General features: G+C 57.8%; 102 protein-coding genes and 2 pseudogenes (1 of these 104 only partly in view). 53 read left to right on the top strand and 51 right to left on the bottom strand.

Features of this window, described 5'->3' with window-relative positions; genetic code table 11:
* Nucleotides 1-335 precede the first annotated feature (335 nt).
* From AC0IW7_RS08960 to AC0IW7_RS08885, 16 genes are all read right to left on the bottom strand, one after another.
* A complete protein-coding gene (locus tag AC0IW7_RS08960) occupies nt 336-1,232 on the bottom strand; it encodes an alpha/beta fold hydrolase (protein WP_471817246.1) in 897 nt (298 codons plus the stop codon).
* Nucleotides 1,229-2,362, bottom strand: coding sequence for an acyl-CoA dehydrogenase family protein (locus AC0IW7_RS08955; RefSeq protein WP_471817244.1), 1,134 nt, complete (start codon nt 2,360-2,362; stop codon nt 1,229-1,231). The genes AC0IW7_RS08960 and AC0IW7_RS08955 overlap by 4 nt, the downstream gene beginning before the upstream one ends.
* A gap of 39 nt (nt 2,363-2,401) precedes the next feature.
* The gene (locus AC0IW7_RS08950) at nt 2,402-3,598 is read right to left on the bottom strand and encodes an acyl-CoA dehydrogenase family protein (protein ID WP_471817242.1); all 1,197 of its coding nucleotides are present in this window, start codon (nt 3,596-3,598) and stop codon (nt 2,402-2,404) included.
* 11 nt (nt 3,599-3,609) lie between these two features.
* Nucleotides 3,610-4,479, bottom strand: a complete 870-nt coding sequence (locus tag AC0IW7_RS08945; RefSeq protein WP_471817240.1) for a MaoC/PaaZ C-terminal domain-containing protein — start codon at nt 4,477-4,479, stop codon at nt 3,610-3,612.
* 81 nt (nt 4,480-4,560) lie between these two features.
* On the bottom strand, nt 4,561-5,478 hold the full coding sequence (locus tag AC0IW7_RS08940) for an SDR family NAD(P)-dependent oxidoreductase (protein ID WP_471817238.1): 918 nt from the start codon (nt 5,476-5,478) through the stop codon (nt 4,561-4,563).
* Nucleotides 5,479-5,541: 63 nt separating this feature from the next.
* Nucleotides 5,542-6,354, bottom strand: coding sequence for an enoyl-CoA hydratase (locus tag AC0IW7_RS08935; protein ID WP_471817236.1), 813 nt, complete (start codon nt 6,352-6,354; stop codon nt 5,542-5,544).
* A 10-nt stretch (nt 6,355-6,364) separates the two neighbouring features.
* Nucleotides 6,365-7,528 carry an acyl-CoA dehydrogenase family protein gene (locus tag AC0IW7_RS08930; protein WP_471817234.1) on the bottom strand — a complete coding sequence of 388 codons (1,164 nt, stop codon included), beginning with the start codon at nt 7,526-7,528 and terminating at the stop codon, nt 6,365-6,367.
* Nucleotides 7,529-7,547: 19 nt separating this feature from the next.
* Complete coding sequence (locus AC0IW7_RS08925) at nt 7,548-8,702, bottom strand: acyl-CoA dehydrogenase family protein (RefSeq protein WP_471817232.1); 1,155 nt, start codon at nt 8,700-8,702, stop codon at nt 7,548-7,550.
* A 2-nt stretch (nt 8,703-8,704) separates the two neighbouring features.
* The gene (locus AC0IW7_RS08920; RefSeq protein WP_471817230.1) at nt 8,705-9,901 is read right to left on the bottom strand and encodes an acyl-CoA dehydrogenase family protein; all 1,197 of its coding nucleotides are present in this window, start codon (nt 9,899-9,901) and stop codon (nt 8,705-8,707) included.
* A gap of 9 nt (nt 9,902-9,910) precedes the next feature.
* Complete coding sequence (locus AC0IW7_RS08915) at nt 9,911-11,056, bottom strand: CaiB/BaiF CoA transferase family protein (protein WP_471817229.1); 1,146 nt, start codon at nt 11,054-11,056, stop codon at nt 9,911-9,913.
* Nucleotide 11,057: 1 nt separating this feature from the next.
* Nucleotides 11,058-11,909, bottom strand: coding sequence for an SDR family oxidoreductase (locus AC0IW7_RS08910; RefSeq protein ID WP_471817227.1), 852 nt, complete (start codon nt 11,907-11,909; stop codon nt 11,058-11,060).
* 4 nt (nt 11,910-11,913) lie between these two features.
* Complete coding sequence (locus AC0IW7_RS08905) at nt 11,914-12,705, bottom strand: enoyl-CoA hydratase/isomerase family protein (RefSeq protein WP_471817225.1); 792 nt, start codon at nt 12,703-12,705, stop codon at nt 11,914-11,916.
* A gap of 10 nt (nt 12,706-12,715) precedes the next feature.
* Nucleotides 12,716-13,504, bottom strand: coding sequence for an enoyl-CoA hydratase/isomerase family protein (locus AC0IW7_RS08900; RefSeq protein ID WP_471817224.1), 789 nt, complete (start codon nt 13,502-13,504; stop codon nt 12,716-12,718).
* A gap of 14 nt (nt 13,505-13,518) precedes the next feature.
* The gene (locus tag AC0IW7_RS08895) at nt 13,519-14,316 is read right to left on the bottom strand and encodes an enoyl-CoA hydratase/isomerase family protein (RefSeq protein ID WP_471817223.1); all 798 of its coding nucleotides are present in this window, start codon (nt 14,314-14,316) and stop codon (nt 13,519-13,521) included.
* Nucleotides 14,313-15,464 carry a thiolase gene (locus AC0IW7_RS08890; protein ID WP_471817222.1) on the bottom strand — a complete coding sequence of 384 codons (1,152 nt, stop codon included), beginning with the start codon at nt 15,462-15,464 and terminating at the stop codon, nt 14,313-14,315. The genes AC0IW7_RS08895 and AC0IW7_RS08890 overlap by 4 nt, the downstream gene beginning before the upstream one ends.
* 62 nt (nt 15,465-15,526) lie before the next feature.
* Nucleotides 15,527-15,895, bottom strand: coding sequence for a Zn-ribbon domain-containing OB-fold protein (locus tag AC0IW7_RS08885; protein WP_471817220.1), 369 nt, complete (start codon nt 15,893-15,895; stop codon nt 15,527-15,529).
* Between the two features lie 371 nt (nt 15,896-16,266).
* On the opposite strand from AC0IW7_RS08885, the gene AC0IW7_RS08880 reads away from it, so the two are divergent.
* From AC0IW7_RS08880 to AC0IW7_RS08825, 12 genes are all read left to right on the top strand, one after another.
* Complete coding sequence (locus AC0IW7_RS08880) at nt 16,267-17,445, top strand: acyl-CoA dehydrogenase family protein (protein WP_471817218.1); 1,179 nt, start codon at nt 16,267-16,269, stop codon at nt 17,443-17,445.
* A 56-nt stretch (nt 17,446-17,501) separates the two neighbouring features.
* Nucleotides 17,502-17,981: a MaoC family dehydratase gene (locus tag AC0IW7_RS08875; protein WP_471817216.1), complete on the top strand. Its 480-nt coding sequence runs from the start codon at nt 17,502-17,504 to the stop codon at nt 17,979-17,981.
* A 2-nt stretch (nt 17,982-17,983) separates the two neighbouring features.
* Nucleotides 17,984-19,276: a CaiB/BaiF CoA transferase family protein gene (locus AC0IW7_RS08870; RefSeq protein WP_471817215.1), complete on the top strand. Its 1,293-nt coding sequence runs from the start codon at nt 17,984-17,986 to the stop codon at nt 19,274-19,276.
* 24 nt (nt 19,277-19,300) lie between these two features.
* Entirely contained in the window at nt 19,301-20,065 is a 765-nt protein-coding gene (locus AC0IW7_RS08865) for a glucose 1-dehydrogenase (protein ID WP_471817213.1), read from the top strand.
* A 40-nt stretch (nt 20,066-20,105) separates the two neighbouring features.
* Nucleotides 20,106-20,882, top strand: a complete 777-nt coding sequence (locus tag AC0IW7_RS08860; RefSeq protein ID WP_471817211.1) for an enoyl-CoA hydratase-related protein — start codon at nt 20,106-20,108, stop codon at nt 20,880-20,882.
* Nucleotides 20,883-20,951: 69 nt separating this feature from the next.
* Nucleotides 20,952-21,926, top strand: a complete 975-nt coding sequence (locus AC0IW7_RS08855) for a spirocyclase AveC family protein (protein ID WP_471817209.1) — start codon at nt 20,952-20,954, stop codon at nt 21,924-21,926.
* A gap of 297 nt (nt 21,927-22,223) precedes the next feature.
* On the top strand, nt 22,224-23,138 hold the full coding sequence (locus AC0IW7_RS08850) for a crotonase/enoyl-CoA hydratase family protein (RefSeq protein WP_471817208.1): 915 nt from the start codon (nt 22,224-22,226) through the stop codon (nt 23,136-23,138).
* Complete coding sequence (locus AC0IW7_RS08845; protein WP_471817206.1) at nt 23,138-23,947, top strand: enoyl-CoA hydratase-related protein; 810 nt, start codon at nt 23,138-23,140, stop codon at nt 23,945-23,947. The genes AC0IW7_RS08850 and AC0IW7_RS08845 overlap by 1 nt, the downstream gene beginning before the upstream one ends.
* A gap of 110 nt (nt 23,948-24,057) precedes the next feature.
* Nucleotides 24,058-24,957 carry a crotonase/enoyl-CoA hydratase family protein gene (locus AC0IW7_RS08840; protein WP_471817204.1) on the top strand — a complete coding sequence of 300 codons (900 nt, stop codon included), beginning with the start codon at nt 24,058-24,060 and terminating at the stop codon, nt 24,955-24,957.
* A gap of 48 nt (nt 24,958-25,005) precedes the next feature.
* Nucleotides 25,006-26,076, top strand: a complete 1,071-nt coding sequence (locus AC0IW7_RS08835) for an NAD(P)H-dependent flavin oxidoreductase (protein WP_471817202.1) — start codon at nt 25,006-25,008, stop codon at nt 26,074-26,076.
* 56 nt (nt 26,077-26,132) lie between these two features.
* Complete coding sequence (locus tag AC0IW7_RS08830) at nt 26,133-27,269, top strand: hypothetical protein (protein ID WP_471817200.1); 1,137 nt, start codon at nt 26,133-26,135, stop codon at nt 27,267-27,269.
* 173 nt (nt 27,270-27,442) lie between these two features.
* Nucleotides 27,443-28,234 carry an SDR family NAD(P)-dependent oxidoreductase gene (locus AC0IW7_RS08825; RefSeq protein WP_471817198.1) on the top strand — a complete coding sequence of 264 codons (792 nt, stop codon included), beginning with the start codon at nt 27,443-27,445 and terminating at the stop codon, nt 28,232-28,234.
* Between the two features lie 85 nt (nt 28,235-28,319).
* Here AC0IW7_RS08825 and AC0IW7_RS08820 read toward each other — a convergent pair whose 3' ends face one another.
* Genes AC0IW7_RS08820 through AC0IW7_RS08810 form a run of 3 tightly spaced genes read right to left on the bottom strand, consistent with a single transcriptional unit; the run spans nt 28,320 to nt 30,928 of the window.
* A complete protein-coding gene (locus AC0IW7_RS08820) occupies nt 28,320-29,120 on the bottom strand; it encodes an enoyl-CoA hydratase/isomerase family protein (RefSeq protein WP_471817196.1) in 801 nt (266 codons plus the stop codon).
* A gap of 50 nt (nt 29,121-29,170) precedes the next feature.
* Entirely contained in the window at nt 29,171-30,085 is a 915-nt protein-coding gene (locus tag AC0IW7_RS08815) for an NmrA family NAD(P)-binding protein (RefSeq protein WP_471817194.1), read from the bottom strand.
* A 30-nt stretch (nt 30,086-30,115) separates the two neighbouring features.
* Nucleotides 30,116-30,928, bottom strand: coding sequence for an IclR family transcriptional regulator (locus tag AC0IW7_RS08810; RefSeq protein ID WP_471817192.1), 813 nt, complete (start codon nt 30,926-30,928; stop codon nt 30,116-30,118).
* A gap of 60 nt (nt 30,929-30,988) precedes the next feature.
* Here AC0IW7_RS08810 and AC0IW7_RS08805 point away from each other — a divergent pair, with 60 nt between their 5' ends.
* Genes AC0IW7_RS08805 through AC0IW7_RS08795 form a run of 3 tightly spaced genes read left to right on the top strand, consistent with a single transcriptional unit; the run spans nt 30,989 to nt 34,204 of the window.
* Nucleotides 30,989-31,792 (top strand): SDR family NAD(P)-dependent oxidoreductase, encoded by an 804-nt coding sequence (locus tag AC0IW7_RS08805; protein ID WP_471817190.1) that lies wholly within the window; start codon nt 30,989-30,991, stop codon nt 31,790-31,792.
* 21 nt (nt 31,793-31,813) lie between these two features.
* The gene (locus AC0IW7_RS08800; RefSeq protein WP_471817188.1) at nt 31,814-33,025 is read left to right on the top strand and encodes an acyl-CoA dehydrogenase family protein; all 1,212 of its coding nucleotides are present in this window, start codon (nt 31,814-31,816) and stop codon (nt 33,023-33,025) included.
* A 12-nt stretch (nt 33,026-33,037) separates the two neighbouring features.
* Nucleotides 33,038-34,204, top strand: a complete 1,167-nt coding sequence (locus AC0IW7_RS08795) for an acyl-CoA dehydrogenase family protein (RefSeq protein ID WP_471817187.1) — start codon at nt 33,038-33,040, stop codon at nt 34,202-34,204.
* 326 nt (nt 34,205-34,530) lie between these two features.
* On the opposite strand, the gene AC0IW7_RS08790 is transcribed toward AC0IW7_RS08795, so the two are convergent.
* The 8 genes and pseudogenes from AC0IW7_RS08790 to AC0IW7_RS08755 all read right to left on the bottom strand — a co-directional run bounded on the left by AC0IW7_RS08790 (nt 34,531) and on the right by AC0IW7_RS08755 (nt 46,386).
* Complete coding sequence (locus tag AC0IW7_RS08790; RefSeq protein WP_471817185.1) at nt 34,531-35,661, bottom strand: alpha/beta hydrolase; 1,131 nt, start codon at nt 35,659-35,661, stop codon at nt 34,531-34,533.
* A gap of 93 nt (nt 35,662-35,754) precedes the next feature.
* Nucleotides 35,755-36,633 (bottom strand): annotated as a pseudogene (locus AC0IW7_RS08785) (protein kinase family protein); the annotation flags it as partial.
* 237 nt (nt 36,634-36,870) lie between these two features.
* Nucleotides 36,871-38,244, bottom strand: a complete 1,374-nt coding sequence (locus tag AC0IW7_RS08780; RefSeq protein ID WP_471817183.1) for a DUF1329 domain-containing protein — start codon at nt 38,242-38,244, stop codon at nt 36,871-36,873.
* Complete coding sequence (locus AC0IW7_RS08775) at nt 38,241-40,787, bottom strand: efflux RND transporter permease subunit (protein ID WP_471817181.1); 2,547 nt, start codon at nt 40,785-40,787, stop codon at nt 38,241-38,243. Before AC0IW7_RS08775 ends, AC0IW7_RS08780 begins: the two co-directional genes overlap by 4 nt.
* Before the next feature lie 74 nt (nt 40,788-40,861).
* On the bottom strand, nt 40,862-41,920 hold the full coding sequence (locus AC0IW7_RS08770; protein WP_471817179.1) for a WD40/YVTN/BNR-like repeat-containing protein: 1,059 nt from the start codon (nt 41,918-41,920) through the stop codon (nt 40,862-40,864).
* Nucleotides 41,921-42,025: 105 nt separating this feature from the next.
* A complete protein-coding gene (locus AC0IW7_RS08765) occupies nt 42,026-43,399 on the bottom strand; it encodes a DUF1329 domain-containing protein (RefSeq protein ID WP_471817177.1) in 1,374 nt (457 codons plus the stop codon).
* Between the two features lie 34 nt (nt 43,400-43,433).
* Nucleotides 43,434-45,245, bottom strand: a complete 1,812-nt coding sequence (locus tag AC0IW7_RS08760) for a DUF1302 domain-containing protein (RefSeq protein ID WP_471817175.1) — start codon at nt 45,243-45,245, stop codon at nt 43,434-43,436.
* A gap of 298 nt (nt 45,246-45,543) precedes the next feature.
* Entirely contained in the window at nt 45,544-46,386 is an 843-nt protein-coding gene (locus AC0IW7_RS08755) for an oxidoreductase (protein WP_471817174.1), read from the bottom strand.
* Nucleotides 46,387-46,834: 448 nt separating this feature from the next.
* Here AC0IW7_RS08755 and AC0IW7_RS08750 point away from each other — a divergent pair.
* Nucleotides 46,835-47,680 (top strand): annotated as a pseudogene (locus AC0IW7_RS08750) (MCP four helix bundle domain-containing protein); the annotation flags it as partial.
* A 15-nt stretch (nt 47,681-47,695) separates the two neighbouring features.
* Entirely contained in the window at nt 47,696-48,535 is an 840-nt protein-coding gene (locus tag AC0IW7_RS08745) for a methyl-accepting chemotaxis protein (protein WP_471817463.1), read from the top strand.
* A gap of 127 nt (nt 48,536-48,662) precedes the next feature.
* Here the strand turns inward: AC0IW7_RS08745 and AC0IW7_RS08740 are convergent, their stop codons facing one another.
* Both AC0IW7_RS08740 and AC0IW7_RS08735 read right to left on the bottom strand, forming a co-directional pair.
* The gene (locus AC0IW7_RS08740; protein WP_471817173.1) at nt 48,663-49,898 is read right to left on the bottom strand and encodes a CaiB/BaiF CoA transferase family protein; all 1,236 of its coding nucleotides are present in this window, start codon (nt 49,896-49,898) and stop codon (nt 48,663-48,665) included.
* A gap of 19 nt (nt 49,899-49,917) precedes the next feature.
* On the bottom strand, nt 49,918-50,715 hold the full coding sequence (locus tag AC0IW7_RS08735; RefSeq protein WP_471817171.1) for a crotonase/enoyl-CoA hydratase family protein: 798 nt from the start codon (nt 50,713-50,715) through the stop codon (nt 49,918-49,920).
* A 158-nt stretch (nt 50,716-50,873) separates the two neighbouring features.
* Here AC0IW7_RS08735 and AC0IW7_RS08730 point away from each other — a divergent pair, with 158 nt between their 5' ends.
* From AC0IW7_RS08730 to AC0IW7_RS08670, 13 genes are all read left to right on the top strand, one after another.
* Nucleotides 50,874-52,490, top strand: a complete 1,617-nt coding sequence (locus AC0IW7_RS08730; protein WP_471817169.1) for an MFS transporter — start codon at nt 50,874-50,876, stop codon at nt 52,488-52,490.
* A gap of 57 nt (nt 52,491-52,547) precedes the next feature.
* Nucleotides 52,548-54,197: an electron transfer flavoprotein-ubiquinone oxidoreductase gene (locus AC0IW7_RS08725; protein ID WP_471817461.1), complete on the top strand. Its 1,650-nt coding sequence runs from the start codon at nt 52,548-52,550 to the stop codon at nt 54,195-54,197.
* Between the two features lie 42 nt (nt 54,198-54,239).
* The gene (locus AC0IW7_RS08720) at nt 54,240-55,016 is read left to right on the top strand and encodes an enoyl-CoA hydratase (protein ID WP_471817167.1); all 777 of its coding nucleotides are present in this window, start codon (nt 54,240-54,242) and stop codon (nt 55,014-55,016) included.
* Nucleotides 55,017-55,035: 19 nt separating this feature from the next.
* Entirely contained in the window at nt 55,036-55,479 is a 444-nt protein-coding gene (locus AC0IW7_RS08715) for a PaaI family thioesterase (protein ID WP_471817165.1), read from the top strand.
* A gap of 56 nt (nt 55,480-55,535) precedes the next feature.
* Complete coding sequence (locus tag AC0IW7_RS08710; RefSeq protein WP_471817164.1) at nt 55,536-56,513, top strand: NAD(P)H-dependent flavin oxidoreductase; 978 nt, start codon at nt 55,536-55,538, stop codon at nt 56,511-56,513.
* Nucleotides 56,506-57,009: a PaaI family thioesterase gene (locus AC0IW7_RS08705; RefSeq protein WP_471817162.1), complete on the top strand. Its 504-nt coding sequence runs from the start codon at nt 56,506-56,508 to the stop codon at nt 57,007-57,009. Before AC0IW7_RS08710 ends, AC0IW7_RS08705 begins: the two co-directional genes overlap by 8 nt.
* On the top strand, nt 57,002-58,009 hold the full coding sequence (locus AC0IW7_RS08700; RefSeq protein ID WP_471817160.1) for an NAD(P)H-dependent flavin oxidoreductase: 1,008 nt from the start codon (nt 57,002-57,004) through the stop codon (nt 58,007-58,009). The genes AC0IW7_RS08705 and AC0IW7_RS08700 overlap by 8 nt, the downstream gene beginning before the upstream one ends.
* Before the next feature lie 243 nt (nt 58,010-58,252).
* On the top strand, nt 58,253-58,756 hold the full coding sequence (locus AC0IW7_RS08695; protein ID WP_471817158.1) for a TIR domain-containing protein: 504 nt from the start codon (nt 58,253-58,255) through the stop codon (nt 58,754-58,756).
* A 32-nt stretch (nt 58,757-58,788) separates the two neighbouring features.
* The gene (locus AC0IW7_RS08690) at nt 58,789-60,258 is read left to right on the top strand and encodes an SIR2 family protein (RefSeq protein ID WP_471817156.1); all 1,470 of its coding nucleotides are present in this window, start codon (nt 58,789-58,791) and stop codon (nt 60,256-60,258) included.
* A 24-nt stretch (nt 60,259-60,282) separates the two neighbouring features.
* Nucleotides 60,283-60,834 carry a toll/interleukin-1 receptor domain-containing protein gene (locus AC0IW7_RS08685; protein ID WP_471817155.1) on the top strand — a complete coding sequence of 184 codons (552 nt, stop codon included), beginning with the start codon at nt 60,283-60,285 and terminating at the stop codon, nt 60,832-60,834.
* 307 nt (nt 60,835-61,141) lie between these two features.
* Nucleotides 61,142-62,395 (top strand): acetyl-CoA hydrolase/transferase family protein, encoded by a 1,254-nt coding sequence (locus AC0IW7_RS08680; protein ID WP_471817154.1) that lies wholly within the window; start codon nt 61,142-61,144, stop codon nt 62,393-62,395.
* Nucleotides 62,396-62,417: 22 nt separating this feature from the next.
* Nucleotides 62,418-63,614, top strand: a complete 1,197-nt coding sequence (locus AC0IW7_RS08675; protein WP_471817153.1) for an acetyl-CoA C-acetyltransferase — start codon at nt 62,418-62,420, stop codon at nt 63,612-63,614.
* Between the two features lie 87 nt (nt 63,615-63,701).
* Nucleotides 63,702-64,577 carry an alpha/beta fold hydrolase gene (locus tag AC0IW7_RS08670; protein ID WP_471817151.1) on the top strand — a complete coding sequence of 292 codons (876 nt, stop codon included), beginning with the start codon at nt 63,702-63,704 and terminating at the stop codon, nt 64,575-64,577.
* Nucleotides 64,578-64,674: 97 nt separating this feature from the next.
* Here AC0IW7_RS08670 and AC0IW7_RS08665 read toward each other — a convergent pair whose 3' ends face one another.
* Together AC0IW7_RS08665 and AC0IW7_RS08660 are read right to left on the bottom strand one after the other, a co-directional pair.
* Nucleotides 64,675-66,009 carry an acyl-CoA reductase gene (locus tag AC0IW7_RS08665; RefSeq protein WP_471817150.1) on the bottom strand — a complete coding sequence of 445 codons (1,335 nt, stop codon included), beginning with the start codon at nt 66,007-66,009 and terminating at the stop codon, nt 64,675-64,677.
* Nucleotides 66,010-66,077: 68 nt separating this feature from the next.
* Nucleotides 66,078-67,436: a hypothetical protein gene (locus AC0IW7_RS08660; protein ID WP_471817148.1), complete on the bottom strand. Its 1,359-nt coding sequence runs from the start codon at nt 67,434-67,436 to the stop codon at nt 66,078-66,080.
* Nucleotides 67,437-67,697: 261 nt separating this feature from the next.
* Here AC0IW7_RS08660 and AC0IW7_RS08655 point away from each other — a divergent pair, with 261 nt between their 5' ends.
* The gene (locus AC0IW7_RS08655; protein ID WP_471817146.1) at nt 67,698-68,576 is read left to right on the top strand and encodes a metalloregulator ArsR/SmtB family transcription factor; all 879 of its coding nucleotides are present in this window, start codon (nt 67,698-67,700) and stop codon (nt 68,574-68,576) included.
* Between the two features lie 146 nt (nt 68,577-68,722).
* Here AC0IW7_RS08655 and AC0IW7_RS08650 read toward each other — a convergent pair whose 3' ends face one another.
* The 5 genes from AC0IW7_RS08650 to AC0IW7_RS08630 all read right to left on the bottom strand — a co-directional run bounded on the left by AC0IW7_RS08650 (nt 68,723) and on the right by AC0IW7_RS08630 (nt 73,558).
* On the bottom strand, nt 68,723-69,517 hold the full coding sequence (locus tag AC0IW7_RS08650) for an enoyl-CoA hydratase/isomerase family protein (protein ID WP_471817144.1): 795 nt from the start codon (nt 69,515-69,517) through the stop codon (nt 68,723-68,725).
* Nucleotides 69,518-69,564: 47 nt separating this feature from the next.
* The gene (locus AC0IW7_RS08645) at nt 69,565-69,729 is read right to left on the bottom strand and encodes a rubredoxin (protein WP_471817142.1); all 165 of its coding nucleotides are present in this window, start codon (nt 69,727-69,729) and stop codon (nt 69,565-69,567) included.
* Between the two features lie 21 nt (nt 69,730-69,750).
* Nucleotides 69,751-70,950, bottom strand: coding sequence for a cytochrome P450 (locus AC0IW7_RS08640; RefSeq protein WP_471817140.1), 1,200 nt, complete (start codon nt 70,948-70,950; stop codon nt 69,751-69,753).
* 103 nt (nt 70,951-71,053) lie between these two features.
* A complete protein-coding gene (locus AC0IW7_RS08635) occupies nt 71,054-72,625 on the bottom strand; it encodes a class I adenylate-forming enzyme family protein (RefSeq protein ID WP_471817138.1) in 1,572 nt (523 codons plus the stop codon).
* 18 nt (nt 72,626-72,643) lie between these two features.
* Nucleotides 72,644-73,558 carry an SDR family oxidoreductase gene (locus AC0IW7_RS08630; protein ID WP_471817136.1) on the bottom strand — a complete coding sequence of 305 codons (915 nt, stop codon included), beginning with the start codon at nt 73,556-73,558 and terminating at the stop codon, nt 72,644-72,646.
* A gap of 323 nt (nt 73,559-73,881) precedes the next feature.
* On the opposite strand from AC0IW7_RS08630, the gene AC0IW7_RS08625 reads away from it, so the two are divergent.
* From AC0IW7_RS08625 to AC0IW7_RS08610, 4 genes are all read left to right on the top strand, one after another.
* Complete coding sequence (locus AC0IW7_RS08625) at nt 73,882-74,676, top strand: IclR family transcriptional regulator (protein WP_471817134.1); 795 nt, start codon at nt 73,882-73,884, stop codon at nt 74,674-74,676.
* A gap of 744 nt (nt 74,677-75,420) precedes the next feature.
* Nucleotides 75,421-75,777, top strand: coding sequence for a hypothetical protein (locus AC0IW7_RS08620; RefSeq protein WP_471817132.1), 357 nt, complete (start codon nt 75,421-75,423; stop codon nt 75,775-75,777).
* A gap of 68 nt (nt 75,778-75,845) precedes the next feature.
* A complete protein-coding gene (locus tag AC0IW7_RS08615) occupies nt 75,846-76,589 on the top strand; it encodes a hypothetical protein (protein ID WP_471817130.1) in 744 nt (247 codons plus the stop codon).
* 1,342 nt (nt 76,590-77,931) lie between these two features.
* Entirely contained in the window at nt 77,932-78,915 is a 984-nt protein-coding gene (locus AC0IW7_RS08610; RefSeq protein ID WP_471817128.1) for an integrase domain-containing protein, read from the top strand.
* 619 nt (nt 78,916-79,534) lie between these two features.
* On the opposite strand, the gene AC0IW7_RS08605 is transcribed toward AC0IW7_RS08610, so the two are convergent.
* Nucleotides 79,535-80,359, bottom strand: a complete 825-nt coding sequence (locus tag AC0IW7_RS08605) for a hypothetical protein (protein ID WP_471817126.1) — start codon at nt 80,357-80,359, stop codon at nt 79,535-79,537.
* A gap of 369 nt (nt 80,360-80,728) precedes the next feature.
* Here AC0IW7_RS08605 and AC0IW7_RS08600 point away from each other — a divergent pair, with 369 nt between their 5' ends.
* The 3 genes from AC0IW7_RS08600 (at nt 80,729) to AC0IW7_RS08590 (ending at nt 82,212) form a co-directional block, all read left to right on the top strand.
* Complete coding sequence (locus tag AC0IW7_RS08600) at nt 80,729-81,382, top strand: AAA family ATPase (RefSeq protein ID WP_471817125.1); 654 nt, start codon at nt 80,729-80,731, stop codon at nt 81,380-81,382.
* A complete protein-coding gene (locus AC0IW7_RS08595) occupies nt 81,363-81,638 on the top strand; it encodes a hypothetical protein (RefSeq protein ID WP_471817123.1) in 276 nt (91 codons plus the stop codon). Before AC0IW7_RS08600 ends, AC0IW7_RS08595 begins: the two co-directional genes overlap by 20 nt.
* A gap of 196 nt (nt 81,639-81,834) precedes the next feature.
* A complete protein-coding gene (locus AC0IW7_RS08590; RefSeq protein ID WP_471817122.1) occupies nt 81,835-82,212 on the top strand; it encodes a hypothetical protein in 378 nt (125 codons plus the stop codon).
* A gap of 1,083 nt (nt 82,213-83,295) precedes the next feature.
* On the opposite strand, the gene AC0IW7_RS08585 is transcribed toward AC0IW7_RS08590, so the two are convergent.
* Both AC0IW7_RS08585 and AC0IW7_RS08580 read right to left on the bottom strand, forming a co-directional pair.
* Nucleotides 83,296-84,090 carry an NYN domain-containing protein gene (locus AC0IW7_RS08585; RefSeq protein ID WP_471817120.1) on the bottom strand — a complete coding sequence of 265 codons (795 nt, stop codon included), beginning with the start codon at nt 84,088-84,090 and terminating at the stop codon, nt 83,296-83,298.
* Between the two features lie 761 nt (nt 84,091-84,851).
* Nucleotides 84,852-85,181, bottom strand: coding sequence for a hypothetical protein (locus tag AC0IW7_RS08580; protein WP_471817119.1), 330 nt, complete (start codon nt 85,179-85,181; stop codon nt 84,852-84,854).
* Nucleotides 85,182-85,695: 514 nt separating this feature from the next.
* On the opposite strand from AC0IW7_RS08580, the gene AC0IW7_RS08575 reads away from it, so the two are divergent.
* A complete protein-coding gene (locus tag AC0IW7_RS08575; protein ID WP_471817118.1) occupies nt 85,696-85,977 on the top strand; it encodes a pyocin activator PrtN family protein in 282 nt (93 codons plus the stop codon).
* Here the strand turns inward: AC0IW7_RS08575 and AC0IW7_RS08570 are convergent.
* Nucleotides 85,960-87,087 (bottom strand): tyrosine-type recombinase/integrase, encoded by a 1,128-nt coding sequence (locus AC0IW7_RS08570; protein WP_471817116.1) that lies wholly within the window; start codon nt 87,085-87,087, stop codon nt 85,960-85,962. The two genes, AC0IW7_RS08575 and AC0IW7_RS08570, sit on opposite strands and share 18 nt — an antisense overlap.
* 101 nt (nt 87,088-87,188) lie before the next feature.
* Between AC0IW7_RS08570 and dusA the strand changes: the two genes are divergently transcribed.
* A complete protein-coding gene (gene dusA, locus AC0IW7_RS08565; protein ID WP_471817115.1) occupies nt 87,189-88,202 on the top strand; it encodes a tRNA dihydrouridine(20/20a) synthase DusA in 1,014 nt (337 codons plus the stop codon).
* A gap of 45 nt (nt 88,203-88,247) precedes the next feature.
* Here the strand turns inward: dusA and AC0IW7_RS08560 are convergent, their stop codons facing one another.
* Entirely contained in the window at nt 88,248-89,270 is a 1,023-nt protein-coding gene (locus AC0IW7_RS08560; protein ID WP_122498431.1) for a zinc-dependent alcohol dehydrogenase family protein, read from the bottom strand.
* 186 nt (nt 89,271-89,456) lie between these two features.
* Here AC0IW7_RS08560 and AC0IW7_RS08555 point away from each other — a divergent pair, with 186 nt between their 5' ends.
* From AC0IW7_RS08555 to tal, 5 genes are all read left to right on the top strand, one after another.
* Nucleotides 89,457-90,380, top strand: a complete 924-nt coding sequence (locus tag AC0IW7_RS08555) for a LysR family transcriptional regulator (protein WP_122498429.1) — start codon at nt 89,457-89,459, stop codon at nt 90,378-90,380.
* 227 nt (nt 90,381-90,607) lie between these two features.
* The gene (gene mexE / locus AC0IW7_RS08550) at nt 90,608-91,852 is read left to right on the top strand and encodes a multidrug efflux RND transporter periplasmic adaptor subunit MexE (protein WP_122498427.1); all 1,245 of its coding nucleotides are present in this window, start codon (nt 90,608-90,610) and stop codon (nt 91,850-91,852) included.
* A 42-nt stretch (nt 91,853-91,894) separates the two neighbouring features.
* Entirely contained in the window at nt 91,895-95,068 is a 3,174-nt protein-coding gene (locus AC0IW7_RS08545; protein WP_471817113.1) for an efflux RND transporter permease subunit, read from the top strand.
* Nucleotides 95,065-96,489, top strand: a complete 1,425-nt coding sequence (locus tag AC0IW7_RS08540) for an efflux transporter outer membrane subunit (protein ID WP_471817111.1) — start codon at nt 95,065-95,067, stop codon at nt 96,487-96,489. Before AC0IW7_RS08545 ends, AC0IW7_RS08540 begins: the two co-directional genes overlap by 4 nt.
* Nucleotides 96,490-96,727: 238 nt before the next feature.
* The gene (gene tal, locus AC0IW7_RS08535; RefSeq protein ID WP_471817109.1) at nt 96,728-97,654 is read left to right on the top strand and encodes a transaldolase; all 927 of its coding nucleotides are present in this window, start codon (nt 96,728-96,730) and stop codon (nt 97,652-97,654) included.
* A gap of 64 nt (nt 97,655-97,718) precedes the next feature.
* Here tal and rssC read toward each other — a convergent pair whose 3' ends face one another.
* Both rssC and rssB read right to left on the bottom strand, forming a co-directional pair.
* Nucleotides 97,719-98,201, bottom strand: coding sequence for an anti-sigma factor antagonist RssC (gene rssC, locus AC0IW7_RS08530; protein WP_122498421.1), 483 nt, complete (start codon nt 98,199-98,201; stop codon nt 97,719-97,721).
* 61 nt (nt 98,202-98,262) lie between these two features.
* Nucleotides 98,263-99,447: a two-component system response regulator RssB gene (gene rssB, locus AC0IW7_RS08525; RefSeq protein ID WP_122498419.1), complete on the bottom strand. Its 1,185-nt coding sequence runs from the start codon at nt 99,445-99,447 to the stop codon at nt 98,263-98,265.
* Nucleotides 99,448-99,655: 208 nt separating this feature from the next.
* Here rssB and AC0IW7_RS08520 point away from each other — a divergent pair, with 208 nt between their 5' ends.
* Complete coding sequence (locus tag AC0IW7_RS08520) at nt 99,656-99,955, top strand: PilZ domain-containing protein (RefSeq protein WP_122498417.1); 300 nt, start codon at nt 99,656-99,658, stop codon at nt 99,953-99,955.
* Nucleotides 99,956-100,160: 205 nt separating this feature from the next.
* Here AC0IW7_RS08520 and AC0IW7_RS08515 read toward each other — a convergent pair whose 3' ends face one another.
* A complete protein-coding gene (locus AC0IW7_RS08515; RefSeq protein ID WP_471817106.1) occupies nt 100,161-100,862 on the bottom strand; it encodes an MlaA family lipoprotein in 702 nt (233 codons plus the stop codon).
* Nucleotides 100,863-101,089: 227 nt separating this feature from the next.
* Between AC0IW7_RS08515 and AC0IW7_RS08510 the strand changes: the two genes are divergently transcribed.
* Nucleotides 101,090-101,827 carry an HAD family phosphatase gene (locus AC0IW7_RS08510; protein ID WP_471817104.1) on the top strand — a complete coding sequence of 246 codons (738 nt, stop codon included), beginning with the start codon at nt 101,090-101,092 and terminating at the stop codon, nt 101,825-101,827.
* Nucleotides 101,828-101,950: 123 nt separating this feature from the next.
* Nucleotides 101,951-102,214: a DUF4404 family protein gene (locus AC0IW7_RS08505; RefSeq protein WP_471817102.1), complete on the top strand. Its 264-nt coding sequence runs from the start codon at nt 101,951-101,953 to the stop codon at nt 102,212-102,214.
* Nucleotides 102,215-102,275: 61 nt separating this feature from the next.
* Here AC0IW7_RS08505 and AC0IW7_RS08500 read toward each other — a convergent pair whose 3' ends face one another.
* Entirely contained in the window at nt 102,276-103,436 is a 1,161-nt protein-coding gene (locus AC0IW7_RS08500) for a GGDEF domain-containing protein (protein ID WP_471817100.1), read from the bottom strand.
* Nucleotides 103,437-103,563: 127 nt separating this feature from the next.
* The gene (gene recQ, locus AC0IW7_RS08495) at nt 103,564-105,699 is read right to left on the bottom strand and encodes a DNA helicase RecQ (RefSeq protein WP_471817098.1); all 2,136 of its coding nucleotides are present in this window, start codon (nt 105,697-105,699) and stop codon (nt 103,564-103,566) included.
* Nucleotides 105,700-105,909: 210 nt separating this feature from the next.
* Here recQ and AC0IW7_RS08490 point away from each other — a divergent pair, with 210 nt between their 5' ends.
* The 4 genes from AC0IW7_RS08490 (at nt 105,910) to lapD (ending at nt 109,686) form a co-directional block, all read left to right on the top strand.
* Nucleotides 105,910-106,497, top strand: coding sequence for a YecA family protein (locus AC0IW7_RS08490; RefSeq protein ID WP_122498405.1), 588 nt, complete (start codon nt 105,910-105,912; stop codon nt 106,495-106,497).
* A gap of 27 nt (nt 106,498-106,524) precedes the next feature.
* Nucleotides 106,525-106,923: a YbaN family protein gene (locus AC0IW7_RS08485; protein ID WP_463560623.1), complete on the top strand. Its 399-nt coding sequence runs from the start codon at nt 106,525-106,527 to the stop codon at nt 106,921-106,923.
* A gap of 105 nt (nt 106,924-107,028) precedes the next feature.
* Nucleotides 107,029-107,730 carry a cysteine protease LapG gene (gene lapG, locus AC0IW7_RS08480; protein ID WP_471817096.1) on the top strand — a complete coding sequence of 234 codons (702 nt, stop codon included), beginning with the start codon at nt 107,029-107,031 and terminating at the stop codon, nt 107,728-107,730.
* A gap of 9 nt (nt 107,731-107,739) precedes the next feature.
* Complete coding sequence (gene lapD, locus AC0IW7_RS08475) at nt 107,740-109,686, top strand: cyclic di-GMP receptor LapD (protein ID WP_471817094.1); 1,947 nt, start codon at nt 107,740-107,742, stop codon at nt 109,684-109,686.
* 284 nt (nt 109,687-109,970) lie between these two features.
* Here lapD and ycaC read toward each other — a convergent pair whose 3' ends face one another.
* The 5 genes from ycaC to AC0IW7_RS08450 form a co-directional block, all read right to left on the bottom strand.
* Entirely contained in the window at nt 109,971-110,591 is a 621-nt protein-coding gene (gene ycaC, locus AC0IW7_RS08470) for an isochorismate family cysteine hydrolase YcaC (RefSeq protein ID WP_122451006.1), read from the bottom strand.
* A 56-nt stretch (nt 110,592-110,647) separates the two neighbouring features.
* Nucleotides 110,648-112,486 carry an amidohydrolase gene (locus tag AC0IW7_RS08465; RefSeq protein WP_471817092.1) on the bottom strand — a complete coding sequence of 613 codons (1,839 nt, stop codon included), beginning with the start codon at nt 112,484-112,486 and terminating at the stop codon, nt 110,648-110,650.
* 161 nt (nt 112,487-112,647) lie between these two features.
* Nucleotides 112,648-113,217, bottom strand: coding sequence for an antibiotic biosynthesis monooxygenase (locus AC0IW7_RS08460; RefSeq protein ID WP_471817090.1), 570 nt, complete (start codon nt 113,215-113,217; stop codon nt 112,648-112,650).
* A gap of 39 nt (nt 113,218-113,256) precedes the next feature.
* Entirely contained in the window at nt 113,257-113,691 is a 435-nt protein-coding gene (locus AC0IW7_RS08455) for a DoxX family protein (RefSeq protein ID WP_471817088.1), read from the bottom strand.
* 200 nt (nt 113,692-113,891) lie between these two features.
* On the bottom strand, nt 113,892-114,170 hold the full coding sequence (locus AC0IW7_RS08450) for a hypothetical protein (RefSeq protein WP_122451010.1): 279 nt from the start codon (nt 114,168-114,170) through the stop codon (nt 113,892-113,894).
* A gap of 190 nt (nt 114,171-114,360) precedes the next feature.
* Here AC0IW7_RS08450 and AC0IW7_RS08445 point away from each other — a divergent pair, with 190 nt between their 5' ends.
* Nucleotides 114,361-115,343: the 5' portion of a patatin-like phospholipase family protein gene (locus AC0IW7_RS08445; RefSeq protein WP_122498391.1), read on the top strand. The gene runs 43 nt beyond the window's last position; only the first 983 of its 1,026 coding nucleotides appear in the window; its start codon is at nt 114,361-114,363; its stop codon lies beyond the right edge, outside the window.

The raw sequence follows: 115,343 nt of genomic DNA, 5'->3' as shown, positions 1-115,343 counted from the left end.
AACCCATTTACCTGTTCAACGCCCACGGTCGGGTTTGCATCACTTCATTAAATTGAAGGTGCTCCCCAGCGCATTCGCATGCGAATGACCGAGTGATTTGAGCGGGTGAACGAGGCAGCCAACAGCGCTAGCAACGCGCTGATGTTGGCGCTCGCGGCGATTCAACCGCCGCCCCCATCCATTTACCCGCCCAACGCCCACGCGTCGGGTTTGCATCACTTCATTAAGTTGAAGGTGCTCCTCAGCGCATTCGCGAGCGAATGAACCGAGGGATTTGACCAGGAGAAAAACGTGACCAACATCGCTAGCAAAGCGCTGGATGTTGGCGCGTGCGGCTATGCACCGCCGAACTCAGAAAAGATGAGCTTCAATGCAGTAATTAGCGCGACCGGCTGATCAAGCATCAGATGGTGATGCCCCTGAGGAATTACCACCGGCACCTTAGCGTTGGGCAGCTTGAGTAACTGCTCGGTAATCTGCTGCAGTCGCTGCGACGTAACCACGCTACTGAGCTCACCGACAATCATGCGCAAGGGCGTGCTGATTTGCGCAATCAGGGCGGCGCCATCCGGTTCCAGCTCCGGAGGCGGCAACATTGGGTCAAAGCGCCAGCCCCAACCCTCACTACCCCGGCGAATGGATGTTTGCGCCACATGTTGCCGTGCCCACTCCAGAGCAGGCTGTTCTGGCTGCAAGCGAAAGCGTTCCAGCACAGCCTCGCGGCTGGGGTACATATGACGGCCAGAGCGGCGAGCGCTTTGCGCAGGAGCGACAAAATCGCTAAACCTCACAGGGCTATCGATGATGACCGCCAGACGCACCAACTCTGGAATCAAGGTACACGCGCGCATCACCCGAGAACCGCCGAAGCTATGCCCTACCAAGGTCACATCGTTCAACCCGGCGTGCTTGACCACTGCGGCAATGTCGCCGGCATACAGCAAAGGTGAATAGCTGGTCCGCCAATCACTGCCCCCCATGCCAGCTAGATCCAGGGCGTAGACCCGGAAGTCAGCAGTGAACAACGGCGCGATATGGTCCCACCACTGCGCATGGCCACGGAAACCATGGACGAAGACCAACGCCGGTTTCAGCTTGTCGCCAGGGTTCCAGGCCAGGTAGTGAATCAACACACCGCTGGAAGGTGCATGGCAGGAGGTTGGCTGCACGCTCAATGCTGCTTGCGCCCAGCTCGGAATTTCCTCTGCGCAAATGAGTTCCTGCTCGCTCACATCAGTGCACCGTAGCGCTCGACATGGTGGTCACTGTCACCCCAACTCATATCAATGGCGGTAAGGCGTTTGAAGTACCAGCCAACTGCCAACTCATCGGTCATACCCATACCACCATGCAGCTGCACCGCTTGCTGGCCGATAAAACGCCCTGCTTTACCGATCAAGGTTTTGGCGGCGGAGACTGCGCGCCCGCGCTGTGCCGCATCCTCGTTATTGAGGTTAGCGGCGGCGTAGCAGGTGATCGAACGAGCCTGTTCGACAAACCCGAGCATTTCCGCGATGCGATGTTGCAGGGACTGAAAGCTGCCAATCGGCTTGCCGAATTGCTGGCGCGTTTGCAGATACTCCACGCTGAGCTCAGTCAGCCGCGCCATGCAGCCCACGGCTTCCGCACAGAGCGTGAAGCAGGCGCGATCAGCCGCCCACTCAAGGTCAGCCAGGCTCTGGTGTTCGGCGCCCAGCAATGCATCCGCCTGCAGGACCACGCCGCTGAACTCAACCTCAGCGACACGCTGACCATCGAGGCCGGAAAAGCCCTTTACGCTCACGCCCGGGGCAGTTGCCTCTACCAGGAACAGGCTGATTCCGTGCCGGTCGTCACGAGCCCCTGCCGTGCGGGCAGAAACGATAAACCAGTTGGCAGAGTCACCATGGCTGACCACACTTTTGCGCCCGCTGAGCAGGTAGCCGCCATCGACCACAACGGCCTCGCAGGTGACGTCCCAGAGATCGAAGCGCGCTTGTGGCTCAAGCGCTGCCAAGCTGATCTTGCATTCACCGCTGGCAACTTGGGGAAGCAATTGCTCTTTTTGTTCGCTGTTACCGCTACGCTGCAGCAATAGCCCTGCTACCAACGCAGACGACGCAAACGGTTCCAGCACCAAGCCGCGACCAAAGGCTTCCATCACAATCATCGCCTCTTCGGCGCCGGCGCCCAAGCCACCGTATTGCTCCTCCAAGCCAACAGCCAGCAGACCCATCTCTGCCAGAGCGGACCAGTTTTCTTCAGACCAGCCACGGGGTGTCGCAGCCAGCTTGCGACGCGTCTCGAAGTCGTACTGACGCTCAACAAAGCGCGCGACTAGGTCGGCGAGCATCAATTGCTCGTCGTTAAGAGAGAAGTCCATTGCGACAGTCTCCAGAGTACCGCCCGAATGGCGGACTAATTAAAGGCCAAGGGTCATCTTGGCGATGATGTTTTTCTGCACTTCGTTGGAGCCGCCGTAGATGGAGATCTTGCGCCAATCCAGGTAGTGCGAAGCCAGCGCATTGAGCAACGCGCCGTTAGCCGTTTCAGCGCCTGAGTCGGCTTGCATCGCATCGGCCACAAAGGGCACCGCATAGGGCCCCGCACACTCCATGATCAGCTCGGTCAGACGTTGCTGGATTTCCGAACCACGGACCTTCAACAACGACGCCTCAACACCCGTGCCTTGGCGCTTGCCTTCCTGATCGATCAAGCGCAGCAACGACCACTCATGGGCCAGCAGTTCCATTTCAACGCTGACCACTTTGTCGCGAAAGCGCGCGTCCTCAAGCAGCGGGCGCCCATGCTTCAAGCTGGTGGCAGCAATCTCCTTGAGCCTGCGCATAAAGCGTTTGCAGTTACCCAGGCCCGCAATATTGGTGCGCTCGTGGCCGAGCAAATATTTGGCGATTGCCCAGCCTTTATGCTCCTCGCCCACTAGGTTGGCGCGCGGCACACGCACGTTGTCGAAGAACACTTCGTTAACGTCATGACCGCCGTCGAGGGTCTTGATCGGCCGCACGGTAATACCGGGCGTGGCCATGTCGATCAGCAGAAAAGAGATGCCTTCTTGCTGACGACCATCGCTATTGGTACGCACCAGGCAAAAAATCCAATTGGCCCACTGCGCAAAGGAGGTCCAGATTTTCTGGCCAGTCACCAGGTAGTCATCGCCATCCACATCGGCGCGACAGCGCAGTGCCGACAGATCAGAACCGGCACCCGGCTCTGAATAGCCCTGACACCACCAATCACTCATTTGCAAAATGCGTGGCAGGAAGCGGTCCTGCTGAGCAGGCGTGCCAAACTTCTGCAAAACCGGAGCAACCATCGACAGGCCAAACGGCATCTGCCTAGGGGCACCCGCCGCAAAGCATTCTTCGTCAAATATGTTGCGCTGCGCCGAGTTCCAGCCCGTGCCACCAAACTCAGTGGGCCAGCCTGGTGCCCCCCAACCCTTGCTGAACAGAATCTGCTGCCAGCGCACGTAGTCTTCACGGCCAAGGTGCTGGAAGTTCAACACGCGGTCGCGAATATCGGTCGGCAGATGCTGCGATACAAAATCACGAACGGTTTGGCGGAAGGCTATTTCTTCGCTGCTTTGGCGAAAATCCATCAGGGCATTCCTCAGGCTAATTCGATCACGCCGTTGTTCAGCACGACGACATCTCTTGCATCCACTCGCGCTCGCAGGTGCACTCGCCCAGGTGTGTCAGTCCAGAACTGGAAGCGCAGCTTCTCCCCGGGAAACACCGGCGAAGTAAAACGCGCAGCCAGGCGTTTAATTTTGCTTGCGTCACCGTCCGCGCAACTACACACAGCCGCGAAAGCCGCCATACCGTAAGTGGCCAGGCCATGCAAAATCGGCTGTTTGAAACCTGCACGGGCGGCCACTTCGGGGTCTGCGTGCAACGGGTTGATGTCGCCTGACAGGCGATAAATCAACGCGGCCTGCGGTGGCGACAGCAGCTCGTACTCGAAGTCCGGTGCTCGCTCTGGAACCCCTGGAAGGCTCTGCGGAAGCTCCTCGCTGATGCCACCTTGGGTGGTGTAACCGCCATCGCCGCGCAGAAAGGAAACCTGCCGCACTTCGGCGATTCGTTCGCCGCTGTCAGCGTCAATAATGTCGCGCAGCAACTCAACCAACGCGCCCTTGCCTTCACCCTTGTCACAGATACGGCTAACACGGGTGCGGCTGATTACCGTGCCACTGGCCGGCATCGCGCTAAACCAGCGGGTGTCCTGCTCGCCGTGCACCAACTTCACATAGTCGACACCGGTCTCTGGGTTGGTCATCCACGGTTTCGGCCAGGCAATCGCTGCGGCCAGCGTGGGCACCGCTTGCAGGTTTTTTTCATAGCTAAATTTGAGTTGCACGGGATCCATGGGATCACCACCTACACCCAAACCCAGCGCATACAAAATAGTGTCACGTTGGCTGTAGGTCTGAGTGACCTCTTCAATGGGCCAGTTCTTCACGCGGTCGTAATTCAGCATCGGGATCACTCACTGCCGGATAGTTGAGTCACCCCGCCGAGTACGCTCGGCAGGGGCTTTTCTATTTTGAAGGGGGACGGCTTAGACCGGATCCCAGCTATACACTTCGTGGGTTTGCTGCAGCGGCAAGAAGCTTGGGCGCAGGGCTGGAATGGCATGGTTGGCCACGTCACTCGGCGTCCAACCGTTCTCGCGCTGAACCGAACGGATAACCCGTGGCTGGCTGACCAACATAATTTCGTTGGCGCGCACGTAGAAGATCTGCCCCGATACATCTTTGGACTGGTCGGAGGCCAGGAACACCGCCAGCGGTGCCTGCTTGGACGGGTGCATCATGCGTTCCATGCGCTCGGCCTGGAGTTTCTTCTCTGGGGTGTCGGTCGGTACAGCACCGATCATGCGGCTCCAGGCGGCAGGGGAAATGCAGTTGGAGCGCACGCCGAAACTAGCCATATCCAGTGCAATGGCTTTGGACATGCCGACGATGCCCAACTTGGCGGCGGCATAGTTCACCTGGCCAACGTTGCCCACCAAACCGGTGTTGGAGGTCATGTGAATGTAGGAGCCTGAGTTTTGCGCGCGGAAATGTGGCGCAGCGGCACGTGCCATAAAGAACGAGCCATTGAGGTGGACGTTAACCACGGCCATCCACTCTTGCTCGTCCATTTTGTGAAACATGCGATCGCGCAAAATACCGGCGTTGTTGACGACGGTGTCGATGCGGCCGAAGGTGTCCATGGCGGTCTGTACGATGCGGTGGGCGGAGTCCCAACCGGCAACACTGTCAGTGCTGGCAACTGCTTCGCCGCCGGCGGCCTTGATCTCATCGACCACGCGCTGCGCCGGGCCGGCGTCTTGGCCTTCGCCGTGCACGGATGAGCCGAGGTCGTTAACCACCACGCGGGCGCCTTCTGCTGCCATCGCCAGTGCGATAGCACGGCCAATGCCGTTACCGGCGCCAGTGACTACCACTACTTTGCCTTCAACCATTCCACTCATTGTGCATTCCTCTTATTTTCGGTGGACGAACCTTGCGCGTACGGCAGGTTCGGCATTCAGTGTTTAGAAATCATCATCGGGAAATTGCGGCTTGCGCTTCTCCATGAAGCTGGCAATACCTTCTTTGTAATCCGGGCCCTGGTTGGCGATTGGCATGTCCAAACCGGCGCTCATCACAGCTTCGTGGCAGGTCTGAAACGGCACGTCCCAGAGCTGCTGCTTCATCACGCGCATGGAGCGCGGCGAGCAGTTCTCGGCCAAATCGCGAGCGTAGGCGTAGGTTTCCTCGACCAATTGGTCGGCAGCAATGGCGCGATTGACCAAGCCCATGCGCTGCGCTTCCACGCCTTTTATTTTGCGACCTGACAGCAGTAGGTCGAGCGCATGGGCCTGACCTACGTGATGCTCCAGAATCCACGCCATGCCGTACTCAGCGGTGAGACCACGACGGGCGAACGCCGTGGTAATGGTCGCGTCCTCTGCAGCAAAACGGATGTCGCAAAACAGCGCATGGATCAAACCGATACCCACCGTGGCGCCATTGAGCATGGCGATTACGGGCTTTGGAATTGCTGGGTAATAGGAGCATCGCGTCTGCCAATCGGCACGCTCGCGCATGTCGAACGGGCGCGGCAACTTGGTCATTAGTTTGTGCGGGTCACCACCGAAACTATTGATGTCACCGCCTGCGCAAAATGCCTTGCCCGCGCCGGTGAACACGATCACCCGCACGCCCTTGTCGGCGCCGGCTGTTTGCATGGCGTCGTACACCTCGGTGGCAACCTGGTCGTTCCAGCTGTTGAGCTGGTCCGGCCGGTTGATGGTGATAGTCGCGATGCGGTCTTTCACCTCGTAGAGAATACTTTCGTAGCTCATACCTACCTCCTCAGAAGGACCGTGGCAGACCGAGAATATGCTCGGCCACATAGGAGAAGATCAGGTTGGTAGAGATCGGTGCTACCTGATACAGGCGCGTCTCACGGAACTTGCGCTCGATATCGTATTCGCAGGCGAAACCGAAGCCACCGTGGGTCTGCAGGCAAGCATTGGCAGCTTTCCAAGACGCCGCAGCGGCTAAGTACTTAGCCATGTTCGCCTCCGCACCGCAGGGCTGGTGGGCATCGAATAGCTCACAAGCGCGGTAGCGCATCAGGTCAGCCGCGCGCAAGTCGATATAGGACTCAGCAATAGGGAACTGGATGCCCTGGTTCTGCCCAATCGGGCGGTCGAACACCACGCGATCATTGGCATAGCTGGAGGCACGATCAACGAACCAATAACCATCGCCAATGCATTCGGCAGCAATCAAAGTGCGCTCGGCATTCAGCCCATCAAGGATGTACTTGAAGCCTTTGCCCTCTTCACCAATCAGGTTCTCTTCGGGAATTTCCAGATTGTCGAAGAACAGTTCGTTGGTTTCGTGGTTGACCATGTTTGGAATCGGACGCACGTCCAGGCCGTTGCCAATGGCGTCGTGCAGGTTGACCAAGAAGCAGGACAAACCTTCGGATTTCTTCTTCACATCAGCCAGCGGCGTAGTGCGCGCCAGCAGAATCATCAGGTCCGAGTGCTGAACGCGGGAGATCCAGACTTTCTGACCATTGACCACGTAGCGACCGTCTTTCTTGACCGCCGTGGTCTTCATTTTGGTGGTGTCAGTACCCGTGGTTGGCTCGGTGACGGCCATTGATTGCAGACGCAATTCGCCACTGGCGATTTTCGGCAGGTACAGGCGCTTTTGCTCAGCCGAACCGTTACGCAGCAGGGTGTTCATGTTGTACATCTGGCCGTGGCAGAAACCCGAGTTGCCGCCATTGCGGTTGATCTCTTCCATGATCACCGAGGCTTCGGCCAGACCGAGGCCCGAACCGCCGTACTCTTCTGGAATCAACGCGGCCATCCAGCCGGCTTTGGTCAAGGCATCGACGAATGCTTCCGGGTATTCGCGGGCATGATCGATCTTGCGCCAGTATTCATTCGGGTACTCGGCACACAGGTCACGCAGGGAGTCGCGCAGTTCGCGGTACGGATCGTTGGCATCATGCTTCATACAAAATTCTCTCGTCAGTTCAGGCGTCGGCGCAAATGAGGCCACCATCTACGGCCAACTGGGCCAGATGGTGGTCGGCATCACCGAACAGGATTTCGATCATCGACAGGCGACGCATGTAATGGCCCACCTGGCACTCTTCGGTCACACCAATACCGCCATGCAGATGCACGGCCTGTTGCGCCACAAAGCGGGCGGAGCGGTTTATTTGCACCTTGGCTGCAGCGACTGCGCGGCGGCGCTCCAGGGCATCGTCTTCGCCCACCATCATGCTGGCGTACAACGCCATGCTGCGTGCCTGCTCGATCATCACCAGCATGTCCACGGCACGGTGCTGAAGCACCTGGAAAGAGCCGATAAGTAGGCCGAATTGCTTACGCACTTTCAGGTACTCGACGGTCATGTCGAAGGCTTTCTGCATGGCACCCACAGCCTCAGCGCATAGCGCTGCCAAGGCGGCGTCGACAACTTTTTCAATGAGCGGTAGAGCCTTGCCTGGTTCGCCTAGAAGCGCTGCATGGGAGACACGCACGCCTTCCAACGTGACGTCTGCAGCGCGCAAACCATCCTGCATTTGATAGCTACGCCGTTTCATGCCGGCGGCTGTCGTATCGACAATAAACAGGGCTATGCCGTCAGCGTCACGACGGTTGCCAGACACACGGGCGGAGACGATCAGTTGGTCGGCGCAGTCGCCGTGCAAGACGAAACGCTTGCTGCCATCTAGGACCCATTCCTCACCGTCGCGGCGCGCGGTGGTGGCGACATCGGCCAAATCAAAACGCGCCTGTTTTTCGCTGTGAGCGAATGCCAGTAGCCGTTCACCGGCGATCAGCGCGGGCAGAATATCGTCCCGTTGCGCCTGGTTAGCTGCAGCGGTCAGCAAACCACCTGCGAGCACCACTGTGGCCAAATACGGTTCAAGCAACAGGCCTCGCCCAACCGCCTCCATTACAATCATGGTCTCGGCAGGGCCGCCGGCGAAGCCGCCATCGGCTTCGGCAAAGGGCAACCCGAGCAACCCCAGCTCGGCATAACTGGACCAAAAATCTCGGCTCCAGCCGTTCTTTTCACCCAGGTAACGGCTACGTTGATCAAAGCCATAGCGGTCGGCGACCAAGCGGTCGACCGCGTCCTTGAGCATGCGTTGTTCTTCATTAAGATCGAAATTCATGCTTAGAGTCCGAGCAGAGTTTTGGCCAGGATGTTGTGCTGGATTTCGTTAGAACCACCGACAATGGAGACGTGGCGAACCCAGTAGTAGTTGGGTGCAATGGTGTGCGCCCAATCGTCGTCGTCATCGGCGTCGCGGTGGCCAACAACAATCCCATGGTCGTACTCCATCGCGCTGTAGCCCGCGACTTCCAGGAGTAGCTCGGTAGCGGCCTGCTGCAATTCCGAGCCTTTCATTTTCAGGATGGAGCTGCGCGGATCTGGCGTATGACCGAACTTTTCACTGTCGGCGATCACACGCATCTGGGTCATCTCCAGGGCTTTGAGCTCTACCTCCAACGCAGCCACACGTTCGCGAAAGCGTGGTTCGTCAGCCAGTACGCCATCGCCCACTTGCACCTCACGCGCCAGCTGCTTAGAGCGGCGCACGCGAAACTTCGACAAGCCAACACGGGCAATACCGCCACGCTCGCTACCGAGCAAAAACTTGGCGACATCCCAACCGCGGTTTTCCTCGCCAATCAGATTGCTCACTGGCACCCGAACGTTGTCGAGGAACATCTCGTTGGTTTCGTGGTGGCCATCCAAGGTGACGATGGGACGAATCGAAATGCCCGGCGTCTTCATGTCCATTAAGAGGAAGCTGATGCCCTGCTGCTTCTTCGCGGTGGCATCGGTGCGCACCAGCACGAAACACCAGTCTGCGTGATGCGCAGTGGAGGTCCACATCTTCTGGCCGTTAAGCACGTAATCATCGCCATCGCGAATGGCGCTGGTGCGCAGCGACGCCAGGTCGGAACCTGAGCCGGGCTCAGAGAAACCCTGGCAGAACCAGTAGTCCATATTGGCCACGCGGGGCAGGAAGTGCTCTTTCTGCGCCTGGGTACCGAATGCAATCAACACCGGGCCGATCATGTTCATGTTGAACGAAATCGGTTCCGGCGCCGGCGCCATGTGCAGCTCTTCTTTAAAGATGTAGTGCTGGGTGGAGGTCCAGTTCTGGCCGCCCCACTCCGGCGCCCAGGCCGGGCAAGACCAACCCTTGGCGTGGAGGATTTTTACCCAGCTCACCATCTCTTCTTTGGACAGGCGCTGACCAAACTCGACCTTGCGGCGGATCAGGCGGGGCACAGCACTCTGCAGAAAAGCTCGGACCTCATCACGAAAGGCCAGCTCTTGCGGGGTGAATCGCAGTTCCATGGGGAATCCTCAGTCGATGATGCTATTGGCGCGCAACTCAGCAATCCGACCTGGATCAAACCAGGCGGCCAAGGCGGCATCGGTGTTCTGGGCGGTGATCGGCTGTGGCGCAAATGGCGTGTGCGGAACACTGCGGGAAAAGCGGGGAGCAGGCGCCGGCTGGGTCACGCCATCAACCTCAATGAAGGTGCCTCGGGCTTGCAGATGGGGGTGTCCTGGCGCCTCAGTAAAGCTCAGCACACCTGCGGCACACGCATCACTTTGCTCAAGCAACGCCACCCATTCATCGCGCGTTTGGCTGGCGAAGCGCTCGCTAATGGTTTGCTTGGCAGCAGCCCACGCCGAACGGTCCATCTGCTCACCGAGCGTGGCCGGGTCGAGGTCCATAAGGCGCAGTAGCTGCGCGTAAAACTTGTTTTCGATCGGGCCGATGCTCAGGTACTTGCCGTCGCTGCAGCGGTAGCAGTCATAGAACGGCGAACCGCTGTCGGTGATATTGGTGCCCCGCCCTTCCTTCCAAATACCCGCTGCGAGCATGCCGAAGAAGGTCGTCGCCAAGTGCGCCGAACCATCAACAATGGCCGCATCAATAACCTGCCCTTGGCCGGAGGTTTTTGCTTCAAGAACTCCCGCCAGCAGCCCAAGGGCCAAGTACAGCGAACCACCGGCATAATCGCCTAGCAGGTTCAGCGGAATGGTTGGCGGTTGGCCTTCACGGCCAATGGCATCAAGAATGCCCGTGAGTGCCAGGTAGTTGAGGTCGTGGCCCGCGTACTGAGCCATCGGCCCCTCCTGCCCCCAGCCCGTCATCCGGCCGTAAACCAGCCGTGGATTACGCGCCAGGCAGTCGTCCGGGCCGAGGCCAAGGCGCTCGGTTACGCCGGGACGGAAGCCTTCAATCAGGGCATCCGCCTGCTCTACCAACTGCAGTACCGTCTCAACGCCCGCCGGGTCTTTTAAGTCGACGGCAATGGCATAACGATTGCGCAACAGCGTGTTGAACTGCAGCGGACGCTCGATACCCAGCTTCACCGGTTCTTTGCGATCCACTCGAATAACTGTGGCACCGAGATCTGCCAGGAGCATGGCGCACATCGGCCCTGGGCCAATGCCAGCCAGCTCGACTACCTTAAGTCCCGCTAACGGACCGGCCATGTTATTTGCGCCCCTGGCCGCGCATGGTCTGCCACTGCTCTTCGTCCCAGTCCTGCATGGCACGGAAAGTTGGCCCACCGACGCCCTGCATCCAACGCCCACCGTCGATCACGACCATTTCACCGGTGATATAGCCCGAGCCGTCGCACGCCAGGTAGCTGTAGAGATCAGCCAGCTCCTGATGCTCGCCAAAGCGGCGCAGCGGTACGTGCTTATCTTGCGGTTCAACTTGCGAGCCAGGCGGATAGAGCTGCTCCCACGCACCCGGAGTCGGAAACAGACCCGGTGCCACGCAGTTCAAGCGAATGCCCTTGGGGCCCCACTCCACTGCCAGGCTGCGGGTCATGGCCAATATGCCGGCCTTGGCCGCCGCGCTCGGCGCGGTAAACGCAGAGCCGGTCATGGTTGGCGTGGAAACGGTGCTAATGATGTTGCCGCGGCGCCCTTCGGCGATCCAGCGCTTACCGGCGGCGATGGTGCAATAGAAGCTGCCATGCAAAACGATATCCAGCACGGCATCCACGGCTTTGGCCGACAGCGTTTCGGTGCGGGCAATAAAGTTGGCTGCGGCGTTACACAGCAACACGTCCAGCGGGCCGCTGCGCCAGATCTCTTCCATCATGGCTTCAACCGATTCAGAGTCGCGCACGTCCGCTTGCACGGTGGATACTTTCGCCCCTGCAACCGCCTCACGAAACTCCGCCGCCGTGGCATCCAGCACGTCCTTACGACGGCCAGCAATAACCAGCTCAGCACCCAGTTCCAGGTAGCGCTTACCAATGCTCTTGCCCAGGCCGGTGCCCCCGCCTGTGATCAGAATCTTTTTTCCTGCTAGAAGGTTGCGCTCGAACATGGCTTCAGTTTCCGGTGAAATTCGGTTTGCGTTTGTCCATAAAAGCCGAGACGGCCTCTTGGTGGTCCAGGGTCTGACGAGTCAGGGGATTGAGGTCGACCTCACGTCGCCAGGCCGCCTCGATACTGTTGCCCCCCTGCACCAGCGAGGCCTTGAGCAGCGCCAAGGTGACCGGCGGAAGTTGGGCCAAGTGAGCTGCGCGCTCGATTGCAGCCTCCAGACTCTGGCCAGGCGCTACGACGCGGTTGAATAGGCCAATGCGGCCGGCTTCAACGCCATCAAACGCTGCGCCATTGAGCATCAGCTCACGGGCTTTGCCACCGCCAACCTTCTGCGCGAGCGTCCAGAGCAGCCCGGTATCGGGTAGCAGACCGACCTTAACGAACGAGCAAGAAAGCTTTGCGGTCTCGCTGCCCACCGCTATGTCACACGCAGCTGCGAGCGATACGCCGGCGCCCACGCAACTACCTTCAACGGCAGCAACAATTGGCTTATCTCCGGTAAACAACATTCGGAACAGGCGAGTCCCAATCGCGATGCGCTCGCGCATTTCGAGCAGCGATGTAGACACATTGGTCATTTCCGCCAAGTCGCCACCGGCACAAAAGTGCCCAGCAGCGCCGGTCAGTACGATGGCCCTGCTTTCCGGGTCTTCGCGCAGAAGCCGGTGAAATACGTCTAGCAGCGCAAGGCGCATTTTTAGCGAAAAGGCGTTGCGGCGCTCTGGGTAGTTCATGGTGACAATAGCCACCTCACCACGACGCTCAACCTGGACGATGTCGGTATGTTCAGTCATCTCAGGTTCCTTAATTGCCGGTGAAATCGGGCTTACGTTTTTCAACAAATGCCAGCGCAGCTTCCAGATGGTCCTTGGACTGCCGGAGCAACGGCTGATAGTCGATTTCTGCCCGCAACGTGGCGTCCATATTGTCGCTATGGAAGGTCAGCGCCGATTTGATCAGCGCCATGCCTAAGGGTGGTTGCTGCGCCAGGCTGCGGGCGTACTCGATAGCCGCCGCCAGTGCTTGGCCAGGCTCAACCACTTGATTGACCAAGCCGATGCGTAGCGCTTCTGCCGCATCGATTTCACGCGCCAGAGAAAGCAGTTCGCGCGCCTTGTTCAGGCCAATTTTTCGCGGAAGCGTCCAGAGAATGCCGGTATCTGGAATCAAACCAATACGCAGGAAAGCCGCGCAAAAGCGTGCGCTGGAAGCTGCCACCAAATAGTCGGAGGCCACTGCCAGCGATAAGCCCGCACCAAAGGCAACGCCTTCAACAGCTGTCACCACAGGCTTGGGACCACCGAGCATGTCGCGCACCACATCGCAGGACTCGGCCAGAATCTCCCGACTCTGCAGCACCGTGCGCTTGACCATCTCGGAGATGTCGGCACCGGCACTGAATTGTCCGCCTGCACCGGTGAGGACGATGGCCTTGGACTCGGGGTCCGCCACCATCAGCTTGTGTACGGTGTCACGCAGGGCCAGGCGCATTTGCCGGCCCATCGCGTTACGTCGTTGCGGGTTGTTAATGGTCACGATGGCTACAACGCCATCACGGCTGACCTGGATGCGTTCGTCGCTATGCTCTGACATGTCGCACTACCTCCTTAATTGCCAACGAACACGGCAGGGCGTTTTTCCATAAAGGCCGTGCTGGCCTCCAGGTGATCCTGGCTGCGACGAAGAATGGGCTGCAGGTTGACTTCGGTCTCAATGGCCTCATCAAGAGAGCCAATTCCACCCGCTAACGCTGACTTCAGATGGGCCACCGCCAGAGGCGGCATGCGGGCGTATTGGCGAGCAATTTCCAACGCGGCAGGCAAGCTTTCGCCAGGTGCCGTGAGTTGGTTGGCAAAGCCGATCCGCAGAGCCTCTTCACCATTAAATTCGTCGGCGGTGAGCATCAACTCACGAGCCTTACCACCGCCCACACGTTGTGCCAGCGACCAGAACAAACCGGTATCAGGCATCAGCCCGACCTTGGCGAATGCACAGGCATAACGGGTGTCGCTAGCACTCACTACGTAGTCGCTAGCGGCGGCCAACGAAACGCCTGCGCCCATGGCAAAGCCTTCGACCGCGGCAACAACTGCCTTGGGCCCTTCCACCAGTAAACGGAAGATGTTCAAGGGCAGCAGGTTGCGCTCGCGGTACTCGAGCACCGTGCGCTCCTTCATTTCAGAAATATCGCCACCGGCGCAGAACACGCGGTTGGCACCGGTTAACACAATCGCCCGGCACGCCGAGTCGTGGTGCATCAGCTCGTAAAGCACCTGGTACAGCGACTCACGCATCTTCATCGAGAAGGCGTTGCGCCGCTGCGGGTAGTTGAGCGTGACAATGGCCACCTCGCCATCACGCTCTACAGCAACAAGCGCCTCGTTTAGCTCGCCCGCCTGACTCATAGGGTTTCCTCCAGGCCAAGAATCACCGTCGCCTGGCTGGACAACACGCCACCGTTACCGTGGGCAATGGCCAGTTTCGCTGCATCTACCTGGCGCGCGCCGCACTGCCCCATCAGTTGCTGAGTGGCTTCCACCATGGTGAACAAGCCGTACATACCCGGATGTACGCAGGACAGGCCGCCACCGTTGGTGTTCACCGCCAGCCGGCCACCCGGGGCGATACCGCCGTCGGCGACAAAGCGACCACCCTCGCCTTTCGGGCAGAACCCGAGGTCTTCAAGGAACAAAATGGTGTTGATGGTGAAGGCGTCGTACAGCATCACCACATCAATATCGTCGGCCGTTACCCCAGCCATGGCGTAAGCCCGCCGCGAAGACTCCCGCGCAGCCGTGGTGGTGAGGTCGGCCATAGAGGCGATTTCGCGGTGCGTGGTGGCTGAGCCTGCACCCAGCAGATAAGCCGGGTTGGCCACCAAGTCACGGGCGCGGTCGGCGCGCACCATCACCACGGCGGCGGCGCCATCGGTAACCAGGCAGCAGTCGCGCACGGTCAGCGGGTCAGAAACCATGCGCGCGCCCATTACATCTTCGATGCTGAGGTCGTCACGCATATAAGCGTCGGGATTGAGCTGCGCCCATTTGCGCGCGGCCACGGCCACTTCGGCCAAATGCTCGCGGGTGGTGCCGTACTGGTGCATATGCCGGGCAGTGGCCAGGGCGTAGGACGACACGGGGTTCATCGGCCGGTACGGGGTTTCCCACGGCGATGGCCGCGAGGACTGCACCAGCTTGCCGGAGGCACTCTTTTGATTACTGCCGTAGGCGATTAGAGCGACATCAATCTGCCCGCTGGCGAGCGCCATCGCTGCAGTGTGGGCATAGATTTGGAAGGCCGAACCGCCCGTGCGATTGTTGTCGGTAAAGCGTGGGTGAATACCCAAATACTCGGCGAATGTCAGCCCCGACAGCATGTCGTCCGGAACGCTGACAAATAGCCCATCGACATCATTAGGCGTCAAGCCAACCTGTGCCAACGCTCGCACACTGGCAGCCGCCGCCAAATCCATCGACGACAAACCGGGCGCTTCACCCATGCCATAAGTAGCACCCGCCACAATGGCGGTCTGCCCACGCAAACTCTGATACATATCAACTCCTGCTTTGTTCTTATTGCTGCAGGTTGAAAAATAATTCGACGCCCCAAGCCAACTTAGGCGGGGTCGAACACCACGAGTGCTGCAGCAGAATCATCGCGCACGATGCGCGCTTTGACGGCCATACCGATGCGCACATCCTCAGGCAGTACCCCTTCAACGCGGCTCATCATCCGCACACCCTCTTCCAGGTCGATAAGCGCGACGTTGTAATTTGGGGTGGGCGGACGCTGACGCACTACCGTCGTCGAATACACCACGCCAAACCCCGTCGCTTCGACCCACTCCAGGTCAGTGAGGCCTGTGCCTGGCTGAGCCACGCGGGGATAGAACACATAAGCGCCACTCTCGCGGCTGCGCTGAATCATGAAACGCCCTTCACTAAGGAAGCGCTGGAACTCGAGTTCTGGTTGCAGGCTTTGCATGAGCCCTCCTTTGCGAGGTCGCCGCAGTTTGTTTTATGAACGACGTTCGTAATGCTAAACGCAATTTCAAGATCGCGTCAAGCCGACACCCCACTCTCCCACCCCCTTCCTTATGCATCATTCAAAACGACGTTTCCATAACTTCTGCCATCTCATCGGTGCGTTGTTATCTATATATAAGCCGAGCAAATAGCTGGAACCCAATAGTAGTGGGGTTTTCGTCGAATAGAAGGACATCAACGTTGAGAACAGCCTTGTCTCAGCTTGACACCTTTTATGAACGTCGTTTACTTTTACGAACAGCGTTCAAGATTTCGCCGCTCACGGTGGAACGGTACGCAGACCCAGCCTCTGACGGAGCTAGCTATACCGTGACTTACGAATTGACCGATGAGCAGCGCGAGATCCAAGACCTGATTCGCCGGGTTGCCCGAGAAAAGGTTGCGCCACGAGCCGCTGAAATCGATCGCACAGCGGAATACCCTCACGACATGTTTGCCCTGCTCAAGGAGTTGGGACTGTTTGCCCTGCCGTTCCCTACTGAATACGGCGGCACCAACAGCTTGTTGTCGTCCTGTATCGCGGTCGAGGAGCTGGGGCGTGTTTGCTACAACACCGGTTACCTATTAGTGGTGCAGTGGACACCGTTCGGCGCAATCCTGGCTGGCGGCACTGAAGAGCAAAAGCAGCGCCTGCTCCCAGGCTTAGCTAGTGGCGACCTGCGCGGCGCACTGTCGCTTACCGAATCGCAGAGCGGCTCCGACGTCTCGGGCATCAAGACCGTTGCACGTCGAGTCGAGGGGGGCTATCAGCTCACCGGTGCGAAGATCTGGTGTACCAACTCGCATATCGCCGACTTCATTCTAGTCGCCGCCAAGACGGTCGCCGAAGACGGCACTCCGCTGGGCATCAACCTGTTTATCGTTGATCGCAATACGCCCGGGCTAACCATTGGTGCCCCTGAGCACAAGATGGGCGCTCGTGGCGTACCCGCCTGTGCATTGTTCTTCGACTCGGCATTTGTGTCCGTAGACAACCGCCTCGGCCCTGAAGGCGGTGAAGGTTTCAAGGTCGCCATGGAGGCGCTCAATACCAGCCGGCCATTAGTGGCGGCTCGCGCGGTTGGGTTGGCTCAGGGCGCTATCGACCATAGCGTCGAATACATCCAAAACCGCACTGCCTTCAAGCAGAAGGTCAGCGACTTTCAGGGCGTGCGCTGGATGATCGCCGACATGGTCACCCAGACCGAAGCGGCCCGTCAGTTGGTGTACCGCACCGCCGCCATGGTTGACGCCGGTATCACCGGCCGCACGCTCGCCCCCATGGCCGCCATGGCCAAGATGTTTGCCTCCGATGTGGCGATGAAAGTCGCTACCGATGCCGTGCAGCTATTTGGCGCGGCCGGGATCTCTAACGAGTACCCGATCAACCGCTATTTCCGCGACGCCAAGGTGGTGCAGATCATCGAAGGCACCAATCAGATTCAACGCAACATCATCGCTGACAGCGTACTCGGCCGTGCGAGCCGCAGTGACACCAAACCCCGATGAGAGGCGTGCCAGAAGCACTGGCCATAACTGACAACAACAAAAGAGAAGGGATTGAAATGGAGCACATTGAAACCGTAGGCCTGGGCATTCACTGGGAAGACCTCCCGGTCGGCCGTCGCTTCAAAACTGTCGGCCGTACCGTTACGGAAGCCGATGTTGTCAACTTCGTTTCGGTGACTGGCATGCTCGAAGTGCTGTTCACCAACATCGAGTTTCTTAAAGAACAGTCGGCGATCAAGGGCCGCGTAGCTCCTGGCGCGCTGGTGTTCACTTTCGCCGAAGGGCTGCTGACCCAAGCCACTATGCAAGGCGTGGGCTTCGCTTTCCTGAATATGGAACTGGACATCAAGGGACCGGTTTTCGTCGGTGACACCATTCACGTCGAGTGCGAAGTGATTGAGTGCCGCGAAAGCAACAACCGCCCCGGCCTTGGCTTAGTGCGCACCCGCAACCGCATCTACAAACAAGACGGTTCGCTGGTACAGGAATACACCCCGCTGCGCCTGGTTAAGGGCAAGAACTACAAGGCTGACTGACCATGACGCAACGGGCAATGGAGGAAGCCACCGGCCCGCTCACTGGGCTGCGTGTGATTGACCTGACAATCAACGTGCTTGGGCCGGTCGCCACCCAGATCCTCGGCGACATGGGCGCCGATGTGATCAAGGTCGAGCCGCCTAGTGGCGATCAAAACCGTCAAAACGGCCCTGGGCGCAACCCAGGAATGTCAGTTTTCTATCTGATCATGAACCGCAACAAGCGCAGCATCGTGCTCGACCTCAAGCAGGCAGAGTGCATGGAAGCGCTGATGAAGTTGGTAGAGACCGCTGATGTAATCGTGCACAGCATGCGCCCCAGTGCCGCTAAGCGACTGGGTATCTGCTACGAGAAAATCCGCGAGCGCAATCCAAAAATCATCTACGCCTTTGCTCCGGGTTATCGCGGCGATGGGCCGTACAAAGACATGCCGGCGTTCGATGACGTCATCCAAGGTGAGAGCGGCTTGGCCGCCATGAACCGCGACGCGGATGGCAACCCCAGGTACTTCCCCACGGTGATCGTCGACAAGTTCTGCGGCTATGTATTGGCCTCCTCCATCAGTATGGCGCTGCTGCACCGCGAGCGTACCGGCGAAGGCCAGCAGGTATTGGTGCCGATGCTGGAAACCATGCTGCAGTTCAACCTGTTCGAGCATCTATGGGAGGGCGCCATCGGTGAGAACGAAGGTAAGGGGCTCGGTTATTCGCGGATGTTTTCGCCCCATCGGCGGCCGTACGCGACGCTAGATGGGCACATCTGCCTGCTCGCGGTAAACGATGAGCAATGGCGCCGGGTATTGACGGCGATCGGCCACCCCGAGCTGCTCGAAGACCCGCGCTTTAGCCGCATGACCGAGCGCATGCGCAACATCAACGAGCTCTACGGCATCCTCGCCGGCGCCATCGCTGAGCGCACGTCTGCGGACTGGGAAAAAATCCTTTCCGACGCTGATGTGCCCCACGGCCAGGTGCGTGAGCTCGACGACCTGATGCACGACGACTACCTGAAAGAGACCGGCTTCTTCCGCAAGGTAGAGCACCCCACCGAAGGTAGTTTGGTGATGACCTCCATCCCTGTGCAGTTCTCCGCATCGCCTGGGAACGTGCGTTATTTGCCGCCAAACCTGGGGGAGCACAACGAAGAAGTACTCAGCGCCATCGGCTATAGCGCCGAGCAAATTGAATCGCTTTGTGCGCCCCGCAAAAAAGCGCCAGTAACGCCTTCGACGCCAGCCCAACCGGCTTCAGCAGAGGGTGCAGCCATCGACACCGCGGCGCAGCCGCGAACCTAACGTCTCATTAAAAAGGTAGCCAGCATGAAAGGCTTGAAAGACAAAGTTGTAGTGGTGACTGGGGGCGCAGGCGGTATCGGCAGCGCCATCTGTAAGCGCTTCGCAGAAGAAGGTTCTGTGGTCGCTGTATTCGACCTCAACGCAGAAGCCACCAGCAGCCTAGTCGCTGATCTCGAATTCCACGGCGCCCGGGCTCGTGGATACAGCGTGGACATCACCAACCAAGAAGCGGTGAATTCAGCGGTAGAGCAAGTCGAGAACGAACTCGGCCCAATCGATGTGCTGGTCAACAACGCTGGCTGGGACATTGGCGGGTTCTTCCTGCAGACCGAGAAGCCATTCTGGGACAAGGTGGTTGCAATCAACCTCTATGGCCCGCTGAACATGCACCACGCCGTTCTGCGCCGCATGAGTGAGCGCGGCCATGGCCGCGTGGTGAACATTTCCTCCGACGCCGGGCGAGTGGGCTCCTCGATGGAGGCGGTTTACTCCTTCTGTAAAGGCGGCTTGATCGCCTTCAGCAAAACCATGGCGCGAGAAATGTCCCGCCAGCAAATCCCGGTCAACGTAGTCTGCCCTGGCCCAACCGAAACCCCGCTGCTAGATAACCTGGCGCAAGGCGAAAAAGGCGAGCGAATCAAGGCTGGCCTGGTTAAGGCTGTTCCCTTCGGCCGCATGGGCCAACCCGAAGACGTGGCCGGCACCGTGCTGTTCCTCGCCAGCGACGACGCCGCGTTTATTACTGGCCAAGTGATCAGCGTCTCCGGCGGCCTGACCATGGTTGGCTAAGCATAGCCGGCTGACCAACCTCTACTTTTAGGAGCAGTACATGGAATTCAAAGACATTCTCTATACCGAAGACAACGGTATCGCCACCATCACCATCAACCGTCCGCAGGTGTACAACGCCTTTACTGCGGACACCTGCGAAGAGCTGATCAAAGCGTTCAGCCTGGCTGGTTACAGCAAAGATATCGGCGTTGTGGTGCTCACCGGTGCCGGCGACAAAGCCTTCTGCACCGGCAGCGATCAGTCCGGCGGCCGTCACCAAGGGCGTGGCGTGGTTGGCCTGCCGATTGAAGAACTGCAAAGCATCATTCGCGACATTCCAAAGCCGGTGATTGCCCGGGTTAATGGCTACGCCATCGGCGGCGGTAACGTGCTGGTTACCCTCTGCGACTTGGCTATCGCCTCGGAAACCGCCCAGCTTGGCCAGGTCGGTCCGAAAGTTGGCTCGGTTGACCCAGGCTTCGGTACTGCCCTGCTTGCCCGCCTGGCTGGCGACAAGCGCGCCCGTGAAATCTGGTACCTGTGCCGCCGCTATACCGCTAAACAGGCACTGGACTGGGGCTTGGTCAACGCCGTAGTACCGGCCGCCGAACTCGACGCTGAAGTAAAGAAGTGGTGCGACGAAATCCTGATGATGAGCCCAACCGCCATCGCGCTGGCCAAACGCTCCTTCAACATGGACAACGAAAACATCCGTGGCATCGGCGCGTTCGCCATGCAGGCGCTGGCCATGTACTACGAAACCGAGGAATCCAAAGAAGGCGGCAATGCCTTCCGCGAAAAACGTAAACCGGAGTTCCGCAAGTACGTTAAGTAACGCGACTGAGGCGGCTTAATGGCCGCCTCAGCTTTGCCGAAAACCAAGCGCCTACTAGGTATAACAATAATGACGGCCAACATCCGCGCAATCCCGATTTCCCGCCCCTGGCCTTTGGTGCTCTGGGGCATCTTAGGTAGCGCCTTTTTAGCGCTGCAGTTGTATGTCTATGGTGCCTGGATAGGCTCCGACGATTTTCGCCCAACCCTGCGTGGGTCCGATCCGATCCCCGACTATTCGCGCTGGGCTATGACCATCTACGAAGTGCTGAGTATCGCCACGCTGGCCTACGCACTCGTCTGGTTCGTTCGCGGTATCCGTCAGACTGGCCGCCTAGACAGCACCAGACTGATGATGATCGGCTGGCTCTCCGCCTACTGGCTGGACCCCTTTCTAAACTTTTTGCGGCCGATGTTTACCTACAATGCCTACGCCTTCAATTACGGCTGCTGGTGTGAATTTATCCCCGGCTGGCAAACCCCCAATGGTTCGCGCATTGCTGAGCCTCTGTTAATCGACGCCCCTTCCTACTTTTATGCATTTGCTGGCACCGCGCTGATTGGGCTTAGCGTGATGCGCAAGGCCAAAGCACGCTTCCCTAACATTGGCATTGCGGGTTTGACCCTGGCCGGCTTTATCGGCGTGTGGATATCCATGGGCCTGCTGGACATCGTCGCGACGCGTTATCTGCACTTCGATGCCTGGCCAGGCGCCTTTCAAGCACTATCGTTCTGGGGTGGTGATTTCTATCAGTTCCCGATCTACGAGTTCATCCTGTTCCCATCGACCTTTATCGCCTGCGCCTTTCTGCTTATGCACGCCGATGAACGCGGCTATACCGCCATTGAGCGCGGCATCGACAGCTTCGCCGCAGCCCCCTGGTTGGGCACCCTGCTACGCATCCTGGCCTACATCGCCTTCTGTAACGTGCTCAACCTGGCCTACACCAGCGCCATGGGCGTTCACGCACTCTACGTCGACCCTTGGCCAACCCATATGCCGAGCTGGTTGAGCAACGAACAGGTGCCTATGGGCGCGCATTAATTCACGAGCAGGTTTGTCACCCTTGCGGGTGATATTTGGCCGCCTGCCGAAATCCAGGCGGCTTTTTTTTGCACGATGGATTCGGGGCTAACCATCAGCCCAGGTTTATCTGTGGTGCCCTACTACTCTATTTTCGTCCCCACCCATTGCCGGGCAGCAGCGCACCGCTGCTACACCGCCATTCACACCACCAATTCGGCCCTATAGCTCCATCCACAAGCTGGAAAGGCCGCTTGACCCACACGAGCCGTCGTTTATATTATCGACCATCGTTCAGAAAACACGCATGAGGACAATATGAACAAACACCTCCGCAGCACCGAGTATTTGCTGTTCAGCGTTGAGAATCGCATCGCCCGCATTACGCTCAATCGCCCCGACAAGCGCAATGCCCTGCACCCTGCCCTGCTCGCTGAATTGCGTGACGCTCTGCTCGAGGCCGATGACCGCAATGACGTCAACGTGGTCATTTTGGAAGGTGCCGGCAAGGACTTCTGCGCGGGTTACGATTTGGCCGGCGCCTACGCGGGCTTCAAAGACGGCACCCCGCCTTGGGACGAAGGCCGCTATCGCACCGTCAACAAATCGGTTGATGACGACTGCTGGAATATGGAACAGACCCAGAAGCTCAACATGGTGCTGTTCGACATGCACAAACCGGTCATCGCTAAGGTGCAAGGCAACTGCCTGGCCGGCGGTACCGACCTGGCGCTGATGTGCGACTTCATCATCTGCGCGCAGAACGCCAAGATCGGCTTCCCTGCCACCCGCGCCAACGGCACACCACCGATTCAGATGTGGGTCTACCACGTCGGCCCACAGTGGGCTAAACGCATGATGATGACTGGCGACAGCCTGTGGGGCCATGAAGCCGTGCGCATCGGCTTGGTGCTCGATGCCGTACCGGTTGAAGAGCTGGACGCTGCCGTCGATGAGTTGGCGCGCCGTATTAGTTTTGTCGACGCCGAACTGTTGTCGGCGCACAAACGCATCATCAACGCCTCCCTGGAACTACAGGGTGCCCGCACCCTGCAACGCTTTGCCGTTGAAATGGATGCCCGCGCACACCTGAGCCAAGGCCCCCGCCGTACCCAATTCAAAGCAGACATGGCCGAGCTTGGTCTAAAAGATGCGCTGAAGAAACGTGACGAGCCCTATGGCGATGGCATGGTCAAAGCGCACTGGCTCAATGGCGAGAAAGGAGCAGAGTGATGAGCGACAATTTTCTGATCGACGAACCGATCGAGGGCGTCAAGCGCATCACGATTAACCGCCCGGAGTCGACGAACACCTTCCAGTTCGAGATGTACACCGAGCTTGCTGACCTGTTCAAACAGATCAAGTACGACCCAAGAACCCGCGTGGTGATCTTGACTGCTGCCGGCAACCGGCATTTCTGCACCGGTCACGACCTGAAAAACCCTGGTACCGCAGACTGGGTGCCTGAGGGTGTCGGTAAACCGTTTTTCTCGCGCTACGCGATCGATGTTATCAGCTCGCTACCGGTGCTGATGCGCAACCTGCCGCAACCGATTATCTGTGGCGTCAACGGCACCGTCGCCGGTATGGCGTTGGCATTCCCGTTGGCGGCCGATATCACCATCGCGGCGAAATCAGCCAAATTCGTTAACGCCATCCACAACGCGGGTTCGGGTGCTGAATTGGGCATCAGCTACCTGCTGCCGCGGGCTGTGGGGGCACAGCGTGCCGCCGAGTTCCTTTACACCTCTCGCCCAGTAATGGCCGAAGAAGCCGAGCGCATCGGCATGGTGCTGAGGGCGGTGCCCGACGAGGAACTGCAAGACGCCTGCCTGGAGATTGCCAAGAGCATTGTCGCCAACGTGCCAATGGGCATTTGGGTCACCAAGCAATCGCTGTGGCAGAACATGAACGCCGGCAGCCTGGAGCAAGCGATCGAATTCGAAAGCCGTGGCGTCTATGTGGCGCAGTCCACCGAAGACAAGGTCGAGAAGCAGAAGGCGTTCTTCGAGAAACGCGCCCCGAACTTTAGTTTCAAATAGAGCTTCAGCTTCAAATAATCGCTGCTTAAAGGGCCCGGTTCACTGGGCCCTCTTCTGCCAATAAATGCAGTCAGGTAGCGACAACAAGTTGCTATCGAGGAGAACACCCCGTGAATTTCGAAACTATCCGTTATGAAGTCCAGGACCGTATCGCGACGGTAACCCTTAACCGTCCCGAAGCGTTCAACGCCATGAACTCGCAGATGATGAACGAGCTCATCGCCGTGTTTGATCAAACCGACGGTGATGACAACGTCCGCGTTGTTGTGGTCACCGGCGAAGGCAAAGGCTTTTGTGGCGGCGCTGATTTGTCCAAAGGTGCAGACATCTTTGATAAGGACAAAAACGGCAGTGCGGCGAAGCAGAACCCCATCCGCGAGGACGGTTCCTTCGACTACAGCATGGAGTCGGCACGCGACGGTGGCGGCAGACTGGCCTTGCGCATTTTTGCCAGCCTTAAGCCGGTAATCGGCGCTATCAACGGCGCTGGTGTGGGTATCGGCGCGTCGATGCTGTTGCCCATGGATATTCGCATCGCCAGCGAGAAGGCCAGACTGGGCTTCGTCTATGCGCGCCGCGGCATCGTCTTCGAATGCTGCTCCTCCTGGTTCCTGCCGCGCATCGTCGGTATTACCAAGACGTTGGAGTGGAGTTTCAGCGGTCGCATTCTGCCAGCCGACGAGCTCAAGAGCGGCGGCTTGGTCAGTGAAGTGGTAGCCCATGAGCAACTGCTGCCGCGGGCCTATGAAATTGCCCGAGAAATTGCCGACAACACCGCGCCAGTTTCGGTAGCGCTGATGCGTCAGATGGCCTGGCGCAGCCTGGGCATGTCCCACCCGATGGAAGCACACCGCATAGAAAGCCGTGGTATTTGCACCCGCGGGCGCAGCCCCGATGCGAAAGAAGGTGTGCAGTCCTTTATGGAAAAACGCCTGCCGGACTTCGCCTGCAAAGTTTCAGCAGACATGCCCGACTATTTCCCATGGTGGGAAGAGCCTAGCTACTCCTGACTTCAAATAAAAAGACTGGCCCCACTCCAGCGCCTAAGGAACCTGAACATGAAAACAACCATTACCGAACTGTTTGGCATCACCTACCCGATTCTCAACGCCGGTATGGGTCGAGTGGCTTTTCCAAACATGGTGGCAGCCGTTTCAAATGCCGGCGGCTTAGGCGTTTACGGAGCTGGCTCTAACCCGCCAGAGGTTACCCGGGCGGCGATCCGTGAAATTCGCTCGCTCACTGACAAGCCTTTTGGTGCGAACGCACCGTTGGCCCTGCCCAACGGCATGGCCAACGCTCAAGTGATGCTCGAAGAGAACGTCCCTGTTATCAACTACTCCATGGGCAAAGGCGACTGGATCGTCAAGGCCGCCCATCAATACGGTGGCAAAGTCGTCGCCTCCGTCAGCGATGTAAAGCTGGCGCTGCGCGCCGAAGCTCATGGTTGTGATGCGGTTATTGCCGCCGGATACGAGGCCGCTGGCCACGCCGGCGAGATCGGTACTTTCGTATTGATTCCGCGCTTGGCCGAACTGCTGAATATTCCTGTGATTGCCGCCGGTGGTATTGCCAATGGTGCTGGCCTTGTCGCGGCACTCGCTCTGGGGGCTGGAGGCGTATCGATGGGGACTCGCTTCTGGACCACCCAGGAAGGCCCGATGCATCAGAACTTTAAGAACAAGGCTGTTGAACTCGATGTCAATGGCACTGTTTTCTCCGACCGCTTCGATGGAATTCCGTGCCGCCAGATGAAGACAGCTGCGGCAGATCGAATGGCGGAGGCGAAGTTTCTGAATATTTGGGAGGTTTTCCTGAACTCGTTCACCATCTCCAAAGAGTTGAATATTCCTTGGATTAAGCTGGCGATGAATACCTTCTCGCTGGGGCCGCGACAGATCGAAGCAATGATGCGTATGTCGCAAATGCTCAAGATGCATGGCCTGACGATGTCCAGCGGCGATCTCGATAAAGGCATGACTGCCTCGGGCCAGTCCGTTGGCCTAATTCACGATCTGCCCTCTATTGCCGAGCTGATGGAGACCATCATCAAAGAGGCAGAAGCCGTGCAGTACAGACTGTCTACCCAAGTGCCCGTGAGCGCGATCAAGCACGACAAAGTTGGCTAATTGGCAGAGTGGCCACCCCAGACAATCTGTAGTGCAACACGCTTGAGGAGCGAAAAATGAGCGACAGTTACAGCGCCAAGTACAACCGCATCGAGCACTCACACGCTGGTATTACTCTCGAAGATGAGGGCACTCATTTCGAGTCGTTGGCAGTGCCCTCCAGCAGCACGGATTTGTGGGAGGAAACTGCACTTGGCGTCGTCGCCGAGTCTGGTGAATACGATGTACTGCTGTGGGCCGCAGGGTACGCCTTGTTCGGCAACGGCAAAGGGGTGTGGGGTCCTGGTGCATCCGCGCAACGTGAAGTGCAACTGATCGTGGTGCCTAAGTCGGCTCGCGGCACCATGAGCGACAACGACTTCGTGCGTGTCGGCTGGACGCCTACCGAAAAGTTGCAAGGGGACCAGTTCTCGGTCACCACCGGCGACGATTCCGTCACTTGGGATTTCGACGGCCTGCGCTTTATATCCCAACCGCCAACTTGGAAGCTCGAAGGTAAGGCTGGCGACGCTGAGTTCGACCTGCACTACACACAAAAAGGCGCACCGCTATGGAACTGGGGGCCTTTCGCCAAAGCCCATGAAACCGACCGCGCCGGTTACGACGTGTTTGTCGAGGTAGAGGGCAGCATCAAGACCTCCGCTTACGACCTAGCATTGAGCGGCGGTTATGGTGTTCGCGAGCACATTCTTACGGGCCAATCGAATGACCCGGTGACCAATCTTCCTGCGCCGAACTGGATGTGGTGGCTGTACACAATCAAAGACGATGTGAAGATCAACTTCTTCCAACCGCGCGACGGCATGCAGCTTGGCTTCGTTAAATACGGCGACAACGAGCAGGTCAACATCAACGCTGCGGCCGGCGCCGGCGGGATTAAATTCGAGGTGCTGGAGAAGTGGGAAGACCCGCGTACCGGCATGAACCTCCCGGTTAAATGGCATTTGCAGATGGACAACGGCGACACCCACGTCGATGTGAAGATCGCCGCCCATGGCCGTGCTTACAGCTTTTGGCCAACGTCTACGGGAACGCGGATGTACTGCTATTTGCTGTCGACTATGACGGGCGAGGTCACGCTACCGGACGGGCGCACCATAACCCTGGACAACCACCTCACGGTCAATTCCTTCTGCCGCACCATTCTGACCGCCAACGAAACCAGCCAAGGTCCAAAGTTCTCCATGCCATAAAAATGGTAGCGAGCGCACCTCGCGGCATAACACGTCAACGTTGTATGCCGCCCCCTTCCCTCCAGGGTAAAAATCGTATCAGCGCCAATCGCGCTGGACGCTTGCAGTCGAAATGGTTGCCCCCCCAGAGGAACACTTGATCGAGTCAAAAACCTTAACAAGAGAATCGGGACATGGAGCTGGATAGCAGCATTTGCGCCGTCGTTGTAGGCGGTGCGTCAGGACTGGGTGAAGCAACAACTAGAGCCTTTCGCGCAAACGATATGCGAGTGACGATTCTGGATCGGGACCGGGAGCGCGGCTCAGCACTAGCGGAAGAAACTGGGGCCTACTTCGTGGAAGCGGATATCACCGATGAAGAAAGTGTCGTCCAGGCTTTTGCCGCCTCGCGCAAGCACAATGGGCAGGAACGGGTCCTGGTTCATACCCCGGGGATCGGCGCTATGGAGGCCACAGCTTGGCGTGACCCAGCGAGTGGCGAGATTAAACGTCACGACTTCGCGCGTTTCCAAAAAATAGTCACGCTCAATCTCTGCGGAACGTTCTTGTGTGCATCCGTTTCCGCGCAGGGCATGCTCACCCTCGCCCCCACGGATGACGGTGAACGAGGGGTGATAGTGCTGACTTCCTCAATCGCCTCCTTGGACGCGCCGACGGGGAGTATCGCCTATACCGCAACGAAGTCGGGGATCAACGGGTTGACGTTGGGCATGGCCAGAGATCTGGGCCTCGAAGGAGTTCGCGTCAACACGATTATGCCCGGCAGCTTTGAAACCCCGCTGATCGGACCGATCCCTCAGGCATACAAGGATCGGTTGCTATCCTTCAACCTTCATCCCAAGCGCTTTGGGAGGCCTTCAGAATACGCCTCGATGACGATTGAACTGATCAGGAACCAGTACTTGAACGGCGAAACCCTACGCCTGGATGGCGGCGCTCGGCTTGGCGCACCCTTTGGTGCTTAAGACACCGGAGTGTTGAACAGTGTGTCCGCTCGCCACCGAAGTTTTTGGTTTCGGTGGTGAGCGAACTTCTTCGCCAATGCGTCGGTTAGGGCGCTTCCCGCTTACGGTTTTGCTGAGCAATAAACTCAGCCGCAAGGGTGTGATGCTCTTCGCTGAGGGTAGCCGCGAGCTGCCGACCGAGAGTCACGTCGAGCACCTGCGCAGCACTGCGGTGCAAGTAGCTGTTCATGATTTTCTTGGTCTCACGCAAAGCCTGGCTGGGTTGCTTGAGCAACTTTTCAGCCAATGCCCGTGCTTCTGTCATCAAATTTTCTGGGGCCACCACACGGTTGGCGAGACCGTACTCCACCGCTTGTTGTGGCGATATACGATCGCCAGTGAAGATCAGCTCCTTGGCCCGCAGCAGGCTGGTATAAAGCGGCCATGCGACCGATATCCCGTCGCCCACCACCAAGCCGATATTAATGTGCGGTTCGGCCATAAATGATTTTTCAGACATCAGCACGATGTCACAGAGCGTGGCCATGGTCGCACCCCAGCCAACGGCAGGGCCGTTCACCGCAGCGATAATGGGGATCGGTAAATCGATGAAGCTGTGGATAGTGCGTCGGGCATTCTCTTGTACGGAGCGGGCAAAATCGCTGTCCTGCAGGGTCTTGACGAAATGTTGAAAATCCCCGCCCGCGCTAAAGGCTCGCCCGGCACCTGTGAGAATGGCGACACGGGCTTCTGAGTCTTCGGCCAGAGCGCGAAACAGTTTGGGATAAGCAAACAACATATCTGTAGACGATGCATTGAGATCGTCTGGTCGATTGAGGGTGATCAGCCGCAAGCCACCCTCGGCGGTTACTTGGATTTCCGGGGGAAGATCGTAGAGATTAGACATGGCATGGCTCCTTGGAATTATTGACACGCGCTAAGAAACTATCAGCAGGGTCAGCCTGGAAACGCGTGCCTATGGGTCTGCACCCACTGCTCAAGTGACGTGAGCGGGACGTCATAGGCTTCGAGAGCCTTGATATCAGCGCGGTAACCCACCTCGTTGGTCCACTCCTGAGAGCGCACCCAGCCCGCGTGCAAGCCGGCCGCAATCGCCTGCTCAGCGGTTACCGATTCACTGACAACCGATCGGTGCAATACCCGACTCAGCAGTGCGGCGACCTCATCCATTGTTAGGGCCTCGTTGGCCAGGTCGATGTTCTTATGGTTGTAACCTTCAGGGTTGGAGAACGCCGCGCAGGCAAATGCACCAACGTCTGCGGCGGTGGTCAGCTGCATCCGGGTTAGGGGGTGTAAGGCAGTAATGATCTTGCCGTCGACGAGGTGGGGGAACATGTACTGCGCCTTGGGCAAGATGAAGTTATCCATCATGAACGCCGGCTTCAGCACCGTACAAAAGTCGAAACCGGCATTGCGGGCGCGCTCTTCAATATCCCATTTGTCTGTCCAGTATTTTTGCCCCCATCGCCCACTACCCCAGTGGGGGAAATCAGGATGGCGGCCGGCTTCACAGACGGAGGTGTGTACCAAGTGCGTGACACCGGCCTGCTTCGCCGCATCGATCAAGGCGAAACCCTGAAGGCGCTCACTGTCCTTGCCGGTGACGTCCGGAACTTGTACCGAGAACACGCCGTAGGTGCCGTGGAGTGCGCTTGCCAGTGACTCGGGCTCGTTCATATCGCCCTTGATAATCGTCGCGCCCAAGCTTGCAAGCGCCTGGGCTGCTGCCGAGTCCGGGGAGCGCGCAAGAATACGTACCGGGTACCCCGCGACCAACAATGCACGGGCAGTTTCGCCGCCTTGAGCGCCGGTACCGCCTGTGACGAGAATGGGGGAATTTTTGTTGTTCATTTCTCTACTCCTGGGTCGAGGTGTATGGATTCAGTTGGAAACGAGAGATAGGTCTTGCGCTATCGCCGCTAATTCGGCGCCGATGGCCAGCAGCTTTTCACGGGGCCAATCCGATGACAGCCCCGACGCTGAGAGCCCATAAATTTTTCCAGTTGCCTGGGTGCGAATGGGTACGGCAACGGCGTTGAATTGGCTGTGCATCACGCCGATGCTGAGAATAAAACCGTAGGTTTGGTAGTCCGAAATGGCCTGGTTGATATGCGCTTCGATAACCGGCCAATTGCTGGGGTTTTGCGCTTGCAGGGCCTGCATGATCGTTAGCCGTTCGGCTTCACCGCTGGCAACCAACGTGGCCCAACCTGTGGGTGCAGTCGCCAGCGGGCGGCGGGCGCCGACCGGATCATTGAAGTAAACGAAGTCGCCGTGCGTGCGCTGCAGATAAAGCATGTCCAGGCCGTCGCGCACGGCCAGCGAGGTGCCCATCCGATAACGGTCGGTCAGGGGCTGCATGGCGCGCAGTGCCACTTTTGGCATTTCCGCGCGGACCAGTGCTGCATAACCGAGGGCAAGCGCCGGCAAGCCCAGGGTCATCTTGCCGTTTTCACCCTCACAGACCAGAAAACCTTCGCGCTCAAGGGTGTAGCACAACCGCCAGACGGTGGGTTGAGGCAGGCCCGTTATGCGCACCACGTCCCTCGCGGTCAGTTCAGGGTTGTCGTAGGTGAAGCAACGCAAAATCTGCAGGCCACGGGCTAGGGCGGTGACGAACTGCCGATCCTTCTCGCCCCCTGCCCTTTCGCTCCCTGTTTTGTCCAGATCGTTGTCGCTGCTGGGTGTATCCATGATTGTAAAACCCTGTTGGCCTCATCTATATTTATCCGCAGTGCAGATATTGAATTCGCTGTGCGAATAAATCAAGAGGAAAACAATAAAATGAAATCCACTCTGTTTGATCTCCACGGCAAGGTTGCCATCGTCACCGGATCCAGTCGCGGCCTGGGCTTTGCCAGTGCTAAAGGGATGGCCGAGCACGGCGCCAAGGTGGTGATTTCCGGGCGCAAGGCCGACGCCTGCGAAGCTGCCGCACAAGAAATCCGCGATGCCGGCGGCGACGCAATTGCCATTCCGTGCAATATCGGGCGTAAGGAAGACCTGCAAAACCTAGTCGATACAACCTTGGCAACCTGGGGTCGGATCGACATCGTGATGGCCAACGCCGCAATTCATCCCTGGGTTGGCTCGGTACTGGACCTGCCCGAAGAAACCTTCAATAAGTTCATGCAAGTGAACGTGCAAAGCAGCATCTGGCTGACCCAAATGACCGTGCCGGCGATGCTTGAGCGTGGGTATGGGCGGTTCATCGTGGTGGCTTCGATTGTCGGCTTGCTGGGCGATCCGCAAACCGGCACCTATGGCCTGACTAAAGCCGCAGACATGCAGTTGATACGGAATATGGCCAATGAATTCGGCAGTGGTGGTGTGACCGCCAACTGCATCGCCCCTGGTACTTTCAAGACTGAAATGGCCCGATCGCAATGGGAAGACCCGGCAATGGTTGCCTGGTACAACGGCCGTAATCCCTCCCAGCGCTTTGGCGAAACCGAAGAAATCGCAGGGCTTGCCGTGTTGCTGGCGTCACCGTCGGGGGGCTACATCAATGGCCAGACAATTGCGGTCGACGGTGGCCACACCATTTCTTTTCGCTGAGCCCACTTAGAGGAATACCTGATGGATTTCATTCCCGATCCTTCCAGCGAGGCCTTCCGGCAGCAAGTGCGGCAGTTTCTCAAAACGCACCTGCCGCAGGATTTGGCCTGGCGTGGGCAACAAGGCTACTTGCCGGACGATGGCGACTCATTGCGCTGGACGCAAATCCTGCATGAGTCCAGCGGCTGGTCGGTACCGTTTTGGCCGGTGGAATTTGGTGGTACCGGTTGGTCCGCCGAGCAACGTTATATTTTTGAGGAAGAGTGCTACTTGGCCGGAGCACCGCTGCAAAATCAGGCGGGTGTCGGCCTGGTCGGCCCGGTGATTTACAAGTTTGGCAACGAAGAGCAGAAAAAACGTTTTCTGCCGCCGATCCAGAAAGGCGAGGTGTTTTGGGTGCAGGGGTTTTCCGAACCCGGCTCAGGCTCCGACCTCGCGTCGTTGCGCACCACGGCCATCCGTGACGGCGATGAGTTTGTGGTTAATGGCCAGAAAATCTGGACCAGTTGGGGCATTTACGGTGACTGGAACTTCGTGCTGGTACGGACCGATCTGTCGGCCAAGCCACAGAAAGGCATTTCCTTTCTACTGGTTGATATGAAGTCGCCCGGCGTGACCGTGCGACCGATTCCTAGCCTTGATGGCTGTCACCACCTAGCCGAGGTGTTCTATGACAACGTCCGTGTGCCGGTGAAAAACCTGATTGGCGAAGAGAATCAGGGCTGGGGTTACACCAAGGCTTTGTTGTTCGATGAGCGCGCGTTCCTAGGGGCCGAAGCGCCGGCACTGAAACGTTATTTGGCGAAAATTCGACGCTATGCCTCGCGGGAACGCGCTGGAACTCAGCCATTGATTGAAGACCCGGCTTTTGCCCTGCGCCTGGCCCAATACGAGCTGGAAGTGCTGGCCATCGACATGACAGTGAAAAAGGTCCTGCACGACGGTCTCGACGAGTCCGGACAAGGCATGGCTATCGGCTCGATGCTGAAAGTACGCGGGTCGCAAATGCACCAAAAACTGACAGAGCTATTGGTGGAAGCGCTGGGAGATTACGGGTCGGTTTTTTATGCCGACCCCAATGAGGACCATAGCCTGCGTGACCAGAGCTTCGTAGGACCAGATTTTGCGCCAGGCCTGGCAGCCGAACTGTTCTATCGCCGCGCCTGCAGCATTTACGGCGGTACTGCCGAAATCCAGCGCAACATCATTGCCAAGGCCTTGTTCGGTCTATAAGCGGAGCACAGCATGAATTTTCAGTTGAATGATGAACAACGGATGCTCCTCGACAGTGCTCAGCGCTACGTCGAAAAGTCCTATACCTTCGAAATGCGCAGCGCTCTCGTCAAGGAACAGGGTGGTTTCTCACGCGAGATGTGGCAGACGTTTGCTGACATGGGTTGGCTGGCAGCACCGATCGCTGAAGCCTATTCGGGCTTGGGCTTTTCGGCAGTGGAAACCGCGTTGGTAGCAGAGCAGTTGGGCCGCGGCCTCGTGTTAGAGCCCTATGTACAGTGCGCTGTTTTGCCCGCGGCGATGATCAGCCATTGCGCTTCAGAGACGCAGAAACAAACGCTACTCGCCGCAATCGGCAGTGCAGAGCACTTAGTAGCCGTTGCCCACAGTGAGCCGCAGACCCGTGGCAACATTGCGCAGGTTTCGACCTCCGCTGTACGTCAGGCAGAGGGTGGCTATCGGCTCAACGGGCGCAAGTCACTGGTGGTTGGCGGCCCGGTAGCGGATCAACTGTTGGTGGTGGCGCGCACGGCTGGAGCGGCCGGCGATGAAGTCGGAATTTCGCTTTTTTTAGTCGATCCGCGCTCCCCTGGGGTAACGCTTCAGACCTACAAGCTGCTTGACGGCACGCCGGCTGCCGATCTGCTACTTAACAATGTGGAACTGGCGGCTACGGCCCTATTGGGTGAGGAAGGGCGTGCTTATTCAGGGCTGCAAGCTGCGGTAGACGAAGCGATTGTCGCGCTCTGCGCAGAAACCGTAGGCGGTATGGACGATGTAATAGCCCTGTGCAGTGAATACCTAAAAGTGCGTAAGCAGTTTGGTGTCGCCATTGGTAGTTTTCAGGCCTTGCAACATCGCATGGCCGACATGGCCATTGAGGCATCCCAGGCGCGGGCGACATTGCACTTGGGGCTGGCGGCGTTGGCTGATACAGAGATGAAAGACCGCAGTGTGGTGATCTCGGGTTGTAAGGCGCAGGTCACGCGCAGCGCCAAATTTGTCACGGCAGAGGGAATTCAACTGCATGGCGGTTATGGCATCACTGAGGAGTACAGGGTGGGTCACCACTACCGGAGGATGGTGCTAACCGATGCGGCGTTTGGCAATCAGGACTATCACCTTCAGCGCTATGCCCGGCATATTCAAGCCCAGGTGCGCGGCCTGAACAACGCTTGATTATCGACAAAGCCTTGCAGAGTTTTTCCTATTGAGCACGTTGCCGTATCAAGTGCCCAGATGAAAAACGCTGCCTCATCGGTGCGAGCCAATTCAATTTGCACGACCACTGCGCAGCGGTAAACGGACAGCAATGAGCATGGGCTTGATTCAGTCGGAGCGGGTCATTGCCTATGACCCGTTGCTTCTTTGAGTGGCCGCCCCCTAGTGCACGCTTGCCTGAGCCACGCAAGGTGGTTCAGGCGAACGTACGGCAGATCTGCATTGGCTGATTTTCGCTGTCGTACACATGGCCAATTACGAGCAACCGAGCATTGCAGCGTGACTTAACGCAGGAATCGCCGCTGCTCACGGATGATTTGATCCAGCGCTAATTCGGCTCCTCCCGACAGGTAAGGGAAGTTCAGATAGCCGTGCGGCATTGCCGGGTATGCGGTCAGCACCACCGGCACGTCCGCTGCAGCCAGGGCTTCTGCATACAGCACGCCGTCGTCGTACAGCGGGTCATGGCTGGCCACCTGGATTAGTGCAGGTGGAAGGTCGTGGTGCGAGCCTGCCCTAAGAGGAGAGCCGCGCCAGTCACTCACATCGTGGCCGTTCAGATAAATGTCGATGTATTTTTTGAGGCCCTTGGTCGTCACGCACGGTGCTATGGCATTGACGAGGTGAGATCGCTTGTCGATTTGCAGATCGGTCGCGGGGTATATCAGTGCCTGGTGGTGGATGATCGGTCCACCGCGCTCCCGCGCCATCAAACACATAACGGCGGATAGGTTGCCACCCGCGCTTTCGCCCATGACGCCGAGACGGCCTGCAGTGGCTCCCAGTTCATCCTGGTGGGCAGCACACCACTGAAGGGCCGAAAAGCAATCGTCCACTGCTGCAGGGAAGCGGTGAGCCGGAGCTAGGCGGTAATCCACTGACACCACGATCGCATCCAACTTGAGCGCAACGCTGCTGGCGATCCAATCGGCTGCGTCCAAGCCGCCCAGAGTCCAGCCGCCGCCATGGATGACCATGACCAGCGGCCGTGGCACGGTCGCGGTGGCTTCGGGCGTGTAGATGCGCAACGCAATGGGGCCGCCGACACCGTCGATTGATGTCTGCCGAGCATGAACGCCGGCTCGCGGGAAGCCAGTCATCATATAAACGGCGTTGCCAACCGGCGGGTTCGCAGAAGCCTTGGCGATCTGCTCGGGGCTCATCCTTGTCACTTCTATGCCCGGCACGACCCGGAAAAGCCCAGACAGCAGGTGGACGCCGACACTAACAGGGAGCTGCGGGATATCCACCGCTGAAGGGGACGGCGATGCGGCTGACGATGTAGACGTGGTGTCAAGCAAGGTGTGCGCAACTGCCGTTTTGCGCATGTTCTTCCGGTACAGCCATGCGCCCAAAGCAGCCAAGCCGGCCGCTGCTAGGCCCTTGGTCGCCTTGCCTGTCCTAGGCGTGCTCATTTGTCTCTGTCCTTTTTATTGTTGTGAGTCGGGACTCTGCGCCAGTTCGGCGATTGCAATGCAGCCGGCGATGTTCGCCTTGCCTACACTCGCTCAAGCCATCAGTACAAGGGTGTTATGGCAGAGCGCTGCGTCAGCGAAACGCGCGCAATAAGCGGTGTTTACCGCTTCGCTCTGAAAGCGGGTTTCGTTAATCATGAAGACGAACAGCCCCCACGCAATTTCTTTGCAATAACAACCCCACGCCTCGTCGAAGCTCGGTGCAGCGATGCCTTCGGCGGCCAAGCACTCGAGGTAATACTGCAGCAGCGGCCTCTCCCACTCGCGACGATCCATCATGTCTAGGGCACAAATCAGGTGGTACGTAACATCCGCAAACCACGGCGCTCGATTGATCTGCATATCGAAGAAACCAGGCGTGCCATCGGCTTCCTCGTACAGATTTCCCAGGTGTGTATCGCCATGGCTAAGTGTCAGGGGATGGCAAGCATGAAGTTCGGCGAGCCTAATAAACGCCCCACGCATCCACTCCAGGCTATGCAGCCTGCGGGAAATAGCAGCGCCGCGCGGCGACTCTAGATAGCGCTGCCAAACGTCTGGTTGCAGATAGCGGTCGGCGTACATCAGCGTGTCGCCAGTCATCCGTGGCGTTACCCAGGACAACACTGCGCCCTCTTCGAACAACGGGCTCTGCCACATCTGCGCGTGGTAACGCGCCATCGCCTGCAGACGCCGGCTGACCTGCTCGTAGGTTTGAGATTGCAAAGCATTGCAGAACTGCGCGCGACGGGTGTCTAAGTCCTCCATCAGAATGATGGACTGGTAACTCTGCTCATCGCTTTGCGCGAAGTAACACTGAGGTGCCCTGATATTCCACAGAGGCAACACCTCTGCGTAGGTACGCGCCTCTTTGGCGTACATAAAACCCATGGACGAGCTGTGTTCCTCGAACCCGCCCTTGACGATCATGCGCGCAGGCAACGCGAACGTTTGACCGACATGGTTATAGGTGAGGTTGACGCGAATTTTGGTGGAGGTTCCCAGCATTACATCAACGACTTGGCAGCTTGTTACGCCAACCCCTGGGTAGCGTATGGCCAGAGCGGCTTCAATCCATTCAGGGGTAATGTCCTCGATCCGTAACGGCAATCGCATAGTCGACTCCCAAAAGCTTGCGCCTGACCCTATTCGGCCAGGCGCAACGCACAACTAGCGAATCCCGGCGCCCGCCATTGCAGTAGGCGACAGCGCGTTCGGCGAAAATGGTTCGCTGGTCAACCAGCCGGTGCGCGTACCACCGCTCATTGAGGCCAGAGCGTAGTTGCCCTTGGTGTGGTCATAAATGATCACGGCCTCGCTGCGCATTACCGGCGTGCCTTCGTAGGCAACAAAGCTTGCGAAGTTCTGCGAGCGGTGCAGTTTGTTAGCCGCATCGTAGGAGTCATACATGGCCATGGCCCAGCTGTCTTCGTCGAGGTAGAACACCTTGCGCGGGTTAGCGTGGCGCTGCCCCGGACGTAGCGTGGCTTCTACTACCCATACGCGGTGCAGTTCGAAGCGCAGGAGATCAGGGTTGGCATAACCTTTCTGAGCCAATTGATCAACAGTTGCGGAGTTGGCGTTATAGGTGTTGTAAGGAATGTACATCTCCTTCTTACCCACCAATTTGAAATCGAAACGGTCCATTTTCCCGTCAAAACCGCTGATCTCATCGAACGTGATCAAGCCGCCGTACTGCGCAGAAACGGTGTCGTACTTGAACTCAGGAGCAAGACGAACACGGCGCTGACCGGGCGTATACGACCACGCGCTATCCGACTTCTGGTCCAGGCGCAGTGGGGTGTAACGCATGTCCTTCGAACCAGACTTGGCAGCCGGCGCTTTGTTGGAGTTCAACAGGCGGTTACTGAATTCTGAACTGGTCTTGCTGTTATCCCAATACTCATGTTCGTAGATGACCGACGAGTCAGTTACCAGGGTCTTTTGCCCAGCGCTGTCGACTAGGTTAGTGACAAAGTTGCCCACTTCATAAGGGCGGAAGAAGCGCGTGTTGAAGTTCCACATCGCCTCAGCACCGGTCTTGGGGATCGGAAATGGTACTTGCGCGTGCGCATTAGCCAGCCCAGTGCCGTCGCCTTCCAACGTTGGCTTGGCAATATTCTTCACCGTGTTGTCTTGTGCCCATTGTGGCAGCGCCGGGGCGCTGCGGTGCGTTGGGTAGACGTCAATTCGAAATTCCGGATAGCGCGTTAGCAAGGCCTTGTTGCCGTCATCGAGCTTATCCGCGTACTGCTCCATGTTCTTCGCGGTGATGGAAAACAGCGGCTTCTCACTGGCGTATGGGTCGACATACGGGAACCCGCCTTTGGGGTTTTGCGGAGCATAGCCTGCGGGCGCTTTCATCAAGGCTTTAGCCGGATCGTAGGCCGGGATGGTGCCGTCAGCATTACCCGCGACGGTGGCACCGAACGCGGTCAAGGTTTTGCCAAGTTGGGCTGCTTCCTCAGGGCTGGGCGCCGCAACGGCGTGACCGGCCAACACACTGCTCACTGCAAAAGGCAGCAGGTACTTCTTAACGCTCATCGATCTCTCCTGAGTTTCATATTGATGCCAACTGCATCCAACTCTGACTGCGGTACGCCAGGGTGAGTATCCAAATTCGACGTCGACAACGTAGCCACTCGCACGGTGCTTTTCGAAACAGACGGCTCTTGCGCTTTACCTGAGCGTTTAGTCTCAGCCGACTCATTCGGCCCACGCAGCAAGAAGTACGACAAAGCTGGGATAAGGATCAACGCACCGATCATGTTGCCGACAAACATAAAGGTCAGCAGGATGCCCATGTCCGCTTGAAACTTAATCGGCGACCAGACCCAAGTGACTACACCCGCGGCTAGCGTCATGCCCACCAATGCAACAACTCGCCCAGTGAATTGCAGCGCGTATCGATAGGACTCGCTTAGCGTACGGCCGGCCTTCTGCTGCTGGAGTTGCACGCTAAGCAGATACAGGGCGTAGTCCACGCCAATACCAACCCCCAGCGTAATAGCAGGCAGCGTCGCGACCTTCATTCCAATGCCTAGCGCTACCATCAACGCTTCGCACAATACCGTGCTGATAAACAGCGGCACGACTGCGATAAGGGTGGCGCGCCAATTGCGGAAAGCTACGAAGCACAGGAGCGTCACCGCACCATAGAGCGCCAGCAGCATCTTACTGTTGGCGGTCTCAACCACGATGTTGGTCACCGCCTCGATACCGGCGCTACCAGCCGCCAACAGGAAATGGCGTTGCTCGGTGTTATGCGCGGCGGCAAATGTTTCTGCGGCCTCCACAACGCGGCTCAGGGTGTCTGCTTTATGGTCTTCTAGGTAGGCAACGATCGGCGTTACCGAACACGTGCGGTCTACCAGCTCAGGCTTGTCTACCTGCACCTGTTCGATGGCGGTGTTCAAGTTGCTGGCATTACGCGGCACCGACAACCATTTCGGGTTGCCCTCGCTCTGCCCCGCAAACACAAAACGCACCGAGTCCGCTGCCGACGCTGTCATCTGCACGCCGGGTACCTGGCGCAACACGTTGCTCAAGCGATCTGCGTCGATCAGCGACGCGTAGTCCATGCAACCGCCTTCGGCAGTTTTCATCATGACCACGAACAAATCACTGGACAGTGCGTAGTGACCGGTTAGGTATGCGATGTCTTTGTTGTATTGCGAGTCTGCACGCAACTCTGGAGCACCGGCGTCAAGGTCGCCGATCTTCACGTGGGCGCCTACCAATACCCCACCCAGAGTCATGGCAGCAGCGACCACAACGGCGACAATCGCGCGGTTACGCTGAGTAAAGCTGGCGAAGAAGCGCCATAGATGCCCAGGGTCCTCGCCACGCTCTTGAGCAATGCTGCGCTGCGCTGCCTTGGCGCTAACGCCAACGTAGGACAACGACACCGGCACCAGCACCAGGATGGTAAAGATCAAAATGCCGACGCCGATCGACATGCTCACGGCCATCTCTTTGATCACCGGAATATCGATGATGATCAGCACGGCGAAGCCCACCACGTTGGCCAACAGTGCAGTTAGACCGGCGCGGAACAAACGGCGGAAGGTGTAGCGCGCGGCCACGTATTTATGCGTGCCGCGGCCAACGTCCTGCATGATGCCGTTCATCTTCTGCGCGCCATGGGACAGGCCAATGGCAAAGATAAGGAACGGTACCAAGATCAAATACGGGTCTAGTACGTAACCAATCGAACTGAGGATACCCAGCAGCCAGATCACGCCAAGCACCGCATAAAAAACCAGCAATAAGGTACTGCGAATACAGCGGGTGTAGAGGAACACAAAGAGTGCTGCGATAGCGGCAGCGATGGCAAAGAACTCTGCGACTTGCCACAGGCCATCAATCAGGTTGCCGACCAATTTAGCGAAGCCGACGATATGAATCCGGATGTTCGGAGTCTCTAAGGCGCGAACGTTGCTTTCCAGCTGATGGGAGAATTCGCGATAGTCCAGGGGCAGCCCTGTGTCCTGGTTCAGTTCCATCAGCGGTACCACAATTAAGCTCGACTTAAAGTCGGACGCCACGAAACTGCCAACAATCCCGGCCTGCAAGATGTTATTGCGCAGCGTGTTCATCGCTGACTCAGACCAGTCGAAACCGTCCGGCATTACCGGGCCACCGCGGTAGCCCTCCTCCGTCACCTCGGTCCAACGCAAGCTGGACGTCCATAGGCTACGCAGCGCCGAACGATCCACGCCGGGCATGAGGTAGAGGATGTCGTTGGCCTTTTGCAGAACCTCCAGGGCGTCTTTATCGAAGATGCTGCCCTGGGTGTTTTCCACCACCACACGCACTGAGTTGCCCATTCCGCGCAGAGCATCTTTGTTCTGGAAGTAGTTCTGAATATAGGGATGTGATTGCGGAATCATCTTTTCAAAGCTGGCGTTCACCGGCAATTTTGCCGCCTGCCAGACCCAGAAACATGTGCTCAGCAAGCAAATAAACAATATGGGTAAACGGTGGTTGAAAATGAACCGCTCGAGCCAGACACCGCTGTTTCGATCGAAATCCTTGGGATCTCGGATGACTTGCATGTCATCCTGTTCGCCGGCAGGAATAGCCATAAATGTCTTCTCGATTGTTATTGTTCAGACAAAATCACTTCTACCGATTTAAGCGGTAGAGTTCACCCTTCAACTCACTGGCTAGAAACCACCTGCACGCCAGCCATACCGACAATTGCCACCTTATTTCCAGTCATCTGGCTAAGCCCTGCAAATAGGTAAGGGTGTACTGCGTCAATGGCCTTGAAGCTCTTACCTTGGTCATCGCTTTTCAGCACTGCACCGGCCTGACTGGCTAGCAGCAACGCGCCGCTTTCATCGATGGCCGCACCCACCAAACCAGCCGAATTGCCTGTCTCTACGTGGGACCAATGCTGCCCACCATCGGTAGACCGGTAGGCGTTGCCTCGCAGCCCATAGGCGAGCAGATAACTCTCGTTGCCCACCACACCAAAGAAGCTGCCGGTATAGCCGGTAGCGCTAGCGACAAAACGCTGTTTAGCGCGATCCAGCTTAAATACGGTGCCCTGCTCACTGGCGATGTAAATATCACCGGCAATGCCGATTACCGAGTTGAGGTGGAAACTATTGGGGTTGTCGACTTTCTCAATCCACGACTGCCAACTCTTGCCTCCATCCTGGGTGACCACGACGGTGCCAAAGGCACCCACGGCGTAGCCGTGCAGTTCATCCTCGAACCAAACACCGAGAAAAGGCTGCTCGGGCCCGTTAGAAAAATTCAATGTCACCAGCTCAAGATACTGGCTAGCAAGCTGATCACCGCTATCCACCAATGCTTGAAAATGGTCGGTCAACAGTTTCAGCAGGTCACGGCCATCCAGCTGTTTTTCCCAACTGTTGCCGCCATCGGTGCTGTGCAAAATGACGCCATCATGGCCGACCGCCCAGCCGGACAATTTGCTCGGAAACTGCACCGCGACCAGGTCAGAACTCACCGGCACTTTGGCCTGTGTCCAATGCTGCCCAGCATCATCGGAAAGCAGCACCACGCCTCGCGCGCCCACTGCAACCATTCGTTTACCCGCCTGGGTTATGCCGGTCAATTGCGACTGAGCAGCCAACGGGTAAATTTGGGCAGGCGCATCCAGTGGATCGGCATAGGGTTGCGCCATTGCAACAGAAAGCGGCAACAGGCTAACCAACACGGCAGTAATAAAGGAAAGACGCAGCAAGAAAACCTCCAAGGCTACAGTCGCCTATGACTCAATACGGACGATATGCCCTGAACAATCCGGGCTTCGGAGCTAACTCCAAAGCCCGAAGAAACTCAAGTGTCGTTAGCGAACGCCCGCACCCGCCATTGCCGCCGGCGACAACAGATTAGGAGAGAACGGCGCAGCAACGTGCCAGCCCGTACGCGTATCCAGCGGCACCGATGCGATTGCATAGTTGCCCTTGGAATGATCGTAAATAAGCACGCCCTCGCTACGCACCAACGGTACGTCGTCATAGCCAACAAACAACAAGAAGTTCTGCGAATGATGGAGCTTCCCGGCAGCGTCATACGAGTTGTACATAGTCATGTTCCAACTGTCTTCGTCCAGGTAGAAACGCTTAGTTGGGTTGGTGTGACGCTGCCCAGATTTCAGCGTTGCCTCAACTACCCACGTGCGGTGCAACTCCCAACGAAGCTTGTCCGGATTGACGAAGCCATTCTTGGCCAGCTCATCAAGCTTGGCGGACTCAGTGCGGTAAGTATTGTAGGGAACGAACATCTCCTTCTTACCCAGCAGTTTGAAATCAAAACGATCCTGCTTACCGTCGAAACCAGTAATTTCGTCGAAGGTGATCAGGCCACCGTACTGGGCCGAAACGGTGTCGTATTTGAACTCTGGCGCAAGTCGTACGCGGCGCTGCCCTGGCGAGTAGGACCAGGCACTGTCGCTCTTAATATCGAGCCGCAGTGGGGTGTAACGCATATCCTTGGAGCCGGATTTACCAGCGGGTGCCTTGTTGTTGTTGAGCAGGCGGTTGCTGAAGTCCGAACTGGTTTTGCTGGGGTCCCAATACTCATGCTCGTAAACGACCGACGAGTCCGTCACTAGCGTCTGCTCACCCGCGCTATCAATTACGTAGGTCGCAAAGTTGCCGGCTTCGTAAGGCCGAAAGAAGCGCACTGCAAAGTTCCACATCGCCTCATTGCCAGTTTTGACAAGGGGGAAAGGAACCTGCGCATGGGCATCGGCGAGACCGGTACCCTCACCTTCCAGATGTGGTTTGCCAATGTTATTGACGGTGTTGTCATGGGCAAATTTTGGCAACGGTGGTGCGCTGCGGTGGGTTGGATAGACATCTATCCGGTACTCGGGATAACGCGAGAGCAACGCCTTGTTGCCGTCATCCAGCTTGTCGGCGTACTGCGCCATGTTCTTCGAAGTAATCGAGAACAGCGGCTTCTCGTCCGCATAAGGGTCAACATAAGGAAAGCCACCAGAGGGGTCCTTCGGCGAATAGCCGGCTGGTGGTTTGCTCAGCGCTTTAGCCGGATCATAGGCAGGAATACTGCCATCGCTATTGCCGGCAATAGTGGCGCCGAACTCGGTCAGCGTAGTGCCGATTTGCTTGGCTTCTTCCGCGGTAACAGCAGCAAAGCCTTGAGCAGCAAGAGCATATGAGACAGCTATGGAGATTAGGTATTTCTTGTAATTCATTTTTTAACCCTTCCATTCATGCAGCTTGTCTTAGTCAGAAAGCGGTTTTCAAGCTCAGCGAGAGCCAACCGTGATCGTTCTGCCACCAGGTACCGCCACCCGTAACACCTTGCCCGCCAGTTGCTGGATACGTGTTGTGGGTCGGCGAATAACTGTCATTCCATGCGAGTTTGACCGTATGGGTCTGGTAGATATCGGCTTGTATGCCGAACGAGTAGCTAACCTGGCCTTCTGCCCCCACTAGACCACCGGTTGCAGAGTTGCCTTGCACGCCCCAAGACAGGAACGTAGGAGCGCTGACGTCAACGCCTGGGAAAACCTGCAACCAACGCGGGGTAAAGTTGGTGGAGAACACGGTTGAGTTGCGAGTTGCACAACCCCATGACCCATCGCCAGAGCCCGGCACGCCACTTCTATTGGCACAGAGCGGCGAGTTACCGTTCTCTAATGGGAAGTTGCTCAAGCCGGTTGGAAAGCTTGCGCCGGGAGCGGCAAACGGCCGAAATTCCAAACCCGGATCGTAAGTAACTTTGTCGAGATGCTGGAAAGACAGTTCTGCGGCGATTTCGCCCGCGTCCCACAGCATCGTTTCAGGCAGCAACTTCACCGCATTGAGGACAATGCCGTAGACATCGCCACGGGGAGCGTTTTGAGACTCAAACGCCAATAAGCCTGTCGGAGCAGTCGGGTTATCCACGCCGATAAGCCCGGTTACAGTGGTGTAAAGCTGAGCGTTTTTACGATAGGTCAGCTCTGCGCCGAAGTTGACACCGCCGACGTTCTGCTCAATGGCAAAACCAAATAGTTGGTTTCTTTTCGGGTTGTAAACTCGGTCCAGCAGGCCTGCGTCAGACACAGCGAAGGGGTTCGGGGTTTTCTCGCGGAACTCGCGGAATACCAAACTCATGTTGCCGCCGTCCATGAACTCAGGCTCCCACTTAGCCATTACGCCCCAGTCATGCTGACCGCTACTTGGCTTGTTCCTGGTTTGACCAATCTCAGGACCATCAGCCCCATAAAATGCCGGCCCTGCGTATTCGAAGAAGGTGCCACCTTCTGGGTAACGATCACGTCGCCACTCAAGGGAGTACTGCCACGCCAGAGAGAAGGTTGGGTTCAGCTGCAACGTACCGGTGAACTGGTTCTGTGGCAGGAACAATTCCTTAGCTTCAAGCCCTGGGCTGTTTGATGCTTTTTGCAGGTCGAGAGCGGCTTGGCTATAAGCAATAGAAGATTGCTTGGACTGCGGGAACAGCGAGTTGCCCCAGTAAATATTGTGCCGACCGAACTTCAGCGACGTGGTAGTGGCGCCCGCATCGAACGTACCGAAAACAAAGGCGTCCAGAACCTCGGCATAAGGCCCGGTGGTGTAGTTGCGGGTGTAGTCAGAATATTTGCCGTTCTTGAAGATGTTGCGCGATACAACATTGCCATCGCTAGGGTCATCTACGCCACCGTCATAGGTAGGGTCATACCAAGCAGCAGCGCTCATGCGAAAGCCGTAGTTTTGGTGGACGACAACGTCAAACTCAGAAAGCACATCAAGGCGATTGAGCATCACGTCGCCCTTTTCGAAACGATTGTTGCCCAGTGCCACCGCATTGTTACTAGAGTCGTCCGTACCGTTCGGCCCCATCTTCAGGCGCGAGTCAGTATGTTCACCGCGGATACCCAGGTTGTAGCGAACGGTGGTGTCCAGACGGCTTTCAATATCTGGGTTACCGAAGTCCAGGCTAACTGCATATACGTTGCCTGCTGCTGCGGCCACCGCCATGGCTAACAGGGAAGCTTGCAGGCCCATACGCTTTGGGGAAGCGCAGCTAGGTTGTGTAAAGCGATGAGTCATTATTGTTGTTCTCCATCTCTTATGCGGGCCTGGCTAAGGCCAAAGGGAAGCGTGGTGAGGTAAGTACGCTCCCATCGTCTTTTTCCCAAACGCCCCGAGCCAAAATGCGCAGAGCGGTTGCTGAATCGCGTTTAATGAACGCCGTTCGGATAATTGTATATGCCACCTAGGTTGTCAACTTCTATTGGCCGCTTGGACACAGCGCCGAGCAGCTAGCAAAAAACCCATAAAAACCGCTCTACAACGGCTATTTCAATTAAGCGCAACGGCCGGTTTCAAGCCTAGAAAACAGAAAAAATCAGTCGAATAAAATATCCTCGCTAACACTACGCCATGCATCTAACTGCTCGATGGCTGTCTGCAGTGTGGCGCGATAGGCCGCCCAAGCGCTGGGGTGAACAGGCAGATGCAGCGGAGGCTGCGGCGCATCCACAACAGCTATTATCGCGAGTGCCGCCTTAGCGGGGTCGCCATCCTGATGGCCGTCCATTTTCGCCAAACCGCCACGAACTGCGCCGGCTGTTTGCTGATAGTCGTCGATAACCTTTGCTGAACGAATGATCGCGCCACTCGAAGCCCAGCGCGTACGCAAGGCACCCGGCTCGACGTTGGTCACCCGAATACCAAGCGGCGCAGCTTCCGCTGCAAGGGCGGCACCAAACCCCTCTAGGGCGAACTTGGACGCGCTGTAGATGGGCATGCCAGGTATCCCCATAAAACCGGCCATGGACGATATGTTCACCACATGCCCCCAACGCTTCTCACGCATCGCTGGTAGAACCGCCTGAGTGGCCGCCAGCGCGCCAAAAAAATTGGTTTCCATTTGCTCGCGCGCTTCGCTCTCGCTGACCTCCTCCACTGCACCGGCCAAGCCATAACCCGCGTTGTTCACCAGAACATCGATACCGCCATGCAGCTGCGCTACCTCTCCAACCACCTCAAGCACGCGAGCGTAATTGCGCAAATCCAACTCCACGGCATGGGCACGCCCCGGGCACATCGCCTCGAAAAGAGCGACTTGCTCGGGCTTGCGCACCGTACCAATTACGCTATCGCCACGCTCTAGAACGGCCTTGGCAAGCGCTTCGCCTAAGCCACTGGAAACCCCGGTAATCAGCCACTTTCGGATCGTTTTCGACACAATAAACCTCTTGTTCTTATTGATTGACGAAGTTGCGCTAACCGCTGCTTACCCCGAGTAGATAAGCGCTGCGCACCCTGCGCAAAGCAGAAAATCAAAATACACAAAAAGGAATGACATTCACAATACCGCACATAAATACCAGTACCAGCAGCCTCGAGGGTGGTTAAAACAAATATCCAGCCAGCTCGGCAGCACCCGCTCGGATGCAGCTACCCAGGGCTATGACGAATAACCATTGGACATATAAAGGAACGCCGTTCAGTATTTATCAACTACAAAAACAAGAATTGGAGACCTAAACCATGCATAAGCCCCCTGTAACGCCCCCTAAGTAATGACCTGAGAGCACCGCGCTCCGAATTTCGCGGCCTGTGCCGCTCGTTCACACAGACCGTATTCGTTCCGATACCGCCTACAGGCGACACATCACAGGCATTACCTCGCCATGCGCCACTTCTCGATCAAGGCCAAGCTGGCCATCATCACCTTGTTTTCAACCGCGATGCTCCTGCTAGTCGGAGCCAGTGGTTGGTACGGCATACATCAGTTGGGCCAGCAACTTGAACTGCTCAGCAATAAACGCGGCCCGGCCGTGGAAAACCTGTTGAGCCTGCGCCTGGGGCAGTTGGCCACGGTAAATTCCACCCGCGAAATGATTGCGTGGAACCTGGACCAGTTCGAAGACGTTGAGGACAAAGCACCGATTCTCGACGAGGCTCACGAGTTTTATCAGTCCGTTGCCGAGGACAAGCACCACGCCGAGGAGCAAGCGCAGAAGGCCCTAGATGCCTACACAGCGCTGCCTAAAGAAGAAGCCGAACAAGCGGCCTGGGAGAAAGTTAAACAGGAGTGGGACAACTACCAGTACAACAACCAGCAGATCAACTCGGTACTGGACCAATTGCTTAACGGCACAGAGTGGCAGCCGCTCAGGCAAGGCATGAGCCAGATCATCGGCCTCGACCAATCTGCCCAGGGCACGATCAACAACTTCACCAGTGCTCTGGACGAGTTGATTGAGTTGAACCGCAACGCCGCCAACGACGCCAGGCAGCAAGCTGCTCGCGAACAACACCAGGCAGTCCTGATGATCGCCGGGATCTTTCTCGCAGCCTTAGCAGGCTTGTTGATTTCGGCATGGTTGATCGCCCAAGGAATAGTCGGAACGCTACGGGAGATGCGCGAGACCATCGTCGCGGTCGCTCGCGACAATGACTTCACCCTGCGCGCCAAAGTCCGCGGGCGCGATGAGGCCAGTCAGACTACGGCAGCCTTTAACAGCCTGGTGGAGAAACTACAGCAGTCGATGCGCGATGTGCTGGGTAATGCCGAGCAACTGGGAGATGTGGCCGAACATGCACTGCAAGCCTCACAGCGAGTCCGAGCGTCCTCTTCTAGCCAAAGCGAAGAAGCCACCGCTATCGCCGCCGCCATCGAGCAAATGAGCGCCAACATCAGCCATATCAGTGCCAATACTGGTGACGCGCTAGAGCGCGCCCAAGAGGCCGGCAGCAATGCCAGCCAGGGCACCGAGATTATTGCTCGCAACAACAACGAAATGGACACCATCACCTCTACCGTCAACGGCGCGGAGCAGCTGATTGCGGTACTCGGCGAACAGTCCAAACGTATTTCTTTAGTGATGCAGGTGATCAAGGACGTTGCCGAGCAGACCAACTTGTTGGCGCTAAACGCCGCTATTGAGGCCGCTCGCGCTGGCGAGCAAGGCCGTGGTTTTGCGGTGGTGGCCGATGAGGTCAGGCAGTTGGCGGCGCGCACCAGCCTCTCGTCCACGGAGATTGCCGAGGTGGTACAGGCCATGCAAACAGCAGCGCGCGATGCCATGAGCGGCATGCACAGCGTTAGCACGCAGGTCAGTAACGGTAAGTCGCTTTCCGATCAGGTTTCAGTGCGTATGCACGCAATACGTAGCTCGTCAGTGCAGGTAACCGACGCGGTCAATTTGATCTCCACGGCGATTGACCAGCAGAGCAGCGCCACCCTAGACGTCGCCCAACGCATCGAAACCGTCGCCCGCATGAGCGAGACCAACTGCGCGGCAGCAGAAGAAACGTCCAACATCTCCGCACGGCTTAGCCACTTGGCCTCGGGGCTGCGCCAAGCGGTCGGCCAGTTCCGCATCTGAGTGCGCAGGCTAATTTGAGCCGCATATAAAAAGGGGCCGCACACCTGTGCGGCCCCTGCCCTTTACCAATCAAGCGACTGCTAGGTATATCTGCTACCGCAGGACGCCCGCAGGCGCCCGGTGCAGGCTAAACGACGCCTTGTTCGCGCAACGCCTGAACGGCTGCAGCATCCAAACCCAACAGTTCACTCAGCACACTCTCGGTATGCTCACCCTGCACCGGTGGAGCCTTGTAGTCGGTGATGGGCGTTTCCGAGAACTTGACTGGGTTAGCCACCAACTTCACCTTGCCGTCTGCCGCTAATGGGTGATGGCTTTCAACGCACATACCACGAGCCTGCACATGGGGATCGGCGAACACTTGTTTCAGGTCGTTGATCGGGCCGGCCGGTACGCCTGCTGAGTCTAGCTCCTGGAGTAAATCAAGCAGCTTCCAGCTAGCCACCAGAGGCTCGAAAACCTCGCCCAAGGCGCGGCGATTAACCACTCGCAGCGGGATCTCGGCAAAACGCGCATCAGTGGCTAATTCCGGATGGCCCAGTACCGCGCAAAAGCGTGCGTACTGCTCATTGTTGCCGGCCACAATCATGATGCCGCCATCTGCGCACTGGAACATGCGCGAAGGCATGCCGCCATTGCCTTCAGTACCGCGGCGCACCGGGACCTCGCCGGATACCAGGTATTGGCTGGCATAGTGGGACGTCGCAGCAATCAGTGCATCCAACAGTGCCACATCAATATGCTGCCCTGGAGCGCCGTTAACATCACGGGCGTACAGCGCCGCTTGAATGGCATAGGTTGCGTACTGGCCAGCGAGGATGTCGGCCAGGCTCGGACCGGTCTTCATCGGGCCGCCGCCTGGAACATCGTCGGGCAGGCCAGTGATGCTCATCAGCCCGCCCATAGCCTGGAAGATCGAGTCGTAACCTGGGCGTGGCGAATACGGCCCGGTATAGCCAAAACCGGTTAGCGAGCAGTACACCAAGCGCGGATTAACCTCACGCAGGCTTTCGTAGTCCAGCCCGTAACGCTTGAGGTCACCAACCTTGTAGTTCTCCAGCAGTACGTCGCACTGCGCAACCAGCTTGCGAATCAGCGCCTGCCCTTCAGGCTTGGCGATATCGCAGGTAATCGACTTCTTGTTGCGGTTGGTACTGATATAGAACGAGGACTCGCGGGTATTGCGCCCCTCGCTGTCGAGCAGAAAGGGCGGACCAAACTGGCGAGAGTCATCACCCTTTCCTGGGCGCTCAACCTTAATCACTTCGGCCCCAAGATCGCCCAGCATTTGAGCAGCCCAAGGGCCGGCGAGAATTCGGCTCATATCGAGCACACGGATGTTGCTAAGCGGGCCTTTAGGCATCTTGTTATTAACTCCTGGCTTAACGTCCAACGAAGCGCGCGGTGCGCTTCTCAACAAAGGATTGAACACCTTCTTTGGCATCTTCGGTGTTGTAGAGAAACTTCTGCGTCGACTGAATTTTTGAATACGCCGTCAGCCAGCCCTGCCCCAAGGAGACGCGGGCGTTCTCGCGTGTCGCCTGAACGGCCAGCGGTGCTTGTGCGGCGATTTTCAACGCGTATTCCATGGCCTTATCGAACTCACTGCCAGACGGCACGACCTCCTGCACAAAGTTCATGCGGTAGGCCTCCTGGGCACTGAACTCATCACCAGTAAGCAAGATCTTCATCGCGTTACCCCAGCCCGCGCGCTCCACCATGCGAATGGTCGCGCCGCAGCCAGCCATGATTCCGCGCTTCACCTCAAGCTGGGAAAAACGGCAATCCTCAGCGGCGATAGCAATATCGGACGCCAGCATCAATTCCACCGCCACGGTAAAGCAAATACCCTTCAACGCGATAACCACCGGCTTCTTGCGCAATGGCTCACGCAGGTTGAACGGGTCGGCTTCGTTAGCCGGAAACAAGGGTTTACCCGCCTGACGAAGCGGCACGATTTTGGGCATGTCCAGCCCAGCCGTGAAGTGATCCCCGGCGGCGTGCAGCAGGCCGCAAAACAGATCAGGCGATTCCTCCAACTGCGTGAAAGCCTTGGCCAACTCTTCAAACATCTTGGGCGTAAAGCCGTTGCGCTTTTCCGGGCGGTCAATGCAGATCAATAAGACCTGGCCTTCCTGACGAGTAGTGACTTGCCCATCCGGATCGCGAGTGTCGGTCATGCTGGAATTCCCCTTGAGCTCAAGAGACTGGTTCAACTGAGGGCACCCATCTGGCGCTGAAACCGGAAGAGAAGCCAATTGACAGCCCCACCGGGCATATTCAGAATGTTAAACGCCGTTCATAAAATTGACAATAGGCGTTACAGCCAAGGGCCCTCATGCAATCCAGCGGAGCAACAACCCCGAGACAGGAGGCTACCATTAGCCGCCCACCTCTCAGCTACCCGCTGTTTAGGGCGGTTTGGTGCGCAACACTAACGGCCAACATCTGCGTTTGGATGCAGAACGTTGCAGCCGCCTGGTTGATGGTCACGCTCAGCCCCTCGCCGCTGATGGTTGCCTTGGTGCAGACGGCGATTACCCTACCGGCCTTCCTTTTTGGGCTCCCGGCTGGGGTTTATGCGGATCTTTTTGATCGGCGTCGAATGCTGATTTTTACCCACAGCTGGATGCTGATAGCAACCGTAGCGCTGTTCCTTTTATTGCTGAGTGCACAGTTGGGGCCATGGAGCTTACTGACCCTGACGTTCCTATTGGGTGTCGGCAGCGCAATCAGCATTCCCGCATGGCAAGCCTCAACCAACGATGCGGTGCCGCGCAGCGTGCTAGGCGCCGCGATCAATCTCAACGGCATTGCCTACAACGCAGCGAGAGCTGTTGGGCCCGCACTCGCGGGCGCCTTGATCGCCTGCGCGGGGGTCAAATGGGTGTTCGCCCTCAACATCATTTTGTTGATTGCTGTGCTGCTTATATTCGTCTTTCTCTACCGGCCAGCGCCGCTCTCCCCGCCGCCATCGGAGCCTCTGTTTTCGGCAATGCGCGGCGGCTTGCGATACGTGCGGCATGCGCGTCAGTTGCATGGGCAAATTTTCCGCACAGTTACATTCATAAGCTGCGCCAGCGGCCTGTGGGCACTTCTGCCGCTGGTAGCACAAACCGAGTCAGCCGGCGGCTACGGCCTATTGCTTGGCAGCCTTGGGACTGGCGCAGTACTCGGAGGCTTACTGCTCAATCGGTACCGCCCCTACGTTCGCAACCACGGTCATCTGGCGAATGGCGCTAATCTGGTCTTCGTCGCGGGCATGCTGACAGCCGCCTGGGTGCCCAATATCTACGTCGTCAGCCTCGCGTTGGTCTGCAGTGGCGCAGCGTGGATCGGCTTCAACTCAACGATCAGCGCATCTTTCCAGACCGCCCTGCCCTCCTGGGTTCGAGCGCGCGCCCTGGCTATTTACATGCTCAGTTTTCAGGGTTCCATGGCGATTGGCGGCACCACGTGGGGCGCTGTGGCCAATCATCTCGGTGTATCGGCAACACTTAGCGTGGCCGCAGGGCTAATCCTTGTGGGCCTGCTCATAACGCGGCGCTATTCATTGCGCATGGGCAATGAGGCGGAAGTTACCCCTTCCGCGCGCTGGGGAGAGCCGCCCGTTTTGACCGAACAAGATGAGCTCGAAGGCCCCGTGGCCGTACAGATCGTCTACCACATTGCCGACGAGCACCGCGCCAGCTTTTGCCGGGAAATACACACCCTGGGCAAAACCCGCAGACGCGATGGTGCCAGCCACTGGCTGCTGTATCGCGACCTCGCCAACCCCGACCTATTTAGTGAGCGCTTCATCGTGGCGTCCTGGGGCGACTACCTGCGCCAGGGCGGCCGCGGCACACAGGCCGACAAAGAACAGGAAGATAACCTGCGTCGATTTTTGAGCCCCGGAACCACCCCCGCGATGTCGCACTTTCTGCTTGTCGGCCCTGATGCCCAAACACCGTGAACTATGCCGCCGCCTGAGTTGCGGCAAAGGAGCTAATCGTTGTCCGATCGTGAATTTATGGAGTTCGACGTCGTCGTCGTTGGCGCCGGCCCTGCGGGCCTGTCTGCCGCCTGCCGACTCAAGCAGAAAGCTGCCGAAGCGGGTAAAGAGATCAGCGTCTGCGTAGTCGAAAAAGGCTCCGAAGTTGGCGCCCATATCCTCTCCGGCGCGGTGTTTGAACCACGCGCTCTGAACGAGTTGTTCCCGGACTGGAAACAGCTCGGCGCGCCGCTGAACACGCCGGTTAAGCGCGACGATATCTATGTGCTGCGCAACGAAACCGCCGCCTCGAAAGTGCCTGACCTGTTTGTGCCGAAAACCATGCACAACGAAGGCAACTACATTATTTCCCTCGGCAACCTGTGCCGCTGGCTGGCCCAGCAAGCAGAAAACCTCGGTGTAGAAGTCTACCCAGGCTTCGCCGCGCAAGAAGCGCTGATCGATGAAAATGGCGTGGTACGCGGCATTTTGACCGGTGACCTCGGCGTAGACCGTGAAGGCCACCCCAAAGAAGGCGTGTACACCCCGGGCATGGAATTGCGCGGCAAGTACACCCTATTCGCCGAAGGCTGCCGTGGCCATATCGGTAAACAACTGATCAAGAAGTACAACCTCGATAGCGACGCTGACGCCCAGCACTACGGCATCGGCATCAAAGAAATCTGGGACATCGATCCGTCCAAGCACGAGCAAGGCTTGGTGGTGCACACCGCCGGCTGGCCGCTGGATATTGTCGGCACCGAAAACACCGGTGGCTCATTCCTCTATCACCTGGAAAACAACCAGGTTGTAGTCGGCCTGATCATCGACCTGTCGTACGCCAACCCGCACTTGTCGCCATTCGATGAGTTCCAGCGCTACAAGCACCACCCAGTGATCAAGCAGTACCTGGAAGGCGGCAAACGCGTTTCCTACGGCGCCCGTGCCATCTGCAAAGGCGGCCTGAACTCGCTGCCGAAGATGGTCTTCAATGGCGGTGCACTGATCGGTTGTGACCTCGGCACCCTGAACTTCGCCAAGATCAAAGGCAGCCACACTGCCATGAAGTCCGGCATGCTCGCCGCTGACGCCGTGGCAGACTCGCTGTTCGCCGGCAGCGAAGGTGGCGACCTGCTCACCGGTTACGTCGACTCGTTCAAAGCCAGCTGGCTGTACGACGAGCTGTTCCGCAGCCGTAACTTCGGCCCGGCCCTGCACAAGTTCGGCCCGCTGCTGGGTGGCGCATTCAACTTCGTTGACCAGAACCTGTTTGGCGGCAAGATCCCGTTCACCCTGCACGACACCAAGCCGGATTACGCCTGCTTGAAGCTCGCCGCAGACGCGCAAAAAATCGCCTACCCGAAACCCGACGGCAAGCTCAGCTTCGACAAATTGAGCTCGGTATTTCTCTCCAACACCAACCATGAAGAGGAACAACCCTGCCACCTGAAGCTGGCCGACCCAAGCATTCCGCTGCTGAAAAATCTGCCGCTCTACGACGAACCTGCGCAGCGGTATTGCCCGGCTGGCGTGTACGAGATCGTCACCCAGGAAAGCGGCGAGAAGAAGTTCCAGATCAACGCGCAGAACTGCGTGCACTGCAAAACCTGCGACATCAAAGACCCTGCCCAGAACATTAACTGGGTGGCGCCTGAGGGTGCTGGCGGCCCTAACTACCCCAACATGTAAATGCCTCGGGCGCCACGTGGCGCCCCATAAGGAGTGAGCCGCATGACTTATGAAACATTGCTGATCGAAATCGTTGGCAGCGTCGCGCTGGTCCGTCTTAACCGCCCTGATGCCTACAACGCACTGAACGACCAGATGATGGACGAGCTGACCACGTCGCTGGATGCGCTTGAGGTCGACGACGGCATTGGCGCCATCGTTTTAACCGGCAGTGAAAAGGCCTTCGCCGCCGGCGCGGACATCAAGATGATGCGCGAGTGGAGCATGATGGATGTGTTCAAGCGCCAGTTTATTACCGCCAACTGGGAGCGCGCCTCGCGCTGCCGTAAGCCGGTTATTGCCGCCGTTAGCGGCCTGGCACTGGGTGGCGGCTGCGAACTGGCGATGATGTGTGACTTCATCATTGCCGCCGAAAATGCGCGCTTTGCACTGCCCGAGATCACCCTCGCGACCATCCCTGGCGCCGGCGGGACACAACGCCTAACCCGCGCCATTGGCAAAGCCAAAGCGATGGAAATGATCCTCAGCGGCCGCCCCATGTTTGCCGAGGAAGCCGAACGCAGCGGGCTGGTCAGCCGCGTGGTACCGCTTGCCAATTTGCTTGAAGAGGCAATGGCCACTGCCAGCAAAATCGCCAGCTTTTCCCAGCCAGTTGTTGCCCTCGCCAAGGAGTGCGTTAACCGCGCGTTCGAGAGCAGCCTGAGCGAGGGCATCCTTTATGAGCGACGCATGGCCTACGTCACGTTCGGTACTGAAGACCAGAGCGAAGGCCTTGCCGCGTTCGTGGAAAAACGCCAGCCGCAATTCAAAAATCGCTAACGGCTGAAGGAGCAAACCTATGTCGACCACCCCACTTACCGGCAAGGCCATTCGCTACGCGGACTATCGCATTGAGGTTCCATTTCTCGACCTTCTGGACGTCCTCGTAGAGCCACACCCTCAAGAGCCGACACTGATTGTGGAGCTACAGCGTAAGCATCTGAACGGCGGCCAACAGGCCCACGGCGGCCTGATGATGACGCTGCTGGATATGGCCATGGCTGCCGCCGCACGCAACAGCGTCAATGAAGCGCGTTTCTGCGTCACGGTTGAGATGAAAACCAACTTTCTACGTCCGGGTGGCACCACGGGTGGCCAATTGGCGGCACGCGGCACGTTACGTCATGCCACCAGAAGTCTGGCGTTCTGCGATGCCGAATTGCGCGACGGCGAGGGCGAACTGATCGCTACCGCCAGTGGCACGTTTAAGTTCATCAACCGTGTTTCCGGCGACGCGCCCTAAACGCGACCTATACGGGGCTGCGCCCCTAACCACGACACGCCTCTAGGGAGACTTTTATGTTGCACAATCGTATTACTCGCCTGTTCGGTATTCGCTATCCGATTGTTCAAGGTGGCATGCGCTGGGTCGCCCGCGCGCCGCTAGTTGCTGCAGTTGGAAATGCCGGCGGCATTGGCTTTCTCTCTGCGCACACACAGCCGGACGGGGACGCCCTGCGCCGCGAAATCGAGCAGGTTCGCGCCTTAAGCGACAAGCCATTTGGCGTAAACCTGACCGTGCTGCCCAATGCCAGCGGCTTCGACTACGACGGCTACGTCAAAGCCATCTGCGAAAGCGGGGTCAAATTCGTTGAAACCGCCGGCAGCAACCCCGCTAAATACATCAGCGTATTCAAGGAAGCCGGCGTTGCGGTAATCCACAAATGCGTTGCTGTCCGCCATGCCATCAAGGCCCAAACCCTGGGCGCAGACGCGGTGAGCATTGATGGTTTCGAGTGCGCTGGGCACCCCGGTGAAGATGACATTCCGGGGCTGATTTTAATTCCTGCCGCCGCTGCCAAACTGGATATTCCCATCCTCGCCTCAGGCGGTTTTGCTGATGGTGGCGGCCTAATTGCGGCGCTCGCTCTGGGTGCCGAAGGCGTCAATATGGGCACTCGCTTTATGCTGACTCGCGAGTCCCCAGCCCACCCTGCAATCAAGCAACACCTACTCAACGCCACCGAGCGCGACACCCTGTTGGTCGGTCGTAGCCTCGGGGATTCGTCCCGCGTGCTGCGTAACAAGGTCAGTAACGCCGCAGTGGAGCTGGAAAAAAGCGGCAACGTGACCCACGAACAACTGCAGAGCCTGGCCGGCGCCGCGCTGTGGATGCAAGCTTTTGAAAGCGGAGAACTGGAAGGCGCAGCCTTCCCGGTCGGCATGGCCGTCGGTTTGATTCATGACCTGCCTAGCTGCGCCGAACTGATCGAGACCATCATGCAGCAGGCTCGAGACATTCTGACCTCACGCCTACCGGGCTTGATTGATGGCTGAGCAACTGGCGCAACGCCTCACAGCCGAGCAATTACAAGAGGTTGTGTCAGCCAATCCGTTTAACTGCTGGCTGCAACTGCGAGTCCATGAACTCACAGAGGACGGCGTGGAGCTACGACTATCCGGTCGCCCAGAATTTATCGGCACCAAAGCCCTTGAACGCCTGCATGGCGGAGTGATCAGCAGCCTTATCGATACCGCCTGTGGCTATGCCATCGTCGCGGCCACCGGCCACGCCGTAAGCACCATCAACCTCTCAACCGACTTTCACCGTGCTGCCCACTTGGGCGAGCTGCGTGTGGTCGGTCGACTGGTACACCACGGCGGGCGCATTTGCAGCGCCGAAGCGCAGATCTACAACGCAGAAGACCTGTTGTTGGCCACAGGCCGGGGCACCTTCTACAAAACCAGGACCCTCAATTTGGCTCAGTCAGCTGAAGACCTAAAGACAGCTGACAAACAGCCCTCCATAAATACGTGGACTCCCTATGCGTGAAGCACTGTTCAAAACCCGAATTACCGAACTGCTGGGCATTCGCCACCCTATTCTCTGCGGTGGCATGGGCCCGCGTGTCTCAGACGCCGACTATGTGGCAGCGGTGGTTAACGCCGGCGGCATGGGCTTTATTGTCGCGGCGGGCTTCCCCGACCCCGATGATTTCCGCCAACAACTGCAGAAATGCCGGCGCCTAACAGGCGGGAAAGGCTTCGGCGTAAACCTGTACATTTCTCGCCAGACAGGTGGTGCAGAACGCCTGCAGCAGCAGCTTAAAATTCTTATCGAAGAAAACGTGCTGTGCGTGGAAACAGCCGGTGCAAGCCCGGAGCAGATCCTGCCGATGTTGCGCGAAGCCGGCATCAAGGTTCTGCACAAAGTTCCGGCCGTTCGCTACGCCCGCTCGGTCGCACGTTTGGGCGTGGACGCCATCATTGTTGTCGGCAACGACTGCGGCGGCCATCCCGGCATTTATGGCATCAGCAGCATGGTGCAGGCAGCGCTAGCGCCGAGTGAAATCGAGCTGCCGATTGTCATTGGCGGCGGCATCGGCACAGGTCGGCAAATGGCCGCCACCTTAGCCATGGGCGCAGATGCCGTGCTGATGGGCTCACGCATGCTGGTCTCGGAAGAACTGTGGATTCACGAGAACTACAAAGCCCAAGTGGTACAAGGTGATGGCACTGAAAGCGTCATCGTTAAAACCGGGCTACGCGACCACCACCGCGTGTTCAATAACGGCAGCGCCAAAGCAGTGGCCGAGTTGGATGCAGCCGGAGCCAATGAATTCGAGCAATACCGCCCTCACGTCATTGGCGCGCTGGCAACCCAAGCGTACCAGTCGGGCGATAGCAGCCTGGGGATGCTCGACTATGGCCCGGCCGTGGTATTTGCTGATGCGATAAAACCGGTAGAAGCCATTTTTGACGAAATGCTTGATGACGCGGGCAAGGCGCTAAAACGGCTTGAACAGCTGAGTGGCGGTGCATTGCGCACTTAGCGTGTTGCGTGGTTGAGTCCATGCTTAAAAGCTGCCTATGGAGTCACGGCAATCAATGAGTGCTTTCTCGTCCGAATCTGACAAAAAAACAAACCATTGCGACCGGCAGTGACAGGCCAACTAAGGTCTTTCGCGACAGGCACCAATCGGCCAATTCAACTTGTGGATTCGCTCTTTGCAATCGGTTAGCTTGATCGTATCGAAACCACACAAAGTGGTCCGCACCCAAGCAGGAGCTATGCAATGACAAGGAATGTTTTTTTCAGTTTCCACTTCAAGAATGATTTTTGGCGCACACAGCAAGTTCGAAACATCGGTGCACTCGATGGCCAAAAACTCTATACGGCGAACGAGTGGGAAGAGGTCAAGAAAAAGGGAAATGCCGCAATTGAAAAGTGGATTGATGACAGCCTGGTAGGGAAGTCCTGCGTGGTCGTACTGGTGGGCTCGGAGACCGCAAGCCGCCCATGGGTGGTAACCGAAATCATCAAGGGCTGGAACGCCGGCAAGGGCGTCGTGGCCATTCGCATCAACAAGCTTCTCGATACTGATGGAAACTCTTCAACGGCGGGCACGAACCCTTTCGATCAGATCACGCTGAAGAACGGTACGGTGAGGCTTTCGAACTACGCCAAGCTGATCACGCCAGTCGGGACCGACAGTAAAGCTGTCTATGCATCGATCCAGGCGAACATTGAGCAATGGATCGAGGACGCGATCGCAATCCGGAAGAACTACAAGCCGTGAGGTCTGGATTAATCTCCGCACATTGATGAGTGATGACCATGACTAAAGCGGCGTTGAACCGATTCCTCCATGAGTACCCTGATGCGCTGAACGATGGCGTGGGAGCGATTTTCGTTGGTGCCGGCGTTTCGATGTCGGCGGGTTACCCTTCCTGGGCGGAGCTGCTCCATGACATCGCTGTAGAGCTTGAGGTTGACTCGAAGAACGTCCACGACCTGGCTGCACTGGCTCAATGGAGCATCCTGGAAAATGGTGGCTCCACACGCGTCCGTAATGTCATTAAGAACGAGATAGGCCCTGACAAACCTATCCCCGAGGCAGTTGAAATCATCTCTCGGCTACCGGTCAGACATATCTGGACGACCAACTATGACCGCTTGATAGAGCGTGCGTTTGAATCCATTAGTCGCCCGCTCAATTCCATATCGGGCCCCAAGGATCTCGCCCTTAGGGTGACGCCTGGGGCAGCGCTGCTCTACAAGATGCATGGCTCTGTGGATCGCCTCGACGACGTCGTTATCTCCACTGACGACTACGAACTGTTTCGCTCAAAACGAGGCCAGTATCTGCCGCTGTTTCAAGCACACCTGACCAGTATGTCCATGTTGTTCATCGGCATAAGCTTCACCGACCCCAATGTTCGGCATGTCCTATCGCTGATCAGGGAGAGCTTCACCGATGCGCCACCTGAGCATTTCGCCATCGTGCGTGCGCCGCAGAAGGCCGACTTCGCAACCGAAGGGGAATTCGCGGCGCGCAATGCGCAACACAAGCTATGGGCGAAAGATTTGAAGCGCTATGGCTTGTTGGCGGTAGAAGTCAACGACTATGCCGAGATCCCGGCGCTTTTGCGTCAGATTGAAAAGCGAGTCGCTGCGCGCAGAGTCTGGGTAAGTGGTAGCTGGCCTCTTGAGCGGGGAGGTTCCGAGTCAGCCGACATTCATGCGATGGCAGAGGACATTGGCCGGCGGATTGGTGAAACAGGGCGACACCTAGTGACTGGTGCAGGCCTGCTGGTTGGATCGGCGTCATTATCGGGATTCTTAGGAGCCCTTCGGCAAGCCGGAGGATGGGATCTGGAGCGACGACTGGTCGCTAGACCATTTCCTCAACCTCTCGCGGGTTCCCAGCCCAACGATGAAGAATGGGCTGCGCTGCGGCATGAGCTTGCAAGACAAGCTGGTATCGCCATTTTCATTGGCGGTGCGAAACTGGCCGGTGACAAGTTGGTGGTCGCTCAAGGAGTGGAACAAGAGTTTGAAGTTGCCAAGGCGGCAGGAGTATTTCTGCTCCCTGTAGGGGCGTCTCGTGGCGCTGCGAAGAAAATCAGTGACCTGTTGTTGGGATCAGAGCTTTCCTCATTTGGTCAGGGTGCTGTCAGGCCCACCGATAAAGAACTAAAAGTACTTTCTGCTCCAGAGCTCCTAGAAAGCAAAGAAGGACGGCTCAAGCTCGTTTCCCTGGTGTTTGAGATCATTGATCGAATAGGTCGTGTTACCTGAGTGCACCAACGTCGGAAGGATTCAATGGCAAGGAACGTTACCAAAACCGAACTTCGAGCTTTTACAGCAAACAGATCGCAAAGTGACCGCGAGAAGCTTCTGAGATCCAATGTATCAAGCAGTGGCACAAGCACATTTCTATCGCATTCCAGCAAAGATCGAGAGCTGTTGGGGGGAGCGATGGAAGTACTTCACAACCACGGGGCAAGGGTCTATATCGATGAAATCGACCCTGAAATGCCGCCCTACACCTCGGCAGAGACTGCTGCCTTACTTAAGCAGCGCATTGGTCAAACCAGACGCTTTGTTCTGCTGACGACTGAGAACAGCAAAGACAGTCGGTGGGTTCCCTGGGAGTTGGGTATTGCGGATGGCGAAAAGGGGTTAGTGAACATCGCTCTGTTTCCAGCATCTGACACCACCTACGATGACAATTGGACGAGTTGGGAGTATCTCGGCTTGTACCACCGAATCGTCTGGGGGAAGCTTTCAGGATACGAGAAAGAGCTGTGGATGGTGCTTGATGCCAAAGCAAACACAGCCGTAACGTTGAGAAGTTGGCTTTCGGGATACTGAAGTCTTGATGGCCGTTTGCTGTTCCTCGTAACCGGTACAAAATCTGCAAAAAACGGACGCTTGGAGTAGGAAAATATATCTGTGCCGAATGGCACTTACTTACCCCACTCCAGCATGACGCCCTTGTCTTCCCGGTTCACTGAGCCAAGGTTGAACAGCAATGTAGTCAGACCGGGCCAGCCCCGGATTAAGCTGCCCGCAACGCAACGGACATCGCGGCGGCAGCCTCGACTTTCATTACACCTTCACTTGGCAGAGCACCCACTCATATATATCATGAACGACGTTCACATTACGGAACGACGTCATGCCAACGCTCCTGCTCGAAGAAAACCCAGACCTAACCTCACTGATTCGCCCCGGCGACACGGTGCTATGGGGTCAGGCCAATGCGGAGCCACTGCCGCTAACGCGAGCGTTGATGAGTCAGCGGCAAGATTTGGCACGCCTGCGTGTTGTGCTGGGTATCCCCAATAGCGACACCTGCCGCCCGGAGCACGCCGATTGCGTGGACTTCGTCTCGTACTGTGGCAGCGGCGCCAACCGTGCGCTGAGCAAGGCCGGCGTACTGGACATTCTGCCGTGCCACTATTCCGAATTTCCCCAGATGATCCGCAGCGGGTTGCCGCGCGTTGACGTATTGATGCTGCAGCTTTCTCCGGCCGACGAGCAGGGTCGCTACAGCCTGGGCCTGGCCCATGAGTATTTGCTGGCGGCGATTGAAACCGCGCGCGTAATTATCGCGGAGGTCAATCAGGCGTGCCCGTGGACCTATGGCGAGCGCTATCTCTATAAAGATGACCTTGATGCGATTCTCTATACAGACCGCCCGCCCCTGGAAAGCCCCACCACTCAGGCGGGTGCAGCCGAGCAGTTGATTGCGACCAACGTCGCCGGCTTGATTGAGGATGGCTCGACGTTGCAGCTCGGTATCGGCGCCATTCCCGAAGCCGTGCTTCAAGCGTTAGATGGCCACCGCGAGCTGGGTATTCACTCGGGCACTATCGGCGATGGCGTGGCGCAGCTCATTCAGCGCGGGGTCATCACCAACTCGCGCAAGACGTTGGACAAGGGCATCACCGTCGCGGGCGTGCTCATGGGCAGCCATGCATTACACCGCTTCGCCCACTGCAATCCTCTGATTCAGATGCGCTCGACTGAGTACACCCACGACGCTGAAATTCTTGCCAAGCAGCACCGCCTGGTTGCGATCAATTCGGCCATCGAAGTGGACTTGACCGGTCAGATTAACGCCGAGACTGCTGCGGGTAATTACCTGGGCGCGGTGGGTGGCGCGGTGGATTTCTTGCGCGGTGCGCGCCGATCCCGCGGCGGCCTGCCAATCATCGCCCTGCCCTCCGTTGCGGGCACCAACAGCCGCATCGTCGCCCGCCTGAATGGCCCGGTGAGCACACCGCGCTGCGACGCTGGGTTGATTGTCAGCGAGTTCGGCGTAGCCGACCTGCGCGGGCTAAGTATCAAACAACGGATCCGGCGCATGATCGACATCGCCCATCCCGATTTCCGCGAACAATTGGAACGTGACGCCGCCAGCCTCTGAGTCGGCCTGTTGAGGAAAAACCATGAGACGTGCAGCAATTGTCGCCCCCCTGCGTACACCCGTCGGCACCTTCGGTGGCAGCCTTCGGCCCTTGTCGGTTGAAGTACTGGGTGCCCACGTGGTCAACGCCATGCTTAAACAAACCGGCCTGGACCCCGCGCGCATCGATGACATCGTATTTGCCCAGTCCTATGCCAATAGCGAGACGCCCTGCGTTGGACGCTGGATCGGGCTTCAGGCCGGGCTGCCGGTATCGGTCCCCGGCATGCAACTGGATCGCCGCTGCGGCGGTGGCCTGCAGGCCGTGCTCAACGCCGCGATGATGGTGCAAACAGGCGCCGCCGATGTGGTGATAGCTGGCGGTGTAGAAAGCATGAGTAACATCGAGTACTACAGCACCGACATGCGCTGGGGCTCGCGCTCTGGCAGCGTGAAGATGCACGACCGACTCGAACGCGGCCGGGAACGTTCGCAACCCGAAGAGCGCTTCGGCCATATCTCGGGGATGATCGAAACTGCTGAAAATCTGGCACGCCGCTACGGCATCAGCCGTGAAGAGGCGGATGCCTATGCGCTGCGTAGCCACCAGCGCGCGGCTCAGGCCTGGAGCGAAGGTCGCTTCGACGCAGAAGTAGTGCCGATCAGCATCCCCCAGCGCAAAGGCGACCCGCTGATTTTTAGCCGCGACGAAGGTATCCGCGCCGAGTCGACCCTGGAAAGCCTCATCAAGCTGCGGCCACTGGTGGCGGATGGCACAGTCACTGCCGGCAACTCCAGCCAGCAGAACGATGCAGCTGCGGCATGCTTAATAGTGGCGGAAGATAAGCTGGTCGAACTCGGTCTGGAGCCAATGGGCTTTCTGGTCGGTTGGGCCGCCGCTGGCTGCGAGCCTTCGGAAATGGGTATTGGCCCGGTGCCGGCTGTGCAAAAACTGTTAGCCAAGACCGGCCTCAGCCTCAAACAAATGGACCTGGTGGAACTCAATGAAGCCTTTGCCTGCCAAGTGCTGGCGGTGCTCAAAGGCTGGGAGTGGAATGAGCCTGACCGCCTCAACGTTAACGGTTCTGGGATTTCCTTAGGTCACCCTATCGGTGCGACCGGCGTGCGCATGCTGACCAGCCTGTTACATGAACTGCAGCGCCGCGAAGGTCGCTATGGCCTGGAAACTATGTGTATCGGTGGCGGCCAAGGTCTGGCGGCCATTTTCGAGCGATTTTGAGCGTTTACCAGCGTCTTAACGCCTGTTCAAGGCGCTGGTTTTTTTAAGCTAGACAGTGCTTACCGCACGCCGTTAGGCAAAGCCAAAATGACCTATCGCTCGCGCGAACGTGACGCCGAACAACCACCGCCAACAGTTTTCCAGCCGCTCGGCGCTGGCGGCATCCACTCGTACGATCGAACCCTCGACACTTGTTACGGCAAGCTATTCGCTCGGCTGTGGGAGCCGAACTCGCCGGATGCTGTTGCTCGCGCGCCCATCGTTTTGTTCCACGACTCACTAGGTTGTGTTGAGTTGTGGCGCGGTTTTCCCGCACAACTTGCGCTCGCCACCAACCGTACGGTGGTGGCCTATGACCGTTTCGGCTTTGGCCGCTCAGACAACCACCCCGGCGGCTGGTCGACAGACTTTATTCGCGACGAGGCCGAAGTCTTCTTTGCGCTGGTGAAAGCGGGCTTGGCGATCGATGCATTTGTTGCCTTTGGGCACAGCGTAGGGGGCGGAATGGCCGTGCACTGCGCGAAGCAGTTTCCCAACCATTGCCAGGCACTGATTAGCGAATCGGCCCAGGCATTTGTTGAGGACCGCACCCTGGAAGGCATTCGCATAGCGGAGCAAGCGTTCGAGGCACCGGAGCAGTTGCAGCGCCTTATGAAGTATCACGGCGCTAAGGCTAAGTGGGTTGTAGATGCCTGGACCAAAACATGGCAGCTAGCTGAGATGCGCGATTGGGATATTGAAAAAGCCGTGCAGCAGGTCTTGTGCCCTACCCTGGTTATTCACGGACGCCAAGACGAATATGCCTCGGAGCTACACCCTAGAAAAATCCGCCGTTTAACCCAGAACCACGCAAGGCTCATGCTTATGGACAATTGCGCTCACGTGCCACACCGCGAGCATGAAGCGCAGGTTATTGCCGCAGTGTGCGACTTTCTGCAGCACGCCCTCGCAGCGACTCAATAGCCGATAGCCAAGAGCGGCGTGTGCCTTAATCCCAATGCACCAGATAGAGCCCGAGGCAGGCACTGAGTGCCCGCCCCGCTCCGGCACAACCACCGCTTTAACCTTCGTCATTTACCCAGCGCACGAAGCGCTGCAGGGGGTTAAAGCCGTCATGGGGCAAGCCCGCTTCGACCCCAGCCGAGCCACCCATATTGACCACTCGCTGCACACCGGCCGAAGCCAGCAGGTCGCGCAGATCAGCTTTGCGTTGTGGCGGATAAACACCGACCGTTTGCGTGGCCACGTTGACGTAACGAATGGCATCGCGCAGGTCGTTGACTTGCACCACGTTGACGATTTTGCCGTCGGGGTGGAAGTCGACCGGGTCCTCGGAGCGAATCACTATCCCCTCCCCTCCATAGCCGCCCCATACGCGATAGGCGGGCTCAAGCATGCGCAAGCCATCGATCTCGTCGCGCAATTCGCGGGGGACCTTAGGGCCCACTGCGGAGGCCATTGGCCGTTCAACGTTCATGCGCTGCTGTAACAGGGCGCAGTAGCGATCCACTTGCTCGGTGCTGCCTTCAATGAACTGAAAGCGGCTGGAAGCGCAGGCTTGCTGGTTCATTAAGGTGACATCGAACGCTGCGCTTTCGGCGACGGCAGCCAGGGTTTCCGGCGAATCGAATACTTCCCTACCGATCAACGAGATGGAGGTTTTCGGGTCGAACGAAACCAGTTCAAAACCCGGTCCGATGTATTTGCTGACACTACGAATCGAACTCTCGCCGCCCCAGGCCACCACCTTGTCGAAAAACTGCGGACGGAACAGCGCACTTTCCACCTCTGCATCGCCACCCCGCCAGTAAACGGCAGAGAAGGAGCGCGTCAACGGATGCCCCGGAGCCACCGCGGCCAAGCCCCGCAGGATCGCCGGTGCGGTAAACAGATCGTTGGATGGCAACTTCAGCAGATGCACGCCTTTGGTCAGCGCCCCCCGCACAACAGTCAACGCAGAGACCCCTGGCGCGTTGCCCGCAACGATATGAATGAGGCGCGGCGGAAAGGCGCGGATGCGCGTCTCACGCCCGCTAGGTGCGTCACTGACCAGCCGCCAGCCATCGACTACATCGGCGCCACCTAGCTCAGTGCGAATTTGGAATTCAAGGCTTGCGCGGTTAAACGGCGTGCCGATGTTTTCATAGGAGAACTCCATGATATGGCGCGGCAAGGGGCCGGTTTTCAATGAGTTTTCCAAGGCCTCGGCGACCAACCCCAATGGGTCGGCTTTCAGCCATTGGCCGGTCTGTTCCAGGACATCCATGATCTCGCTGATCGGGGTATTGAACGCAGGGCCTGGCTGATCTCGCGTCCACACCAGTTGATCGAGATCGAGTCTGGGCGTCGCAAAGCGCGCGTTTGCCGGGCCAAACTCAAGATCGGCGCCGCGCACCACTTCGCCTTTGATTACGTGGCAAACCGATACCGCGGCGCTGGGCAGGTCTTTAGCAGTAGAAGTATTCATTCGGCAATTGCCCCACGGATGTAGGCGTCGAGAGTTCCCGCGCAGCCAATATGGTCGTCTTCGCCGATCTGGACGAAACGCGTGATGTTGTCGAGCAGCGTCGGGCCATGGCGCCCGCAAGGGCATTTGTCGGCGAAATCTAGGGTGACCTTGTCACCGGTGATTACCCCGCCCCAACGGCCTTCAAAGAGCAGATCAAGAAAGGCAAAACGGCCGGTGGCCAAGCCTTCGGCATTGGCATCTGCCTCGCTCAACAAGCGCTCGCCGACGTCATCAGTGATCAACCAAATAAGGCCTGGCGCGCGGTGATAACGCCCCGCCTGGCAACGCGGCATCAGTTGCGCGAGCTCGGTCATACCATAAGCACCCGGGCGAATAACGTTGCCGTAGAAGCGCGCGACTTGCTCTTGATAGTCATCGGGCAATGCCACGCCTTTGATCCCGCCACCCGCCTGAACAATGGACTGCGGATGAAACTCGCCGTCGCCAATGCCACGCTCCCGTGCGCACTGGATGATCATCAGGTGCTGGGACCAAAGCCCGGAGATCATGATGGGCTGATCGCGGTGGTCCAGGATCAGTTCGGCCAGCTTGCGCATGTCGGCTATTCCCTGCGCTGCCTTTATCGCCCCTGCGGCCTCATAGGCCTTGATCTCTTGCGGCTTAGCGGTGCCCTCAGCGATGCCTTTGCGCATAGCTGCGGCGCGACTGACGTCGGCGATCAGCAAAGGCTCTTCGGTGAGTGCATACATCGAACCTGGCTTACCCCAGTTGATGCGGCCGATTTGGGCTGACTCGATGGCGCTGTTGTAGCCTTTGATCGGCCCCAACCAAAACAGCGGGCGATTGGCTTCGGCGCGCCCAAAAGGCCACGCTGTGGCGTACTTGAAGTGCGTGGTTTTGTCTTGCAGATCACCAGCAGTTTGATTGAGGAACGAGCACTTGCCGCTGCTACCGCTAGTGGCTAGCGGGCGATGGCCGGCGGCATGCAGACGGTCGAGCCAACCATCAATATCGCGCACCCCACTAACGTCGACATCGCTGACATCGGCCACCGATAACGTTTGCAGCCATTGCAGCATTCGGTCCCAGCGATTGTTGTCGATAAACGACTGCGGGTACGACTTGTACACGGTATGGGCAAATAGCAAAGGCACTAGATCATCGAGGGTTTTGATCGTGGTTATGCCGGCTTCCTCGGCGCGATTGCGCAACAAAGGAATTTGCTTAATACGCTCGTCGAAGAGCTCTTGGGCCGCCTGAATCTGCAAAGCATGCACGGTGTCTTGCGGCTGATCGAAGGCAGACTCGGGGTCAAGAATCTGCGCCAACAATTGTTTGCGTACTGAGGACATTTGATCGTTTTCCCATTGTTGTTTTTGTTGAAGACGGGCTTAAATCGAAGCAATATTATTTCCACTAGAAATTAATAATCCTTTTCCCTAGCTCCGTCAATTGCCAAAAACAACACTCGATCTGAAATCACATGCAGAGCAATAGATACGCAGACAAGGGCATAACGCGAATGCCAATGGGTGCGCGGCACCATAAGTTGCCCCAGAGAAATATTGGTTAGTACATGCTAACCTAATGACTCTGTTACTCACGGCATAGACATGACAGCAATCACTAACCAATCTACCCAGCTTTCGGCACTGCTGGGCACGCTCGCAGACCCAACCCGGCGCGGTCTTTTCGAGTTATTAGTGCAACGCTCACGCTCAGTCGGCGAGCTGGCGCAATGCGTGCCCGTCACACGCTCAGCGGTGTCCCAGCACCTCAAAGTGCTGAAGGAAACAGAGCTTGTGAGTGAAACCAAGGCGGGGCAGCAGAACATCTATGCCGTCAGCGACCAGGCGCAGCAATTGCTCTCTTCACTCGCCGGCTATGCCTTGGATTTGCGCAGTCAATTGGTCGCGCAGAGCTCAACCGAGCTCGACACTGAAACATTTCAAAGCGCTGTGCCCGCCGACAATGTGCCTGCCAACAAGTGGGATACACATCATGAAGAAGCGGATGGCACAGATGTGAATTGGGCGGCCATTTCTGCTGAGGTGGAACCGGACGTCGTCGGGCTCGTGGGGCGCCTGTTCATCACGGGAAGCCGCATGGAAAAACTGCTTGCACGAACAGCGGCAGATCACGGCCTAAGCGTTGGTGAGGCGATGATTTTGGGTACGTTGCGGCGCCTGACTAGCGAACAACCCTGCACGCCAACCCAGCTGGGAAAAAGCTCGCTGGTTGCATTGCCCAGTGTCGCCAAGAGACTAAATCGCCTAGAACATTTGGAGTTAGTGGAGCGAGTCATGGACGAGCTTGATCGTCGCTCGGTAAACATTCAGCTCACCGAAAAAGGCCATGCCGTTTACCTGGCCATCAGCCACACGCAGTTCACCCACAACTACGCTGCTTTTTTTCAACTGCCAGTGGCGCAACGCAACCAAATGGACCAAACGCTACGTTTTTTGCTGCGCGAATTACCGCCAATACAGTGAGCGCAGGCTGTATCGGTAGCCAAATAAGCTTGCCCCTCAGGCGCGGCGAGAGGCAGCGCTTTTATAGGGCTACAACCGATTCCAGCAGGACGGCCAGGCCCTGCTGGAAGTTGACGACTATTTCCCAGCGTGAATCGATTAGCTATTCACCGCCCACGAAAAACAGGTTTGCGCTTTTCGCGGAAGGCGTTGATCGCCTCTTGGTGATCTTCCGTGTGGTTGGACAGCGCTTCGTACGCCAGCGAGGCATCAATCACCGAATTGACCACTTGCTTCAAGGCAATATTGATTGATGCTTTGGTCCATTGGATTGCGCAGGAGGCGCCATTAGCCAGGCGACTGGCCATCTCCTGCACCCGCGCGTCGAGGTCCTCTGGTGCAACTGCGTAGTTGATCAGGCCAATTTTCTCGGCTTGCTCGGCAGTCAACAAATCGCCGGTTAGCAAATATTCCTTGGCCTTGGCAAAGCCCACCAACTGCGGCCAGATTGCCGCACCGCCGTCACCGGCAACGAAGCCAACAGCAACGTGCGGGTCGCCAATTTTAGCTGGCAGCGCGGCGTAGGAAATGTCGCTGAAAAGCGCCAGGGTCGCGCCTAATCCGATGGCATGGCCATTAATCTTGGCAATGATCGGCTTCTGACAGTCGAGCATGGAAAACACGATTTGTTTGCCGCGACGCATGCTGTCAACGAAGAGTTGTGGCTCGTCGATGACCTTTTGCATGGCTTCAATATCGCCGCCGGCACTAAATGCCCGCCCTGCACCGGTGAAGATAATCACCCGAGTTTCTGCGTCATGGCCCGCATCAATAAAGACCTGCGCTAGCTCTCTATCCATATCATCGTCGATCGCATTGAGCGTCTCTGGACGATTTAGCGTGATGGTGAGAACGCCATTGTCACGCTCGAGCTTGAGTGCCTTGTAGGTGGAAAAGTCCATCATTCGCCTCGTTACGACAGTAGTAATTGCAGGTTTAGCGTGGTGACTCAGATTTCGAGCATCTGAAAGTCGCTTTTTGCCGCACCGCATTCAGGGCACAGCCAGTCTTCTGGAATGTCTTGCCAGCGCGTTCCCGCGGCGATGCCGTCATCGGGCCACCCGATGGCTTCGTCATATACCAGCCCACAGAAAAAGCATTGCCATTTTTTCATTACGTATAGTCCCAAATCGCCTTACGCAACTTTCCATTGCAACGGCAAATACAGCATGCCGTTAACCATTCCAGAGGCGCAGCGTGGCTGCTCACCGGCCTTGATTTCGAAATCGGGAATGCGTTTGAGCCACTCCTGAATGAATACCTTGATTTCAGTACGCGCGAGGAACGAGCCGGGGCAGCGGTGCGGGCCGTTACCAAACGCTGCATGCACCACAGGCTTGCGCGCGAGATCAATTTCCATAGGGTTGTCGAAGCGGCGCTCGTCCAAACCGAACAACGCGTTTGGCACCTGAATCTGATCACCCTGCTTGAGCAGCACGCCGTTGAACTCGGTGTCTTCCACGACCACGCGGGCGGTATTGGTCACGCCGTGTCGACGAATCAATTCGTCCACTGCAGTCAAAATTAACTCGGGGTTCTCGGCTAAGCGCTTACGCTCAGTGGGGTGTTCAGCGAGGAAACGACAAATAAAACTCATCATTGCCGCGACGGTATCCAAGCCACCAAATAGCACCACAATCATCATGCCGAACATGCGCTCAGGTGATATGGGTTGACCGTCAATCTTGGCGTTGACGATCAAGCTAATCAGGTCGTTGCCAGGGTTGGCGGTGCGCTCTTGCACCCACTTGCCGATGTACCCCATCAGCATGCCTTGCGAACGCTGACGCTCTTCAAGATCACCACGAACAGACAGCTCGGCCATCTCCAGCAGCAGCAGGCGGTCTTCCTGGGGCAGGTCCACCAAGCGCAGGAAGATGACGATCGGCAGCATCTTGGCAAACTCACCGACAAACTCGCACTCGCCTTTGTCGATGAAACCCTCGATAAGCTCGATAGTCAGCGCCCGCACATCACCCTCCATCGACGCAATCGCCTGAGGCAAAAAGGACGGGGTGATTAAGGCGCGATAGGCGTTGTGTTCAGGCGGATCCAACTCCAGGGGAACCAGCGTGACATCGTCACTGCGCGGTACCGTCACTCGGGAATAGGAAAAGCGTAGGTGATCCTTCTGAATCGCTTCGATGTCTGCAGCGCGCGTGGCGATCCAGTGCCCACCGTTATAGGGCGACCAGACAACATCTGGCCCGTTATGCAGCGCCTTCCAGGCGAGATGCACGTCCGCTTCAGCGCCGGGCGGGTGCATGAAATCGAAATCCACTACGCGATCTTTTGGTACGTGCTCGGGGACGGTCCAATTTTCCATATGACTCATCGCATGCTCCGGGAGGGTATTTCACCCCCCAATATTGTATTTATTTTGAACGATGTTCATATATTTATACGACAAGCAAAGCTGAGAATCAACTTTGCGGAGATTAACTGGCCACTACATTAATGACGTTTTCCAAGCTCCCACCCTGCTCCAACCACTCTCGCAACTGGGCTTTCTGCAGCTTCCCATTGAGGGTGGTGGGTATACAGGCAAGGATGATGACTCGAGCGGGTTGCTTGTACGGCGCCAGTTCTCGCTTGAGATAGGCCTGCAGCTCGGCCATGGCTAGTTGATGACCAGGACGCAGTTCGACGAACGCGACAACCTCTTCATCGCCACCTGGCAGCACGTTGCCAACTACCGCAGACAACTGAACCGCGGGCCAGGCGTTGAGCACAGACTCCACCTCGACCGGATAGACATTGAAACCGGAGCGAATAATCAGATCCTTGGTGCGGCCGACGATAAATAGAGCGCCACTCTGGTCTACGCGCCCGAGATCGCCAGTACTTAGCCAGCCGTCACTAGAAAGTGCGTCCTGAGTGGCTGCCGGATTGCGGTAATAACCACGCATGACGCCCGGCCCTCGCACCTGGATTAGCCCAACCTCTCCAGGCGCGACCTGATTAAATTCAGCATCCAACAAACGAAGCTCTACCCCTTCGTTTCGGTGCCCGGATGAATCATCGTCCCGGGGCTCAGCCGTGCGGGTGATAAACATCGAACCGGCGTACTCGGTCATGCCGTAACCCTGATGGAGTGGCAAACCAAATGCCGCTTCCACTTGCCTTTTGACGGCGAGATCCAGCGACGCACCGCCCGAATACAGGTAGCGGAGCTCTGTGCTGGGCAGCCTGGCGCCCGAACGCTTCATATATTCGAGGACCCGTGTAAACAACATCGGTACGCCCTGGAAAGTGGTAATCCGCTCGCTCTGCAGAACTGACAAAAAGCGTTCGGGAGTGAACTTGCGCTCCAGCACCAAGCAAGCGCCGGCGTAGAGCGTGGTCAATAGAATGGTGGCGAAGCCAAAAATGTGCGGCAGGGGCAATACGCCATATACCCGATCAGCACTGCCCAGAGCACGAGACGCGCAAGAAACCCTGGCGAAATGCAGCAACCCTTGATGGCGCACCATCACACCTTTGGGCGCCCCCGTAGTTCCCGAGGTGTACACCAGCGCAGCGATGTCACCGGCCAACTCACCTTCTTCGCGGCCCACTCCTCCGACAGCGGCGGCCAGAGCGAACCCAGCGAACAGGTCATCTCCCTGCCACGGCAATCCGCCATACCGGTTTGCATGCGCCTGGGCATCGACGGACACCGAGGCACTAAATGCAAGCAAGCGTGGATTGCAGTGGGCACGAATTTCCTCTATTTCCCGCTGACTCAACCGCGCATTGACGTTAACGGGCCACGCCCCCAACAGCATGCAAGCGAAGATCAGGACTACCTGCGGCACGCAGTTTTCCGCCACCAACATCACACGGTCGCCAGCGCCAACGCCTTCCACGGCCAAACGCCGGGCAGCCCTCTGAACAGCATGCCCTAGCTCGCCATAGCTCAATTGATGCTGCGGGTCGCGCAATGCCGGAGCCGCGGGGGCGTGCTCGGACCAAATGTTCACTATGTCGCCGACTCGGGTGGCTTGCGCCAAACGCTCATGCACGGTCACACGCACTACTCCCGAAGGTCAGACCGGATCCCAGGTGAAAACTTCGCCAGAGCGTTCAACCGGAATAAATGAGCCTTTGAGTGCCGGCATACCGTGCTCAGCCAGGGTTTCTGGAGTCCAGCCCTCGGAGCGCTGCACAGAGCGAATCGGGCGCGGCTGACTCATCAGGAAGATCTCATTGTTGCGAACGGCAAAGACCTGAGCATTGACCTCGTTAGCCTGGTCGCTGGCCAGATAGACACAGATCGGTGCGATCTTGGCAGGCGTCATTTGCTTGATTTTTTCAACCCGGGCTTGCTGCTCAGGCGTGTCGGTCGGGATAGCACCAATCATGCGGCTATAGGCAAACGGCGCGACACAGTTGGAGCGAACATTGAATTTCTCCATGTCCAACGCAATCGACTTGGAGAGCGCCATGATCCCGAGTTTTGCGGCGTTGTAATTGGCTTGCCCCAAGTTGCCGATCAAGCCGGACGTCGAGGTCATGTGCACAAAGCAACCGGACTCCTGCTCCTTAAAGAAGTTTGCCGCGGCCCGACTCACATAGAAGGAGCCATATAGATGCACCTTCAGAACAGCGTCGAACTCTTCGGCGCTCATTTTGTGAAAGAAGCGATCGCGCAGAATCCCGGCGTTGTTCACCACACAGTCAATCCGGCCGAACTGCTGAACAGCTTGCTCAACCATGCGTGCTGCAGCAGCCGGATCAGAAACGCTATCCGTGTTGGCAACGGCCAGGCCACCGGCGGCAACGATCTCATCAACCACCCTTTGGGCAGGGCCAATGTCCGCGCCTTCTCCAGTAACAGAGGCCCCCACATCATTGACCACGACTTTGGCGCCGTGCTGCGCCATTAATAGGGCGATGTCGCGACCAATGCCGCCACCAGCGCCGGTAACCAGTACTACCTTGTCTTGAACCATCGTACCCATATCGAACTCCTTGATCTCACGATGCGCCGCACCACGGGAGCCTTGGCGACATCTATTGGATGGACTAGCCTCATACGGAGATCACTTTAATGAACGATATTCCGATATGCAAACGCGGCGGAGTCTAAAAAAAACAACTCCAGCGATGCTCAGCACGATTTCCGGAGCTAATGTTGGACAGGACAGCCTGAAAACAGTGGACAATTTACGAATCTGGATGAAAACACGCTTAACTAGACGAAAAATTCTAAACGCCATTTGATATACTGCACACCATTCGCCATTTCTTACTGGCTCCTCCCACTCAGTCATTGGGATATTTAATGAAAAATATGGAAAACGACGTGGACGCCGTAGAGACACCGGCCTCGATGGGCCCTCGCTCGGTTACCCGTATTTTGGGGCTGTTTGAGGTCCTGGCTAAAGCTGGCGACGGGATGTCGCTCGCACAGCTGAGCGTAATTCTGGAAACCCCAAAAAGCAGCCTGCTGACGCTTTTGCGGCCTCTGGTCGCTGAGGGCTATCTGAGCCACGGCAATAATCGTTATCGGCTCGGTCCGTACATCTACCGGTTGGCAGGCAGCATCCTGGCCACCCGCAATTTCCCAAAACTGATGCGTCCTTATCTTGAGGATCTCGCAGTTAAAACCGGGGAAAGTATCTATTTGTCAGTGATAGACATGGAGTCGCAGATGGTGACTCACATCGACGGGATCGACTCACAAAACCCTGTCCGGTATGTGTCACCGCTGGGCGCCGGCCGCCCGCTGCATTGCACAGCGCCTGGGCGTCTGCTGCTCGCCTATCAGGATGAGAAAATCCAGGATCAATACCTGAAGACCGCCAAACTCAAAGCCATGACCTGGCGCACTATCACTGATCGTTCAACGCTGAAGAAACAGCTCAAGGAAATTCGCGACAGCGGCATCTCCATTAGCATAAGTGAACTCAGCGAAGGTGCTGCGGGCATAGCGGCTCCAGTATTTGATACCGACGGTTCAATTGCAGCAGCAGTGGTCATTGCCGCTCCCGCAGAACGTATGCAACACAAACTCAATGAGTTTCGCCAACTACTCATTGATGCAGTTGCAGAAGCGTCGGGCCAACTGCGCAGTTGAAAAATAGTGCTCTGTCTTGGTACGGAGCCCTATTTCCGAGCCTTGTAATATTCAGCTCACTGCTCCCGTCCTGACTTTGCCATAGTCAAATCAGGACAGCTTCGATAGCTCTGACACCTATGTGCAGTCGCTATCTGGGTATTTGCGAGCCTAGTACTGCCTGCGTCTGCGGTTCATGGCTTCAGCGAGCGCCACTTGAAAGACTCTTCTTGTGTCGCTCAGATTGCAAACGCTCACTCCCGTAATAACCCCAGGAATAAATTAGGCGGGGGCTTTTGCCAAAAAACTAATAGCCCAACCCAATCTCATTACTCCCCTTAGAGCGACAACTTGTACTGCCCTAGCACTGCTGAGTCGGTACTTTTCGATATCAAAGCAAACTTGGGATGTGGAATAGTTATTTCCTTTCTCTCAATCGGCTCTGAAGATATTTCAATGGGGTAAAATTTAAACGCACACACTTCTTGCACTATGAGGTCGCAGCTCAGTGCCGGGATCGGCGGAAGTACCATGCGCTGTCCTATATCTAATGTGCTAGATGCACACGCCGTGAATAGGAGGCAACTCTAAACCACTTTGCAGGGGCCGAGTTTACTCCCAAAAAGAGAGCAAATAGCCGAGACAACAACATCGCTGGCGATACGCCCCTCAGCCTGACCGAAGCAACTTCGGGATCCGCGGATGAGCAGTTGCATTATTCCTTTCTCATGTTCACCTGACGCCTCCTCTCATTGGATGCACACTATGAACATCACCTCTTCGTCCCAACTCAGCCGTGAGCTTTGGAAGCGCGTTTACCACTGCAGCGCGTTCGTCGTTGTGGCTGTCGCAGTTGTCGCCCTTAGGCTGATTTACCTCGCGAACAGCCCCGTTCCGCTACCCGATCAGTTACTTGAATTCGCCTTCTGGCAGGTCTTCCTGCTTTTGTCCTTCCAGACCGCACTAGTGAGTTGGGCTTCCTTTATCTACAAGGGCTACAAGCAGAAGCTCATTTGCATTCCGCTTTACCAAACCATGCGCCTGCTGCGGATGCCGATCGCGGCATGGTCCGCAGGATGCCTGCTGACAGCCCTGGCCCTGTGGCCCCAGTTGAACATCTAAAGAGCTGTCAGCTCCTGCCTCAGTGTTTAAAAAAAACCTACCTAGTTTCCACGCAAGGAACACACACAGTGCGTACGACCATTTTGATCGCCATAGCTCTGCTCATGTCTGGATGTGGCCTGATACCTAGAACAGGCACCCCATCAGAGGCTCTGAAAATTGCAGACGCCATGGGTGTCCCCGCTACCGACATTCCAAAAGCCAAGTACACCGAGATGATGGCGCACGAGAAGAGCGCTGGTGGCGGTAAAAATCTCGACGGCGAGGTTTCAGGCGCGACGCACCTGCTCGCGTCCGGAGATCCAAGCATGCTCCTGCTGAGCGGCCTCACACCTCGAAGCATCTCCGCAAATGTGCAGTTCGTTGCTTGGGTTTCAGAAGACGTGGCATCAAATCCCATAGAGGCAGTCGAGATCAGCTCAAGGGCCTATCTTGAGGCCAGCGCAAATGTACGAGCTCGGAGTGAGGAAGAGCGGCAAAAGATGCTGGCCTTCAAAGTCCGCTACGTTCTCGGCCAGCCCTTTGGTGAAGGCAGCCCGTCTCATGCCTTTGTGCAGTTTGCCGACCTGGTGGCTGACCACTCTCCCGACCTGGTGGACGCACCGTCCTTCCTGGGCACAAAGCACAAGGTGTATGGACCTATTTTCATCGGCGCTTGGGGCGGTCACTCCAAAGCAGAGGATGTCGAAACGACGCTTAACCTGTCGGCCAAACTGCCCGCTTGGTTTTATATCTACAGCCCTGGCTTAGCGGGTGTGGCACCGCCCTCGATCATGCATCAGGGCGATCAGCTGCTGTTTGTCGAGCCTTGAGACGTCCGTATGCCCACCGCCAGCCAATAGACTTAAGTAAAGCAAGTGCACTTATGTGCACCTGGCGTTGCCGACGCTCAAAGTAAAAATGCAGAAATGTGCGGAGAACTTAAAACAGGTGCACTTAAGTGCACCTAGCGGCGGCGATATCTGGAATAAACGCGAGAAAAAGTGCTAGCGACCTAAAACAGGTGCACATAAGTGCACCTGCTGAACGTTTTAGAGTCGTTAGTAAACTTGATCATCCCTTTCCAGTTACCAATTCAGCCATCTGATCAAGCGCATTAGTCGGGCCTTACCACACCGCCCTACAGGATTTAGCCGTGCCACCAGAAACAGAGACGGTTTTTTTCTGGGGGTACTTTAAGCCTTGTAGGCCGGGGGTTTGCTGCGAATTCGTGCCTAGCCTGCACGAGACAATGTCCAAGACAATTGCAGTTTTTTAAGTTGCAAACGTCTAACGACATGTGGAAATATCGGTTCATTGATGGGCCGCATGTGTCGGTTCCATCATCGGACAGCTAGTTCCTAACTAGCACGCCTAACACTGCAACCTAATGGCTCTAGCCATCGGTTCGCATCCTGAAGCCGCATAGGCTGACCTGTTAGCTTGGTAGCCATTGCCGCTCTAGCTAACTAACCAAGAACGCTCTGCCTACGTGCTCACACATCGTGTGGGTGTGGCGATGCAGAAAGATGGTTGAGCGAGATCGTGCCTCGTCTATGTAGACATTGGTTGCGTCCCTTCGCCCAATCCCCCACCAAGACTCACGTTGTTCAACAGTCCCTTACGTCCATGCGTAACGCCTGGATAACGGCGAAATACCTAACCGGCTACACCCATCTCAAGCTAGTTAGACCGTCTACGTCTATCTATCTATCTCAGCTCCTGGAACGGCACGATCGGTTGCGAGCTTTTAGCTCGCGCCCTCCGAAATCTGCCCTCCAGACATCAAACCTGACACCGATCTGAGAAATCAGCTCGGCGGTCCACTTACAAGCCGACCTCCGTCAGCGCCATACCGTCCATTGCGGACACCTGTTTGACCACAGGCATGTATGAGCGCTGAAGACCGATGCTGGCTTCTAAGAAATTGCGGCGGTGCCTAGTCAGCCCTGCCAGCCGTTCTCCGCCGTCCTTTTTAGGACTCATAAACGGCCGTGCATTTTCGAGCCTGATAAAGGCTTCAGCAGATTACGCAGTCGGACGCAGGTTCTCCCTGTTAACACTAAACAGCTCTTCGCGGAGCTGACTGCAACGTACCCGCAATCCACCCCTCATCCCATCCACCTATACCGAACGTTCCTTGCATTGAGCTCGATTTCTTTTTGGTGACTAGTCATGACGCAACACGGAAAACACAACTCAAAAAACATGGGACAGGGGCGTAACCCTAAATACGCCGTCAGAAACAAACTCGCAGCTCACTTTGGTGATGGTCATTTTGCGACCGTAAAAGGGCATTGCGAGCGCTTCAATTTGTTCATCGAATGGGCAAAAGAAAATTTTGGCATCAGAGATCTACGTAAGGTCACTCTTGAGCTTCTGATGAGCTATGCGACCCACGTGAAGGGCTTGATGGATGAAGGAAAAATCGCGGTATCGACCTCCCATAACCGAATCTCGTCATGCAATGTCGTGCTCAAAGTTATGCGAGGCGACAGTCGAGTTCGCCTGGGCAAGATCAGTAATTTCTTAGGGAGGAGGCGCAGCTATATCCGCGTAAAAGTACCGGACGGTATGAACCTGAAAGAAGTTGAAATGCTTCAGCAAAAGCTCGTCGAAACCGGACATGTACGATTGTCAGCGATTGCCGGACTTGCACGTTCGCTGGGTGTCCGGCTGCGCGAAGCTATTTTGATGGACCTGCCACGCATTGAACGTGAGGCTCTCACCCTAGGAAGGGTAAATATTCAGGAGGGCACTAAAGGTGGACGTAAAGGTGCGTTTGCTCCGCGCTGGATCCCAGTAACGGACGCAGAGCTCGAGGCTATTCGGTTTGCCATTTCTGCCCGTCCAAACTTCAGCCGCAACCTACTTTCTCCCGAAGAAACCTATATCGGCTTCCTGCGCAAGGAGGTGAGCATTGCCCGAAGGCAACTGCATTGGCATGGGATGAAAGGGTTTCACGAGTTTCGAGCAGCTTATGCGTGCGACCGTTACCAACAGCTAGCTGGCCACCCTGCCCCGGTAGTTTTAAAACGCAAAAACATGACTGCAGAAGAACGCGCCCTCGACAAAGCAGCGCGTCAAATTATCAGCCGCGAATTAGGGCATGAACGCCTCGAGGTTACCAACGCGTACCTGGGGAGTTCGACTAAGTGAAATCGCAAATGGAGTTGTTTATCGAGGGCTGCCTTGATGGATCACCGACTTCTCGAAAGCGCCACATTAGGCAAGCAGAGGCTATTCAGCATGCGATATCCGAACGTTGGAGCCGAAGCCGACCCGAGCAATGGCAGGTTAAACATGTGCGTTGGTTTCTGGCGGAATCCATAAAAGCAGATTCGCAGCACACGCGTTACTACTACTGGTTGACCGTGAAAATAATCCTAATCCGCCTGGGTAAAACTACTGACTGGATACCACTTTTAAAAGGTCCTTGGATGTCGTCCTCCAGCAAAGACCAATAGCGCAATCTTTGAGTTGTTAGTTCTAAAGGTCGGTAACGGACGGCAGAAATTACCGGTCGGTATGCAACGAACAACTCCACCGTACGGCGTTCTTCTGAGCGTATGCTTTCACTCCGGTCAGTTCTAGACGGCGAGAATTCTCGCCGTCCGCTCACGACAATCGCTAATACCAGCAGTCCAAGACGTCCTACACGTACGCTCAAAAACTGCAGTCGTCCGAAATGGACCTTCCTAATTGTAGAGCGTGAATGCAAAACAGAAAGCCCGGCATTTGCCGGGCTTTCTGTTTTTACAACGCCGCGTTGGATGACTTACATAAACGCTGAAAGCGTTTTTTTCAGAGCAAACAAAATCTGAAGCTGCGCTTTCAGAACAATCACTTGGTCTTCATACGCGAGCATCACCGCTTTCAGTTCAGGCGAGGTACCGCTTACAAGGCGTGGAGTCTTCAGCATCCAGAGTGAAGGCTGAAGGCGGTGCCAGCCAACGTACGGCACACGCTTCTCCCAGTACACCCCTGGATACCGCCCTTCCGTAAAGATCACTCGGCAATCAACGGGGATTTTTTTCGATTTCAACTCGGTCGCGAGCTGTGCATTCAACTCCTCGACCTTCATCAAAAATTTTTTGATCTCTTCTCGAACATTGCCACCCAAGACCCGGGCGTACTCAATAAAGTTTTCCTCGACGTAAACCGTCGTTTTGCTCATTCCAGGACTGTCGAAAGCTTTCTCCACCCCGCCCTTAACAAGCGCTGAGAGTAATTTCCGAAGAGCACACAAATTGTCCAAGCGGATCCGCAGACCGACAGCCAAATCATCGTACTCAGCCAACGTATCCTTCTTTTCGTGACTCTGAGTAGGTGAAGTCGTCAGGCGTGTAGTTTTGCGAGTTTTGGCAGAAACCTGCATACGGTTCCACCTGCCTGAATAGTACCGCTCCCAACAGATCTCGGGGGTACGCACTCCCGTCACAAGCACCATCCTGTAACCGACCCAAAGTCCGAGTGACTTCAATTTGTGCTGGAAGCTTTCGCTCAATCGGTCGGTCTCCTTCGAGAGCTTTTCGATTTCAGAATCGATGAGACAGATAAGCATCTGCAAAAAAGCAATTGAGCCATTTTCTATCACTGTCATACCCTCACTAAGCTCGATACAGCCGGATTGCTGTACCGAAGGCAGCCCTTGAACTGCTTGAACTCAATGATGACCAGACGTTTTCGGTAAGGGCCGTCAATCTGACCCCTTTATGGGGGCAGACTCCCAAGCTGAGCCCACAATACCGACCCAACTTTTAGCCACGTCCAGATCTCCTCAGCAGCAAAAACCGCACTGAACTCTCCCTTCAAACTTGGGGCGAAGTAACTTCGCCCGTATCAAAAGCCGTTAATCGGATACCTGCCAGAGCATTGCGCCAGCAGGCCTTCCACTTGGCTTGCAGTTCCACAAAACCTGTCAGCTTGTGATTTCACACATCACAGCTAACAAGTCATAAGGGGCTTGCGCATGATCATCGTGGTTGGGAGCAACAAAGGCGGAGTCGGAAAAACAACCCTCTCTACGAGCCTGGCAGTCGCATTTGCACAGCGGAGCCAGAAGACCTGCCTCGTAGATGCAGATCCTCAGGGCTCATCGCTGTATTGGGGAGGTGTTCGGGAGCGCGCCGGCGTTTTCCCCCCGGTAGAGATAATGTCGAGGCGCGGAAATCTCACAGACCCATTGAGGGTTCTATCCCAGCGGTATCCAGTGGTGATCGTGGACGTCCCAGGTCGAAATAGTGCGGAGCTCATTAGTGCGACGACGGTCGCAGACGTTCTGGTCTCACCACATGTCTGTAGCCAACTGGATTTGGAGACGCTGGCCGAGTTGGACGATCAAGTCAGCTATGCCCGCACTCAGAATCCACGCCTACGCGTACTGATTTACCAGTCCCTGGCAACGACCAACCCAGCCATTCGCAAGCGTGAGCGCGGCGACTTTTGCGGGTACGTAAATACCTATGAAAATCTCGAGCTGGCGACTTCGATCGGTTTCCAGCGACTGATTTATAGAGAGAGTATTTCGACGGGGAAAGGCGTTACCGAAACCGAAAACATGGCCGCAAGCCACGAAATTCGGCAGTTGGTCGAGGAGATATTGAATGGTCAATCCACCCATTAAACCTGGTCAGAAGTTACTTCTCCCTGAAGACAGCGCCGAAAAACTCATGAGCGCGCTGGCGGACAGACCGTACAAAGGAGCCCCTAAAAATGCCTCGCTAGGCATGCGACCTATCACCATTAGCCTGCCAGCCTGGATGATCGAATCGCTGGAGGACCAAGCCGTAGAAAACAAACGAATGTCGAGAACCGATCGTTCAATCAGCGCCTTGATCCGCCGCGCGCTGGTGGACTCAGGCGTTTTGGGGCGCGCGTAGGAAGCGTAGTTGTGACTTCATAAGTCATAAGTCATAAGTCATAAGTCGTAGGTGGCTGAGTGAGCTCGTTGCAACGGGTAAAAATCTGCGACCCTCAAAAGGGACGGGATAGGACACTTTTTTTATTTTGGTTCAAACAGACTGTTTTCAAGCCGTGCGAGCATTTCGCGAAGCACTGTGAAAATGGAGCTATTCGATGGACAAACAAACACCCGTAGGCAAGCAAGCAAAGCGCCTCGAAAAACAAGCCAACGCCCGCCTGAAAGCAATCAAGGCCGATACGAACGGGTTCCGCGTCAAATACCACCCCGGTGGTAATGGTTGCCCTCCGAGCATTGCATGGCACTTCCTTCGTGAGCAGACGCTCGAAGGCGACTATATGGACTTCACTGAATATGGCGACAAGGTCATCGAGCATGACGTAAACGAGCTGGGTAGCCTTTTGACAGCGGAGCAGAAGGTCATTTTCGAAGAGTTTGAACCACAGCTGGCGGTCCTCCGTCTTCTCCTTACCCATGAAAAACAAACGGCGGAAATCGCCAAACAAGTAGTGAAGAACTCTACTCACCGCTAGCTACACGGAAGGAATAGCCCGGCTCAGATATCTGCGGCCGGGTTTTTTTTTGCCTAAAAGGGGGCGAGCAGGTTAGGCGCACAATCGCGCTAGCGACTTACCTCCATCTGAGCTCCGGCCACAACCAAGAACAAGCACCCGGATCTCCAACGTTCCTCCCTTGGCTTGCATTCTGGAAAGTAAGCGGACAATTGATTCCATAGCTGGGAGAGCGGCATGCCTGCCCTGCCTGGGCCGGTGGGATCAAACGCCACGGGCACTGGCTACCTCCTGACTTCCAAATCACAACAAAGTGGAAGAGGTACGCATGGAAACAATACTGACGATCGCAGTCCTAATTGGCGCATTAATGCTTTGGGTAGAAACGTGCAAACGGGACCGTTTGCACCGCGATTGGCTAGCGTTACCTGAATTCAGCACATACGTAGAGCGCAGTAAAAACAACCGCAACGGAGGTCGGTGCTGCCATTGCGGTGCCACTCACATACGTCAGCTCGGTCTAGAAGCACGCAACGATCCACGCCGGATTCACGTGTGCAACCACTGCAATTCAAACCTTTATCGAACCTATCGCTAGTTCCTCGCTAGGCTGCGAGAGCTTGAGGATCCTAAGGGCCCGGAATCTGGGCTCTTGAAGGTGGTCGAAGTTACTTCTGCCCTCGCTTCAGTCACTAGCCTGTGAGAGTTGAAGCCGCTTCAAACCCAGTTATTTGGGGCAGTATTCGCACATCAAGGGCAACTCCCTGGGGCTCTTCTGATGGGCGAAGAACCTTCGACGGGGAAAACTAAGCGTCAGCGCAGTTTAAAAGCAACGGCTCACTCCGAAGATACTTCTGACCTCGCCGTGTAGCTGTACGGTCCCAGGCCCGATGCAGTTATTGATACACCGCCTCAGTGAAGCATGACCACTATGCTGGGCTCAGTAGGCGGGCTATGTATTTACCGATACGTTTGCCACGGCACCGCTCGGTGCACACAGCACGCCTCATGGAAACAGACCTGTAGTTTCGCCGCGGGCTTTATCAGTGCCGTGCTGGCCAAAGCGCTGGTGATATTTATAACCCCGAGCAGTAACGGCATGAGCTATTTCGCAGGTTGCTTATGGCGGGCATATAAGACCTGGCCACCCGTGCTGGTGACACCACGTGCTTGAATTTCAAATGCGTGGGGCTGAGCTTTTATAAGGTCGCTCAGTTTTTTAAATCCGTGTGTTCTGGGGTCAAATCCCGGTCGGAGTTTGGTGATGTTGGCACCAAGCGCGCCGAGCGGCGCCCAGCCATCTTCGTCGGCAATGTCATCCAGAATTTTGGCAATGAAATCGACTGGCGCTTTCGGCCGCTTGGGCGCTGGCGGGGGCGAGCTAGCTTTGACGGGAGGTATCGCAGAGTCATCGCCTAAAGGGGGATCGCTGACGATCACGCCGTCCTCACGCAGCAGTTCGGTGTAGATGAATTTATCGCAGGCAGAAACAAACGGCTGGGGCGTTTTTGCTTCACCAAATCCATACACCGTTAACCCTTCTTCACGTAGCCGTGACGCTAGACGAGTGAAATCGCTGTCACTCGAAACCAGGCAGAAACCGTCAAAGCGGCGGGTGTACAGCAAGTCCATGGCGTCAATTATGAGCGCGCTATCGGTGGCGTTTTTACCCTTGGTGTAGGCGAACTGCTGGACCGGTTGAATGGAGTGATCGAGTAACACTTTTTTCCAGCCACCGAGCTGAGGGCCGGTCCAGTCGCCATAAATTCGTTTGACGTTGGCCACTCCATATTTGGCGATTTCCTCAAATAGCCCCTCCACAATTGCAGCGGGGGCATTGTCGGCGTCTATCAGTACGGCGAGGTGCTTTTGCGCGTGGGTAGTGGAGGTAATGGCCATGGTTCATCCTTGAATTGGGCCTTCAACATACCTGCAAAGCCTGACCAGCAGAATAGGAATCTCAGCCGTCGGAGAGTGCTGAAGTCGTGGTGTTCGGCGATCGTTCCCATGCAAACGGGGCGGTTTGATGCCGCGCGAGCACAAGTTAAAGGGAGTTAATAGCGTCTTAAAATAAATCGCACCCCTGTTCCCTCTCAGCAAACGTCCGTGCAGTGAATCCCTTGGTGCGCAATCGAGCTGGCTGCCTAAGCATCAGCAAAACGTGCTGACTTATCCCCTGAACCAAACTGCAGAAGCAACTTCGCGCGGTTCATTCCTGCATCGTAAAGCCTCGCAGCGGGCTGCCGTGCATAGGCAGAAGTAACTTCTGCCTCAAGTTTATCGGCCCCGCGCGCCGCTCTCACAAACGATAAGCCGGACCAAAAACCGCACATACAGCAAGACATTGTCCGGCGAATGAAGGTGGCTGAGCAGTGCAGACTGCAGGTTCAACAAGCGTTGGCGCTGCACCGGTTCGACGAACAAAAGCTCGAGTGCCGTTAGCCAAAGGCGTTCTTGCTGTGGACGTGCCGCATTGCACTCGTAATGGCCGACTACTCGGAGAACGCGCGTCTTTAAGCCAGGGGCTAGTGACTTCATTGCTTGATACTCATGTCGAGGCTGGAGCCCAACCTCAACATGACATTTGATATCTGCAACCCCTGCTGCGCATGGCTCGGGCCTCCTAGCGCACTATCCAGCGCCCTACTACCTAAGATCATTTAGGCCCGCGGCACGAGCGCTAAATGTTTTCCCGCGCGCGCCAACGCACGTACGTCGTCTAACGCCCACTTCTCTTGAATACGCTTGGCGGCTTCAACCTGCCTAGGAAGCAGAGGCAGAAACCCCTCATCACGATAGAGTTCGGCGCCCGCGACGTTCGCCTGGTAGTCATTGCTCGCGATGTGCGCCAGCGGATCATCAAGAAATACGGAAAACGGGACAGATACCAAGCCGGCGCACTTCGCTTCGAAGAATATTTCTGCCCAGCCATCCAACTGGTCTGCCGGCATATTGATAGTTCGGAGATCATCTTTAGGAGTAATAGCCATCTGAAATACCGGTGGAGTGAATAGACAAAAACCCAAGGTATCTCTAACGCTGAAAACACAACCCCCCCTGCCCTAATGCCACACGCCCCCATGCTTCGGTTATGAGAGGCAGAAGTAACTTCGCCCCCCCTCTGAGCCCCGCATTTACTGGGCGTCTCCTCGGTTGCATAACGAAACTCTCGTGCTCAGATAGCAGCAAGGTTGAAAGGCATCAGCCGTCACGCAGACATTGGTACCACTACAGGCCACGCACCCAGCGACCGCTGAATATCCACAGGCTTCCAGCCGTCGAGGTCAGCGGAGTTAGCTCAGACCCTGTTTTGGGTACGAATAGAGCACTCCCAAAGAAAAAAAACGCTCACGATCGGTCCACCAAACATCGTTAAGCGGGGAGAGTCTGTATGGGAAAGGTACAAGAGCCAGTGACGTATGGGGTTGCGGCTGGAAACATCAGCCAACTCCGCCTGACCGCCAGCTCACACCGCGAGCAAAAAAAATTGGAAGGAGCGCGGCGATGAACACCGCATTTTTACTGTTAGCCCAATACAACGGTATGGCGATCATTCCGCTTGAGCGAGTGTGCTCTGATTACTTCAGTCACCTGACGCCTGAAAAACTGAAAATGAAGGTCGCGGCTGGAGACATTGACCTACCGCTGGTACCCATTGAGAAAAGCCAGAAGGCAGCACGAGGTGTTCATCTGAACGACCTTGCCGCCTACCTCGACGCACAGCACCAAAAAGCAAAAACGGAACACGACAAGCTCATGGGTAGAGGACTACGACGAACGCTTTAACCTTTTCTGGGCCTCGATCACGGGGCCCCTAATGATGCGTTCTAGCCACGGCCAATCCTTGTATGGGTCGCCGTTACCCCTCAAGTGCGTGTAGCGCCGCAAGGAATTCCAATCCCTGTGGCCAGAGACAGATGACACTTTTGGAATATCCCAGCCCATTTCAAACAACCTGCTGATACCTTCATGACGTAGGTCGTGGAAGCGCAGGTTTTCAATTTCCAAAAAAGGACACGCCCTTGTGAATGACGCCGAAATTGAGCGGGCGTTGTAGGGAAATACAAACTCGGAAACGCGGGGCATCGATAGCAGGATGCTCCATGCCTCATCCGGTACGTAGCACCAAACATCGTTGCCGTACTTCTGCCCGGGGTTTTTCATGTCGGTAATCAGGACCATCTGCTTTGCCGTATCCATGGCGTCCCAACGTATGCGAGTGATCTCCTCCTGACGCCGAGTGGAAAACAGAGCGAAGCCCACGGCACGCACCATGTCGATCTCCTGCCTGCGTCGATCCTTCATAGCGCTGAAGTGGTTCAGAACTCTGTCTAGTTCATCAAGCGACGGCCTACGAGTGCGCTCCTTACTACTGGTGACAGCACCCATCTTCCTCAACACCCGGCGAGCATCTGGCATTGCTACAGGGTCTATTTCATAACCCCAGGCCGGCCGAGCAACTGAAAGTACTGCACCCAAATGTGCAAGGTCATTCCCTACCGTCTGCGCCTGAATTCCATCCTTCTCCATCCGGTGCATGGCGTACTCGACAATCACCTGGCTGGTGATGTCTTTGTCTTCAACCGCCCCTAACCAAGTCTCACCAATGGCCTTCAGCGTCGCGCGCTTGGTTTTGCCAAGCGGCCGTAGTTTTTCGTACTCAGTCAAATAGAGATCGATCATCTCCTTCACCGTGACGCCCCGCCGGTTTGCTTTCTCGATAGCACCCGGCGCAGCCATCTCAGACTCACGCTTTTTGATCCATGCCTGCGCCCCCGCCTTACGGTCGAAGGTTTGGCTTTCCTGATAAACTGCCACGCCCTTTTGCATGATGCGGATCTGCGCCGTATAGGCTGCAGAACCGTCCTTGCGCTTGCGAGTAGTGATCGTGCCCATGGTTTTTGCTACACGGCTGCTTTTGGTTGCTACATTGTAGCAACGATGTAGCAAAAATAAGCAAAAACCCTGGTAAACCGAAGTAAATGAGAGTGCGACAGATGTCAGCAAAAGCCCCGGAAAACCTAGCCAAGCCAGCATATTTGGTAAGTAGGAGATTTTCTGTTGCACCTATGATGGATTGGACTGATCACCACTGCCGCTACTTCCTGCGCCTGCTGTCCAAACACGCCCTGCTCTACACCGAAATGGTCACCACCGGCGCGTTGCTGCGTGGCGACAATCCTCAGCGTTTTCTTCAGCACGACGTGGCTGAGTACCCGCTGGCGTTGCAGCTGGGCGGCAGCGTGCCGGCCGAGTTGGCGGCGTGTGCGCGTATGGCGCAGGAGGCGGGTTATCAGGAGGTGAATCTGAATGTCGGCTGCCCGAGCGATCGGGTGCAGAACAATATGATTGGCGCCTGCCTGATGGGCCATCCGGCGTTGGTGGCCGATTGTGTGAAGGCGATGCGTGATGCGGTGTCGATTCCGGTGACGGTCAAGCACCGCACTGGTATTGATGGGCGCGACAGTTATGCCGAGTTGGTGGATTTTGTCGGTCAGGTGAAAGAAGCCGGCTGCCGCAGTTTCACCGTGCATGCGCGCATTGCGATTCTGGCGGGCTTGTCGCCCAAGGAGAACCGCGAGATTCCACCACTGCGGTATGACGTGGCGGCGCAGTTGAAGGCAGATTTCCCGGAGTTGGAGATTGTGCTAAACGGCGGCATCAAGACGCTGGAGCAGTGCCAGGAGCATTTGCAGACGTTCGATGGCGTGATGCTGGGGCGCGAGGCGTATCACAATCCGTATTTGCTGGCGCACGTGGATCAGCAGCTATTTGGCAGCGACGCGCCGGTGATCAGCCGACTTGAAGCGCTACAGGCGCTGCGTCCTTACATTGCGGCACACATAGCCAGCGGCGGTTCGATGCACCACGTGACGCGACATGTGTTGGGGTTGGGGCAAGGGTTCGCCGGAGCGCGGAAGTTTCGCCAGCTGTTGTCGGTCGACATTCATAAAGCGCCCGACCCGCTCGCCTTGCTCGACCAGGCGGCCGAGCTGCTCAAGGGTAGATAAGCCCTACCCTGGCAAGCCAGCCATGCTGGCCTGCCGCTTCCTCTGTTACTCGTTTACTTCGATAACCACACGGCCCTGTTTCGGGCATTTTTCCATGTAGTGATGCGCTTCTACGAAGTCATTGAAGGCGAACACCTTTTCGACTCGCGGTTGCAGCACCCGGTCGCGCGCCAGCTGGTTCAGTGCAGTCAGGGCATTGGCCACTGCTTCCTGATCCGGCGGGATATCCAGCTCCGGCTTGCCGGTGAAGTTACCGATGCAGTGCACGAAGAACTGAATGTTCTTTTGGAACGCGGCGCAGGCCGGGAACGGCGTCTGATTGCCGCCTTGCAGGCCGTACAACACCAGGCGGCCCCGCGGCGCAATGACATCGCCGAGCAAGCACATTTGCGGACCACCCAAGCCGTCGAGCACCACATCCACACCACGGTTGTCGGTGTATTTGTTGATGGCGGCGACCAGGTCTTGCTCTTCGGTGACGATCACTTTGTCAGCACCCAAGGCAATCAGCGACTCGCGGTCTTCAGGGTCTTTAGTGGCGGCGACAATACGCAGCCCCAGCGCTTTACCCAATTGCACAAAGGCAGGACCCGAGCAGTGCGACGCATCGGTGATCAGCACGGTTTGCCCGGCTTTGGCTTTCGCCAGTTCCACGTAGGCAAAGTAGGCAATCAGCAGCGGCGTATAAAAGCCGCTCGCCTCGACCGCGCTGAGCACGTCGTCGGGGTAACGGGTCAGCGACTGGCGCGGCAGCACCACTTCATCGCCGTAGCCGGGATATTGGTTGGCGCTGTGGCCGGGAAAGCTGGCGACTTTATCGCCCACTTTTAAATCGTCTACGCCCGCGCCGACGGCAATCACCACACCGGCCACTTCCTGGCCGATACCGGCGGGAAGACGTGCAGGAGACGGGGCCAGGTTCTGGCGCCAGAGCACGTCGTGCCAGCTCACGCTGATGGCTTCAACCCGCAGCAATACCTCTCCGGCCGCCGGTTGTGCGGTAGTTTGTTCTTCCAGCTTCAGGACCTCAGCTGGGCCGAACTGATGGAAACGGATTACACGGGACATCGCTCACCTCGCATGTGGACTCCCAATGGCCACGGACTTTATCGGGGCTTTACTATCAAAACCACCCGCGTCTATCGATAGTCGACATAAATACCAATGATGGCCGGCCTTGACGCCAGCCTCGCCGCCCTTCAGCCTTTCGCTCCAGGAACCGCACTAGAGCACTCAGGTACAGGGTAGCGCTGAATGAATCGTAACGACCTACGCCGCGTTGATCTCAACTTGCTGATCGTGTTCGAGACGCTGATGCACGAACGCAGCGTGACGCGGGCGGCGGAAAAGCTCTTTCTTGGCCAGCCCGCCATCAGTGCGGCGCTTTCAAGGCTGCGCAGTCTATTCGACGACCCCCTGTTTGTGCGAACCGGTCGTAGCATGGAGCCCACGGCGCGCGCTTCGGAAATCTTCGGCCTGCTCTCGCCGGCGCTCGACTCCATCTCCACCGCCGTCAGCCGCGCTTCGGAATTCGATCCGGCCACCAGCACCGCCGTCTTCCGTATAGGCCTCTCGGACGACGTTGAGTTCGGACTACTTCCCGCCCTGCTGCGCCGCGTACGCGCCGAAGCGCCCGGCGTGGTGATCGTGGTGCGGCGCGCCAACTATCTGTTGATGCCCAACTTGCTGGCTTCCGGCGAAATTTCGGTGGGCGTGAGTTACACCGATGAACTTCCGGCCAACGCCAAGCGTAAAACCCTGCGCAAAAGTAAACCGCAGCTTCTGCGCGCGGACTCTGCGCCGGGCAGGTTGACCCTCGACGAATACTGCGCGCGGCCCCACGCGCTGGTGTCGTTTGCCGGCGACCTCAATGGCTTTATTGATGAAGAGCTGGAAAAGGTCGGACGCAAACGCAAAGTGGTGCTGGCGGTGCCGCAGTTCAACGGGTTGGGCACGTTGTTGTCTGGCACTGACCTGGTGACCATCGTGCCCGACTACACCGCCGCCGCACTCACCGCCACCGGCGGCGTGCGGGCCGAAGACGTGCCCGATGGCATACCCGCGCGCTCCTTTGAACTGTCGATGGCCTGGCGCGGCGCCCAGGACAACGACCCGGCCGAGCGTTGGTTGCGCTCGCGCATTCAGATGTTCGTGGCCGACCCGGATAGTTTGGTGTAACCCGGTTTTCTGTAGGAGCGGCTTTAGCCGCGATTGCCGCAGCGGCATTTAAAAGCATCGCGGCTGAAGTTGCTCCTACAGTTCGAAAAATTGTCTGAACTATTACCGTCAGATGAACTAAACATCATTCATATTGATATCCAACTTCGGCTTGTTCGATTCGTCTGACGTCTCATTAGGCCATCACACTCCGCCCATTCTGAAAAACCTATGGCGGAGTCTCACCGATGCAACAGTCCCTTTTAGCCTTGCGTTTCCCCCTAGCCGCCCTCGCCCTGGTGATTATCAGTGCGTGTGGCAAGGCGCCCGAAGCCACTGCGCAGATGCCAGTGTCCAAGGTCAGCGTTGCCGAGGTGCTGCAACAACCGATCAATGAGTGGGACGAGTTCACCGGCCGCCTGGAAGCACCAGAAGCCGTGGACATTCGCCCTCGCGTTTCCGGCTACATCGACAAGGTCGCGTTCACCGAAGGTTCGCTGGTGAAGAAAGGCGACTTGCTGTTCCAGATCGATCCCCGCCCGTTTGAAGCCGAAGTGCGCAGCCTGGAAGCCCAGCTGCAACAAGTTCGCGCCAACCTGAGCCGCACCGAGAACGAAGCGCGCCGTGGCGAACGTCTGCGTGCCAGCAACGCCATTTCTGCGGAATTGGCTGACGCCCGCACCAGCGCCGCCCAAGAAGCCCGCGCTGGCGTGGCGAATATCCAGGCGCAACTGGAAAACGCCCGTCTTAACCTGAGCTTTACCCGCATCACGTCGCCTATCGATGGACGCGTCAGCCGTGCCGACATTACCGCCGGCAACCTGGTCAACGCCGGGCAAACCCTGCTCACCAGCGTGGTGTCGACCGACCGCGTATACGCCTACTTCGATGTCGATGAGCGCGTATTCCTGAAATACAACGAGCTCGCCCGCCAAGGCCAACGCGGTCAGAACAGCCCGGTGTACCTGGGCCTGACTGGCGAAAACGGCCACCCGCACCTGGGCCAGATGAACTTCGTCGACAACCAGGTCAACCCCAAGACCGGCACCATCCGTGGTCGCGCCGTGTTTGATAACGCCGACGGTCGCTTCACCCCAGGCCTGTACGCTCGCCTGAAACTGGTTGGCAGCGGCACCTACAACGCCACCCTTATTAACGACGAAGCGGTCGGGACCGATCTGGGCAAGAAGTTTGTGCTGGTGATCGACGCCGAACACAAAGCCGCCTACCGCGCCGTTGAGCTGGGACCGAAGCTGGAAGGCTTGCGCATCGTGCGCAGCGGCTTGGCCAAGGGTGACCAGATTGTGGTGAAAGGCCTACAGCGCGTGCGTCCTGGTTCGCCGGTCGAGCCTCAGGTCATTCCGATGGCCAGCGACGAAACCATCAACGCCCTGGCGCAACAACGCCAAGCCTTGGAAAACAACAATGCGGCTCAAGCCAAGAACGACAAAGTCGTGCAGAAGCTTGCCAGCACCGCTCCGGCACGCGGCTAAGCCCGTTAGTTAACAGCTCTTGGGCTTAAAGGATTATTAGCGATGAATTTTTCTCAGTTCTTCATTCAACGGCCGATCTTCGCCGCAGTGTTATCACTGCTGATCCTGATCGCCGGCGCCATCTCGCTGTTCCAGTTGCCGATCAGCGAATACCCGGAAGTGGTGCCGCCCACCGTCGTGGTGCGGGCCAACTTCCCCGGCGCTAACCCGAAAGTCATCGGTGAAACCGTTGCCGCACCGCTGGAGCAGGCGATCACCGGCGTCGAGAACATGCTTTACATGTCCTCGCAGTCGACCGCCGACGGCAAAATCACCCTGACCATCACCTTCGCCCTGGGCACCGACCTGGACAACGCGCAGGTGCAAGTGCAGAACCGCGTAACGCGCACCCAGCCCAAGCTGCCCGAAGAAGTGACGCGCATTGGTATCACGGTCGACAAGGCATCGCCTGACCTGACCATGGTGGTGCACTTGACCTCGCCGGATAAGCGCTACGACATGTTGTATCTGTCCAACTACGCCTTGCTCAATATCAAGGACGAGTTGGCCCGTCTCGGCGGCGTGGGTGATGTGCAGCTGTTCGGTATGGGCGATTACTCGCTGCGCGTGTGGCTCGACCCGAACAAAACCGCCTCGCGCAACCTGACCGCGACCGACGTGGTGAACGCCATTCGCGAACAAAACCGTCAGGTGGCCGCCGGCCAACTCGGCGCACCGCCCTCGCCTAGCAGCACCAGCTTCCAGCTTTCGGTGAACACCCAAGGCCGTCTGGTGAGTGAGGAAGAGTTCGAAAACATCATTATTCGCTCCGGCGAAAACGGTGAGATCACTCGCCTGAAAGACATCGCGCGCATCGAACTGGGTTCCAGCCAGTACGCCCTGCGCTCGCTGCTGAACAATGACCCGGCCGTGGCCATTCCGATCTTCCAGCGTCCCGGCTCCAACGCCATCGAGATTTCCAACGAAGTGCGTGCGGCCATGGAAGAGCTGAAGAAAGGCTTCCCGGAGGGCATGGACTACAGCATCGTTTATGACCCGACCATCTTCGTGCGCGGTTCCATCGAGGCGGTGGTACACACGCTGTTCGAAGCGCTGATTTTGGTGGTGTTGGTTGTAATCCTGTTCCTGCAAACCTGGCGCGCCTCGATCATTCCGTTGGTGGCGGTGCCCGTCTCGCTGATCGGTACATTTGCCGTCATGCACTTGTTCGGCTTCTCGCTGAACGCGCTGTCGCTGTTTGGCTTGGTACTGGCCATCGGTATCGTGGTGGACGACGCCATCGTGGTGGTGGAAAACGTCGAGCGAAACATTGGCTTGGGCTTGACCCCGATCGAAGCCACCAAGCGCGCCATGCGTGAAGTGACCGGCCCGATCATTGCCACGGCGTTGGTGCTCTGTGCCGTGTTTATTCCGGCGGCATTTATCTCCGGCCTTACCGGGCAGTTCTACAAACAGTTCGCCCTGACCATTGCCATTTCCACCGTAATTTCGGCATTCAACTCGCTGACCCTGTCGCCAGCGTTGGCCGCCGTGCTGCTGAAAGATCACAACGCGCCGAAGGACCGTTTCTCCAAGGTGCTGGATAAATTGCTCGGCGGCTGGTTGTTCCGTCCGTTCAACCGTTTCTTCGACAAAGCCAGTCATGGCTACGTCGGCACAGTGGCGCGGGTTATCCGCAGCAGCGGCATCGCCCTGGTGATTTACGCCGGTTTGATGGTGCTGACCTACGCAGGCTTCTCGTCGACGCCAACCGGTTTCGTCCCGGCGCAAGACAAGCAGTACTTGGTGGCCTTCGCCCAATTGCCAGACGCCGCGAGCCTTGACCGTACCGAAGCGGTGATCAAGCAGATGTCGGAAATGGCCATGCAGCAACCGGGTGTGGCCAACGCCATCGCCTTCCCCGGCCTGTCGATCAACGGCTTCACCAACAGCCCGAACAGCGGCATCGTGTTCGTGGCCTTGAAAGACTTCGACGAGCGTAAAGACCCGAGCCAATCGGCCAACGCCATCGCGGGCGCCCTGAACGCCAAGTACGCCGGCATTCAAGAAGCCTACATGGCGATCTTCCCGCCTCCTCCGGTTCAAGGTTTGGGCACCATCGGCGGCTTCCGTTTGCAGATCGAAGACCGTGGCGGCCTGGGCTACGAGGAGTTGTACAAGGAAACGATGAACATCGTTGCCAAGAGCCAGAACGTACCGGAACTGGCCGGGCTGTTTACCAGCTACCAAGTGAACGTGCCGCAAGTTGACGCCGCTATCGACCGCGAAAAAGCCAAGACTCACGGCGTGGCCATCAGCGACATCTTCGACACCCTGCAGGTGTACCTGGGCTCGCTGTATGCCAACGACTTCAACCGCTTTGGCCGCACGTATCAGGTCAACGTGCAGGCAGAACAGCAATTCCGCCTGGAAGCCGAGCAAATTGGTCAGCTGAAAGTGCGTAACAACCTGGGCGAAATGATCCCGCTGGCGACCTTCCTGAAGGTGAGCGACACCTCGGGCCCGGACCGCGTGATGCACTACAACGGCTTTATCACCGCAGAAATCAACGGCGCCGCCGCACCGGGCTACAGCTCGGGCCAAGCGGAAAAAGCCATCGAGAAACTGCTGAAAGATGAGCTGCCAAACGGCATGACGTTCGAATGGACCGACCTGACGTATCAGCAAATTCTCTCGGGCAACACCGCGCTGTTCGTATTCCCGCTCTGCGTATTGCTGGCCTTCCTGGTACTGGCCGCCCAATACGAAAGCTGGAGCCTGCCGCTGGCGGTGATTCTGATCGTACCGATGACGCTGCTGTCGGCTATCACCGGGGTGATTATTTCCGGAGGCGACAACAACATCTTCACCCAGATCGGCTTGATCGTACTGGTGGGCCTGGCGTGTAAGAACGCGATTCTGATCGTCGAGTTTGCCAAGGATAAACAGCTGGAGGGCATGACCCCGCTGGCCGCCGTGCTGGAAGCGTGCCGCCTGCGTCTGCGCCCAATCCTGATGACCTCGTTCGCCTTCGTCATGGGCGTGGTGCCTCTGGTGTTCTCCAGCGGTGCCGGTGCCGAGATGCGTCATGCCATGGGCGTGGCGGTGTTCTCCGGCATGCTCGGGGTGACCTTCTTCGGTCTGCTGTTAACGCCGGTGTTCTATGTATTGATCCGTAACTTCGTGGAACGCCGCGAAGCGCGCAAAGTTCGCCTGCTGGAGGCACACGCATCATGAGTTTGAAAGCCTTCACCCCCGCCCTTCTGGCCCTCGCTCTATCGGGGTGTGCCGTGGGCCCGGACTACAAAGCGCCGGAAACCGAAGCGGCGAAACTCACCGCCGCCCAAGGTGACGCCAACCAGGGCAAGTACGACCGCAGCAATTTTGAAGTGACCTGGTGGCAGCAGTTCGACGACCCGACCCTGAACCAATTGGTCAGCCAGTCGTTGCAGGAAAACCGCGAACTGCGCGTGGCCTTTGCCCGTCTGAAAGCGGCCCGCGCTATTCGTGATGACGTCGCCAATGACCGCTTCCCGGTGGTCACCAGTCGCGCCAGCAGCGAGAACGGCAAGGCCCAGCAACCGGGCGTCACCGACAGCCGCGTGCGCAATGAACGCTACGACCTGGGCCTGGACATGGCCTGGGAAGTGGATTTGTTCGGGCGCATTCAACGTCAACTGGAAGCCAGCGACGCCGAGCAGGATGTTGCCGAAGCCGAGCTGTATCAGCTGCAAGTCAGCCTGATCGCCGAACTGGTGGACGCCTATGGCGAGCTGCGGGGCGCACAACTGCGCGAGGGCATTGCTCGCAGCAACCTGAAGAACCAGCAGGAATCGCGCAACCTCACCGACACCATGCGCGAAGCGGGCGTCGGCAGCGAGCTGGATGTATTGCGTGCCGATGCGCGCCTGGCGGCCACCGAGGCCACCCTGCCGCAACTGCAAGCGCAGGAAGTTCGCTCGCGTAACCGCATAGCTACGCTGCTGGGCCAGCGGCCTGAGCAATTGACGGTGGACTTGAGCCCACGGGCGATTCCAGCCATTGCCAAAGCGCTGCCTATTGGCGACCCAGCCGAATTGCTGCGCCGTCGTCCTGACGTGCGAATTGCCGAACGGCAACTGGCGGCGGCCACTGCCAATGTCGGTGTCGCCACCGCTGACCTGTTCCCGCGGGTAAACATCGCCGGCTTCCTGGGCTTTACCTCGGCACGCGGTTCACAGCTGGGCTCCTCCGCCGCTCGGGCGTGGGGCGTGGCGCCGACCATTAGCTGGGCCGCTTTCGACCTGGGCAGCGTGAGAGCCCGCTTGCGCGGCGCTGAAGCGGATGCCGACGGTGCCCTCGCCAACTACGAGCAACAAGTGTTGGTGGCGCTGGAAGAATCGGAAAACGCCTTTAGCGACTACAGCAAACGCCAGGAAAGACTGATCTCGCTGCTGCGTCAGAGCGAAGCCAGCCGCGCGGCTGCCGAGCAGGCATCGATTCGCTACCGTGAGGGCACCTCGGACTTCCTGGTCCTGCTCGACGCGGAACGCGAGCGCCTGGCCGCCGAAGATGCTCAGGCGCAGGCCGAGGTGGATGTCTACCATGGCATTGTGTCGATCTATAAGGCCCTGGGCGGTGGCTGGCAGGCGCCGGCAACCGTAGCCTCCCGCTCGTAACGGTGCCCTTCTTGTAGGAGCCAGCTTGCTGGCGAACCCTGGAAACTCCGAATACGGCGTTTGCGCGGTTCGCCAGCAAGCTGGCTCCTACGAGAGCATCGAGCGCAGCTGTATTCGTCGGGAAACTGGCGCCTTTCACGCACAACGTCAAAAACACCGCTGAATGTCACGCGCCAGCCGTTGAGCGCGACTGGCGGCTCGGGTAAGGTCTAGCCATCCGTTACCACAAGGCCGCGCCATGACCTCCAAGCTCGAACAACTCAAACAGTTCACCACCGTGGTTGCCGATACCGGCGACGTCGATGCGATTGCCCGCCTCAAGCCGGTGGATGCCACCACCAACCCTTCCCTGCTGCTTAAAGCTGCCGCCATGCCGGGTTATGCCGAGCTGCTGAATCAGGCCGTGGCCGACTGCAATGGCGATCTGGGCCTGGCCAGTGACCGTTTCGGCGTGGCCGTCGGTCAGGGCATTTTGAAAGTGATTCCGGGGCGTATTTCGACAGAAGTGGACGCGCGCCTGTCGTTCGATACCGAAGCCACCTTGCTGCGCGCCCAGCGCCTGGTCGATTTGTACGACCGCGCCGGCATTGGCCGCGAGCGCATCCTGATCAAAATTGCCGCCACCTGGGAAGGCATCCGCGCTGCCGAGCAACTGGAGCGCGCCGGTATTCAAACCAACCTCACGCTGCTGTTCTCCTTCGCCCAGGCGGCCGCCTGCGCCGACGCCGGCATCTTCCTGATTTCGCCGTTTGTGGGGCGCATCTACGATTGGTTCAAAAAGGCCGAAGGCCGCGATTTCGTTGGTGCTGAAGATCCGGGCGTAAAGTCGGTGACGCGCATTTACAACTACTACAAGGCCAACGGCTACGACACCGTGGTGATGGGCGCCAGCTTCCGCAATCTGGGCCAGATCGAGCAACTGGCCGGCTGCGACCGCTTGACGATCAGCCCCGAGCTGCTGCAACAACTGGCCGACGACGAAGGCTCGTTGGACCGCGTGCTGCGTGACGGCAATCCGGGCGAGCCGAAACAGGTGCCGACCGAAAGCAGTTTCCGCTGGGCGCTGAATGAGGAAGCGATGTCCACCGAGAAGCTGGCCGAAGGCATTCGCCAGTTCGCCCGCGACCAGGAAAAACTCGAAGCCCTGCTCGCCGCCAAACGCTGAAATGCAAAAACGCGCGAGGGCTTAGGCCGCTCGCGCGTTTGTTTGGATGCCGCTTCGACCGGCGTTAGCCGCGCTCGAGGGCGTTCACTAGGTCGTGGAATTCTTCACGATTCGACTCGTTCAGGCCCATCAGAATGCGGTGCGCTTCGAGCACCTTGGCCTTCACCACTTCTTCGGATTGATCTTGCGAGGGCAAGTCCGCCAGGCTGCCCGGGCAGGCCAGCGGCTGGTCGACGATATTGAACACCTGATCAAAACCCATGGATTGCAGCAACCGAGTGATGTCGGCGTGGGTGGTCACCACCGTGGGCAGCAGGCCGACTTTCTGGCGCGACAGAATAGACAGCTTAGCCAGCAGGCCGAGTGTCGTGCTGTCGATGCTGCGGGTTTCGGTGAGGTCGATGACGATGGCGGAGAAATTCAACGCAGTGAAAATCTTCTCGATCGTGGCATCTAATGCGGAACAGAGCGTCAGGCGAACTTCGCCCACGAACTTCAGAACGAACGTGCCGTTCTGCTCGGCAAACTGAATTCGACCGGTACTCATGCCACTGTACCTTTATCGTTTATGCGGCTCATAAGGGTCATGGGGCGCGCGGTCATACAGATCATGCAAGGTTCCTGCTTAACACCAGCAAGGCAATATCATCTGGCATCTCTGAGAGATTGGCCAGCCCAAGCACCTGGCGCAAGCCATCCAGGCTGCCACCCGCCGTGCACACCAACTGAGGGAGCAACGCTTCCTTTTCTTTGAGTGTATCGCTCGGCAAAAGGTCCAAAATGCCGTCTGAAAGCAGGGTCAGGCTGAAAGATTGCGGCAAATCGATCACGTGATCGCTGTACGTTGCCTCATCAAACAGCCCCACGGGCAGGCCGCGGCCTTCCAGGTAGTGCGCCGAGCCTTCGCTGTACATGATCGGCAGCGGCAAATGCCCCCCGATGCTGTACGTGAGCTTGCCGCTCTGCTCGTCAATCACGCCGCCCAACATGGTGACGTGTTTGCCGAGCTTGCAATTGATCAACCCGCGATTGATGTGGCCCAGCACATCGGAGGGTTTGAATTCGGGCAACTGCCCGCCACGGCGCGATTCATACAGCAGCCGCGTGGTCATGAATTTCAGCAGAACAGTGATAAACGCCGACGACGCGCCGTGGCCGGAAACGTCGGCCAGGTAAAAAGCAATGCGGTGATCATCGAGGCGGAAGTAATCAACAAAGTCGCCCGACAGGTACAGCGACGGGATGATCTGGTGCGCAAACTCCAAGCCATCAACGCTCCAGGGCGTGACGGGCAGCATGTTCATCTGCACCTGGCGACCGGCGTTCTGGTCTTCCTGCAGCAGATTCAGGCTGGCTTGCAGCTCGCGGTTGGCGACTTCCAGTTTTTCCCGGTAGCGCTGGTTTTCAATGCGCAAATTGGCGCGATCCAACGCACGGCGCACCGAGTGCTCCAGTACGGCGAGGTCTTCGAGGGGTTTGATCAAGTAATCGGCGGCGCCCAAACGCAACGCTTCGACGGCATCGCTCATCACGCCAGCGCCGGAAACGACGATAACGGGCGTCTGCACTTCAAGTGCATTTATGCGGCGAATGAGCTCGAGGCCATCGACTTGCGGCATGCGCAAATCGCAAATCACCAAGTCAGGTTTCTCCTGCTCGAAGATCTGCAAACCCTGCAAGCCGTTGCTAGCTTGCAAAACGCTGAAGCCACTGTCTTCCAAGTAGGCAGCCAAACTGGCGCGCACTACTTCGTCGTCATCAATAATCAGCAGCGAGGCACTGGAATTGTGCATGGGGTACCAGGCAAACGGCGCCAGGGGTGGTTGGCGTGTACGTCAGGCCGATCAGCCGGGACGCGTGGACGGTCAAGGCGCAGACGGTACTCCCATCCGTGCGGCGATTCAAGCGTGCGCCGATCATCGTCTGACGCCTTTACAGGCGAAAGATGGCAAGGTTATAAGAGCCGTCGGAGAGTCCAATAAAAACCACAGGAGCGGGTCGATGAGCCAAAGTGATCATGCCTACACCGAGAAACGCGACTACATCCGTATGCGCTTGGAAGCACCCGTCACCTTGAAACACGGCGGCCGCGACATTCCCGCCCTCTGCCTCGACTTGTCCAGTACTGGCATGCAGTTAGAAGCCGAAAGCGACGCCAAGGTGGGCGACAAGGTTCGCGTCCACATCGCATCGGAACACAACGAATTACGCGGCCTCGACGCCGAAGCCGAAGTCATCCGCGCGAGCGCTTTGGATGGCGGCAAACAATCGCTGGGGTTGGCCATTCTTTCCATGAAGTAATCCACGCACCCATCAACGAAAAAGGCGACCCTGAGGTCGCCTTTTTCGTTTTGATCTTTGCTCAGAATCACGCTGCTCAAGATCGAGCGAGCCAGAGCGGGGCAAGGCGGAATGGCCTTTCAAGCGCAGTGGGCTGTTGCCCATGAGCATTGAAAGGCCATTTCCAACGCCGCCCCGCCGACGCGCAGCCGATCGTTTAGCTAACTCAAAAGTCGTCTTCGACTTCACCGTCTTTAACTTTAAACTCACGCATCTGCAGATACGCATTGCGGATAAAGCTGTACTTGTCGCCGCTGATAAATTTCTCGGCCGACAGCAAGCTCGCACGGGTATCCACCACATCCACCGCACGGGTCACGTTGCGAGTCGGTACGTGGTCCATGTAGCGATAGGGTTCGAGGAAGCTGTCTGGAATCTTTCCCGACGCATCGCGCACGGTGCTTGGCCCCAACAACGGCAGCACCAGATACGGCCCACTGTTCAGGCCCCACGCGCCGAGGGTCTGACCGAAATCTTCGTCGCTGCGCTGCAAGCCCATCTTGGTGCCGACATCGAAGAAGCCCAGCAGGCCAAAGGTGGTGTTGAAGATCAAACGGCTGGTATCGACGCCCGCCGCCGCTACTTTGCCTTGCAGCAGGTTGTTGGCCAGGTTGCCGACATCGCCCAGGTTGCTGAACACGTTGTGGATGCCGTCTTCGAGAAACTGCGGCGTGACCGTTTGGTAACCCTGGGCCACGGGTTTGAGGGCGTAGGTGTCGATCGTGTCGTTGAAGGTAAACACCGGGCGGTTGAAACCTTCCCATGGGTCGCTTTCGGCTGCCGAAGCGACCTGCGCCACCAGCGCAATACCGGCACACAGGCAGAGTTGGCCAAAACGCGTGGCCCAATTGCTGGCAAACACTTCCATTGCATGGCTCCAAAGGCAGAACGGGGAACGCGAGGTGCGCGCTTTGCCAGCATAGGTGCTGGCGCAAAAGGCGCCCAGTATAAGGGCTGACAACGGGCTTTGGCAGGCGGCTTTTCCATCGGCCGAAATGGCGCGGCAACTCCGCGCCGGTCAATTGTCACAAAGTATTCATCGCACCGTCATCGCGGGTAACTACTTTGCTAACAAGCCCCCTTCGGATGCGCGTCATGCCTGCACTCGCCTCATCATCTGCCGACTTCACCGCCGTGCTGTTCGGCCTCTCTGGCTGCCTGGTGGACTTCGGCGCCCGGGCCTTGCCCGTGACCTTGCAGCGGCTGTTTCCCGACGCCGCCAATCAGCCCTGCCAGCTTCTATCTCCGCACGCAGCCTTAAGCGCAGCGCTCGGCCGCGAGCCTCACAGCGCCGACCTCAGCGCCTTGCAAAGCGCCCTGCAAGCCAGCGCCAATGATTACGCGCACGTCACGCCCGGCGCCTTGCATGTGCTGGAAACCCTGCAGCAGCAAGGCGTGCCCTGCGCCTGGCTGGACGAGCTACCCGCCGATGCCAGCCAACAGTTGGCAAGCGCCCTGCCCGCCTGGCTGGTCGGCACCGACACCAGCGCCGCCCGCCCATGGCCTGCGCCCGACGCCTGCTGGCAGTCGCTATCGGCGTTAAAGGTGAACAACCTCGACGGCTGCGTATTGATCAGCGGCGAACCGCGCTTACTGCAGGCGGGCTTGAATGCCGGCTTGTGGACGGTAGGCCTCGCCGCCTGCGGCCCCCTTTGCGGCCAGGCGCCGGACGACTGGCAAGCCCTGCCCGCCCCGGAACGCGACCATTTGCGCGCGCAGGCGACGCTGAGCCTGTATCGCCTTGGCGTGCATTCGGTGATTGATCAACTGGCCGACCTCGGCCCCAGCCTCACAGACCTGGCCCTGCGCCGGCAAAAAGGTGAAAAGCCGTAAGGTGTTACACCTTGCCGCGCCTGCGCTCGGGCAAAGCGGCAGAGCATGGATTACCCTCAACACTCGAACCTTTGGCGCACGCTCAGGGTCAATGCTGTTGCCTATCACAGAGGGAGAAACACCATGCCTGCCCGCGAATTGCAGCATCAACTGGACTTACTGCGCGAGCAACTGCAAAGCCAGACGCCCGTCTCCGACGAGCAACGCGAAGAACTCAACGCCCTGGCGCAACAGATCGAACTGCAACTGCAACGCGAAGCCAGCGCACCGGACACCAACCTGGTGGACGGCGTGAACCTCGCCGTTGAGCGCTTTGAGGTGGAACACCCGACCATCGCCGGCACCTTGCGCAATATCGTGCAAAGCCTGGTGGGCATGGGCATCTAGCCCCACGGTAAAACCGCATAAAAAAACCCGGCCTCACGCCGGGTTTTTTACGCTTGCTGCATTAAGCCACGACTTGATTACGCCCGAACGCCTTGGCCTCATACAGCGCCCGGTCTGCTCGCTCATACAGCTGGCCCACGTCGCGCTCCTCGGCCGGCAGCAGGCAGGACACGCCCACCGACATCGTCACCATCGCCGCCGTGTCAGAGCGCTCATGGCGAATGCCGAGCTTCTCCAGCGCCAAACGCAGTGCCTCAGCGCGCTCGCGAGCCTGCGCATCGGTGATGTCGTAGAGCAACACCGCAAATTCCTCACCGCCGAGGCGCACCGACATATCCAGCGGCCGGCGCGCCGCATCCGCGAGCACCGCGCCGACGCGCTGCAACACGTTGTCGCCGGCCTGGTGCCCGTAGCAGTCGTTATAGGCTTTGAAGTGATCGATATCGCAGAGCAACAGCGCCAAGCGCTGGTTCTCGCGCTGTGCCTGGCGCCACAGGCGTTCCAGCTGACGGTTGAAACTGCGGCGGTTATGCAGGCCGGTCAGGCTGTCGTGATCCGCCAGCACGCGCATCAGGCGGCTGACCAAAAAATGCTCGCGCGATTTGAACTCCAACAGGTAACAGCCGATGGCGCCCATCAAATTGCCGAACAGCAGAAACAACACGTTGTTGATCAGACGGGGAATCGGCAGTCCCACCAGCAGCTCCAGTACCACATACGCCAGCAGCACCATCAACGAGGTGGCCAGCGCCTCGGACAAGCGCAAGCCGACGAGAAAATACGCCGCCATGCACACCAGCAGCAGGCCTTCGTAGGGGTAGGTCATGTCGACCGTATGGGCGATGGCCACCACCGACGCCGCGCCCAGCCCGAGCCCGCCAATGCAGGTGATGCTCAGGGGCACCAGTAGATGGAAGTGTTTGCGTTGCAGAATAAGGAAGGCGCACACCAGCAGCATTGCCAGCACGCTGAGCCGCACGCCCAGCATCCACCAGACCTGAGGCCCGTCGATCAGAGAAAAATCCAGCACCGCGAACGCCATCCACAGCACCATGCCCACGCTCAGGGCAATGCGCTTGAGGTCGAAGCTGTCCTCGCGCATGTACTTACGGTATTCAATTTCCAGCGGACGTACAAAACGCAGCAGGCGGAAGCCTAAAGACAGTTGGTCGGCATAAGGATTGGGGCGGACATCGTCCAGCCAGGCGTGATGGAGCGGCACCCGTGACCTCTTCTCTTGGTGGGGAGGCTTTTTGACACCATAGCCGCAGAAAGTGCGCGCAACAACCCGGGCAAAATTTCTGGCGCCATAAAAACGACCAGACCGAATGCCGGGTTAGGCGTCGGCTTTACACCTCGAACTCCGCCTGCAATGCCGCACGAACGCAGTACAGCACGCCTTCCGGCACGCGCCCGGCGAACTGCTCGACAATCGCCGCCACGGCAGGCAGTTCGCCATCGGCATCCAGAAACGCATCCTGAATTTCGCCCAGCAGCTCAGCCGGCAAGTCGAGCGCTTGCTCGAGCGACAACTGCTGACGGCCAATGGCTTCAGCCAACAGGCTGTACACATTTTTCTCGGTGCATTTGAGCTGTCCGGCAATTTGCTGTGGCGTCATGCCGGCGCGGGCCAGGCTGACTAGCTCGTGGCGGATGTCCACCACTGGCGGCGGCACTTCGGCGGCGCCGCTCAGCACTTCGAGGAAGGCCTTACCGTAGCGCTCCAGCTTGCGCGCGCCCACGCCGCTGACCTCGGCCATTTCCGCCATCGAGCCGGGCTGGCTGCGCAGCATTTCCAGCAGCGTCGAGTCGGGAAAAATAACGTACGGCGGCACGGCGTGTTCTTCTGCCAGTTTGCGCCGCAGTGCGCGCAGGGCTTCCCACTGCTCGCGCTCGTCCGGGCGTACCAGTTGACTGGCCGAGCTGCCGCCACCGGAAGAGGTTTTCGCCGCGAGTTGCGGTTTCAGGTCGCGACGAAGCTCCAGCGTTACCTCGCCGCGCAGCAGCGGCCGGCAGGTTTCGCTCAGGCGCAGGCCGCCGTAGCCTTCCAGATCCACATCCGCCAAACCGCGCGCCACCAACTGGCGAAACAGTGAACGCCACTCGCCTTCGCTCAAGGCCTTGCCCATGCCGAAAACGGACAAGTGTTGATGGCCGCTGCTGCGCACTTTGTCGTTGTCGCGACCGAGCAAAACGTCGACCAAATGACCGACGCCATAGCGCTGGCCGCTGCGGAAAATCGCTGACAGCGCCTGACGTGCCGGCTCGGTGGCATCCCAAGTTTGCACGTTGTCGACGCAGTTATCGCAATGGCCGCAGGGGTTGGGCATTTCTTCGTCGAAGTACGCCAGCAACGCCTGGCGGCGGCAGCGAATCTGCTCGCACAGCGCCAACATGGCGTCGAGTTTGTGCTGCTCCAGGCGCTTGTGGCGCTCATCGCCTTCGGAGCTTTGCAGCATTTGTTTAAGCAGCAGCACGTCTTGCAGGCCGTAAGCCATCCAGGCGTCTGCCGGCAAGCCATCGCGGCCGGCGCGGCCGGTTTCCTGGTAATAGGCTTCCAGCGACTTGGGCAAATCCAGGTGGGCCACGAAACGCACGTTGGGCTTGTCGATGCCCATGCCGAAGGCGATGGTCGCCACCATGATCAAGCCTTCCTCATTGAGGAAACGCTTCTGGTGAGTGGCGCGCAGTTCGTGGGGCAAGCCGGCGTGATACGGCAGCGCGGCGAAGCCTTCCTTACTTAGAAACGCCGCCACTTCTTCGACCTTTTTACGCGACATGCAATACACGATGCCGGCGTCGCCCTTGCGTTCTTTAAGAAACGCCAGCAACTGCTTGCGCGGCTGCTCTTTGGGCACGATGCGGTAGAAAATATTGGGTCGGTCGAAGCTCGACAAAAACCGCTCGGCGTCTTGCAGGTGCAAGCGCGTGACGATTTCTTCGCGGGTGCGCATGTCTGCCGTGGCGGTCAGGGCGATGCGCGGAACATGGGGAAACAGCTCGGCCAGTTGGCCCAGCTGCAAATACTCCGGGCGGAAATCGTGGCCCCATTGCGACACGCAGTGCGCTTCGTCGATGGCGAACAGGGCGATGTCCAGGTCCTGCAAAAACTCGAGCATCCGCGGCTGCACCAGGCGCTCGGGAGCCACATACAGCAGTTTGATTTCGTTGCGGCGAATGCGGTCGGCAATCTGCCGTTGCTCGGCGGCACTCAGGGTGGAGTTCAGTGCCACGGCCGCAACACCCAGCTCGTCCAGCGTGGCCACCTGGTCTTCCATCAACGCAATCAGCGGCGAAACCACCACCGCCAAACCGGGCCGCAACAGCGCCGGCACCTGGAAACACAAGGATTTACCGCCGCCGGTTGGCATCAATACCAGGGCGTCGCCGCCGTTGGCCACGCGCTCGATGATTGCACCCTGACGCCCACGAAAACTGTCGTAGCCAAAAACGTCTTTAAGGATGCGCAGAGCCGGTTCGAGCATAAAAACCCCAAGCGTTGCAAAAGGTGCAGGCGGAAAAGCGCCGCAGTATACGTCAGCACTCTTAGGCAATGGACGACGCCTATCGGTGATTGCCCGTCGAAAAATCCCGCCAGCTAGCGGCAGCGGCGAAAAAAATCTGCCACGAGCGCCGCGCCAGCGGGCTATACAGGCTAAAATCCTGCGCATTCAGTCCCATTAGGTAGTGCCGTAATGTCCTTCGCCGCGCAATTGACCCGCCTGCAAGCCTTCCTCGACGCCGATGAGTTGCATGAAGAAGCCCTGGACTATGTAGCCGCTCACGGCTTCCTAACCGCACTGTCGATCTGCACCGAACAAGTACCCGAGCGCGAGTGGATCGACACCCTGTTCTCCGAGCCGCCGCACTACCGTGACGACGCCGAGCGCGACGAAATCGAAGCCACCCTCATCCAACTCAAAGCGCACATCGGCCGCATGCTCGCCGCCGACGACGACCTCGAATTGCCGTGTGATCTGGATCTGGGCGAAGAGCCGGACGATTCCGATATTCGTGGCTGGTGCATCGGCTTTATGGAAGGCGTGTTTATGCGCGAAGCCGCCTGGTTTGAAACCGCCGAAGAAGAAGTCAGCGAACTGCTGCTGCCGATCATGGTGGGTTCCGGCTTGTTTGATGAAGAAGCCGAGTTCGCTGACATCGCCAAAGATGCCGACCTGATGGACGACATGGTCGAGCAGATTCCCGAAGCGCTTACCGCGCTGTTCCTGATCTGTCAGGCCCCTGACGAAAAACCTGCGCTGCTCAAGCCTCGTCACCACTGATTCGTCACTGCACGATAAGGACCGTGGATGACGCGCCAAGTCCACGAAAACCGTAACCCCGCCATTCGCTACGCCCTGCTGACCCTCGGTTGGCTGAGCGTGGTGCTTGGGGTTATCGGGGTTTTTCTTCCCGTACTGCCCACCACACCGTTTCTGCTGCTGGCGGCCGCCTGCTTCGCCCGCAGCTCCGAGCGCTTCTACCACTGGCTGGTAGACCATCCCAAGCTCGGCCCGTGGATTCGCGACTACCTCGACGGCAACGGCATACCGCTCAAAGGCAAGGTATACGCCATCGGTTTGATGTGGCTGAGCATCGGCTTTTCCTGCTACCTGGTGCCGATGTTCTGGGCGCGCACGTTTATGTTGACCAGTGCGGTGTGCGTGACGATTTATATCCTCCGGCAGAAAACCCTCAAGCGCCCGTAGCCGCTCGGGTACGAGCGTAACGAGGCGGTAGAAAATTCCCGTAGCCCATACAGCAAATTCCCCTGCAACTGCCTAGAATCACCCCACCATCGGCGGAGACGCGACATGCAGCTTCGGCAGCGCTTTCAAGGACGACACAGACGCCTGTTTTCGGCACGCGTCTGTGCGTCTTTGCTGCTGGCGTTGCTGGTGGGCGTTGCCAGTGTATTTGCCGATTGGGATTTCGCCGTCATCGTCAAAAACGCCGAAACCCGCTACGGCAATCTCGGCGAAGCGAAGCCCCGCATTCTCGCCTGGGGCGATCTGGTCAGTTCAAGTGGTGGTCTGCCCGAAAGCGAAAAGCTCGTGGCGGTGAACAAGTTCTTCAACCGCGAACTGCGGTTTGTTGATGACATGCGCAACTGGCGCCAGGAAGACTACTGGGCTACGCCACTGGAAGCGCTGGTCAAGGGCGCGGGCGATTGCGAGGACTACTCCATCGCCAAATACTTCACCCTGCGGCGCCTGGGCATTCCCAGCGAAAAGCTGCGCATCACCTACGTCAAAGCCTTGAATTACAACCAGGCCCACATGGTGCTCACGTACTACTCCAGCCCCACCGCCCAGCCGCTGGTACTGGACAACTTGATCGGAGATATTCGCCCCGCCTCGCAACGTAAAGATTTACTCCCGGTGTATTCCTTCAATGCCGAAGGTTTGTACCTGCCGGGCTCCTCCGGCAAACGCGGTGACAGCAAAAAGCTTTCGCGCTGGCAGGACATATTGAAAAAAATGAATGCCGAAGGCTTTGCCGTTGGTGAGGGTTAGGAGAACCTTATGTCGTTACTCAAGCAGTTGTTTCTCGCCATTTGCCTGTTTCTGGTAGTGGCCTTCACCGGCAGTTTCATCACCAGTGTGGAAAGCTCGCGCGAGCAATTGCTCAGCCAGTTGCGCTCCCACGCGCAAGACGCCGCCACCGCCCTGGCGTTGTCCATGACCCCGCATATCGACGACCCAGCCATGATCGAGTTGATGGTCAGCTCGGTGTTCGACAGCGGCTACTACGCCACCATCCGCGTCGTGCGCGTCGACAACGGCGAAACCATGGTTGAACGCCGCACCACCACGACCTCGGAAAACGTGCCGGCCTGGTTCGTCAAACTGATCGACCTTGAACCCGAAGGCGGTGACGCCATGATCATGCGCGGCTGGGACCAGGCCGCCCGCGTGGAAGTGCTCAGCCATCCGCAATTCGCCCTGTCGCGTCTGTGGGACAGCGCCTTGGGCAGCGCCGCTTGGTTATTGCTGTGCGGCTTGGTCAGCTCGATTCTCGGTGGCTGGCTGCTGCGTACCCAGCTCAAACCGCTCGACAACATGGTGCAACAGGCCCACGCCATCAGCCGTCGCGAGTTCTTCACCCTGCCCCGCGTTCCGCGCACACCCGAGCTCAAGCGCGTGGTGCTGGCCATGAACCAGATGGTCGAGAAACTGAAAAACCTGTTCGCCGAAGAAGCCGCGCGCAGTGAAAAACTCCGCGAAGAAGCCTACCAGGACACCCTCACCGGCCTGGCCAACCGCCGCCTGTTCGACATCAACCTCGCCAACCAACTCAGCGCCCACGAACAGAACGCCGAGGGCTACCTGATTATGCTGCGGGTCAACGACCTCGGCGGCCTTAACCAGCGCCTCGGCGGGCAACGCACCGACGCCCTGATCGCGGCCATCGGCGAGTTGCTTAAACGCCTACTCGACCACCCCGACCGCAGCGACTGGCTGGCCTCGCGCAGCCGTGGCGGCGAGTTCACCTTATTGGCCCCAGGGTTGGCCGGCGACGACGCCGACCGCCTCGCTCTGCAACTGATCGACAGCCTGGAAAGCCTGCGCCAAACCGGCGCCAGTGACTGCACGCCCGTGGCCCATCTGGGTATTGCCGCGTTCCGCCCCGGCGAAGACGTAACGGCGGTGATCAGCCGTGGCGATCAAGCGCTGGCCCAGGCGCAGAGCAACGCCGCCAAGTTCTGGGACCGCCTCGACGACTTCAACGCCGCACCGAGCCAGAGCCTCAACGACTGGCGCGGCTGGATCGACGAAGCGCTCAACAAAGGCAAGCTGGAGCTGTACTTCCAACCGGTGGTGGACTGCGCCGACACCCAACGCGTGCTGCACCACAAAGTGCTGGCGCGCCTGATCGACCCGCAAGGCGAGGCCATCGCGGCCGGCCGTTTCCTGCCCTGGATCGAGCGCCTGGGTTGGACCGCCCGCTTCGACCTGGCGATGCTCAAACACGCCCTCGCCCACCTCGCCGCGCATCAGCAACCCATCGCCTTGAGCTTGTCGGCCGCCACGCTGCGCGAGCCGGAAGCGCAGGCGCAGCTAATCCTGCTGCTACGGGAAAACCCGCAGCACGCCGCGTTGATGACACTGGAAGTCGACGAACGCCACCTGCCGCCACCGGCCGAACTTGAACGCCTCAGCCAGGCCGTGCACCTGGCCGGCTTCAACCTGGGCCTGCAGCATTTCGGCGGCCGCTTCAGCCTGATCGGCAACCTCACCCACCTGGGCTTGGCTTACCTGAAAGTGGACGGCACCTACATCCGCGCCATCGACGAGGAAAGCGACAAACGCATGTTTATCGAAGCCATGTTCCGCGCCACCAACAGCATCGACCTGCCGTTGATTGCCGAAATGGTGGAAACCCAAGGTGAACTGACCGCGTTGAAAGAGCTGGGCATCAAAGGCGCCATGGGCCGGTTGATCGGCGCCCCGGCGCCGTGGGGGCGGTGAGTTAGCATCGGTGCGACGTCAAGAGGCGTCGTAAACGCCGAGATTCTGGATCCCCGCCTTCGCGAGGATGACGGTGGCGTGGAATAGACCCCCGTCATCCCCGCGAAGGCGGCGGTCCGACGATTCGGAATCCAGAATGGTTGGTTGGAACACAGCGTTGAAGTGCCCGAAAATCAAATTGTCGTCCTAAATAAAAATCGAGGCTGAAGCCTCTCTCACAAGCGATGTGCCACTTGTAGGAGAGGCTTCAGCCTCGATTGGGTCTTACAGGTCCAGCCGAATAATTACTGCGCTTTCTGGCTGTAGCTCTGCATCAGGTTGGCGTACGCCGGCAGATGGCCGCCGAGGATGGCGCCGAAGCCTTCGATGTCGTTGCGCCAGTCGCGTTGCAGCTCGCAACCTACGGCGAACCAGTTCATCAGTTGCGCGCCCGCTTCCACCATACGGTTCAACGCCGACTCGCGAACCAGCGGGTTGAAGGTGCCGGAAGCGTCGGTCACCACGAACACGTCGAAGCCTTCTTCAATCGCCGACAAGGTCGGGAACGCCACGCACACGTCAGTCACAACGCCCGCGATGATGATTTGCTTACGGCCAGTGGCTTTAACGGCGGCCACGAAGTCCGGGTTGTCCCAGGCGTTGATCTGGCCAGGACGGGCAATGTACGGCGCGTCCGGGAACTTGGCTTTCAGCTCGGGAACCATCGGGCCGTTCGGGCCGTTTTCGAAGCTGGTGGTGAGGATGGTCGGCAGCTTGAAGAACGCGGCGATGTCGGCCAGGGCCAGTACGTTGTTTTTGAACTCGTCCGGGGTGAAGTCGCGCACCAGGGAGATCAGGCCGGCCTGGTGATCAACCAGCAAAACCACGGCGTTATCTTTGTCCAAGCGGTTGTATTTCTTGCTCATGATATTTCCTCGAAATAATCAGGCCCGCATCGGGCCTGATGGATTGGATAACGAACTTAGAAGGCGAAGCAGGAACAGCCGAACGCACCCCAGAAGCCTTGGTGATCGCTCACCGGCGCCGAGGAAAGACGGGCTTTTTCATGGCTATGGGAATGCACGCCGCACGGGCCGGAGCATTGGTGCACAGCGGCCGCCAATGCGGTTTGCTGACGCCAGTGGCCGGGCACTTTCACCACCGGCGACCAGTCTGGGGTCACGGGCAGCGCAGGCGGCGCGAGCTTGTCGAATTCGTCGGTGCCGTAAACGATCTTGCCGTCCACCACGGTGAGTACCGATTCGATCCACTTGATGGCTTCTTCATCGACACTGAAGAAGTCCGCCGACAAGGCGACCACATCCGCCAACTGGCCGACCTTGATCTGGCCTTTCTTGCCCTGCTCCGTTGAGAACCAGGCGCTGCCATGGGTGAACAGTTGCAGGGCGGTTTCGCGCGGCAAGCCTTCGGGGTACAGCTCCATGCCGCCGACGGTTTTGCCGCTGACCATCCAGTACAGCGAGGTCCACGGGTTGTAGCTCGACACGCGCGTGGCATCGGTACCGCCGCCCACCGGCACGCCTTCGGCGAGCATGCGTTTGATCGGCGGCGTCGCTTCGGCGGCTTTTTTGCCGTAGCGGTCGACGAAGTATTCACCTTGGAACGCCATGCGGTCCTGTACGGCAATACCGCCGCCCAGCGCCCGTACACGCTCAATGTTTTTCGGCGTGATGGTTTCGCAGTGGTCGAAGAACCAGTGCAGGCCGTTGAACGGAATGTCGCGGTTCACTTTCTCGAACACATCGAGCATGCGCGAAATCGATTCGTCGTAGGTGGCGTGCAGGCGGAACGGCCAGCGCTGTTCAACCAGGTGACGCACCACCGGCTCCAGTTCCTCTTCCATGGTTTGCGGCAGGTCCGGGCGCGGTTCCAGGAAGTCTTCGAAGTCGGCAGCCGAGAACACCAGCATTTCGCCGGCGCCGTTGTGGCGGAAGAAGTCATTGCCATCGCCGGGCTTGACGATTTGCGTCCAGTTTTTGAAGTCCACCAGTTCTTCTTTGGGCTTCTGGGTAAACAGGTTGTAGGCGATGCGTACGGTGAGTTGGTCGTTGGCGGCCAGCTCGCGGATAACCTGATAGTCGTCCGGGTAGTTCTGATAACCACCGCCGGCGTCGATGGCGCTGGTCACCCCAAGGCGGTTCAGCTCGCGCATGAATTGACGGGTGGAGTTCACCTGGTATTCCAGCGGCAGCTTCGGCCCTTTGGCCAGCGTGGAGTACAGAATCATCGCGTTCGGACGCGCCACCAACATGCCGGTGGGCTCGCCGTTGGCGTCTTTCACAATCTCGCCGCCCGGTGGGTTCGGCGTGTCGCGGGTGTAGCCCACCACCTTGAGCGCGGCGCGGTTGAGCAAGGCGCGATCGTACAGGTGCAGCACAAACACCGGAGTATCGGGCGCGGCTTTGTTCAGCTCTTCAATGGTTGGCAGACGCTTCTCGGCAAACTGGAATTCGTTCCAGCCCCCCACCACGCGTACCCATTGGGGCGCGGGCGTACGGTCGGCTTGGTCTTTGAGCAGGCGCAACGCATCGACTAGCGACGGCACGCCTTCCCAGCGCAGTTCGAGGTTGTAGTTGAGGCCGCCGCGGATCAAGTGCAGGTGCGAGTCGTTGAGGCCTGGAATCACCGTGCGCTTTTGCAGGTCGACCACGCGGGTCGAGCCGCCGCGAAAGGCCATGGCTTCGGCATCGTTGCCCACGGCAATGAATTTGCCGTCTTTGATGGCGACTGCCGTGGCGGTCGGTTTTTCTCGGTCGACCGTATGCAAACGGCCGTTGAAGAGAATTAGATCGGCGTTCATCGCAGCTCCTGATGAGGTGGCGTAAGCGGAAAAAGGCAAGGCAGACCACAGCGCGCCAGCAGCGCCAAGCACTGAACTGGCTGCCAGAAATTGGCGGCGCCCGGGGACCTTGGGAGGGGTTTCATCAGCCATGAGGATTTCTCTCCTTTTGCAATGCAGCGCTAGGCGTTCAGCCAGCGTGCAAACAGGCGTGTCACTCGCGGCATAAACACGTACACCACAAGCAGGACAATGCTCAGCGTAATCACCACACTGCTGGCCAGGTAGCCGGACAAAAACGGCAGCTTGGCGAACACGGGCTTCCACAACAGCGGCACGCCCATGCTCAGCGGCAGAATCACCAGAAAGGTCACGCACGCCTGTTTCCAGCGCGCGGGCGGTTTGGCGGTGCCGATTTCAGCGGGGGTGAACCAGAATTCGCGGTCGGCGTTCACTTCGGTTTTATCGCCGTCGGCCAACAGCGGTTCGACTTCGGCTACCAGTTGGCGGCGATCGTCGGAGTCGAGCCAGGTTTGCAGCAGCTCGGTGCTGGTGAAGCGCAGCACGCAGGTGAACTGGGTCAGGCCCTGACTGTGGCCGCGCATCACGTCGATGCCCAAGTGCCCGGCGTACTCGCGCGCGGTACTGATGATGCGGCGCAGCCACGCTTCATAGGCGGCATCTTGACCAGCCTTGACGCGGTGACGGACCAGCAAGGTCGCCACCTCTTCGAACACTTCCACACTACTCATGGGCTGACGCCTCCTGTTTGAACGTAAGAAACCGAGCCGTCACTGAAGATAGACCAGCGCCCGCGCTTTACCGGGCAGGCGTTGCGACAAGGCAATGCGCCCTGGGCCAGCGATAAACACCGTGCTGAAAATAATCAGCAGCAACCAGGCGAACTGGCCCTCGGCCACGCTCCATTCCGGGTGCACAGCCACCAGCGCCACCAGCAGCACGGCAAGAATGGGCAAGCAAGCAAGACGGGTGAGCACGCCGAGCAGAATCGGCAGCGGGCACAGCACTTCGGCGAAAATCGCCAGGCTCAGGGTGAACGTCGCGCCCAGGTGCCAGGGGTCTTCGATTAGGCTCAGTTGTTCTTGAAAATGCAGGAGCTTGGGCAGGCCGTGCACATGCAGCAGCAACGCCGAACCGCTGACGCGCAGCCACAAAAGGCCCCAATCACTGGCTGTGAATGCGCTGCGGGAAACGGGATTGGCCATGGGGCACTCACTGTCAGATTCGTATGAGCTGATAGTGAGAGATGCAGATGGGAAGGGATTGTATTGCTGTGCTGGATTGCAGACGTGGCGTGATGGGCTTCGCAGATGGCTGAACCCAACCTACGATCCGACTCGTAGGTTGAGTCTGTCCGCGCGCGGTGAGCGCGGCGAAGCCCGGCACATTTAACGGTAAATCGCGATCAACGCCCCGCGCGGGATTCGCTGATGTAGAAGCGCGCTTTCTTGGCGTTCTTGGTGCAGCTTTCGTAGCCTTCGAATTGTTGCGAAGTCTTGGCGCCGGTCAGCAGCGACAAGGCTTTGGAGTAGCTCACGGTCCCGGCAAAGCCTTCGGCCTTAGCCAGATCAAGCTCGCGCCAGGCGGCGTCCGACTGCGCGGCGCAGCTGTCGCGGTAGGCAGTTTTTGCGGCGCAACCGGACAACGCCAGCACCATCAGGGGTAAGCAGATCCAGGCTTTCATAACATTGCTCCAAATAAGAGAAACAGCAGGTTAAACGTCATTAAGCACGTGTGTTGATCAGACGCCAGCGCCGCGAAAAAGTGCGATCAAGCGAAGCGGCGATCGCCTACGCCTTGGCGGCGCAAGCCGGCGCGCGTATGGTCGCAAAATGCCGTGCCAAGCGGCCGGCGATAGTAATCAGGAGTAGGTAATGAGTAAACGCGTGGCGCTGGTGTTGGGTGCGGGGGGCGCACGGGGGTATGCGCACATTGGCGCTATCGAGGAACTGGAGCGGCGCGGTTATGACATCGCCTGCATCGCCGGCTGCTCCATGGGCGCGGTGGTCGGCGGCATCTACGCCGCCGGCAGGCTGCCCGAATACCGTGAGTGGATTGAAAGCCTCGACTACATCGACGTGCTGCGTCTGCTCGACGTCAGCTTCAGACTCGGCGCCATTCGCGGTGAGAAAGTCTTCGGGCGCATTCGCGAAATGGTCGGCGAAATCAATATCGAAGACCTGCGCATCCCCTACACCGCCGTCGCCACCGACCTCACCTTCCAGCAGGAAATCTGGTTCCAGCAAGGCAACCTGCACCAAGCCATGCGCGCCTCGGCCGCTATTCCCAGCCTGTTTACCCCGGTGATCCAGGGCAAGCGCATGTTGGTAGACGGCAGCCTGCTCAACCCGTTGCCCATCGTGCCGGTGGTGGCCAGTCATTGCGATTTGATTGTGGCCGTGAACCTCAACGCCAACGGCCAGCGCCATTACCAACTGCCGGTCATCGAGCGCCCCGCCGCATTCAAAGGCAAGCTCGACGGCTTGATGGACAGCATTGGTTCACGCATTCCGTTTCGCCGCAAACTGGCCGGCCCCGCCGAAGAAGCCGCGTTACTCGAAGCCGCCGCCAGCGCCGAGCCCAACCCCTGGCTCGACCCACCGGCCGCCGCGCCCTCGCCGCGCCCGGACGAAAGCCCGACGCCAAACTCGGCCACCGGTTCACGGGTTGCGGAAACGGGCAGCCCGGCGTCACTGCTGGAGTTGGTCAACCAGAGCTTCGAGGTGATGCAAACCTCGCTCGCGCAATACAAGATCGCCGGCTACCCGCCCGATATTCTGGTCAACGTGCCGCGCCGCGCCTGCCGCTTTTTCGAGTTTTACAAAGCGCCCGAGTTGATCGAACTGGGCCGCATCAT

It is taken from the genome of Pseudomonas sp. AC229, from assembly GCF_979254655.1.
This window is presented reverse-complemented; position numbering and strand designations above follow the sequence as displayed.

Coding starts and splice junctions, on each gene's coding strand:
- AC0IW7_RS08820 (WP_471817196.1), bottom strand. CDS start 29,120: ATGTCTAATCTCTACGATCTTCCCCCGGAAATCCAAGTAACCGCCGAG.
- AC0IW7_RS08825 (WP_471817198.1), top strand. CDS start 27,443: ATGGAGCTGGATAGCAGCATTTGCGCCGTCGTTGTAGGCGGTGCGTCA.
- AC0IW7_RS08610 (WP_471817128.1), top strand. CDS start 77,932: ATGACGCAACACGGAAAACACAACTCAAAAAACATGGGACAGGGGCGT.
- AC0IW7_RS08870 (WP_471817215.1), top strand. CDS start 17,984: ATGACGCAACGGGCAATGGAGGAAGCCACCGGCCCGCTCACTGGGCTG.
- AC0IW7_RS08730 (WP_471817169.1), top strand. CDS start 50,874: ATGCAATCCAGCGGAGCAACAACCCCGAGACAGGAGGCTACCATTAGC.
- AC0IW7_RS08455 (WP_471817088.1), bottom strand. CDS start 113,691: ATGGCCAATCCCGTTTCCCGCAGCGCATTCACAGCCAGTGATTGGGGC.
- recQ (WP_471817098.1), bottom strand. CDS start 105,699: ATGCTCGAACCGGCTCTGCGCATCCTTAAAGACGTTTTTGGCTACGAC.
- AC0IW7_RS08585 (WP_471817120.1), bottom strand. CDS start 84,090: ATGGCCATTACCTCCACTACCCACGCGCAAAAGCACCTCGCCGTACTG.
- AC0IW7_RS08760 (WP_471817175.1), bottom strand. CDS start 45,245: ATGACTCATCGCTTTACACAACCTAGCTGCGCTTCCCCAAAGCGTATG.
- AC0IW7_RS08925 (WP_471817232.1), bottom strand. CDS start 8,702: ATGAATTTCGATCTTAATGAAGAACAACGCATGCTCAAGGACGCGGTC.
- AC0IW7_RS08905 (WP_471817225.1), bottom strand. CDS start 12,705: ATGACTGAACATACCGACATCGTCCAGGTTGAGCGTCGTGGTGAGGTG.
- AC0IW7_RS08660 (WP_471817148.1), bottom strand. CDS start 67,436: ATGTCCTCAGTACGCAAACAATTGTTGGCGCAGATTCTTGACCCCGAG.
- AC0IW7_RS08695 (WP_471817158.1), top strand. CDS start 58,253: ATGACAAGGAATGTTTTTTTCAGTTTCCACTTCAAGAATGATTTTTGG.
- ycaC (WP_122451006.1), bottom strand. CDS start 110,591: ATGAGCAAGAAATACAACCGCTTGGACAAAGATAACGCCGTGGTTTTG.
- AC0IW7_RS08645 (WP_471817142.1), bottom strand. CDS start 69,729: ATGAAAAAATGGCAATGCTTTTTCTGTGGGCTGGTATATGACGAAGCC.
- dusA (WP_471817115.1), top strand. CDS start 87,189: ATGTCAGCAAAAGCCCCGGAAAACCTAGCCAAGCCAGCATATTTGGTA.
- AC0IW7_RS08515 (WP_471817106.1), bottom strand. CDS start 100,862: ATGGAAGTGTTTGCCAGCAATTGGGCCACGCGTTTTGGCCAACTCTGC.
- AC0IW7_RS08630 (WP_471817136.1), bottom strand. CDS start 73,558: ATGGGTACGATGGTTCAAGACAAGGTAGTACTGGTTACCGGCGCTGGT.
- AC0IW7_RS08680 (WP_471817154.1), top strand. CDS start 61,142: ATGCCAACGCTCCTGCTCGAAGAAAACCCAGACCTAACCTCACTGATT.
- AC0IW7_RS08560 (WP_122498431.1), bottom strand. CDS start 89,270: ATGTCCCGTGTAATCCGTTTCCATCAGTTCGGCCCAGCTGAGGTCCTG.
- AC0IW7_RS08625 (WP_471817134.1), top strand. CDS start 73,882: ATGAAAAATATGGAAAACGACGTGGACGCCGTAGAGACACCGGCCTCG.
- AC0IW7_RS08830 (WP_471817200.1), top strand. CDS start 26,133: ATGAGCGACAGTTACAGCGCCAAGTACAACCGCATCGAGCACTCACAC.
- AC0IW7_RS08895 (WP_471817223.1), bottom strand. CDS start 14,316: ATGAGTCAGGCGGGCGAGCTAAACGAGGCGCTTGTTGCTGTAGAGCGT.
- AC0IW7_RS08685 (WP_471817155.1), top strand. CDS start 60,283: ATGGCAAGGAACGTTACCAAAACCGAACTTCGAGCTTTTACAGCAAAC.
- AC0IW7_RS08815 (WP_471817194.1), bottom strand. CDS start 30,085: ATGAACAACAAAAATTCCCCCATTCTCGTCACAGGCGGTACCGGCGCT.
- AC0IW7_RS08640 (WP_471817140.1), bottom strand. CDS start 70,950: ATGAGTCATATGGAAAATTGGACCGTCCCCGAGCACGTACCAAAAGAT.
- AC0IW7_RS08465 (WP_471817092.1), bottom strand. CDS start 112,486: ATGAACGCCGATCTAATTCTCTTCAACGGCCGTTTGCATACGGTCGAC.
- AC0IW7_RS08900 (WP_471817224.1), bottom strand. CDS start 13,504: ATGTCAGAGCATAGCGACGAACGCATCCAGGTCAGCCGTGATGGCGTT.
- lapG (WP_471817096.1), top strand. CDS start 107,029: ATGCAGCTTCGGCAGCGCTTTCAAGGACGACACAGACGCCTGTTTTCG.
- AC0IW7_RS08675 (WP_471817153.1), top strand. CDS start 62,418: ATGAGACGTGCAGCAATTGTCGCCCCCCTGCGTACACCCGTCGGCACC.
- AC0IW7_RS08800 (WP_471817188.1), top strand. CDS start 31,814: ATGGATTTCATTCCCGATCCTTCCAGCGAGGCCTTCCGGCAGCAAGTG.
- AC0IW7_RS08890 (WP_471817222.1), bottom strand. CDS start 15,464: ATGTATCAGAGTTTGCGTGGGCAGACCGCCATTGTGGCGGGTGCTACT.
- AC0IW7_RS08450 (WP_122451010.1), bottom strand. CDS start 114,170: ATGAAAGCCTGGATCTGCTTACCCCTGATGGTGCTGGCGTTGTCCGGT.
- AC0IW7_RS08735 (WP_471817171.1), bottom strand. CDS start 50,715: ATGACCGACACTCGCGATCCGGATGGGCAAGTCACTACTCGTCAGGAA.
- AC0IW7_RS08745 (WP_471817463.1), top strand. CDS start 47,696: ATGCGCGATGTGCTGGGTAATGCCGAGCAACTGGGAGATGTGGCCGAA.
- AC0IW7_RS08860 (WP_471817211.1), top strand. CDS start 20,106: ATGGAATTCAAAGACATTCTCTATACCGAAGACAACGGTATCGCCACC.
- AC0IW7_RS08790 (WP_471817185.1), bottom strand. CDS start 35,661: ATGAGCACGCCTAGGACAGGCAAGGCGACCAAGGGCCTAGCAGCGGCC.
- AC0IW7_RS08725 (WP_471817461.1), top strand. CDS start 52,548: ATGGAGTTCGACGTCGTCGTCGTTGGCGCCGGCCCTGCGGGCCTGTCT.
- AC0IW7_RS08850 (WP_471817208.1), top strand. CDS start 22,224: ATGAACAAACACCTCCGCAGCACCGAGTATTTGCTGTTCAGCGTTGAG.
- AC0IW7_RS08915 (WP_471817229.1), bottom strand. CDS start 11,056: ATGGCCGGTCCGTTAGCGGGACTTAAGGTAGTCGAGCTGGCTGGCATT.
- AC0IW7_RS08950 (WP_471817242.1), bottom strand. CDS start 3,598: ATGGATTTTCGCCAAAGCAGCGAAGAAATAGCCTTCCGCCAAACCGTT.
- AC0IW7_RS08930 (WP_471817234.1), bottom strand. CDS start 7,528: ATGAAGCATGATGCCAACGATCCGTACCGCGAACTGCGCGACTCCCTG.
- AC0IW7_RS08855 (WP_471817209.1), top strand. CDS start 20,952: ATGACGGCCAACATCCGCGCAATCCCGATTTCCCGCCCCTGGCCTTTG.
- AC0IW7_RS08620 (WP_471817132.1), top strand. CDS start 75,421: ATGAACATCACCTCTTCGTCCCAACTCAGCCGTGAGCTTTGGAAGCGC.
- AC0IW7_RS08775 (WP_471817181.1), bottom strand. CDS start 40,787: ATGGCTATTCCTGCCGGCGAACAGGATGACATGCAAGTCATCCGAGAT.
- AC0IW7_RS08520 (WP_122498417.1), top strand. CDS start 99,656: ATGAGCCAAAGTGATCATGCCTACACCGAGAAACGCGACTACATCCGT.
- AC0IW7_RS08650 (WP_471817144.1), bottom strand. CDS start 69,517: ATGGACTTTTCCACCTACAAGGCACTCAAGCTCGAGCGTGACAATGGC.
- AC0IW7_RS08485 (WP_463560623.1), top strand. CDS start 106,525: ATGACGCGCCAAGTCCACGAAAACCGTAACCCCGCCATTCGCTACGCC.
- AC0IW7_RS08670 (WP_471817151.1), top strand. CDS start 63,702: ATGACCTATCGCTCGCGCGAACGTGACGCCGAACAACCACCGCCAACA.
- AC0IW7_RS08605 (WP_471817126.1), bottom strand. CDS start 80,359: ATGACAGTGATAGAAAATGGCTCAATTGCTTTTTTGCAGATGCTTATC.
- AC0IW7_RS08885 (WP_471817220.1), bottom strand. CDS start 15,895: ATGCAAAGCCTGCAACCAGAACTCGAGTTCCAGCGCTTCCTTAGTGAA.
- AC0IW7_RS08595 (WP_471817123.1), top strand. CDS start 81,363: ATGGTCAATCCACCCATTAAACCTGGTCAGAAGTTACTTCTCCCTGAA.
- AC0IW7_RS08655 (WP_471817146.1), top strand. CDS start 67,698: ATGACAGCAATCACTAACCAATCTACCCAGCTTTCGGCACTGCTGGGC.
- AC0IW7_RS08540 (WP_471817111.1), top strand. CDS start 95,065: ATGAGTTTGAAAGCCTTCACCCCCGCCCTTCTGGCCCTCGCTCTATCG.
- AC0IW7_RS08580 (WP_471817119.1), bottom strand. CDS start 85,181: ATGGCTATTACTCCTAAAGATGATCTCCGAACTATCAATATGCCGGCA.
- AC0IW7_RS08710 (WP_471817164.1), top strand. CDS start 55,536: ATGTTGCACAATCGTATTACTCGCCTGTTCGGTATTCGCTATCCGATT.
- AC0IW7_RS08555 (WP_122498429.1), top strand. CDS start 89,457: ATGAATCGTAACGACCTACGCCGCGTTGATCTCAACTTGCTGATCGTG.
- AC0IW7_RS08845 (WP_471817206.1), top strand. CDS start 23,138: ATGAGCGACAATTTTCTGATCGACGAACCGATCGAGGGCGTCAAGCGC.
- AC0IW7_RS08935 (WP_471817236.1), bottom strand. CDS start 6,354: ATGAGCTACGAAAGTATTCTCTACGAGGTGAAAGACCGCATCGCGACT.
- AC0IW7_RS08600 (WP_471817125.1), top strand. CDS start 80,729: ATGATCATCGTGGTTGGGAGCAACAAAGGCGGAGTCGGAAAAACAACC.
- AC0IW7_RS08795 (WP_471817187.1), top strand. CDS start 33,038: ATGAATTTTCAGTTGAATGATGAACAACGGATGCTCCTCGACAGTGCT.
- AC0IW7_RS08590 (WP_471817122.1), top strand. CDS start 81,835: ATGGACAAACAAACACCCGTAGGCAAGCAAGCAAAGCGCCTCGAAAAA.
- AC0IW7_RS08460 (WP_471817090.1), bottom strand. CDS start 113,217: ATGAGTAGTGTGGAAGTGTTCGAAGAGGTGGCGACCTTGCTGGTCCGT.
- AC0IW7_RS08545 (WP_471817113.1), top strand. CDS start 91,895: ATGAATTTTTCTCAGTTCTTCATTCAACGGCCGATCTTCGCCGCAGTG.
- AC0IW7_RS08700 (WP_471817160.1), top strand. CDS start 57,002: ATGCGTGAAGCACTGTTCAAAACCCGAATTACCGAACTGCTGGGCATT.
- AC0IW7_RS08715 (WP_471817165.1), top strand. CDS start 55,036: ATGTCGACCACCCCACTTACCGGCAAGGCCATTCGCTACGCGGACTAT.
- AC0IW7_RS08865 (WP_471817213.1), top strand. CDS start 19,301: ATGAAAGGCTTGAAAGACAAAGTTGTAGTGGTGACTGGGGGCGCAGGC.
- tal (WP_471817109.1), top strand. CDS start 96,728: ATGACCTCCAAGCTCGAACAACTCAAACAGTTCACCACCGTGGTTGCC.
- AC0IW7_RS08835 (WP_471817202.1), top strand. CDS start 25,006: ATGAAAACAACCATTACCGAACTGTTTGGCATCACCTACCCGATTCTC.
- AC0IW7_RS08940 (WP_471817238.1), bottom strand. CDS start 5,478: ATGAGTGGAATGGTTGAAGGCAAAGTAGTGGTAGTCACTGGCGCCGGT.
- rssB (WP_122498419.1), bottom strand. CDS start 99,447: ATGCACAATTCCAGTGCCTCGCTGCTGATTATTGATGACGACGAAGTA.
- AC0IW7_RS08505 (WP_471817102.1), top strand. CDS start 101,951: ATGCCTGCCCGCGAATTGCAGCATCAACTGGACTTACTGCGCGAGCAA.
- AC0IW7_RS08920 (WP_471817230.1), bottom strand. CDS start 9,901: ATGGAACTGCGATTCACCCCGCAAGAGCTGGCCTTTCGTGATGAGGTC.
- AC0IW7_RS08765 (WP_471817177.1), bottom strand. CDS start 43,399: ATGAATTACAAGAAATACCTAATCTCCATAGCTGTCTCATATGCTCTT.
- AC0IW7_RS08875 (WP_471817216.1), top strand. CDS start 17,502: ATGGAGCACATTGAAACCGTAGGCCTGGGCATTCACTGGGAAGACCTC.
- AC0IW7_RS08810 (WP_471817192.1), bottom strand. CDS start 30,928: ATGGATACACCCAGCAGCGACAACGATCTGGACAAAACAGGGAGCGAA.
- AC0IW7_RS08910 (WP_471817227.1), bottom strand. CDS start 11,909: ATGTTCGAGCGCAACCTTCTAGCAGGAAAAAAGATTCTGATCACAGGC.
- AC0IW7_RS08945 (WP_471817240.1), bottom strand. CDS start 4,479: ATGCTGAATTACGACCGCGTGAAGAACTGGCCCATTGAAGAGGTCACT.
- mexE (WP_122498427.1), top strand. CDS start 90,608: ATGCAACAGTCCCTTTTAGCCTTGCGTTTCCCCCTAGCCGCCCTCGCC.
- AC0IW7_RS08955 (WP_471817244.1), bottom strand. CDS start 2,362: ATGGACTTCTCTCTTAACGACGAGCAATTGATGCTCGCCGACCTAGTC.
- AC0IW7_RS08720 (WP_471817167.1), top strand. CDS start 54,240: ATGACTTATGAAACATTGCTGATCGAAATCGTTGGCAGCGTCGCGCTG.
- lapD (WP_471817094.1), top strand. CDS start 107,740: ATGTCGTTACTCAAGCAGTTGTTTCTCGCCATTTGCCTGTTTCTGGTA.
- AC0IW7_RS08570 (WP_471817116.1), bottom strand. CDS start 87,087: ATGGGCACGATCACTACTCGCAAGCGCAAGGACGGTTCTGCAGCCTAT.
- AC0IW7_RS08690 (WP_471817156.1), top strand. CDS start 58,789: ATGACCATGACTAAAGCGGCGTTGAACCGATTCCTCCATGAGTACCCT.
- rssC (WP_122498421.1), bottom strand. CDS start 98,201: ATGAGTACCGGTCGAATTCAGTTTGCCGAGCAGAACGGCACGTTCGTT.
- AC0IW7_RS08575 (WP_471817118.1), top strand. CDS start 85,696: ATGAACACCGCATTTTTACTGTTAGCCCAATACAACGGTATGGCGATC.
- AC0IW7_RS08780 (WP_471817183.1), bottom strand. CDS start 38,244: ATGAGCGTTAAGAAGTACCTGCTGCCTTTTGCAGTGAGCAGTGTGTTG.
- AC0IW7_RS08490 (WP_122498405.1), top strand. CDS start 105,910: ATGTCCTTCGCCGCGCAATTGACCCGCCTGCAAGCCTTCCTCGACGCC.
- AC0IW7_RS08740 (WP_471817173.1), bottom strand. CDS start 49,898: ATGCCTAAAGGCCCGCTTAGCAACATCCGTGTGCTCGATATGAGCCGA.
- AC0IW7_RS08705 (WP_471817162.1), top strand. CDS start 56,506: ATGGCTGAGCAACTGGCGCAACGCCTCACAGCCGAGCAATTACAAGAG.
- AC0IW7_RS08510 (WP_471817104.1), top strand. CDS start 101,090: ATGCCTGCACTCGCCTCATCATCTGCCGACTTCACCGCCGTGCTGTTC.